The following is a 115,343-nucleotide window of genomic DNA, read 5'->3' on the forward strand; positions in this document are numbered from 1 at the left end:
CCAAAGATGCCGAAGCCAACGTGCAGCAGCTTACCGACAAATACATTTTGCTGGTAGATAAACACTGCGCAGCGAAAGATAAAGAGATCATGTCTATCTAAAAAAGACGGGTTTCGCGCAATATTATGTAACGGGGGCCTGATGGTCCCCGTTTTTTTTGTCTAAATTTAAAGATAAATACTAACGCATATGCCCGAAGCGAAACTCTCTAAAATAAGTACCAAAGCCCCCGGTAAGTTAGATAAAGACCATATAAAGGCCGATACAGCCAAGATACTGGAGGAACTTGACGAATTGCAGAACCTGTTATTTGCCGAGCATAAACACTCGTTACTGGTCGTGCTACAGGGTATGGATGCCAGCGGAAAGGACGGTGTGATCAGGAATGTGTTCGGAAAGCTGAACCCGCAGGGCGTACAGGTGTATTCTTTTAAAGCACCCACCGAGGAGGAAAAGTCGCACGATTTCCTGTGGCGCATACATAAGGTGGCACCGGGCAAAGGGCATATACACCTGCTTAACCGCTCGCACTACGAAGATGTGCTGATACAGAGAGTGCATAAATGGGTAGATAAAGCCACTTATAAAAAGCGTTACGAGGCTATAAATGCTTTCGAACGCCTGCTTACAAAACATAACGATACACAGGTTTTGAAGTTTTATCTCCACATTTCCCCGGAAGAACAGCAGGAGCGACTGGCCGAAAGGATGCAGGACCCCCGTAAAATGTGGAAATACAACGCTAACGATTTCGAAGAAGCGAAGTTATGGGATGAGTACCACAAGGCGTATGAAGATGCTTTTGAAAATTGTAATGACGTACCCTGGATAATAGTGCCTTCTGACCAAAACTGGTACAAAGAATACCTGATTGCCAGGACGGTAAGAGATACATTGGTAAAGCTCAAAATGAAATATCCCGGGCTTAAAAAGACATAAATAAATTAAGAACAAAGAGAACAAAATATTAATATCGCGTGTTTTTCGGGAGTATAAGAAACCTTAAACCTTACAATATGTCATTTTTAAAAGAGTTCAAAGAGTTTGCCACCAAGGGTAATGTAATAGACCTGGCTGTCGGTGTTGTGATCGGTGCCGCTTTCGGTAAGATCGTGAATGCATTGGTAGAGAGTATTATTATGCCACTGGTAGGGATACTGATCGGAGGCTTCGACTTCAAAGGCCTGATGATAAAAGTAGGCAGCGCGGAAGTGAAATACGGTATTGCCATACAGGCATTTGTTGAATTTGTGATCATTGCTTTTGCCATTTTCCTGCTTATTAAAGGTATTAACAGGCTGAAACGTAAAGAAGAGGCAGCACCCGCAGCTCCAGCCGGCCCAACTAAAGAAGAACAACTGCTGATGGAAATCCGCGATGCCATTAAACAGAAAAACGTATAATAGAATGATGAAGAAGATTTGTTTGTTTGCTGCCTTACTACTGGCGGTAAACGTTACTTATGCGCAGGATGAACTGAAAAAGGCGAGAGAGGAAATTGCGAAAAAGATAAAACGTAACGATAAGGATACGACCAAACTTTACTGGAAGAAAGGAGGCACCTTTAACCTCAACGTGAACCAGGGTTCCCTCACTAACTGGGCAGCAGGTGGTGATAAGTTCTCCCTTTCTGCCGGCGCAACACTATCTGTGTTTGCCAATTACGCGAAAGGTAAACATGCCTGGGATAACACGCTCGACCTGGCTTACGGTTATGTAAAAACCACCAGTCTTGGTATGCGTAAGAGCGACGACCGTATTGACCTGACCACCAAGTATGGTTATGATGTGGGCAAAAACTGGTACTTAAGTGGCTTAGTGAACGTGCGTACACAGTTTGCCAATGGTTACCTGTATAACGATACCGCCAGGGAACTGGTATCGAGGTTCTTTTCACCGGCCTATGTGTTATTCTCGCCAGGCCTTGATTACAAGCCCAACAAAGAGTTTTCCCTCTTCCTGTCGCCGGTAACAAGCCGTCTGGTAATAGTGGCCAGCGATTCGCTGTCGGCCATGGGCGCTTATGGCGTAGATACCGGTAAACACGTGAAAAGCGAGTTCGGTGCCTACCTGTCTGCCAACTGGAATAAGGAAATAGGAAAAAACGTAGTATACAAAACCAGGCTCGACCTGTTTTCCAACTACCGTCACAATCCGGGTAATATAGACGTGTTCTGGACCAACGTATTGTCGCTGAAGGTCAACAAGTACCTGTCGGCCACGGTGTCGCTGGATATGATTTACGACGACGATGTAAGGGTGTTCGAGAACAAAGAAACGGGTGTAATGGGGCCACGATTGCAGCTTAAACAGGTGATCGGGGTGGGCTTTGCAGCGATATTCTGATTACGGGAAAATTATGTTATTTTTGATAAACCTGCTGGCATGTACGGCAGGTTTATTGTTTTTAATTAACTTATAATCAAGCTATTGGCAGACCAGGAAGTATATAAAATAAAGCTCCCGCAGTTCGAAGGCCCCTTTGACCTGCTGTTGTTCTTTATCGAGAGGGATGAGCTGGATATTTACAATATTCCCATCAGCGGTATAACCCGGGATTTCCTGAATTATATCCACGAACTCGAATCGCTGAACATTGAGCTGGCCAGTGAGTTTATTCTTTTCGTAAGTACGCTGATGCGTATTAAGGCAAAAATGCTGTTGCCACGTAAGGAGATAGACGAGCAGGGTAATGAAATTGACCCCCGCCAGGAGCTGGTCGACAAAATCCTGGAATACAAGCGCTATAAGCAGGCTGCCACGGAACTGGCAGAGAGGGAAGCCGAACGTATGTTGCAGATCAAAAGAGGTAACATTGCAAAGGAATTGACTGCGATAGGGGAGATGACCAGCGAAGGCACCGAAGTACAAACACTCACCCTCTTTAAGCTGACCAAAACCTTTGAAAAGGTAATGCAGCGCGTAAAAGAGCGTAACAATAAACCCCAGCACGTGGTGTATAAATACCATTACACCATGGAAGGTTCGCGTGAATACATGATGGACCTTGCTGCCGGCGAAAGAACAATGGCCTTTGAAAAAATATTCGATCACTGTAAAGACCGTATCCATGCTATATTCCTTTTCCTGGGTATGCTGGAACTGGTGCAGGCGAAATACCTGAGCATTATGGTGGGCGAAGGCCGCAACAACTTTATTATTGAATACGTAGATCCCGCTGACCGCCCGGAAGATGCTGAGCCGGTTGTATTTGATGAGTGATAAACGCGATCATATAGAAATCGTTTCGCTGCCCGATTATGGTCAGGAGGAAAGCCCGTTCATCGTATCGTCGATATGTAACCTGGGCGATACTTTCTTTGAACATAATGAATCGCCGCATCGCCACGACTTTTACTCCATTTACTGGATTAAATGTGGTCACCTGCGCCACACGATCGATACGGTTACGCACGAGGTAACAGACAATACGCTGTTTTTCCTTGCGCCCGGCCAGGTACATAAAATGGAGTTCTCAGAAAAGGCCGATGGTTACATGATCGCTTTTCACGACGCCTTCATGTGTTTAAAAGACCAGGCACAACTTTCATCGGGCATTAACTCCGGCCTGTTCTTCAACAATCATTTCAGTTCGGTATTACACCTTCCCGAAGATCAGCAGGCCGATTTCGAATGGCTGGTTAAGGCGATGGTAAAAGAGATAAAGCACAAGGAAAATGATTACGAGAGCGCGTTCCATGGACTATTGCGCTACTTCCTCGTGTTATCGTCGCGCCTGCAGAATGCAGAAGATACATTTGCACCCGATACCCATCTTTCACATAACAGCTCCCTGTTCCTGCAGTTTAAAACACTGATCGAAGAAAAGTTCCGGGAGTTAAAGAACGTGTCGGATTATGCAGCACAACTGCATATTAAACCCGTGTTGTTAAACGAAGTAAGCAAACAGTTATCCGGCATTACCGCCGGCGAGCATATACGCAACCGTATTATACTCGAAGCGCAACGTTACCTGTACAATACAGATCTTACCGCGAAAGAAATTGCCTATAACCTGGGTTTTGAAGATCCGCATTACTTTAGCCGGTTCTTTAAAAAGTACACCAACCAAACACCATCGGAGTTTAAAGAAGTATCGAGGGTGTCGGGCGTGTTTACGCATCAACAGGTATAACTACTTTATATTGATAAGAAAGGAAGTGTGGTAAGGCCACACTTTTTTTATGTGCCCCCATCTCCCCAACTATATTTCACTATTTATACATCATATGCCCGTAATGTGGTAATTATCACTGCCCATAACTATACTACCTTCAGCAGAAGCGCCTTATTCCCCTTTTAGCGAAACATTTATTATTGATAACCAATAACATACGATGAGCAGTATAAAAAGTCCACCACTAACAGCAATTAATCCATTTAAGATAGATGTTGCAACACGTACTTTTGTTATGTCATTAAGAAAAGGAGTACAAAATGAAAACAAGCAAACAGGTTACTCAGGTTTACAAAGGGTCTAAACCCAACATGGTCGGCGACGGCTTCAGGGTACAAAACCTCTTCCCCAGCGGCAATCGCATAGGGAAAACCATCAGCCCGTTCTTTTTGCTCGACTACGCTGCTCCGGTATATTTTCCGCCAAGTGACAAGCCGCGTGGTGTAGACCAACACCCGCACCGCGGATTTGAAACCGTGACCATCGTTTACCAGGGCGCCCTGGAACACCGCGATTCTACCGGTAGTTACGGTAAACTGCGCGAAGGTGATGTACAATGGATGACAGCCGCCTCCGGCATTGTACACGAGGAGAAACATGAAAGTGAATTCTCTAAGAAAGGAGGCACCATTGAAATGGCACAATTGTGGGTAAACCTGCCCAAGGCGCATAAAATGGATAAACCTGGTTACCAGACGCTGCTCAAAGAAGACATCCCGGTAAAAGACTGGAACGATGGCAGCTACCTAAGAGTAATAGCCGGTGAGTTTGAAGGATTGTACGGCCCTGCCCGCACCTTCACCCCGATTAACGTATACGATATACAGTTAAAGATGGGAAAAAACATCACACTGCGTTTGCCCGAAGGATATAATACAGGTATAGTAGTACTGAAAGGAGAAGCAGAGTTTAATGAAACACACATCTCCAAACAGGTAGAAATAGTGAGTTTCGGTAATGAGGGAGAAGAGATAAACATTACTGCCATCTCCGATGTTTCCTTACTGGTACTTAACGGCGAGCCAATAAACGAACCGGTATTTGCTTACGGCCCGTTCCTGATGAATACGCAGGAAGAGATTACGCAGGCGATACAGGATTACAGCGAAGGCCGCATGGGACGATTGAACTAAACTTATTATAAAACACACACATCTTAAAACACTTTAAAACTTAAACACAATGGCAACCTGGAAAATTGATGCTTCACACAGCGAAATAGAATTCAAAGTAAAACACCTGATGATCACTAACGTGAATGGTTTCTTTACTGATTATGACGCTACGGTAGAAGCCTCCAATGATGATTTTTCCGATGCTAAGATCACTTTCGAAGCGAAAGTAGACAGCATCAGCACTAAGAACGAACAGCGCGATGGTCACCTGAAAAGCGACGACTTCTTTAACGCGGCTGAGTTCCCGTTGATCAAATTTGAATCAACCGGTATTGTAAAAAAAGATAACGAACATTATAAACTGAACGGTAACCTTACCATCCGCGACAATACTAAACCAGTAGAGCTGGACGTAGAGTACGCAGGTGTTACGGTAGACCCATGGGGCCAGACCAAAGCTGGTTTCGAGTTATCAGGCAAAATTAGCCGTAAAGAATTTGGATTGAAATGGACAGCGACTACAGAAGCGGGTGGTATTGTAGTGAGTGATGACGTGAAGTTGCTGGCTAACGTGCAGTTGATTAAACAAGCTTAATTTAAAAGACGATGGATATTCTTGAAAAGCTCGCGTGGCGCTATGCTACGAAGAAGTTTGATCCGGAGAGAAAGTTGAGTGCCACGCAGTTGGAAAGAATACTCAGAGCCACCAATCTCTCAGCATCCTCATATGGATTGCAGCCCTACAAGGTTTTAGTGGTAAATGATCCGGTGATAAGGGAAAAATTGAAGGCAGTATCGAACAACCAGTCACAGATAACAGATGCTTCGCACCTGGTGATTTTTGCAAGAGTGGATGAACTGGCCGGTACGCACGTGGATGATTTTGTGAAGTTGACAGCAACGACTCGTAGCCTGGAAACAGGCGCCCTTGAAGGGTTTGCAGCAATGGTGAAAGGACAGATAACAAAAATGGAACAAGAGAAAGCAGCAGTATGGAGTTCCAAACAGGCATACATTGCCCTTGGCACCCTGCTTACTGCCTGCGCGGTTGAAGGAATCGACACCTGTCCGATGGAAGGGTTTAATGCTACAGCTTACGACGAAATATTAGGACTGAGAGAGAGGAACCTGCGCACCGTGGTTTTGGCCACAGTAGGCTTCCGCGCCGCTGACGATATTTATCAGCATAAACAGAAAGTACGGAAACCGCTGGAAGATTTTGTAGAAGTAGTGTGAAAACGGTTGTCAGGAGTTAAGTGTGCCGGGTAATGTTCGCATTGCCCGGCTTTTTTTATTATCTTTAGAAACACTCAACTTTACCTGATGGCCTCAAAGAACGTAACCGTGCCGGAATACATGGAACGGCTGGAACATCCACTCAAAAAAGAAGTAGAAGCACTAAGGCAGATCATCCTGGAGGCAAACGATAAACTCGAAGAACGTGTGAAATGGAACTCCCCCAGCTTCTTTTATAAGAATATTGACATGGCCGCCTTTCATTTACGGCCCGATGAATATGTACACATCGTATTTGTATTCCCCGACGGGAAAATGTTGAAAGACAACTACGGTTTCCTGGATGGCGATTATAAAGACCGCCGCCTGGCCAAGTTCTATAATATGGACGAAATCAACGAACGCAAAACAAAGTTGCAGCAGTTGGTAAACGACTGGATAACATTGGTAGATAACGCTTAATTACGGCACTGTGTTTGCGGCCGGTAATACCCTGATTTATACAACTGGTTTAACGCTATGTTAATTTATCGTAACAGGTTTTAGACTACTTTTAATACTTCAATTATTCACCCAAAAAATAAATTTCCATGAAAAGATCTGCAACTGCCAACTGGCAGGGTACCGGTAAAGAAGGTAAAGGAAAACTTAGCACCGACAGTGGTGTATTGAAAGATACGCAGTACTCCTTTGGCAGCCGTTTCGAAGAGGGGATCGGCACCAATCCCGAGGAGCTGGTAGCCGCCGCTCATTCAGGCTGTTTTACCATGAAGCTGAGCTTTAATATATCCGGTGCAGGTTTCACCCCTGGTAACATCGACACCAAAGCCACAGTAACCTTCGTTAACGGTGAGATCCCCAACATTCACCTGTCTGTAAAAGCTTCTGTGCCTGGCCTGGAAAAAGAGAAGTTCGATGAACTGGTGCTGGATGCCAAACAGAACTGTCCTATTTCCAAGCTGTTGAATACGGATATTACTTACGATGCGGAGTTAGTATAAACAACGCATTCCAGATAACTGCAGCCGGTATCATTACCGGCTGTTTTTATTAGATGATTGGCTCATAAAAAGTACACCATTTCAGCATAATCGTCCATTGAAACAGGGCTGTAATTGTTGGACATTTGTTAAAGCAACAAAAGCTCATCAGATTTATGCAAAAGATTATCCACCGCGCCGATTCGCGTGGTAGCGCTGATCACGGCTGGTTAAAGAGTCACCATACCTTCAGCTTCGCTCAATATTATAATGAAGACCGCATTCATTTTGGTGCTTTGCGTGTTTTTAACGATGATATAGTGGCAGGTGGTATGGGCTTCGGCGCTCATCCGCATGATAATATGGAGATTATTAGTGTAGTGCTGAAAGGCGCGCTGGAACATAAGGATAACCTGGGTACACACGGTATTATTAATGCCAACGATGTGCAAATCATGTCGGCCGGTACAGGTGTGGTACACTCGGAGTTTAACGCGTCTAAAACAGAGGCCGCAGAGTTCCTGCAAATATGGTTGTTCCCCCGCGAGCGTAATTTGCCCCCGCGTTATGATCAAAAAACATTTGATCCTGTTTTACAGCACAACCAGTTGCAAACGCTGATTTCACCCAACGAAAGCGATGGCGCACTTACAATTAACCAGGATGCCTGGTTCTCTATAGGCAACTTCGACGCCGGTAAAGAGTTGGTGTATACACCACGCGTTGCATATAACGGCGCCTATATTTTTGTGCTGGAAGGTAGCATTGAAATTGAGGGCGAAACCCTTCAGCGCCGCGATGCAATTGGTATCAGTAGTTACAGTGCAGCATCTATAAAAGCAACCGAAGCGGCAAAGTTTTTGATCATAGATATACCGTTAACACAATTTACTCATTAATCACACTTACTCATATGGCAACTAATACAGCAACAATAGGACTGGAGAAAAAATCAGCCAAAGAACTGGCAGAGAAACTGAACAACCTGCTGGCGGCTTACCAGATATTTTACCAGAACGCCCGTGGTTTCCACTGGAACATCAAAGGCGATAAATTCTTTACCCTGCATATCAAGTTTGAGGAATTATACACCGATGCGCAGATGAAGATCGATGAGATTGCAGAGCGGATACTGACCCTCGGTTTTACACCGGTACACAGCTTTTCTCAGTATGTAGAACTGTCGCAGATCAAAGAAATTACAAACGACAGTAATGCGACCACCACGGTACAACACGTGCTGGACGGCTTTAAAACGCTGATCCACCTGGAAAGGGAAGTGAGTGCGGTGAGCGACGAGCTGGGCGACGACGGCACCAACGACCTCATCACTACTTATATTCGTGAGCAGGAGAAACAGGTGTGGATGTACAACGCATTTTTGCATTAAGGTTACAACAAACAATAAACAGGTTGATGGGGTTTGCCGTACGGCAGGTCCCATTGCTTTTTGTATAAGAAAAACATCGTAACTTAGAACAAGCAGTAAACCGTTATGAGTTTGAGCCTTATCTATAATGATGCAGTAGCAGGGGTTTTAAACAACTACACAATACCATGAATTAGCCAATTGAATTAAGACGGTGAATGATGAGCATGTTCCTTCGTTCCGTAATTACCAAAGCTAAATTAATAAGTCATGGAGATCCCAACACAAACTACCGATCAGCAGTCACAGTTGCTTTCCTGGAAACATGAGGTGGACGATGTTCGCCAGGAAGTAAGATCAATGCGTGACCGGCTGGAATCTATTTCCCTCCACAACTCCCACAGCGAAAGAATGGTACAGGTAGAACGTTTTCAAAACCTGTTTATCCGCCAGATGGAAGTAGCGGACGAGTTATTCCACGATCTTAAACAAACCAGCCGCCGCCTGAATAATGCGTTGATTGAACACCACGACCGGCCGGTGGAAGATCACGATGTTCTTCAGGAGCGCATGGATACTTTCCATAAGTTATATAGTGAGTTAAAAGGCGATTTTAACCAATTCGAGTCGCACAGCTAAGTTTATCGCAGATCATCTTCCTGCTGCTTCAGTTTCGCCTGCATCCGGTGGATCATTTCATCCAGTTCGGTTACCGACTTTTGCAGCATTGACATCAGCCGCACATTCGTGGCCTGATCGGAGCTGTCTTTTTCTATCAGTGAAGTAATAGCCAGTATCGACGATACCGGGCGGCGGAGTTCATGTGAGTTCATCCATGCAATTTCACGCAGCGTATTGTTTTGCTCCTGCAACAGGTTGATGAAGTTCTTTTTTTCGGTAATATCGGTTTGGATGGAGATAAATTTGGACACAATGCCTTCTTCGTCCAGCACCGGTGTTACCGACATGCTGGCCCAATATGGACGGCCGTCTTTCTTATAGTTCACAATTTCTTCCGTAAAAGGGATGCCCTCTGCCATCTTCTCATCAATCCTCTGTATTATTGCCTTATTACTTTCGGGGCCGGTGATAAAGTCGTGTGGACGTTTACCTATCGCTTCTTTCAGCGAGAAGCCGGTGTGATAAGCAAAGCTGTCATTTGCCCATTCTATTTCTCCTTTGGCATTCGTAATAAATACCGCATTCGTGGTTTGGCTGGCCACCAGCGAAAGCAGTTCTATTTCCTGTTGCTGATGCACTTCTTTGTCAATATCCTGCACTACACCCACCATACGTTGTGCTTCCTGCTGGTGGTTATAGATAATGCTGCCTCTTGCATATACATACTTGTAGGTGCCGCCGGAGCAGCGGAAACGGTACTTCTCTGCCCAATGCACATTGCCGAAACGGATGGCATTACGCAGCGATTTCAATATCCTGTCGTGGTCGTCCGGATGAATGCGCTCTTCCCACCATTTAAAAGTGGGTAACACTTCGTCTTCGAGGTAACCGAATAAGGTGGTAGGGCCATGGTTCCAGGTAACCGAGTCCGATAGCACGTCCCAATAATAAATGGCGTCCGGTGTAACTTTGGCCAGCAGTTCGTAGCGGGTGCCAAAGTCTTCGGCATTGATCGTCGATTTTATTTCCGCATCAATATCGATGGCCATTACCATGCGGGCGTCTTTTTGTTCGTAGCGGCTGGAATTGGAGTAAATTTCCACCATAAAAAATTCACCGTTCTTTTTACAGTGCTGCCATATGCCGCGGTACGATTTGCTGTTAATGCTGCGCTGTACGTCTTCCAGTACCCTTGGTACTTCGTCTTCATTCCGGATCTGTAAGATGGTCATGTGCAGGAACTCTTCGCGGCTATACCCATACTTGCGGACAGCGGCATCATTTACGGCCAGAAAACGAAGCGTGCTGGTGTCGTAAACCCACATTGGAACGGGGTGGTTATAAAACAATTCCTGGTATTGTAAAGTGATACGGTCTTTTTGTAACGGCTTAGTTCTTACTACTATGTAAACGAGTAAGGCTGATAGTAAAATGAATACAGAATTGAGCAGGTAAGAAATGAGCGCAAATGATAAACCCGGGAAAGCGATAACGCAGCGCGTCAGCAGTATGTCGTTCACATTAACCCACAAAAGTCCGAACAGGAGATAGAGACAAGCCACTTTGAATGCCGTATGGCGCATGCTGCGTACGTTTTGGCTGAAATTATACAAATTAAACCCAACTTGCAAGCGTAGCGAATGAGATAGGTGAGGGCAGGAGTGCTTACCATTCAATTTTCACGACATCTGTAACGGGGTAAGCAACACAGGTGAGTATAAGGCCATCGGCCACTTCTTTGTCGGTCAGTACTTCGTTTGCGGCCATCCATACTTTGCCTTCGGAGCAGCGCGCAGTGCAAGATCCGCATACGCCGCCCTTACAACTGTAAGGTATTGTTATTCCTTTGTTAAGGGCTGTTTGCAGTATGTTTTGGTTGCCCGCCACCTCCAGCGCTACCGTTTTTCCCTGCCGCGTCAACATTACCTGCTTAGGACTGCTATCGTTCGGCACACCTGCCTTTTGTATCAGGAACCGGGTATTAACGGTGAAGTTCTCCTTATGTAATTGCTCTTCTGCGAAACCCATAAAGGTGAGCGTGAACATGCACATCCGCATGTATTCCAGCGGCCCGCAGATAAAGAACTGGGCATCGCTTTTTGCATACGCGATATGTTTGGGCGCCAGTGTTTCCAGTAAAGTATTGCCAATGCGGCGGAAGGTGAACACACTATCTTCGGTGGGGTCACTGAAAAAGAAAAGAAGCGTGAAACGATGTGTATGTTCGCTGGCCAGCGCTTTTAACTCGTTATAGAAGATGGTTTGTTGCTCGTTCTTCGCGCTGTATATCATTGTTACCTTACTCTGTGGCTCCTCTTTTAACGCCTGCCGTAATAAACCGTATAAAGGCGTAATACCGCTACCGGCTCCCATCAGGAATATATCACGTTTAAGGGCAGGCTGTGTGTTAAGTGTAAAGCGCCCGGAGGGCAGTAAGGTGGTAACTACATCGCCCACCTGCCAGTGTCGTATAATATGCCTGGATACTTCGCCATTCTCCCGCCACTTTACAGTAACAGAAGGGTTAGGGCTGATGCCGGGTGTAGAACTGAGAGAGTAGGAACGCCTGTATTCCGTTCCGTGGAGGGGTATAATAAAAGTAAGGAACTGGCCTGCTTTATAATCGAGGCTTTCACCATCTGTCCGTTCGAAGCAGTAGGTGAAAGTGTCATCGGTTTCCTTTTTTACTGCGGCAATGCGCAGTTGGATATAAAGCTCGTCCATGTTCCTTACCCGTTGCAGGCAATGCCTGCTATCATTTATTTTGCTGTTCAGCCGGCACTCACCGTAACCTGGCTTTTCATCATTGATCTTACGGCAGAAGCGATGCCTGCGGCATCGTAACCACATTCGCGGTGCAGTTCTGCAGGTTTGCCATGTTCCACCAGGTGGTCGGGTATACCGAGCATTTTTACATCGGCTTTGTAATTGTATTCGCTCATAAACTCGAGTATGGCGCTACCGAAGCCGCCACGTATGGCACCATCTTCTACGGTAATCACTTTATCGAATTTTGTAAACACTTCGTGCAGCAGGTCTTTATCCAGCGGTTTCACGAAGCGGATATCGTAATGAGCCGGTTCAATTCCATCGTTCAGTAATTCCCTGCAGGCTTCTGTTACAAAGTTGCCCGGGTGCCCAAACGACAGTACTGCTACATCGCGGCCATCGCGTATTTTACGGCCTTTGCCGATCTGCATTTCTTTGAAAGGTCTTTTCCAGTCGGACATTACACCTTCGCCTCTCGGGTAACGGATCACCACTGGCGAAAGCTGTGTTGGTAACTGGGCAGTATACATCATGTTGCGCAGTTCCTCTTCGTTCATGGGTGAAAACACAATGAGGTTGGGAATGCAACGCATGAAAGCGATATCGTAGGCGCCGTGGTGCGTGGCACCATCTTCACCAACAAGGCCGGCGCGGTCGAGGCAAAGCACTACCGGCAGGTTTTGAATGGCTACGTCGTGTACTACCTGGTCGTAAGCGCGCTGCATGAAAGATGAGTAGATGTTGCAATACACGCGCATACCCTGCGTGGCCAGGCCGGCAGAGAGCGTTACGGCATGTTGCTCGCAGATACCCACATCAAAAGCACGGTCAGGCATTTTCTCCATCATGAACTTAAGCGATGAGCCGGAAGGCATGGCGGGTGTAATACCCATCACCTTATCGTTTTGCTCAGCCAGTTCAATCATGGTAATGCCAAACACGTCCTGGTATTTGGGTGGTTGCGGTCCTTCCTGTATCTTTTTAAATATCTCACCGGTGATTTTGTCGAACAAACCTGGCGCATGCCATTTGGTTTGGTCTTTTTCGGCCAGTGAGTAACCTTTACCTTTTGTGGTAACGATATGCAGCAGTTTAGGGCCCGGAATATCTTTCAGGTCCTGCAGCGTATCCGTAAGTTTAGAGATGTTATGACCATCGATGGGTCCGAAGTAGCGAAGGTTCAGCGCTTCGAACAGGTTACTGGATTTAGAAACCAGGCCTTTGATGCTGGCTTCGAATTTAGAAGCCATGTCGCGCGTGAACTTTTTGCCTACAGGCAGTTTGCCCAGCATATGCCAAACATCGTCGCGCAGTTTATTATAAGTGTGCGAGGTAGTAATGTCGGTCAGGTATTCCTTCAGCGCCCCCACGTTAGGGTCGATGGACATGCAGTTGTCGTTAAGAATGATCAGCACGTTCGCATTGGCAACGCCGGCATGGTTAAGGGCTTCGAAAGCCATACCTGCCGTCATAGAACCATCGCCGATTACAGCAATGTGCTGCCTGTCGTGTTCTCCTTTGTATTTAGATGCCATAGCCATGCCCAGCGCTGCAGAAATAGAAGTGCTGGAGTGGCCTACGCCAAAAGTATCGTACTCGCTCTCGCCCCGTTTAGGGAAACCACTGATGCCGTTGTATTTGCGATTGGTATGAAAAACCTCTTTACGTCCGGTCAGTATTTTATGACCATAAGCCTGGTGGCCTACGTCCCATACCAACTGGTCGTAAGGTGTATTAAATACATAATGCAGGGCCACCGTCAATTCCACCACGCCCAAACTGGCGGCAAAATGGCCACCATGCACGCTCACCTGGTCTATTATAAACTGGCGTAACTCATCACAAACCTGGTGCAACTGCTCCCGGGTCAGTTTCCTCAAGTCGGAGGGATATTCGATCTGGCTCAATAGTTGACCTGCCGTAATGTCCATATCAGCTTTAGGGTTTTAAAGCTCAAAAATAGCATAATATCCAATGCGGAACAGCTTTTTGTAGAGGGGAAGTCAAAAAAACAGGCTGGATAACAGGGGGTAAAATAACCGTTTCCATTTAAACGGCTATACCGCCATTGGTACAATTTACGTTCAGGCAGGGCGGGTCATATGGTATTTTTGATTTAATCACAGCAGTTCCCTAATTTATAACATGTTTAATCGGATTACTAAATATTGGTGGTGCCAGGTTTCGGGTTGGGGGCTCTATGCTTTTATCTTCCTGTTTTTCGCATTCTTCTTTAACCAGGTCGATGGCGACCTTATCCGATACGTGTTTACCGTACCGGTAGTGGGTATATTGCTTACCCATGGCTTTAGGGCGGTAATAGTCAGGTTTAAGTGGATGGAGATGCCGTTCGAACGGGCGGTATTCTACTTTTCCTTCGGTATTATCGTGTGCGCCTTTCTGGATGCTATCGTAATTACGATACTGGGATTGCTGTTTGAGGCCACCAGCCACAAAGAACTGGTGTCGCACCTGGCATTTTCATTCCTGCAGCAGTCGTTCCTCATTACCATGTGGACGGCCATTTACTTTGGCTGGCATTACGTGGAAAAGAACAGGAATACGCAGGTAGACAAGTTAAAACTGGAGGCTACGGTACGTACCCTGGAACTTAAAACCATCAAAGCGCAGCTTAATCCTCACTTTATATTTAATGCTTTAAACAGCATACGTGCGCTGGTCGACGAAAATCCGCAGCGTGCCCGTACGGCCATTACCTCGCTTTCGAACATCCTGCGCAGTTCTATGCAGGCAGAAAAAGTGGAGATGGTAAGCCTGGAAAATGAGCTGAACATAGTAAAAGATTACCTGGCGCTGGAACACATTCGTTTCGAGGAGCGCCTCAAAATACAGTACGATATTGATCCGGATACCCTGGAACTGCCTATTCCGCCAATGATGTTGCAAACACTGGTGGAAAATGCTATTAAACATGGTATTTCAAGGGAAATAAAGGGGGGCACGGTTATAGTAGGTTCTCATGTGAAGGACACGAAGCACGAGCTTACTATCCAGAATACCGGGCAGATCGTCGAAAACCTTGGTGGTCAGGGGTTTGGACTGCAAAGCACACGTCAGCGACTAGGCATATTATTCGGTAAACGGGCATCTTTCGAAATTTACAACCTCAATGCACAAATGGTTGAGGCTAAAGTGTTAATGCCATTGTTCTAAACAGATTTTTTTTTCGTGCCTAATCAGGTAAACCGGTTTAGCACGGATTTTTTTAATAATTTAACATCTGAATCGAAAAGGCATCTGTCGGGGCACCAATTCGGGCCATGCAGCATTTAGCTGGCAGCGGCCGGGAGTCGGCGGGTGAATTTCATCAACCAATTACAAAGACCGTATGAAAAAAGCATTGATTATTGATGATGAGCGCCTTGCCAGGAGCGAGTTAAAGAAACTGCTGGCAGACCATCCGGAAATCGTAGTGATTGGAGAGGCGGTAAATGCAAAAGATGGGATTGAGAAGATAGAAACTTTACGACCCGACCTCCTGTTCCTGGACATCCAAATGCCGGATAAAACAGGGTTCGACCTGTTGGCCGAGCTGGAACGTACGCCACAGGTGATTTTTACCACGGCCTACGATGAATATGCGCTGAAAGCGTTTGAGTATAACGCACTGGATTATTTGTTAAAACCGATAGAGCCAAAACGTTTGGCAGACGCTATTCATAAATTACATCAGCTCGAAGAAAAGGAGCGTTTGGCCGCAGCAGCCGGCCTGCGTAATATACTTTCAGAAAACGACCAGGTGTTTGTAAAAGATGGTGATCGCTGCTGGTTCGTTAAACTCCAGGAAATAAGGCTATTCGAAAGCGTTGGAAACTATGCCCGCGTTTATTTCGAAACTAACAAGCCTTTGATCCTGAAGTCGCTGAATGCACTGGAAGAACGCCTCGACGAGCGCGTATTTTTCAGGGCGAACCGCAAGCATATCGTAAACTTAAGAATGATCGAACGTATCGATACTTACTTTAACGGAGGCCTTTTGCTGGAAATGAGGGGTGGTGAGAAGATTGAGGTGAGCCGCAGGCAGGCAGTGAAGTTTAAGGAAATGATGAGCCTTTAGGCATAACGAAAAAGGGTTTGATGATCACCATCAAACCCTTTTTTTATATTCTTACCGGAGCGGTGTGTACCGCATCGGCCATTTCTTTTATGAGCGAAGTATCTTTCTCTATCGCATTACCTACCACTATAATATCGGCACCTGCCTTACAGTTCAGGTAAGCTTTTTCTGCATCCCTGATGCCACCGCCCACAATTACCGGCACTTCTACCTGGCTGCTCACCCGGTGTATCATACTTTCGGTGATGGGTTTGCGGGCACCGCTGCCTGCGTCCATATATATTACCTTAGAGCCGAGCATTTCGCCTGCCATAGCCGTAGCCATGGCGATATCGTCTTTATCTGCAGGGATCGGGTTGGTATTACTGATGTAAGAAACCGTAGTAGGGGCACCGCCGTCTATCACCATGTAACCGGTTGATATCACTTCCAGGCCGCTTTTCTTAACCGGAACAGCAGAAATAACATGCTGGCCGATAAGCAGTTCTGCATTTCGGCCGGATATCACTGAAAGGTATAATAAGGCGTCTGCATAACGGGAAACCTGGGACGGGCTGCCCGGAAACAGGATCACAGGAATATCACAGGTAGCTTTGATCTGCTGGATCACCTCATCGAGGTGATTGGTAATCACAAGGCTGCCTCCCAGAAAAATGTAATCCACCTTAGCGGCCGTACATTTAGCGGTCAGATCTGCAATACCGGCAGGCGTAACCTTGTCGGGATCAATCAGAACCGCAAATGATTTCGTTCCTTTTGCCTTTTTTTCGATGAATGAACTGTATATTTTTTTTGACATCAAAATTGCATTGTTCCGGTTGTCGCAAATGTATAAATTTTTTGCTAATAAGCTAGTGGCTGAAACAAATATGCTTATAAGTAATTTATGATGCTATAATTCCTTGCAGATGAGATATTTGCGATCACGGCGTTTAAACACTTCCTGTAATATAGTCAGCAACTGCTATGCCATCCTTAATTACTTCATTAACAAATGCTTAAGCACCATTGTTCACAATGCACATGCTGTGGATAATAAATATGGGAATAGGGCTTGCATTAGGTTATTTTAGTAATCCCTTCTACGAACGAATATTTTTCTATTTGCTAATCAACTTCCAAAAACTCCCAGAGGCATGATAAATCCAGATCAAAGAAAAACCGGGCTTGCTTTTTCCAGGCATTTCACCAAACGTGGCGTTAGTCCATTTGAACAGTTCGAATACGACCTGCGTACGTCTATCATCCGCAATCCGGGCGGTGATGTAGTGTTTGAAATGAACAATGTTGAGGTGCCGCGTGGATGGTCGCAGATAGCGACCGATATCCTGGCACAGAAGTATTTCCGTAAAGCCGGCGTGCCCCAGCCGGATGGTAGTATGGGCAGGGAGACCTCTGTAAAGCAGGTGGTGCATCGTATGGCCAATTGCTGGAGAATGTGGGGTGAAAGGGCGGGTTACTTCGCCTCGGCCGAAGATGCTGATATATTTTACGAAGAACTGTCCTATTGTATGCTTAACCAGGCATGCGTACCTAATTCACCCCAGTGGTTTAATACGGGCCTGCACGAAAGCTATGGCATCACGGGTAAACCGCAGGGCCATTACTTCGTGAACCCAGCCACCGGTCAGCTCGAGAAATCTACTTCCGCTTACGAACGCCCGCAGCCGCACGCCTGTTTTATACTCAGCGTGAGCGACGACCTGGTGAACGATGGTGGTATTATGGACCTGTGGGTACGCGAATCGCGCATCTTTAAATATGGATCTGGTGTGGGTACCAACTTTTCACAGATACGCGGGGAGAACGAGAAACTCAGCGGCGGCGGTACATCCAGCGGACTAATGAGCTTTTTGAAGATAGGCGACCGTGCAGCAGGTGCTATTAAGTCGGGCGGCACTACCCGCAGGGCCGCTAAAATGGTGTGCCTCGACCTCGATCATCCTGAAATTGAGAGTTTTGTGAACTGGAAGGTGGAAGAAGAGAAGAAAGTAGCCGCTCTCATTGCCGCCGGTTACTCTTCCGACTACGAAGGCGAAGCCTACCGTACGGTGTCGGGTCAGAACTCCAATAACTCTGTACGTATCCCCAACAGCTTTTTCCACCAGTTAAAAGAGGATGGCAACTGGGACCTGATCAACCGAACTAACGGTAAAACCTATAAATCAATAAAGGCCCGCAGCCTTTGGGACCAGATTGCGTATGCCGCCTGGCGTTGTGCAGACCCCGGTACCCAGTACGATACCACTATTAATGAATGGCATACCTGTCCGCAGGGCGGCCGTATTAACGCCTCCAACCCCTGTTCGGAATACATGTTCCTGGACAACACCGCCTGTAACCTGGCATCTGTGAACCTGCGCCGTTTCTTTAACGAAAGCGACAATAGCTTCGATGTAGAGGGTTTTGAATATACGGTAAGGTTGTGGACGGTAGTGCTGGAAGTATCGGTGTTGATGGCGCAATTCCCATCTAAAGAGGTAGCGCAGCTGAGTTATGAATATAGGACCTTAGGGCTGGGTTATGCTAACCTCGGCTCTATGCTTATGGTAAGCGGTATTGCCTACGATAGCGAAGAGGCCCGAGGTATTGCCGGGGCTATCACCGCTATCATGACCGGCGTATCATATAAAACCTCTGCTGAAATGGCAGCCCACCTGGGCGCTTTCCCTAAGTACGAGGAAAATAAAGCAGACATGTTAAGGGTGATGCGTAACCACCGCGCGGCAGCCTATGACGCCACGGAGGCTTACGAGGGACTGGAACTCAAGCCGCAGGGCATCAACGCCCGCTTTTGTCCCGACTACCTGTTGAAGGCTGCCACCAAAGCCTGGGACGACGCCGTGCAGATGGGCGAAAAGCACGGCTACCGCAATGCACAGTCCACCGTTATTGCCCCTACCGGTACCATAGGCCTGGTAATGGACTGCGATACCACGGGCGTGGAACCAGATTTTGCCCTGGTTAAGTTTAAGAAACTTTCCGGCGGCGGTTACTTCAAGATCATCAACCAGAGCATCCCCAGCGCACTTCGCAACCTCGGCTACCGCGAAAACGAGGTGAAAGCGATCGTTGATTATGCGAAAGGCAGTGGTTCCTTTGACGGTGCGCCATATATAAACAGCCAAACCCTCAGTGAAAAAGGCTTTATTGCCTCGGAGCTGAAGAAGCTGGATACGGCGGTAGTTTCCTCGTTCGACATTGCCTTTGTATTTAATGTATATACCCTGGGCGAAGAGTGCCTGCAAAGGCTGGGCTTTACCCCCGAGCAGTACTTTAATATGGAGTTTAGCCTGCTGCACGAACTTGGGTTCAACGATGAGCAGATTGATGCCGCCAATGATTATGTATGCGGCACCATGACCGTAGAAGGTGCCCCGTACCTGAAAGATGCACACCTGTCCGTATTTGACTGCGCGAATAAATGTGGTAAAAAAGGCGAGCGGTTTATACACCCTCACGGACACATTCGTATGATGGCGGCAGCACAACCCTTTATTTCGGGCGCTATTTCCAAAACCATTAACCTGCCTAATGAGGCCAATGTGGAAGAAATTGCCGACAGCTATATGTTAAGCTGGGAACTGGGTCTTAAAGCCTGTGCCCTGTACCGCGATGGATCTAAACTGAGCCAGCCGCTGAGCAACAAGACCGAAAAGAAGAAAAAGACCGAAATCGCAGAAGAAGCCGGGGAGGCAGCCGCGCTCAGCCAGATCGTAGATCTCGACGGCCTGACGGTAGACGAGCTGCTGGAGGAAGTGAACAAACGTGTGCAGGCCAGCCCGGATACGAAGTTGAAGCGTGCCCTCAGCCGCATCATCGAACGTAAGACCCTGCCTGCCAAACGCCGGGGCTTTACCCAAAAGGCAAAAGTAGGCGGTCAGGCGGTGTTCCTGCGTACCGGTGAATATAACGACGGTACCCTGGGTGAGATATTTATAGACCTCGCCAAGGAAGGCTCTACATTGCGCAGCCTGATGAACTGTTTTGCCATATCCGTGTCGGTAGGCCTGCAGTACGGCGTGCCGCTGGAGGAGTTCGTGGATAAGTTCGTATTTACCAGGTTTGAGCCGGCCGGTATGGTCGATCATCCAAACATCCGTTCGGCCACCTCGCTGATCGATTATATATTCAGGGCGCTGGGGTACGAATACCTGGGCCGTACCGACCTTGTACACATCCTGGATGCTCCCGGCAATACCGGCGAGGAAGAGTGGGACGATCCAATAGTGAAACCCGAGTTGTCGAACGTGCGTATAATCGGGGTGGGCCATAATGCGGGTAACCCGCCTGCACAAAAGGCCAAACAGGCTGTATCGGCCGCTACAGGTGAAAGCAACACACAAGATTATTTGCGCAGCATGCAAAGTGACGCTCCGGCCTGTAACACCTGCGGGCACATTACGGTACGCTCCGGCACCTGCTATAAATGCCTGAATTGCGGTAACAGCATGGGTTGTAGCTGATTTCGGATATCGTTTTAAGGTAAATGTACCGGGTACGTTTCCTAACGAATTATTAACAAAAGGATGAGTATCCGAAGGTTTTGCAAAACGCCGGAACCGCCTGTGTACGTAGCTTTCAAGTAAAGCATACTTTGTTAATGATTTGTTATTCGTTATCAAAAATTTCAAATAAAGTTAACATGAATGTACCTTTGATATTAAATAGGGTTTTCATAGGATAGTAACAAATTGAGGGCGCTTTTCTAAGTGCCCTTTTCTTTTTCCCTCAACTCCCGATCCGGCTCCTGTAAAGGGTTTACAAAGAAGAGCCCAACTCACTACCCAAACATTCCTTCTTTTTACAAAAATCACTTTCGAACTTAATGCTCAGTTAGTCTTATATATTAACATCGTTTACGATGCCTCCGTTTGTTAATTTCCCGCGTATTTTGGCATAATGGATGTAAAAAGGAACTCATCCTCAGAAAATGTTTCCCTCTTTCCACAGTCACATTATTCAATTTATTTATATTATATCTAAAAAGCGACCTCTTATTTAGATGATCGTCATTTATAAGCCTTTTATTTAATGTTTGGCTATTTCAGTCATACACGTATTACATTTATCCAAATATCAATATATTTGCCATGTATTAATTTTTATATGGTTACTGTCCTATGAAAAACCAAAAATATTCCTACACCGCGTGAATCTTCATGCACCGTAAAATGACTCTCGAAAGCAATGGTTCGCCCATTGCTTTTGTTTTTTATGCAGGTACTAACAAGGAAGATAGATACGACATGGATATAACCTCGACGGCACCTGAGCGGCAGATGAGCGGACGGTGAGCGGACGGTGAGACGGTTTTAGGGCCGGCGGGTGTGATTGCGACACTTTTTGGAATGATCGCTAAATATACATCCTTTACCGCCCCATAAAGTTGTTGCCGCTGAAGTGAGTGACCCCAACGGCGGCTGAACGGAATTAGAAAAGCTTGTCCCATGATTTATAATATATAAGCAAACACTACGTTAAATAGCGTGCGGACGAAATGGTTGAAGGGGGCAAATTATTTGGACTGGCTGCTCCTCAAAATGTGGAAAACTTGTTTTTATTTACTATTTTTAAGGCACAAAAGTATTACCCATATGAAAAAGCTGTTGTTATTGCTGTCAATCGCTACGGTTACAGCCGCATCAGCGTCAGCCGAAAGCTATCGCACTGCTGTTGTACCGGGCCCGGGCGACGGGGTCGCCAATAATGGCGATAAAGGGAACAACAATGAAAAGGGCGGTCCTACGGCTACGGCTGCAGCGACTACGACGAGCACAGCTTCGAAGACGGTGAAATCGAACCGTTTCGAGGACTTCATCTGGTCGATGCCGCACGAGGTGGTGAAGGTAGACGATACCGATATGGAAAAGGCGGTGGTAGGGCTGTACAAATGGTACCTGCAGAACGAAACAAAGATCAATAGCAGCCAGGCTAGTACAGGCGCTCAGTTCCAGAGCATGGCGGCACCTTTTAAGATAGATCCTAAGGCATTACAACAATACTTCCAGTTCATTAAAAAGAACTTTCCCGGTCTTAGCGAAGAAGCACTGGGCGACAAACAATCTTCTGTTCAGAAGAAACTCGCACCCGTTACCGTTTGCGACGACGTAGAGGCACCAATGCCTATTAATACATCAAAATAAACCATGTGACACACGCAAATGCACATACAGTTCAGGTACAACAGGCACGACGTTATTAATGCATTGCGTTTTCATTTCTTGAGAAGAGGCGAGATAAAAGTGTTCCGAAACACGTTTGCCATTCTTCTGTTAGCCACTCTTGCAGGATATGTGTTTAACCTTGTAAATATTGCCGCACTCATGGGCATAGTAGCCATGATATTGGTAATAGGCTGCGCATTCTGGTTCCTGCTGCCAATTTCTGTGTACAATAAATCGCAAACATTTAAGGAATCGATCCGCCTGGGTTATAACGAGCGGGAAATGACCATTGGTACACAGGTAGGCGACCGGCCGCTGAACTGGAGCAGTTTCTCACAGATCGTGGAAACACCTACGTTCTTTTTTCTTTACCGCGACACGAAATCGTTTTTCCTGATACCGGTTAGTGCCTTCGAAACTGAAGATGCCGCGCATAACTTCAGGGAATTGCTGAAAGCCAAGTTTTCCAGTTACGATGTGAGCCGGTAGTTATAACTGTTTACTCATTTCATAGTGAGGGATGTTCACCTCCACAAACTCATCGCCATCAATCGTGTAACCCTGCCGTTCGTAGAAGCCTACCGCTTCTTTACGTGCATGCATCATTAAACGGGTATACGATTTCGTTTTGGCCTGCTGTTCCGCAAACTCCAGCACACTATTACCAATACCCTGGCCCTGGTACGACTTCTCCACCGCCATTTGCCGCAGTTGCAGGGTGTTAGTGTTCACCGGAGTGAGTATACAGCAACCGATAATGATTTCCCCCTTCCCTTTTTCACGTGTGAAGCAGCCGATAAGCGTATCATTAATTTCCTGTTGCAGATACTCTTCGGAAAAGGTAAGCCCGAGCGGCCTGCGTAGTATGGCGTCGCGCAGGGATACCATCAACTGGTAGTCGCCACTCCCGTATTCTATGATGCGTAACGAAAACATATACTAAAATTACTGATGAATTGCCTCGAAATAGTCCACGATCAATTTATTAACAGAACGGACAGTTAACATCGGGTCTTTGATTTGCAACGCATTAGGATGCGTGTCGGTACAAACTACCCGGCTGATAAGGCCGCTGTTTTTTATCTTATCAAATCCCTTGCCTGCAAAAATACCATGTGTGGTGATCACGGCAATTTCTTTTGCACCCGCCTGCAGGTACGATTCGGCCGCATGCAGTAAAGAGCCGCCGGTACGGATCATATCGTCATAAATAATCACCAGTTTATCCTTCACATTGGCGCTGATGGCAGTAATGTGCGTTTCCTCGCCAGATATTCTTTTCTTAAACACAAAGGCCGGCATTACGTGCAGGTCGTTAGCCAGCGACTCTACCCACTTGGCGCGGCCTGCATCGGTACTGGCCAATACAAAGTCCTGGCCATTGGCTATTTCCAGGGCCGCCTCTTTTACAAAGTCTTTACCATACAGGTGTACCGGCCTTATTTTGCTCTCGAAGTAATAAGAAATACCATCGGCATGCAGGTCGATCATGATCACCTTATTACCCGTGGAAGTGGCTGGCAGTGAGGAAAAGAGGATGGCGCGGTTTTTGGCTTTTACGATTTCACCGTATTTAACAGCACGCTCCATCGTGGAGTAACCGAAGTAAGGGATGACCATGTTGAGCGACAAAGCCCCGAGCTGCACGCAGCCATTGGCCAGGTCGAACAGTTCCAGCGTTTCGCCATCATCGATAGTGCCGCCTATAATGATCACTTCCTTACCGCTAACGTTGCTGGTTATACGGTGATAGTGTTCCCCGTCCGGGAAGTCCGTAATGTCCATCTGACCGTTTTCCCAGTTGGTGACCGCCAGGATATTTTCTTTCAGATAGGCGTAGCGTTGTGTTGAAAAGATTATTTTTTGAGGCATATGTAAAAGTATAAAACTCCAGCAAAAATGTGCCTAACCAGTTGACAGATGGAAACTTTTAACTTTTCATTTGCCTATGGAAACCTAAATTTGGAAGATTGTATGAAGCATTTTCTGATCAGATATATCACAGCACCGTTATTGTTGTTAGTCCTGGCTATGCAGCAATCTACCGCCCAGGTTAGGATTTCGGGCATGGTAGAAGATGCTGACTCTCACCAGGGCCTGGCGTCGGTGAGCATTTGGGCAGTAAAGGGCAAGTACGGCGCTATCAGTAATGAAACCGGCCGCTTCTTCATACAGGCCGATCCCGGCGATACGCTGGAGTTCACCATGGTGGGGTATATTAAATACGATCTCATTGTACCGGCTATTTCCGCTACCCTCAATATTTCCCTTAAAAGGCAGATGTTCAACCTGGGCGGTGTTGCCGTTCGGGGTCGTAATTACCAACGCGACTCCGCAGCTACCAGGGCCGAATACGATAAATACTTCAACTATAAAAAGCCAACGGCGGGCGACTTTTTCCGTACGTTACCTGCTAACCCCGTTACGGCGCTCACTTACCTGATACCTAATAAAACGCGTAAACGTAAAGAGGCTTTCCGTGGTCAGCTTGAATATTGGGAGAAGGAGAATTATGTAGATCACCGCTATTCGCCCGAACTGGTAAACCGCATGACGAAGTTAGATGGGAATGAGCTGGACAGTTTTATGCTGAGATACCGGCCCAGCTACCAGTTTCTGGAAGAAAGCACGGAGTACGACCTGTTGCTGTTCATCAAAAAGTCATTTGAAAAGTACCAGCAGGATAAAAAGAGCTTTATGAAGAAAGAAGATTTGCCCGATACAACGGCATCAAAATAAGTAATTGCCATAATGAAAAAACGTCCCAGGCCATGGCCGGGACGTTTTTATTTTATAGGAGTTCCGTTTATTTATCTGAGTAAATCGCCGCGTAAGCGAAGCAGCTCTGTTTCGGCCAGCTTGGTGTTATATCGGGCCTGTATAAGCCGGTTGTAAGATTCTTCCAGGCTCTGCTGCGCTTCCTTCAGTTCCAGAGTGGTCGATACACCCTGGCGGAAACGTTCGAGCGCTACCACCACATTCTCTTTAGCCAGGCCGAGGTTTTCCTCTTCCAGTTCCAGGGCTAGTTTGAAGTATTCATAGTCTTTAAAAGCATTGTTCAGCGACAGGTTTACCTGCGAGCGGCGGTTGTCCAGCGACAGTTGCTGGTAAGCAACATCGAGTTTTGCTGCCTTTATTTCGCGTTGTTTATTAAAGCCGTTGAAGATGGGCACCGTGGCAGAGAAGCCATAGTTGAGGCCACGGTTCTGGTTAAAGATCGTGCTGAACTGGTTGGTAGCAGCGTTGGCGCGTGTACGGTTAAAGTTATAGGCAGAGTTAAAAGATATCACCGGGAACAGTTCGGCCTTACGTTCTTTAAGCGCCAGTTCCGATATCAGGATGTTCTGCTCAGCCACTTTAATATCCGCGTTGATTGTATCGATGCCCTCGCGCATAGTGCCATATGCCAGCGAAAGATTAACGGGGATGCTGTCGGTAACATCATATCCAACGCTCGCTGTTTCCACGCCCATCAACTGGTTAAGTGAGGCCTTAGCCTGTACAATGAGTGTTTGCTGGCGCAGGTGCGCGGCCTTCTGTGCATTGAAGTCCACCTTTGCCTGCAGCCAGTCTGTTTTCGGGGCCAGCCCCGTTTGGAACTTGGCATCGGATAGTTTCACCCTTTCGTCCGAAATAGACATTTGTTCAGAGAGTGCGCGCAGTTGTTGCTTCTGCTGCGATATGTTATAGTAACCGTTAATAACCGCCGCCATTGTGTTCACGATCTGCGTTTTTACCGACAGTTCGCCGAGTACTTTAATGCCTTCTACGCGTTGGCGGGTAGCGAACATTTTTAGACCATCGAACAACGTCCAGTTAAGGTTGATGGCTGCGTTCAGGTTCTGGTTTTTAATGCCGGCGGTATCGCGTTTATTACCATTGGCCAACTCCTGTTTGATGGCGCTGGTGGTCCAGGCTTTTGCGGCCGTGGCGTTCAGCGTAGGAAAGAAGGCGAAGTTCCGGTACGCATAATCGTTCGCTGCTACCTCTGCATCGTTTTTAGCCAGCCTGATGTCGTAATTGCTTTTCAGCGCCAGGTCTATGGCCTGTTCCAGCGTTAACACCTGTTGTGCTTTTACGCTGGTAAGGCAGCAAAGCAGGAGTGTAACGGTAAAGGAGATTTTAATCAGCTTCATGTTTATATATATGCCGGCGAACAAGCCGCCGGTCTTTTGTTCATTTATGCGTGAGCAATGGCGGCTTCTGCTTCCGATTCCTCTTTTTCTTCAGCTATTGCATCTTCGAACTCCGAGTTCTTTTTCCTGCGCGACATCATTGCGTACATGGCCGGAATTACATACAGCGTAAGCACCAGCGAGAACATAATACCACCTACAATTACGATACCGAGCGGAATACGGCTGGTAGCCGCCGCGCCTAACGACATGGCGATCGGTAATGCACCAAGTGCCATCGCGAGGCTGGTCATCAGGATGGGGCGTAAACGCATAGAAGCACCTTCCACGGCAGCATTATCTTTCTTCAACCCCTCATCCCTTTTATGGTTCGCGAACTCCACGATCAGGATACCATTTTTAGTTACAAGGCCTATCAGCATGATCACCCCGATTTGTGAGAAGATGTTCCATGTTTGCCCGAATATAGTGAGCGAGAGGAAGGCGCCCGCAAAGGCCAGCGGCACCGTAAGCATGATAATCAGCGGATCGATCCAGCTTTCGAACTGGGCGGCCAGTACAAGGTAAATGAGTACCAATGCCAGTCCCAGCGCGAACATGGTATTAGAACCACTTTCTGCATAGTCGCGCGAAGAGCCGGAGAGGGCGGTGTTAAATGTATCGTCTATCACCTTTTCCTTTTGCAGCTTGTTATAGATGTTATACATTTCGGCAATACCGTCGCCGATGGTTTTACCCGGAGCTACGTTCGCGGAAATAGTAGCCGATTTGTAACGGTTGTAATGGTAAATAACCGGCGGACTGGTTTCTTCCGTAATACTTACCAGGTTATCCAGCTGTATGGCTTCGCCGGCGGCGTTACGTACATAAATATTCTGCAGGTCGTTAGGATCGTCGCGGTCGTTGCGGAACACCTGGCCCATTACCTGGTACTGTTTACCATTGCGGACGAAGAAGCCGTAACGCTGGTTACTTAACGCCAGTTGCAGGGTTTGGGAGATATCAGCTACGGATACGCCCAGCTCCGTCGCCTTTTCACGATTAATATGAATACGCAGTTCCGGTTTGTTGAACTTAAGGTCTACGTCCACACCCTGGAAAACCGGGTTGTTATTCGCTTCTTCCACAAAGCGCGGAATAACCGTGGCCAGTTTTTCAAAGTTGATATTCTGTAGTACGAACGCAACCGGCAGTCCCTGGCGGCGGCCAACCTGTATCGTTTGCTGCTCGATGGCGAACACTTTACCCTGTGGTAACTGGTACATGTTACGGTTCACCATGTTCACAATTTCCTTCTGCGAACGCGTACGGTCTTTCGGATCGGTGAGGCGTACGTTGGCAAAGGCCGAGTTTACAGAACCTGCGCCAGAGAAGCCTGGTGCGGTAACGGTGAGTACAATTTCTTTTTCAGGAATGGAATCAATCATGAACTGCGAGAGCTGGTCTACATAGTTCTGCATATAATCGTACGAAGTACCTTCAGGCGCGGTAACCGACAGGCGGAATGTGCTGCGGTCTTCCATAGGCGCCAGCTCCGATTGCAGGTTGCGGAAGAGGAAGTACATCATACCCAGGCAGCCTACAATAATAACGATGCCCACCCATTTCACCTTCATGAATTTCTCCAGTGAAGATTTATAACCATCCTCCATCCAGCGGAAGAACGGTTCTGTTTTAAGATAGAACTTAGAGTGTGTATGTGTTTTGCGCGCCATCTTCACGTTCAGTACCGGTGTAAGCGTAAGTGATACGAAGGCCGATATCAATACCGCACCGGCCACCACGATCCCGAACTCCCGGAACAGTTGCCCTACGAAACCCTGTAAGAAGATGATGGGTAAGAACACGAATGCGAGTGTAATGGAGGTTGCGATTACGGCGAAGAAAATCTCTTCCGATCCTTCTTTGGCGGCACGCATACGTGGCAGTCCGGCTTCGATCTTTTTATAGATGTTTTCCGTTACCACAATACCATCATCCACCACCAGCCCAATGGCCAGTACAATTGCCAGCAGGGTAAGAATGTTGATGGTAAAGCCCAGCACGTACATAATAAAGAACGCACCGATCAGCGACACCGGGATATCCGCCAGCGGACGGATAGCCATTAGCCAGTCGCGGAAGAACAGGTATATAATAATTACCACCAGCACCAGCGATATCACCAGCGTTTCCTCCACTTCCTCGATAGAGCGTTTAATGAACACCGTATTATCGAGAGCGATATTCACCTTAAAATCCTCCGGCAGTTCCGATTTAAGATCGCCGAAACGTTTGTAGAACTCATCCGCAATAGCCACGTAGTTAGAACCGGGCTGCGGAATAAGTGCCAGTGCGATCATCGGGATGCCCGATTCTTTCAGCATTGTTTCTTCATTCTCGGGCCCCAGTACCGCCGAACCAACATCACGTAACCGGATTTCACTACCATTTACATTTTTGATGATCAGTTCATTGAATTCATCTTCCGTATCGAGGCGGCCGAAGGTACGTACCGTTAATTCCGTAGCATTGCCCGCTATCTTTCCCGAAGGCAGTTCCACGTTCTCGCGCAGCAGTGCCTGTTGCACATCGCCGGGGGTGAGGCTGAAGGAAGATAATTTGGCAGGGTCCATCCATATGCGCATGGCATATTTCTTTTCGCCCCATATCTGGATGGTAGATACGCCGGGGATCGTTTGCAGTTTTTCGAGCAGTACGTTGGTGGCGTACTCCGTAATTTCCAACTGGTTGCGGGTGCTGCTTTGCACTGTCATCGACAGGATGGCGTCTGAGTTGGCATCCGCTTTACTTACTACGGGCGGGGCATCCAGGTCGTCGGGCAGCGAGCGTTGTGCCTGCGAAACTTTATCGCGCACATCGTTGGTAGCCGCTTCCAGGTCTTCACCGAGTTCAAATTCCACCGTAATATTACTGCTGCCCTGGCTGCTGAGGGAAGATATATTCTTAATACCCGCAACACCGTTAATCGCCTTTTCCAGCGGTTCAGTGATCTGCGTTTCAATAATGTCTGAGTTGGCGCCCGGGTACGAGGTACGTACGTTCACCACCGGCGGATCGATAGCCGGGAAGTCGCGTATACCCAGGAAGGTAAAGCCCACCACGCCGAAGATGATAATAATGATATTCATTACTATCGCAAAAACCGGTCGCTGGAGGGATATGGAAGGTAAACTCATGGTAATTTTTTTTAGACGTCTTACTGCACTTTGTTATACTGGATCACGCTGCCAGGCTTCAATTGCTGTATGCCGCTGATAATTACGGTATCGCCGATCTGCAGTCCGCTGGTAATCTGTATGTTGTCTTTGTCCCTGATGCCTGTTTCTACGGTTACAAACTTCGCCTTACCGCTGTCTGCCACTATCACCTTTTTATCGCGGGTGCCAGGAATAACAGCCTGGGTCGGTATCATGATAGCGTCAGGAATATCTTTTAATGAGATAATAGTTTTAACGAAAGAGCCTGGGAACAGTTTGCCGTTTTTATTCGGCAGGATGGCGCGGAGTTTCACCGTACGCGTAGCCAGGTCGATTTTGGGATCAATGGCATAGATGCTGCCCTGGTAATCTTCCAGGTCGCCGGCCACTTTAAAAGAAACGATATCTCCTTTCTTTACGGCGTTACGGTACTTTTCAGGAACGGCGAAGTCGATCTTCAACGGATCTAACTGCTGTAGCGTGGTCATAATAGTGGTGGGAGATACGATGGCGCCTTCGCTCACGTTCCTTAAACCGATGGTGCCACTAAAGGGCGCGCGGATCTCCGTTTTTTGAAGTTGTACCTTATTATATTCCATATCGGCCCCGTAAGCGCTTACCTGGTTGGCGGTTACGTCTACATCCTGCTGACTGATGCCATTGATCTTCAACAGGTTTTCCTGGCGTTTCAGGGTAGTTTGTGAGAGTTCCTGCTGCAGTTTCAGTTTTTGCAACTGGGCTTTGATATCGCCATCGAAGAGTTTTACCAGTACAGTACCTTTAGTTACGTAGGCTCCTTCTTTAAAATATATATTGGTGATGCGTCCGCTGATTTCAGGTTGCAATTGTACTTCTTCGTTGCTCTGCAGGGTGCCGCTGGCTTCGATCGTCTGGTCGAGTTTCACTGTTTTGGTTACAATGGCGTCGGATAATACAGCGCGGGCAGTACCGCGGGCTGCTGCGGCAGCTGGTTCTTTCTTTTTACCACCGGATACGGCCCGGTAAATAAAAAATGCGGCCACCGCCACTACAGTAATCAATAATACTGTTCTTAAGGTCTTATTACGCATGTGTGGTTATATAATTAGTCTGTAAGGTTCTGTTTTAGTATCAGGTCAAATAGCGTGCGTGAAATTTGATGTTTCTCTATAGTTGTTTGGTAAACGGGAACTGTGATGTTAAGTTACTTCTTTTCCCATCTGGACAAATTTAGTAAATGAGGTTGACGGCGTCCATTATAAACAGGTTATTATGGTTAAGTGGTTCTAAAGACGGGTGAATGGGGAGCCGGGCATTACCGGGGAGAAGGACTGGCCGGACCGGTATTTGATATGAAAAGAGGGTGGAACTACCGGGTTTGCCATCGATAATATTCGGCTATACGCGTTTTCATGAATTAGCAAGTATTGCCGGAAAGTCTTTACTGTCGTGGATATACGCTGAAAAAAAAGAATGAGTAAAGCAAATTCTCGGTTAAAATTTGCACTGAGCCTTGGCAATTCAATAAAAAGTATATTTTTGCAGTCAAGTTTTAAACCAAAAACACTTAAAATTATGTCAGACATTGCATCAAGAGTTAAAAAGATCATTATTGACAAATTAGGCGTTGACGAGGCCGAGGTAACTCCTGAAGCCAGCTTCACCAATGACTTAGGCGCAGACTCTTTGGATACGGTAGAACTGATCATGGAATTCGAGAAAGAATTCAACATTTCCATTCCTGACGAACAAGCTGAAACTATCACTACTGTTGGCCAGGCTGTAGCTTACCTGGAAGAACACGTAAAATAATCCAACTAACTCAGAACTGTTTTAATGCAACCAAGACGAGTAGTCGTTACAGGTTTAGGTGCGCTGACGCCGCTCGGCAATTCCGTAGATTCTTACTGGCAGGGATTGGCGAGCGGTGTCTCGGGTGCCGATTTTATCAGGCAGTTTGATCCTTCCAAGTTCAAGACCCGTTTTGCCTGCGAGCTAAAAGACTTCGATCCTACCAATTTCATGGATAAGAAGGACGCTCGTAAGATGGACCCTTTCACACAAACCGCTGTTATTGCTGCCGACCAGGCAGTGGCAGATGCCAGGATCGACCGTAACACGGTAGATGTGGACCGTGTTGGTGTGATTTGGGGGACCGGGGTTGGAGGAATGATCAACTTCACTCATGAGTTAAGGGAATTTCACCAGGGGGATGGAACACCACGTTTCAGCCCTTTTCTGATTCCCAGGCTTATCCTCGACATTGCGGCCGGATACATTTCTATTCGTAATGGGTTCCGCGGACCTAACTTCTCCTGTGTATCAGCGTGTGCTTCAGCAACTAATGCCATTATTGAGGCTATGAACCACATCCGCTATAATAAAGCGGACGTGATCGTAACCGGTGGATCAGAAAACATCATCAACGAACCTTGTGTTGGCGGATTTAACGCCATGAAGGCTTTGTCGGAGAGAAACGATGATCCTAAAACCGCATCCAGGCCTTTTGACCTGGACCGTGATGGTTTTGTAATGGGCGAAGGGGCAGGAGCGATCGTGTTGGAATCTTACGAACATGCCATGGCGCGCGGGGCTAAAATCCATGCGGAGATCATGGGCGGCGGCGCAACCGCCGATGCTTACCACCTTACTGCACCACATCCGGAAGGACTGGGCGCCAGGAATGTAATGAAAGCCACGCTGGCCGATGCAGGAATGCAGCCAGAGGACATTGATTACATTAACGTACACGGTACCTCTACGCCCCTGGGCGATGTGGCGGAAGTAAAGGCAATACAGCAAGTGTTCGGTGAAGCAGCTTACAAGCTCAACATCAGCAGTACCAAATCCATGACAGGGCACCTATTGGGGGCAGCCGGGGCCGTAGAGTCCATTGCTGCCATCATGTCTATCATTCATGGTCTTGTTCCGCCTACCATTAACCACTTTACAGACGACCCCCAGCTGGATCCAAAACTTAACTTTACCTTTAACGTAGCGCAAAAACGCGAGGTAAGGGCCGCATTAAGTAATACCTTTGGGTTTGGTGGGCACAATGCCTCGGTTATTTTCAAAAAATTTGTTCCTTGATTGTGTGAAAATACTTCCAGGTTTCTTATATCGATTCGTCTACAGGAAAAAGCAACTCTACAAAGACCTTTATAATTTACTGGGCTTTGCCCCTGGCAATTATCCTTTGTACGAAGTAGCCCTTAGCCACCGTTCCAGCAAAGAGAAGTTTCTCGAAAGCAATGAGCGGCTGGAGTACCTCGGCGATGCCATATTGGGAGCCATCATAGGAGATTATCTTTTTAAAAAATATCCGTATAAAACCGAGGGCTACCTCACCGAGATGCGCTCGAAAATCGTTAACCGTCAGCAGTTAAACGATATTGCGATCAAAATGGGGCTGCGCAAACTTACCATCTACGATAAGTATAACAGCTTTCTTAAAATAAGCCAGATTTTCGGTAACACACTCGAAGCCCTGGTAGGAGCCGTTTACCTCGATAAAGGTTATAACGAAACCAAACGTTTCGTACACAAACGTATACTGGTGCCGTACATCGACCTGGAAGCGCTGGAAACCGTTGAAATGAACCATAAGAACAAACTGTACGGTTGGGCCAATAAAAATGGCAAAACCCTGGAGTTTGAACTGCTGGAAGAACAAATGGATAACGGCCGCCGTATTTTCACAGTAGGAGCGATGATAGACGGAGAAATGGTTTGCAGTGGCAAAGCCTTTAATAAAAAAGACGCCAGCCAGATTGCTGCACAACAGGCGATCGAACTGCTGGGTATTGTAGATGGCAATAAAGATTGATTTCCCGCTAATAAAGATATTAGAAAGGCCGTTCCTGGTGGAGCGGCCTTTTTCTTTGTATCCTCATTTAACCGGTAATCTCAGTATAGTACGTAATTTCTCCGGTGCCGTTCTGCGAGGGTCTGAAATATATACTTCATGATGCAGCCCGTTTTGTACCAGGTGATGTTGCTCCATATAGTCCCGCAGCTTCTGAAGCGTTTCTTCTTCCTCCGTATAAGGCCCGGTATGCAGCATTTGTACGGAAAGGCCATCTTCCATGGTTTCAAACTTCACATCTGCCAGTAAAGGGATCTCCTTCTTTTGAACAGCCAGTGCTATTGCCTGGCGATGATCGCCTGCAGTCACAAACGCCGGCATCTGCACCAGCAGCTTCCAGAACCACTCATCGCGGCTCACATCTTTGAACGGTTTGTTTACGTTTAACCACCACTGTCCTTCCAGTTTTGGTACCGTAAAAACTTGCCCCTGCTGTTTATGGATGGCGCGAATACTGTAAGCAATGGCAAACAGGGCGGCAATGGCTTTGCCAAACACCGGCGCTTCGGGCGTACCCTTGCCCTCTATCGTCAGGAAACGGCCGGCTGGTATGGTTACCAGCTCGGGGCGGGGACCAGCCTTATAGTAACGTTGGGAAGTTTTGGTCATATCAAGGTTCGTCATGTCAATAGATTTTACTACAAATGTTCTATTGCAGGGTGACAACCTTATGTCAGCAGGAAATAAGAAAAGCGAAATTTAGGGGTGATAATGTTGAAAAACGCCCTGTGCCAGCGATTTCATGACGCCATGCAGTGATTCCGGGCTCAGGATTTCCACTTCGTGGGAGAACATCAGCAGCCATTGACCAAAGTACTCGAGCGAGCCGGTCCTGAATGTCATTTCTACACGACTGCCCAAATCCTTTTCTTCCACAAACCCCAGGTAATACTTACGTTCCTGGATGTAACGGGCCACGCCTTTGGAAAAACGCACCTTCACTTCAAATGGCATTTCCGGGTTATGGTTCTGCTCCAGGTATTCGCGCAGGTTAAGGTGGGCCGTTTTTTTATAACTGATGTCGAGTATGGTAAGCGACTTAATACGATCGATACGGAAGTCGCGGTAGTCTTTACGCAGCCTGCAAAAAGCAATGAGGTGCCAGCTGTTGCCTGCATAAAAAACGCCTACAGGTTCCGCTTCGCGGCGGTTGACGGTATTGTTGTGGTAAGTATAGTAGTCCATTGCAATGACCTTTTGCATACCAACCGCCTGCTGTATGTCACTTAAAAAGCGGTTAGGGAAGCCATTTTCCGGCTCCTGCCCGCGGCCATGGGGAAATACTTCAATGCTCGATTCCAGCGACTCCAGGTAGTCCTTATCGCTGTTGCGTAATACCGCTCTTATCTTTTGCATAGCAGAGCTAAAGAGTTTCTCGCTGGAACGGTCGCCGAACTTTTCCATGAGCTTCTCGCCCGTAAGCAGCGCCGCCGCCTCTTCTTTATTGAACATAATAGGCGGCAGGTGATAGCCGTCTACAATGTAATAACCCGTGCCCGCTTCGGCACCGATAGGCACGCCCGACTCCTGTAAAGCCTTCACATCGCGGTAAACCGTACGCAGGCTTATCTCGAACCGCTCGGCTATTTCGGCGGCTTTTACAACCCGTTTTCCCTGGAGTTGTATGAGTATGGCGGTGAGGCGGTCTATGCGGTTCATACTGCCAAATTAGGTTGAATCTTACAGCCGGGCAATGGCTGATAAAAAAATATTTCAAATGAATTAAACCTCCGTTGACAAATTGAGTCTTAACTGCTGGCAACTTCTGCTTAGAAGTGCCCGTATTGATTAAAAACATTCGCCTTCGGGCATCAAAAATACTAGTTGCTGTTACAGCATATAGTTAGGTTAAATGGTAAAGCCCTGGTAAGTCCTTACCGGGGTTTCATTTTTACCGCAAGCTAAAATACTAACATTTTTGTGTGATAACATTAGTTTAACAGTCTGGCGCGGCCTTTCTGTATACATTCAATTCGTCTTAACTGTTTTATTGAATTATTCTCTACAAGTTGAATGTTCAAGTTAAATTGTGTACAAGCGGCTGGTATTCTACCGGCCGTTTTTGCTTATTTTAGGCATAACATGTTAGTGTGATAACAAATGTTTAACAATTACCGAATAAACTGGTTTTTAACTTAGCGGCTCAGTTGCAGAGATTGCAGTTTTATGGAAGTTTATAAAATATGAACGTTATAATGGTGGCCGATCTTCATCGGAGGCATTCAGTTCAGGAACGTAGCAGAGAACATTCAGCATCTTTAATTGTTTAGTAAAGAGGCGCAGGACCATATTTTATTGAAAGTTGAATACAACCACGTATGTAGTGATGATAGCGCTGTTGCTTTAACTAACGAATTCAGGACAAGATATTTTATTCATGTGCTGCTGTTGCCGGTAATCAGGTAAGGGCAGCCAAACCATTAAAACATATACTCTTTGTATGTTAAGCCATTGGCTAAATAGTATAAAGAAAACCGGATTAACACCCCAAACAGAAGAGGGCAACGCCCGCAAAATAATGGTCGTTAACTCCTTTAGCTTTCTTACGGCCTTATTAGCATTTTTGTATGGGATAGTGTTATCGCTCCTGTCGGGCGAATGGGTTATTTTTTACGCGATACTCGTTTTTGTTACAGGTTTTATAGGCGTACTGCTTTTAAACAGGCAGGGCTATTACACAACGGCAAAATTCAGTTTGTCGTTCGTGTTTTGTTGCCTGCTGCTGTATTACGGCGTGCTGTTGGGGAAGGGTGCAGAGGTGTCGTTACTTGGACTTTTCCTGATAGGCATGCCATTGGTGTTGTTCAACCGGAAAGAGCGCGCTGTGAGCCTTGTATGCGTGTTTTTGCCTGTGGTGTGCCTGGTGTTGCTGGAAGCAAATTACTACTACGACACCTATCCTGCCCTACCACTGTCTAACCAGGTAATACTTGTATTTCGCTGGCTGATCATGGCCGTTATATTGTTGCTCAATTTTCTCATCATCAACTTTCACCAGCGTAACATCGACAGTTTACTGGCAGAATTGGGGGTGCGCAACAAGGCATTACAAAAAAGTCGGGAAACACTGGTAGTGAAAGAAGTGCAGTTAAAAGATGCGTATCACCGCCTCGAAAATTACAATCAGCAACTGGAGCAGGAGGTATTGTCGCGTACGCGCGAACTGGAACTGGCGCTTACAGGCCTGCAGGTGTCACACAGCCAGTTGCAGTTAAAAGATATAGAGCTGGAAAAGAACCTCTCCGCACTTGAAGATGCGCATCAACGCCTGGCCCATGCAAAGGAGCAGGCTGAAAGTGCCAATCATGCGAAGTCGCGCTTTTTACGTGAAATAAGCCATGAGATAAGGAATCCGCTAAATGCCATTATAGGCATGAGCCATCTGTTGCTGCACGATGACCATATGGAGGACAGCCTGCAGCCTGCAGCGGGGCTGGTGCGTAACATATACGCCAGCAGTCATAGTTTGCTCGGCATTATCAGTAATGTGCTGGAGCTGGCCAAAATAGAAGCCGGTAAAACTGATGTGGTGATACCGGAACCTTTCGTACTGCGCGAATGGCTGCACAATACCGTAAGTGTATACGAAACCGCTGCCCGTATGAAAGGCGTGGAGTTACAGCTGGCCATTGATACTCACCTGCCCAGCGTAATTAAGGCCGACCGCGCCCACCTCACACAAATCGTAAACAACCTGGTGACCAACGCCATTAAGTTTACCCCCGAACAAAAGAAGGTGCTGGTACAATGCCGCCTGGAAACCGGTGGCACCTGGAGCCTGCTGGTAACGGATGAGGGTATGGGCATTGCTGCCGATAAACTGGAACTGATATTTCAGCCTTTTGAGCAGGCGGAAGATTACGTTTATCACACCTACGGCGGGAGCGGCCTCGGACTTTCCATAGCCCGCAGTAAAGCGCGTTTGCTGGGTGGTAACATTTACGTAAGCAGTGTGCCCGGCCAGGGTACCAGTTTCAGGGTGGCACTACCGCTCATGCAGGAGCAGGGAGGCGCAGGTTTCCGTAAAAGCAGGATGAATATAGACCGCCTGCCGGAAGGAATGAAGATCCTCGTGATGGAAGACGACAAAATTAACCAGGTAATGATGCGCGGTTACTTCGCCAGTATGGGCCTCGCCGCAGTAATGACCGACAACGGCGCCGAAGGCATGGCCGCCGCTGCCACACAGGCACCGCACCTCATTATACTCGATATGCACATGCCCCTCATGAGCGGCCGCGAAGTACTGGCCGCACTGCGTAGCGACCCGGTGTTAAGCCGGGTGCCCGTCATAGCCGTATCTGCCGATGCCTTTAGCGACGATAAAGCAGCCGTGCTGGCAGCAGGCGCTTCAGAGTACCTGGTAAAGCCAGTGGAGTTCAGCCGTTTTTACGAGGCCGTTAAGAAGTGTTTGCAGATATATAGTAGTGGACCAGCACCGGTTCCCTGATCAACTGTCGTTGTGTCACTCCCTTCAGCAGTTGTAACAACGAGGGGCGACCAGGTTCCACTGTCTTGTCCTGAAAAAAGTTTACACCCGCAAACTGTAAACTGATGAAAAAACGAAAAATTGAAGGCCGTAAGGGAGTTATGGGTAAACGTTCAGCCTATGAAGAATCATTTAGGCGGATGGTAGTTCGGGAATACGAGACTGGAAACCTCAGCATATCGCAGGTGGCTGTCAAATTCGGTTTAAAAAGTTATCACGTACGTGATTGGAAAAAGCAATTTGGGGGCGATATTGCGGTTATAACCACAATTGGAGAGATTGACATGACACCTGAAGAGCAGCAAGAGCAAGCGGAGCTTAAAAAGCAATTGGCCGCACTAAAAAAGGAAGTGGAGTATTTGAAAATGAAGGAGTTAGCTTTAGAAACACTGGTTGATATTGCTAAAGAAAAATACGACATTGACCTGCGAAAAAAGACTGGTACCAAACCGTCCGGCGAGTGAAGGAGTATAGCCCTTCGGCCGGACTGAGAGGGCTGTGCAGACTGTTTGGTAAAAGCCGTCAGGCTTATTATAAGCAACAAAAAAGCGATAAGCAGGATGATATGGCGCAGGAGCTGATCATCAAGCGGGTTAAAGAAATCCGGGATCAAATGCCACGTATCGGCACCCGTAAACTCTACCATTTGCTGGCAGCGCCATTATCTGGCCATGGTATTATAATTGGCCGTGATGGCCTCTTTGACCTGCTGGCTAATCACGGATTGTTGGTGCGCCGGCGTAAACGACGCAAGATTTACACAACGAACTCCAATCACCGGTTTAAAAAGTACCCGAATCTAATACGGGAACTGGAAGTAGTGCGTCCCGAACAGCTATGGGTCAGTGATATCACCTACATCAGGCAACACAATGGGTTTAGTTATCTAAGTCTGGTAACAGATGCCTATTCCCGTAAAATAGTAGGCTACTGTCTGTATCCTACGCTTCAGAAAGAAGGTCCTGGTCAAGCCTTGGATATGGCTTTAGCGGGGCGCATACAGCGCTCTACGCTACTGATCCATCACTCTGACCGCGGTATTCAATATTGTAGTGACGCCTACACCGCCCTGTTGCAAAATGAGAAAATCAGCATCAGTATGACAGAAAAGGGGGATCCTTATGAAAACGCGATTGCCGAAAGGGTCAATGGCATACTTAAAGCAGAATTTGGACTGGACAAGTGTTTTGACAGCTACCTGGCAGCCGTAGCGCATGTAGACAAGGTTATCACCATCTACAATCAACAGCGACCGCACAGTAGCTGTAATTATCTTACTCCAGGACAAGCACATCAACAACGGGGTAAAATGGCCATGAGGTGGCGACAAAAGGAATCGGCAAGCGCTTCCACCCCAGGCCCCACATAGCTTATCCACATATCCACGTGGATTGCAAAAAGAAAAAAAGAAGCAAAAAAAGAAAAACTATAATAATAGTAGTAATAGATTCTCTTTTTTCTAATCTTTGGAACTGTAAACCATTATACGGATTAACTACTATAGGTGTAAACCTTAATCCGGATTATCTCACTAGGGTGTAAACCTATTTTAGGACGTGACAACTCCAATACGATATTCTCCTTCTTCTCCTTCTCTTCTCCTATACTTCAGGTACTCTTCACGTACTCTTCAGCTATACTCAAGCCGCTTTGTTTAAATACTATCAGGCCTGAAAATATTCTGCTTCCAGGACAATTTTTTCTGCTTTCAGGACAATTATCCGGCCTCTGGAAGAACGATATTTGTGTTGTAATCGGGTAAGTATTTATGGTTGCAGGAAACGATGAATGTCTGACACTTTCAATCGTTGAAGCGATTTACTTTCGGGTTGCAGCACCGTGTATAGACCGCGGCAATGGGAATAACTGAATGTTGCCAATGTTGTTCCTGCCGCTGAAGGGAGTGACACAACGGCGGCTGAATAGTAGTACTGTGGCCTGTTCGCCCTTAACTAATTTCTTCTTTTTTACGTTGCGCCAAGTATAAACCGGCGATCACCAGCGCAGTGCCTAAAAACGTGAAAACGGTGAGCGGTTCGTCGAGCAAAAAGTGGGAATACACAAAGCCGAAAATGGGACAGAGGAACAGCCAGATGGAGGCTTTTACGGCATCGATGCGGATGAGATAGAACCAGAGCTGCATGGAAATGATGGAAACGGGCACTATCAGCCAGAATACCGGGCCCCAGAAGGTGAGCGTCCACCGGGTGGCGTGGAGGTCGGCGGTGAGCAGCGTAAGGGGCAACAGGCACAGGCCACCGATGAGTACCTGCCAGCCATTGATGACTACACTGCTAAGTTCCCATTTGATGCGCGCATAAAACACGGTGGCGATGGATACGGATACCATGCCGCCCAGCAAAATAAGCAGGCCTTTGATGGTGGTATGTGCATCCTGTAACAGCGGCCAGGTAGCCATAGCTACGCCGCAAAAGCCCAAAGCAATACCCGTAAGTTCCTGCCAGCGCAGTTTGCGCCGCATCCATACGGCCGACATTATTAGTATGAAAAGCGGGCTGGTGGCGGTGGATAAGCTGCCGATGCCTGCAGATACTTCTTTCATGGCGGTAACATAAGCACCAAGGTAGATGGTGGTGTTAAGCAGCGAGAAGATGAGCAGGTTACGCCATTCAATCCCTTTAGGCAGCCGGTTTTTGGAGCCCTGTATAACGTAAGCAAACAGTAATACGAGTATCCCGGCAATAAAGAACCGAACGTTGGCCAGTACCAGCGGGTGCGCGGCAGTAATGCCTATCTTGGTGGCCACCGCAGCGGAGGCCCATAACATCGCGAATATGATCCCGGGTAAAATCTGGCGCATGGTGTTGAGAAATTCCGGGCAAAGCTACTAATCGGATCAGTCATTTCGCAGGCTATTTGCCGGGTTGGCACCAGTGGCCCTGTAGGTTTGTGAAAGAATGGCGGTTAGTGCGATAACGAGCAGTACACTTAAGCAGAGCAAAAAGCTGCCTGCGCCCACGGGTACACGATCGGCAAAGTTTTGCAGGAACAGTGCGCTCAATACATACCCGATCGGGAAAGCGATGCAGCCCGCAATGAACAGCAATTTGATAAAGCCCCGTGAAAGCAGCCATAACAGGCTGTTTACACCGGCGCCCATTACTTTACGGATGCTTATTTCCTTACGCCTGCTTTCAGTGCTGTAAATCACGAGGGCGAGCAATCCCAGTCCGGCGATAACGATGGTCATAAATGCGAGGTAACCCAATAACGAAACGGCGGAGCGCTGGCTATTGGCTTCCTGTATTTCTTCCTTTAGCCAGGTGTACTGAAACGTTTTGCCCGGGTACAATGCCGCCCATGCAGCAGCTATCTGTTTCTCGGTGTTATCGTGATTGTTGTCGTCCGTTTGCACCAGCAACCGGTTAATGTTTCCAGGATCATAACTAATGATCATCGGGGCAATGTTGCGGCCCACGTTCTCGTAAGTGAAGTCTTTCGTTATACCGGTGATGGCCAGGCGTGTGCTATCGTTCACCTGCAGGAATTGTCCAATAGCAGCGGCATTGGATTTATAACCCAGTGCCAGCACTGCTTTTTCATTGATCAGCGCTTCGCCCTGCCGCGCGATATTGCGGCCGGTAGCTACCTGGAGCTGTAATACGTTGGAGAAGGCCGTGTCGGCGGAGAGGTAATTAAACCGGATAGCGTTGATGTCTATGCTGCGGCCGGCCCTTTTACCAATGTTGGCAGCCGTAGCGGTGATGTTGTTGATATTACCCAGTGTCCTGAGTTCGGATGCCAGCAGCGCAGGATCGGTGCCATTCAACGGGATGTTCAGGATATTAGCCGCACGCTGATCGTAAGCGGCCACCGCACCCATATGATCGAACTGACGGTAAAACGATAGCAGGAAAATACTCACTACCAGCGATAACGATAACTGGAAAACGATGAGTGATTTACGCAGGTTCAGGTTGCCGAAGAGTCGTGTGAGCGATACGTTTTTCAACACCTCCAATGGTTTAAAGGAGGATAAGATCCAGGCGGGCAGGGCACCGGCGAGTAACCCGGTGAACACGCTGAAGGCGGCAAACAACATCAGCACTACCGGATCAAGTGATACGCGCGGCACCAGTTGCTCGCCCTGCGAAAACACACTGGTGTTCGAAAGGCTTATCAGTAGTACGTAGGCCAACCCCAGTGCGAAAAAGGCCATCAGTAAGGCTTCCATAATGTACTGGGCAAATATCTGCGATCGTTTGGCACCACTCACTTTTCGTATGCCTACTTCTTTTGCACGGCCAAGCGAGCGTACGATAGAGAGATTGGTATAGTTGAAGCAGGCAGCGATCAGGATGATCAGCGCAATGCCTATGGGTCCGAGGATTTTACCCCAGGTGGCACCACGGCTGATGTCGTTGTACATATCGTCGGAACCGGGTGTAATTTTATGGAAAGGCTGCAACTGGAAACGGAAGTTGCCGTTACTATTGTTTTGAGAGGCATCGGCAGTAAGGCGGTCGAGCGTAGTTTGCAGCGCTGCGGCGCTTGTACCGGGCTTAAGCACCACGTAGGTATAAGCATCCTGGAACGACTGCCAGTTGCTGGAAGATGCGGGAAGCAGCTTGCTTTTCTCCAACTGTACCACCGTGGAGAACGACGCAAAAGCATCGAACTGGATATGCGATTTATGCTCCGTTGTTTCCATCACGCCGGTTACCTGGAACGCGCCAAGTCGTTCGATGTTGATGGTTTTGCCAAGCGCCGGTTCATTGCCGAAAAACTTTTGCGCTACCACATCGGCCAGCACAATGCTGTTGGGAAGTTGCAAAGCATTACTGGCATTGCCTGCCAGTAAGCGAAACCCGAATACGGGCAACACGTCAGAGGTGGTGAAGGCGGCGTGTAGCTGTAGTGCTTTGCCAGGTGTAGAGGCCTGGCCGTTGATAGCCGGGTACAGCGTAACACTCCGCTCTACGATGGTCTTATTATTCAGTAGTTCAGCAAACAAAGGAATAGGTGTACTGGCCAGTTGCCAGGTTTGCCCATGCTTATTGGTTACTTTACTGGTAACGCGATAGGTACGCTCCGGGGCGGGATTAAAACGATCGATCGCCAGTTCCTGTTTGGTAGTGATGATCACCATCAGGCAAACACTCATGCTAAGCGCCAGACCGCTGATGTTGATAAAAGTAAACAGTTTGTGTTTAGCGAGATTCCTGAAGGCGATCTTTAAATAGCTGCGGAGCATGAGCGGGATTTTAGATAGAAAGGCACAAATGAAATACCATTTATCACCACTATTCCATATCAATTAACTATGATTTAATTATTTTTATATATGTCCGGTTCCGGTCAAATGCTGTGCGGTTGGGAGTCCTGATAAATATACGGCCCGGCATTTGGAATTACGTAGAAAATATGTCTATATTGACTACTGCTAACCAATCATTTAGTATGCAGAATCCTTATATCCTCGTTGTGGAAGATGAGCGGCTGGTGGCAGAGAACGTTGCGTCTATACTTATGCAGGCGGGATATCCCAAAGTTTGGCTGGCAGATACGCCTCAGGCGGCGTTGGATTATGTGCAGAAATACCCGGTAAACCTGGTCATCTGCGATATTCAGTTGCACGGTCAGCATGTTGGAACATCGATTGTCCAGAAGATAAAAGCGATGCGCCCGGTGGCGATTATTTATCTTACTGCCTACTCCGACCAGCAAACGCTGGATATGGCGCTGGCTACCGAGCCGGTTGCTTACCTGTTGAAGCCGTTTACGGACAGGCAGTTGCTGGTAGCCGTGAAGATGGGCTTACGTTTGCAGATGGGCGCGCCGGGGGTGGACACTTTTCCGAGACCATCGGCCCGTGAAATTGAGATCATACAATGCCTGGCAGAGGGCATGAGCAGCAACGCGATAGCGGTTAAATTAAACATCAGCGAAAACACAGTGAACACACATCGCCGCAATCTTTTAAAGAAATACGATCTTGAGCGTACTTCAGAGATGGTAGCTATTGCTATCAAACAAAAATGGATCAAACTATAGCGTTATGATGCAGCGCATCAGGAATTTCACGGACCTTATTGCCGGCGATGATCAGTACTTCTCCTTCGAGCACCGCATCTTCAACCTCATCAGCTTTTTTATTTTCCTGTTCACGATGGTTGGCGGTATCAGTAATTACCTGATAGGCCTGCATCCGATGACGGTGTACCTGAGTATTGCGGGTTGGTGTATATCTGGCGCGTTATACTACCGTTCGCGCCTGCAGGGCATCTTCAACCTTTACTCTATTGCCTTTTACACGCTGGGTACCATGCTTTGCCTGGGCGGCATGTACTTCTATAACGCAGGCATGAGCGGCACCACCGTATACCTCATTGTGATGCTGTTAAACGTATTGCTGATTATAGTGCCGCCACGCGCGAGCAACTATTACTGGCTTTGTGCGGTATTATACCTCACTATGTTAACCGACATCCTGCTGGAATACGCATTCCCGGAAATGATTATCGGGTATGCCACCCCCATGGAAAAGCTGCTGGACCATACCATTACCCTGATCTACTCGATCATCATCACCATGATTGTGATCATTGCTTTTCGTAGTAGTTACGACAAAGAGCGGGAGCGGGCGAGGAAGCAGAACAACGAACTGAAGCTGCTGAACGAACAGATAGCGCAGCAAAAGGAAGCCCTGATGAAACAGGCGGCGGAACTGGAGCAATCGTACCAGTCGCTGATGGCGCGCAACGAGTTTATACAAACTTTATTAAGAGAATTAAATCACCGGGTAAAGAACAACCTGCAACTGGTGTCGAGCCTGTTAAGTCTGCAGGGTGGCAGGCTGGAAGATGAAGCGGCCAAACAGATCGTGCTGGAAAGTAAGAACAGGCTGGTGTCTGTACTGCTGATTCATCAGCGGCTGTATGGCGACGACCACTCCACAGATGTAGCTATGCACGAGTATTTGCCGGAATTGGTTGAAACCATCATGTATTCCTACTTCGGTAATTTTAACGAGGATACGGCTGAATACAAGATAGCCCCGGTATCGTTGCATGTGGAGAAAGCCATACCCCTGGCGCTAATTGCCAACGAGTTAATTACTAACAGCTTCAAACACGCGTTTAAAGAAACATCTTTGCCAAAGTTGCTGATCGCTTTTGAACAGCGGCAGGGGCAATATGTGTTTGAGATATCCGATAATGGCTGCGGGTTACCCGCCAATGTGCATGCTTCCGGACATACGTTCGGCCTGCGGCTGGTCGATTCGCTGGTGCAACAGTTGGGTGGTCAGTTGGAAATGAATACAGGAAATGGCACCAGGATCCGAGTATTATTTGGAAATACCCCTTATCTGTAGAGAAATATCCCCATTAAGCACCTTTGCCGGATAAACAATATTCGTGCTACTGTGGCGGGTTGGCGCTTATTTTGTAACTATATTTTTTGGTTGATGTACAACTTCGTTTCTGCTATTATATTTGCGGGCATTAGATCTTTTTTAGCGGTCTAAGCTGCTGAAAGAGCAGACGTTAAGAAGCAGATTTCGAGTTAATGCCTTTTGCCGACCAGCTTCTTTTCGTGGCAGCCTGTACCAGAAAATATAAAAAGAATACGTTCCATGAATTCTTCTTTTAAACGCAACCTGTTGATTGGCTTCGGGTTATCCCTTTTATTGCTGATCATTAGTTCCGTAGCGTCTTACAACAGTATTCAGAACCTGCTGAAAAGCGCACAGCTGGTAGATCATACCACTGCTGTGATCCAGAACCTGGAAGGTGTATTGTCTATGATGAAGGATGCAGAAACCGGTCAGCGCGGGTATTTGCTCACCGAAGACGAAACGTTTCTGGATCCTTACTACGGAGCCGCCGACAGTGCCCTTACGCAACTGGCAATTGTTGAACAAATGACGAGCGATAACGAACTTCAGCAGGCGAGTGTCAAATCGCTTCGTGCGGTAGTGAGTGTGCGGTTAGGCATGCTTAAAAGCCTTACTGATTTAAAACGCAACCGCAAGTTGATCAATACGGATTCGCTGCGCATAGGAAAATACCACATGGATGAAATCCGCGGTATTGTGAAGCAAATGTCGGACCGCGAGCGTTTACTGCTGATCGCGCGTACCCAGCGGCTGAACAAGATATCCGGTTTTACGCCTATCCTCATTATTATTACTGCTTTCCTCTCCCTGCTTATCACCTCCGTGTTTTACACGCGTGTAAAAACCGACTTCGATGAACGCAGTAAGTTGCACAATGCATTACAGGAAAAGGATGCCGACATTGCCCGCCGTATAGAACTGATCCGTAAAATAGCCGAGCAAATTTCTAATGGCGATTATACAACAAGAGCGAAGGATGAGGGGGGCGATGGTCTTGGTAATCTCTCTTTTGCGATCAACCGCATGGCCTATTCGCTCGAAACGTCTTTCACGCAGTTGTCTGAAAACGAATGGCAGCAAACGGGCATCGCCGGTTTGAATGATAAGATGGTGGGGGAGAAAGATACGGAAGAGTTGACGAACAATATTCTCGACTTCCTGGCCAGTTATACCAACAGCCAGGTAGGCGTTTTATATCTCGCCGAAAACGATAAAATGCTGCGTCTCTACGGCAGTTACGCCCTTTCTCTGAAAGATAAAAAGGAATACGTGACCATTGGCGAAGGCCTGGTGGGGCAATGTATGCAGGGTGGCAAAGTACTGTTGCTGAAAGATATTCCGGCCCATGCTATTACACTGAGTTACGCGGCGGGAGAAATAAAACCGGTAAACATCATAGCCGTTCCTATCTTCCACGAGAATAAAGTGGTTGCCGTGATAGAACTGGCTTCCATTCACGAATACAGTGCGGCGGAACAGGCTTACCTGAACAGCATTACCCACAATGTTGGTATCGCTATTGTGTCGGCCGAAAACCGCCGTAAAATGCAGGACCTGCTGGAGGAAACGCAGGCGCAAAGCGAGGAACTGCAAACGCAGCATGGCGAACTCGAGAACCTGAACATGGAGCTGGAAGTACAAACGCAGAAGCTGCAGGTATCGGAGGAAGAGCTGAAAGTGCAGCAGGAAGAGCTGATGCAATCCAATACTGAACTGGAAGAACGCAGCAGGCTGCTGGAAGAAAGGAATCAAATTATCATTAACCGTAACCTTGAAATACAACAGAAGGCCGAAGAGTTAGAGCTAAGCACTAAATACAAGTCGGAATTCCTCGCGAACATGTCGCACGAACTCCGTACACCACTAAACTCCATTCTTCTGCTTAGCCGCCTGATGTCGGAGAACAATGATAAAAACCTGCTGCCCGACCAGATAGAGTACGCGCAGGTGATATTCACGTCGGGTAAAGGTTTACTTACGCTGGTAGACGAAATTCTCGACCTCTCGAAAATAGAAGCGGGTAAAATGGAACTGGAATTCCGGCAGGTGTATTTATCCTCTGTCATTTCCAATCTCCAGTCGCTGTTCGAGCCTATTGCCAAAGAGAAAGGACTGGAACTGAGGATAAAAACCGCGTCCGGTTTGCCGGCCACTATTGAAACCGATCATCTCCGCCTGGAACAGGTAATGAACAACCTGTTATCCAACGCCCTGAAGTTTACGGCTAAAGGTTCCGTAAGTCTGATGGTGGATATGGATAAAAGCGGTGATGCGGTGACCTTTACCGTAAAAGATACTGGCATCGGTATTTCGGAAGATAAACAACAGGTAATATTCGAGGCCTTCCAGCAGGCCGACGGTTCTACCCGCCGCAAGTATGGTGGTACAGGTCTGGGTCTTTCTATTAGCCGCGAATTGGTGAAACTGCTGGGCGGTACGCTTAGTCTGCGCAGTGTGCCAGGTGAGGGCAGCGAGTTTACCGTGATCGTTCCCTTAGTGCCGCCAACTGAACAACCACAGGAAGTAAAGCCGGAGCCACGCATTAAACCCGCTTATAACAAAGAGCATATCAAACCGCAATACACCACTGATATCATCCCCGAGTCTATCGACGACGACCGCGCCGACGTTTCGGCTGGCGACCGTGTGATACTGATCGTAGAGGATGACACCCACTTCGCGAAGGCGCTACTCAGCTTTACCCGTTCACGCGGTTATAAGGGAGTAGTGTCCGTACGCGGGGACGAAGCCCTGGGCCTGGCTATACAGTTCCAGCCGATAGGTGTTTTGCTGGACATAATGCTACCCGTGAAAGATGGCTGGCAGGTAATGGAAGAACTGAAGAACGAACCCAGGACCAAAGCCATACCCGTACACATTATGTCGTCGATGGAGGTAAAACGCGAAAGCCTGATGAAAGGCGCTATCGACTTCATCAGTAAACCACTGGCGGCAGAAGGTATGCAGGTGATATTTGAGAAGATGGAATTTGTGCTGAACCGCTCCTCCAAAAAAGTGCTGATCGTGGAGGAGAACAGTAAACACGCCAAGGCGCTGGCTTACTTCCTCGGTACATATAATGTAAACTCTGAAATCGGTAACAGCGTACAAAATGGTATAGAATTGCTGAAGCAGCAGGATGTGGATTGCGTGATACTGGATATGGGCATTCCCGACCAGCAGGCCTACGCCACACTGGAAGCCGTGAAAGAAATTGATGGTATGGAGAAGCTGCCTATCATCATCTTCACTGGAAAAAGTCTGAGCAAAACGGAAGAACAACGCATCCGCCAGTACGCCGATTCTATCGTAGTTAAAACCGCCCATTCCTACCAGCGGATTCTCGATGAAGTATCGCTGTTTCTGCACCTGGTGGAAGAGAACGATAAGACAACGGATAATGGTGGACAGAAGATGTCGGTACTAAACGAAGTATTAAAAGATAAAGTGGTGCTGGTAGCCGACGATGATGTGCGTAACATCTTCTCCCTTACCAAAGCCCTGGAGAAACACCAGATGCACGTAGTAAGCGCCACTGATGGCAGAGAGGCGTTAGAACAGCTGGAGAAAGGCCCTGTGCCCGATGTGGTGTTAATGGATATGATGATGCCCGAGATGGACGGTTATGAAAGTATCTCCAAAATACGGAAGGACCCACGTTTTGCCTCTTTGCCGATTATTGCGGTAACGGCGAAAGCCATGATGGGCGACAGGGAAAAATGTATACAGGCAGGCGCCTCCGATTACATTTCCAAACCGGTAGATATAGATCAACTTTTGTCGTTACTGCGGGTTTGGCTGTACGACAGGGCTTTCAGATAGTTTAACATTCTTTACAGGAACAATGGAAAAAGAAATCCTGATCGTTGACGATGATGTGCGCAACATTTTTGCGTTAAAGGCTGTATTGAAAAGTAGGGGTATAACCTGCCTTACCGCCGGAAGTGCGGCAGAAGCACTCACTATGCTGAGAAACCGCAACAATATTGGCATGGTGTTAATGGACATTATGATGCCCGATATGGATGGTTATGAAGCAATAGCAATATTGCGTGGTATTGAGGCCATAAAATTGCTTCCCATTATCGCAGTAACCGCCAAAGCAATGAAGGGCGACCGTGAAAAGTGCCTCCAGGCTGGCTTTGATGGATATGTATCGAAACCGATCGATGTAGACGAATTATTGATAAAGATAAAAGAATACTTTACCGGCTAATGTTGCGCACCCATTACATAAGTGAAGAAGAGGTAAGCATACTTTTAAATGATGTGCTGGAGTTGTACGGATATGATTTTACAGATTATGCCCATGCATCTATCAACCGTCGTGTAAATTATCTTTTTAAGAAAGATCGCTTTGCCAGTTTTGCCGAGTTCCGTTACAGGGTGAGGAACGATAAAGCTTATGTAACACGCTTCGTAGAGGAAATCACCGTGAACGTTACAGAAATGTTCCGTGATCCGTTTTTCTACAGCGCATTAAAGGCGGAAGTGCTGCCCGTGCTGGCCACCTACCCCTTCATTCGGATATGGCATGCCGGTTGTTCCACCGGCGAGGAAGTATACTCCCTCGCGATATTACTGGAAGAGGCAAACATGTTACACAAAGCAAAGATCTACGCCACCGATATTAATAACACTGTATTGGAAAAAGCTCGTAAAGGAATCTTTCCGCTGGCGCATATGCAACAGTACTCCCGCAATTACATTCAGATGGGGGGTACGAAGGACTTTTCCAAATACTATACGGCCAATTACGAGTACGCCAAGTTTAACGAAAACTTCTCCAAACAGATCGTATTTGCAGCGCACAACCTGGTTACGGATCATTCCTTTAACGAGTTCCAGTTGATCGTATGCCGCAATGTGCTCATCTACTTTAATAAAACCCTGCAGGATAAAATACTTCACCTTTTCGACGACAGCCTCGAAACATTTGGCTTTTTGGCTTTAGGGTCGAAAGAAACGCTCAACTTTACCAGTATATCGTCTAAATTCAGGCAATTGGAAAACAGGCAGAAGATATGGAGGAAAATAACCTTATAACCGCCACCAGGCTAATTGTTATCGGCGGCTCCGCCGGTAGCCTCAGGACTATTCTCGATATATTACCCGACCTCGATACCGGGTTGCAGGCTGCTATTGTTGTGGTACTGCACCGCCATCATGTTTATGATTCCACCCTCACCGAACTGCTAAGTGTTAGAACCAGCCTCGCCGTAAAAGAGGCCGAGGAGAAGGAAGCGTTAATGAACGGATGCATTTACATTGCCCCGGCCGATTACCACCTGCTGGTAGAATCGGATCATACCTTATCGCTGGATTATTCTGAAAAGGTGAACTACAGCCGGCCAAGTATAGATGTTACATTATCGTCTGCCGCACCTGTATATGGTGCCAACATGGCGGCACTGCTGTTAAGTGGCGGTAATACAGACGGAACGGAAGGGTTGGAAGAAGTCCGTGAGTTCGGGGGGCTTATTGCCGTACAAAACCCCGTTGTTGCCGAGGTAGAATATATGCCCAAACATGCGTTGCAGGCACTGGATGTTCAGTTGGTGCTTAGCAATGAAGTGATGGCGGGTTTCATAAACCGTTTTGCCTCAGGAGAACTTGCCGGCTAACTCTTTCGCCTGCTGCTTCTTATTCTCCGGCTGTGTAAGCGGCAATACAAATATAAATGCTGATCCCTCGTTTAACTTGCTTTTCGCGGTAAGTACGCCATCATGCCTTTCAATTACCTTTTTGGCGATGGCCAGCCCTATACCCGTACCCTCATAACGGTCCATGGTGTGCAGGCGTTGGAAGATGGTGAAAATCTTTGGAAGATATTGCTCGTCGAACCCAATGCCGTTATCGCTAATGCTGATGCGACAGAACTTGCCGTCAGGGTCTGCTGCAGCATTAACATCGAATGTTGCAATCGTTTCTGCGTGAATGGTGATTTCCGGTGCTACATCTGCCTTGCTGAATTTCAGCGCATTACTGATTATATTCTGAAACACCTGTCTTATTTGACCGGGCACTACCTCAATGTGTGGAATTTTTGACACATGAAAACGTGCATTCTTTTCTTGTATGGCGAGTTCGAGGTCGCTGAGTATTTCATCCAGCAGCAGATTAACATCCGTTTTCTCAAAATCGCTGGAGGCCGATAACCTCGAGAAATTAAGTAGGTCGTTAATGAGCCGGGTCATTCGGTTAGAGGAGTACACGATGCGGTTCAGGAAAGGTTTGATGGCTTCATCATCATCCGGGAACTTATCGCGGAGCATAGCGCCGAACAGGTGTATTTTACGCAGTGGCTCTTTTAAGTCGTGCGAGGCTACCGATGCAAACTGTTGAAGGTCGTGGTTACTTTCTTCCAGTGATTTGTTGATCTGCCAGAGTTCTTCCGTACGCTCCCGCACCTTCGATTCCAGTATTTCATTCGCCTGTTTCTGGTGCGAAATGTCGGTAAAGGTGCCGATCCATTTCAGGGTTTCATCGTCTTCCTGCATAGGCGTAACCTTTAACAGGTGGCATCGGTACTGGCCTTCGTGCAGGTCTTTGATGTACGTTTCTTTTTCCAGCGGCCTGCCCGAACGGAAAGCCAGTTGAAGATCTTCGTCGAGCGAACTTTCGCCGGCAGCTGTTTGTGGCATTACCGACATGTTGGGCGAATAGCGGAACCAGTGTTGGTTAGCATATTCTATGCGACCGTCGGCCGTAGCCGTAAAGGCGATCTGCGGCAGCGATTCCAGTATGGTATGTAGTTCTTTTACTTTTTTATCTAACGCCTGTTGTGCCTTTTTACGCACCTCCACTTCTTCCCGCAATTCCTGTTGTACCAGGCTTAACTCCTGCGTTTGCTGGTACATGCGGTAAAACGATTTTACCTTCATGATCAGGATATCAGGATCTACCGGTTTGGTAATGTAATCGACCCCACCGGAATCGTACCCTTTGGTAATAAACTTCTTGTCTTTATTTACTGCGGAAAGAAAAATGATGGGAATATCACGGGCTTTACTGTAGCCCGACAGCGCTTCTGCTACTTCAAAACCGTCCATGCTGGGCATCTGAACGTCGAGTATGATGAGCGTATAACTGGTTTTGAGAATCTTTTTAAGCGCCTCCTCTCCTGAGTTCGCACTGTCTACCTGGAACTGGTAGAGTTCCAGCGTTTTCTTAAGCGATAGTATATTCTCAGGCTTATCATCTACAATAAGAATCATACAATGTACGTATTACAACTGCTGGCAAAGGAGGTGAAAAATAGAAACGCGGTATTTTGACTAAGTATAGGTGGTCCTTTTTTGACAGCAGTAAAGGGCAGCAAAATTCTTGCCGTAATCTTTTCCAGACTGGGTTTTAGGCCTATTCTGTGTCGGAATATTCCTGCATCAGCAGGCGGTACTCGGCGAGTATGTCCGACTTTGACAGGAAGCCTGCCAGTTTGCCCTCTTTCACTACTGGTAAATACCACGTTTGTGTTTCATCGAACTTACGCAGCACATCGCTGATATTGTCATTCATATTTATTTCGGTGATGGGTGCTTTCATCAGGTCGCGGGCCCACAGGCGGTCGTACACTTCCGTATCGAACATCACTGGGCGCAACTCGTCCATGGTAATAATACCTTTAAGTTCCTGTTCGGCTGAAATGACCGCAATGGTACTAAGTGGTCCATTTTTTACCAGTTCTACCAATTCGCGAAGTGGAGTTTGGGGAGAAGTGGATGGCGTAGTTACATCTACCAGTTTGCCGAAACTTACGGCAGAAAGTATATTCTTATCCATTTCCCGGGTGAATATCTTACCAGCATCCGCCAGTTGTTTAATTTCCGGCCAGGTGGCCGAAAACCATTTAACCATCAGGAACGATGAGGTAGAAACGATCATCAGCGGAATGAAAAGGTCGTACCCCGAGCTGGACTCCGCGATCAGGAATATGGCCGTGAGCGGGGCGTACATCACGCCGCTCATTACGCCCGCCATACCTACTATTACGAAATTCGTAACCGGAACATTAAATCCTATCGCATCACAAATAGCTGCAAAGAAATACCCCAGGAAGGCCCCCGCGAACAACGAAGGAGCAAAGTTGCCGCCATTACCACCGCTCTGAATGGTGACGGCTGTAGCAATGGTTTTCAGCAATAATACGCATCCCAGAAAAATTAATACCATCCATTCTTCGAGCCTGAAATAGGCGAGGAAGCTGTCCTGCACCATACGCTCCACATGGCCGCCGGCCAGTTGTTTGATGCTGGTGTAACCTTCGCCGAACAAAGGCGGCATCAACACACATAATAGCGAAACGATGATCCCTCCGAAAATAGCTTTCCTGAGTGGCTGCCATTTCAGATGTTTGAAGAAATGTTCGATACGCCCGGAAAGTATTGCGAAATAACGCGCATACAAACCGCTGAGAATGCCGAGTATGATGTAAAACGGAACGTTGTAGTAGTTGAACGGTGTTTGTGATTCGAAATGAAATAATACTTCTTCCTGTAGAATGATTTTAGAGATAAGACTGCCGCAAACAGCAGCGATAATGAGCGGCAGAAAATCGGAAAATATCACACCGGTGAGTAACACTTCGAATGCGAACATCATGCCCGCAATAGGCGCATTAAAGGCCGATGCAATGCCTGCAGTAGCGCCCGCAGCCAGTAATAATGTTCTTTCTTTATAATGAAGATTGTACACCCTGGCGTAGTTAGATCCAATTGCAGCGCCGGTAACCGCAATAGGGCTTTCCAGTCCGGCCGAACCTCCAAGCCCCACGGTTACCGCACTTTGGATAATCTGTGAGTACATTTTGATCCTCGGTATAAGGCTGCTATTTTGTGCTATTTCGTACAATATGGCCGGTATACCCTTGCGCGACTGCCCCTTAAAAAAAGCAATGACGATGATGGTGGTTAATACGATGCCAAGGAAGGGGAACAGGGCCAGGAAAATAAGTTGGGTGCTGATGTGTACTTTGTTGGTAATGAAGTAGTGGATGTAGTGTACGAGCATTTTTAGTAGAACGCCCGCCAGTCCTGCCGCACAGCCCACCAATACGCCCGATAACATCAGGAATTGCATGCGGGTTAGTTTTGCATGCAGCCAGTGAATAACCAGCTCGTAACTCCTTACTTTCCTGAGACTGAATTGCCGGAACCCTCGCTGGAACTTGTAAAAAGCCATATGTTTCCTGATTTTTCCGAATTCGCCCATGCGGTAAAAATAAGTCTTGATAACCACCCGGCAAACTTTAACAAATAAAGATTGCCTGATAATTAGCTATTTATGCCGCTACTGGCCCTTCTTACTAGATTGAGGAAGAAAAAAGGCCACCTGCTTCAGTATATTTGACCGTTGTCCCCCTAGGCCTAACCTTCTGTATGCATAACATGAAAAGAAAAAGACTGGCTGCCATATTTTTGTTGCTCTGCTGCACGACTGTGTCTGCACAATACGCCGACCTGGGCACCGGCAAACTGCGCGAGCAAATCTGGTGGTTCGACTGGAGCGGATTGACGATCAGTAGCGGCACTACCCGCAGTTTTACTACCGCCGATGGTTTACAGGTAACCTTTACCGTGTCGAAAGCAACAGGCACTACATTGCAGCCCAGTATCATGAAAACCTGGGGTGCGGCCATGTTGTATTCACTATATGATTTTAGCAATGCTGCCATGCGTCCTGCGCTTTACAATTATGGCAACAATTCAAACTTTGGTTTTACGCTTACAGTCACGGCTACCCGTGCAGGTTTGCCAGTACCGTTTACATTAGTGGCCGCAGATCCGGAAGCCAGCGCACCGAATGAAGTAACTACGGTCACCACCAGTGGCAGCGCCTGGAGTACCTTCGACTTTTTCAGGAACAGCACACAGACTAGTAATCCGGCGATAGGTTGCGGCACGCAGCAGGTAGTGATTTCCAATACTTATGGTAATATAGCGGGTAGTTTATATGGACAAAACCCTATGCTCACCACCAGTGCCCCGGCTGCCGGTTCACTTACGCTCGACCTGGAATTTGACCGGGGCGGGGCTTATGGCGGGATGGGTATTGCTATCGGTGTATATTCACCGATCGATCGTGGAGATTTGCCTGCCAGCTTTGGCAGTGCGCAACACCGGTTGGTGTATGCGATGCAGAACAGTTGTAATTTCAATCCGCCGTATCCCTTGTTATCACAATCTGCAAATCTGAAAATAGGTACATTGCCTGGCGACGCCGATGGTCAGCAAACAGCCGACGATAATGCGGCAGGGGCAGATGAAGATGGTATAGCAACATTTGCTGCCTATGGCGGCAACGGCACTTACAGCGTAACCGTAAATGTGACCAATACCACCGGCGCTGATGCTTACCTCGCGGGCTGGTTTGATTTTAATAATGACAAGGTGTTTGGTACGGGCGAGCGGGCTACCGCTACCATTGCAAATGGCGCCACCACTGCTACCTTAACCTGGACGGGCCTTCCGGCAGTCTTACCCGCTTTAACACCCGCTACCATACAGTATTTCGGGATGCGTTTCAGATTGGCCGCACGACAAGGTGAAGCGCAACAGGCTACAGGTTTTGCGCAGGACGGTGAAGTGGAAGATTACCTGGCGCCGTTTAATATTCCCTGCACATTTAAGATGAGTGCTGCTGCCACAGCCGCTGTGTGTGCTGGTAAAACAGTGCAGCTCAATGCGGCAGTCACTTCCGGTACCAACTACAACTGGACGCCTGCCACGGGTTTGTCCAACGCAGGCATCAGTAACCCGGTTGCTTCGCCCACCGCTACTACCACGTACCAGGTAACTGGTACCGACAGCCGCGGTTGTGCCGATCAAACATCTGTTACGGTAACCGTAAATCCTACGCCCGTCATCACCAAAAGTGCGGATACAAGAATATGTATTGGTCAGTCGGCCAACCTCTCCGTATCCGCTAATATTCCCGCCGGTTTCACCTGGACGCCCGCAGCCGGATTATCTGCAGCTAACATCAGTAACCCGGTGGCTACGCCGCAGACTAACACACAGTACACCGTTACGGCCACCAGTGGCAATAATTGTACAGCTACCGAAACGATCAACGTAACGGTTATAAATAAGCCCGACTTTAAAGTAACACCTGTGGATGCTGATGTTTGTGCCGGCGAAGCAGTGGCATTCACTGCTTCCGGCGGAGATACCTATATATGGCGCGCACCCGATCATTCTACCATAGGTAATAGTGCAGCATTCAGCACCTTTCCTACTGCCAGCGGTGTATACACCGTAGAAATCAATGATCTCGTCTGCGCCCGCAACCAGGTATTTAGTTTACCCGTAAGCGTGAGTCAGGCTCCTAACACCAGCATCACAAAATCGAACGATATCAACTGCCAGCATGGCTCGGCAACACTTACTGCCAGCGGAGGCTCGCAGTATGCCTGGGATACCGCACCCGGAATGAGCAGTACGAATGCGGCACAAACCACCGTATCTCCCACACAGCCCACGATGTACTATGTAACTGTCACTAATCCCGGCGGATGTATTAAACGCGATTCGGTGTTAGTGAACACCAACTTCAATACCACGCTGAGTCAATATCCCATGCCCAACGCATTTACACCTAACAACGATGGCAGCAATGATTGTTTCGGGTTAAAGTATTGGGGGCCGGTTACTGAGCTGGACTTCTCAGTGTTTAATCGCTGGGGCGAAGTAGTATTTCACACCAATAATGCGAACGATTGCTGGGACGGCACTTTTAAAGGCCAGCCGCAGCAATCGGGTACATATGTTTTTGTAGTAAAGGCTAAAACGGTTTGTGGTACTGGGGAAAGGAAAGGTACGGTGGTGTTGGTGAGGTAAAGTGTATATAGTTTTACAACTTGTTCACCATGAAATCGGCTATCCAAAACATGCCTAACCGCCCGGGAGGAGTACCGCCGTTAATCATGTACACGATCCAGGTGAAGAACATGCAAATGCCGAAAGCAAGAATGATTTTTCCATGTAAGCGGGTAACGCCGGTAAAAGTCTGCGCACGTTTACCGTCTGGCAGTGTTCTTTTGGCCAGCAGGAAGAAGGCGCCGATAAACATACCCATCCCTGCACCCAGGAACGATGCAAGGTAGCCGATAAAAATCCACACAGCCGGTGCCCGTTCCGGGTTGGCCAGCCGGGTAACACGTTTCTGTTGTAATTGCGCAATATCTTCAGCACTCAAATGAATGCCTCGCTGCTCCAGCAGTTGCAAGGCCAGCGCATAATCATAATCACCCCATTCATCTTTTTTCTCAATAACCTCTTTTAGTTCTGCATCTGTGAAGGAGAGCAGGTAGTAGTCTTCGTCGGGCGCTTCTATCCGGGTCTTTGCCCGGATAATTTCGTCGGCGGTGATAAAGCTACTGGAGGGTATTTTTAATGCAATAGCGTTACTGTGATCCTGGCCAATCAAGTTGGAGTCGAGCAAACGCGGAGCGTTCTCTATTTCACAGGGGATGCCGTGTTCCTCCAGCAGGCTGCCAATAATCTGAGCCTCCTGTAAAGAATTAAATCTCCGAAAAGTTAAAAATTCAGACATAGCGAAAAGGGATTAGGTTAATTACAATCCGGCTGCTTCTTTTCGCGACAGCCAGATCCATTTGCGGTTAAGCCTGCGCACATAACGCGGGTGCAGGCCAATATCTTTCAGCAGCGCCTGGAACTGTGTACGCGCTTCCTGCGGGCGCTGCCTTTTTTTCAGGAAAACACCATAGCGGTACATGCCTTCAATCGACTGATGGATGCGTACCACCTTTTTATATTCGTCTTCCGCTTTTTCCAAATACCCGCCACTTTCCAGCGCCTGCGCATACACCAGCTCATCTTCCGCTTTTTTCATAAACACTTTTTTGGAAGAAAATGCTTTCTCGAAATTAGTGATGCTTTCGGTAAACTCCCCGGCATGAAATTGAAGTTTGGCCAGCAGCAACAGTATGCCCGGGTCGTTGGCGTATAAATCGCTAAGGCAGCTCTTTACCAGCGGAATGGCTTTGTCATATTTCTTTTGCTCACCGTAAGCCGAAGCCAGTGCAAGCCGGTTGGTAACGGTATCAGAAATGGCCACTTTACGTTGCAGATCGTGCAGCAGCGCGTTGGGAAAGATGTAACGCAGTACGTTATGGAAAAACTCACCCCGGTTGATTTCCGGCAATATTTCAACTACGATGTACACCGCAGTGCCGATGCCAGGTAAAAAGATCAGCAAAAGTATCATATCGCGCCGCCCTGTTTTGTAGGCGTGTATGATGCAGAGTATCTGTAGTACCAGGATAAAAATGTAGGCGTTATTCCAGTATTGAAACAGGTTCATTGTAGGCCGGGATTGGTGATTGATAGTCGCGTAGACAAGTTAACGGGGCAATATTATATATTTTTGGACTATTAATTAAAAAAAGATAGGTGGTCAGCATCAAGTTGCTATGGACCCGCCGTTGCGTCGCACACTGAGGGGGCGGGACCACTATTAGGCATTTTTCAGGTTGCCTTGAAGGTTTCGCCGCTGCGAATATATTGCTTGTGATGAGTCCCGAACGGCAGTATTCACAAAAATCTCAAGAAATCCTATTACAGATTTGCTATTTTCATCCATTATGATCATCGTTATTCAATGTACAGACCAGGTAGGCCGCGTGGCCGCCATATCCGGGGTGTTATCGCAGGAAAAGCTGAACATCGTATCCCTGCGCGAACATGTGGATATTGAGCAAAACCATTTTTATATGCGTGTGCATGTAGAACAGGATGCGCCTGCGGCCGCCCTCACTGAAAAACTGCGCGCGGTATTGCCAGCCGATGCCATCGTTCAGGTAAACCCCAGGCCCGAGAAGAAAATAGTAGTAATGGTGACAAAAGAGTATCATTGCCTTACCGATATTCTCGTTCGCCATCATTTCAAAACGCTGGGCGCACAGGTACAGTGCGTAATCGGGAACCATACTACCCTGCAAAATATCTGTGAACGTTTCGATGTGCCCTTTTGTCCGGTGTTGCATGATCCGGCCGATAAGATAAATTTTGAGGCCGCTATTCATGATATCATCGGGCAGTATAAACCCGATTACATTGTACTCGCTAAGTTTATGCGCATATTGTCGCCGGGTTTTGTGGCGCAGTTTCCTGGCCGCATTATCAATATTCACCACTCCTTTTTACCCGCTTTTGCAGGCGCCAATCCGTATAAACGAGCGTTTGAACGCGGCGTAAAAATGATAGGTGCCACCGCTCACTTTGTTACCGACGAACTGGACGAAGGGCCGATCATTACGCAACAGATCATCCCCGTAAACCATACTTACACTTCTACCAGCATGGTAAAAGCAGGCAGGGAAATAGAAACCTCCGTACTGGCCCGCGCCCTTCAACTGGTGTTCGACGACCGTGTATTCGTTTATAAAAACAAAACGGTGGTGTTTGAATAAACCTCAGAGGGTAAGGGTTACCAATCAGCAGAAAGAGTATATAGTAGAAACGTTCCGGTTATGAAACGAGTGCTTCGCAGAACGGCAAAGGTCTTGCTTTATACTATTCTTTCCCTTATCGGTTCTGTGGGGTTGTACCTGCTGGCAGCATGGGGCCTTTCGCGGATAGCCGTAGAGAAAGAAGCAGCCGCTGAAGAGGTGGAAATCTACCTGTTATCCAACGGGGTGCATAGCGACATTGTAGTGCCGGCCTATAATGATATAAGGGATTGGCGGACGAAGGTGCCGGTAACCAATACTACAGGTAAGGACAGTTCGGCTAACTACCTGGCCTTCGGTTGGGGCGATAAGGGCTTTTACCTTGAAACCCCCACCTGGAACGATCTTAAATTCAGTACTGCCTTTAAAGCCGCATTCGCGCTCAGCTCCTCCGCCATGCATGCTACCTATTATCACCACATGAACACCGGCGATGACTGCAAACGAATGATGATAAGCCGCGAACAGTATGTACGCCTCGTTGCGTTCATCGATAAAAGTTTTAAGCAGGATGCGGATGGCCGGTTTATATACATTCCGACCAACGCCAATTACGGAAGCAGCGATGCGTTTTACGATGCAAACAAACGTTACCACCTGTTTCATACCTGCAACACCTGGACAAACAACGCATTAAAGAGCTGCGGCCAGTTAGCGTGTTTGTGGACGCCGTTTGACAAAGGCATATTTTACCAATACAACAAACATCCATAATTAAGAAGTCCCGTTACACATCGTGCAACGGGACTTCTTAATTTATTGATAAGCCTAAGCCTTATTCGTGTTCGTACAAATATACCTGGTAGTCGTAGCCCGACTGTGACGGTATGCGGATGAAGAATTTCAACTGTTTGTCGGTTACCTCGCCCAGCATATATTCCGTTCCATTAATGGTAATTTTTCGCTTGTTAAAATCCATGGAATACGTAACCTGGTAACCCGTTTCCGCGTTCTCACAAATTATTGCGCCTTTGGTAACCAGCAGGGAGTCTTTGCTAAACTTCAGGCGGTCGTCTTTTTCACACTCAGCAACAGGCGTGTACAGTATTTTACCGGCAGGACTGGTAGCCGGATTTCTATCAATCACCGTTGGTTTCCATTCCCTTGATTTCAGGAAGGCAGCAGCGGTAGTAGCGTTATCGATTGTTTCCTCTTTCGTACAGGCATAACCCAGGATAGTTAGCACAGCAACCAAACAAAGTATTTTTTTCATGCAGAACAAGCTGTTGTTGTTAATGACTCGTATAAAGGAATAACGGGGCGCAAGATACAAAAAAATCCTGGCGGCTATATGGGTACAATAGTTAATGTATTGCTAACTGGCAACCTCATCTATATTGGCTTTGCCCACTTTTTCGCGACTCCTTTTACATTCAGTATGGTCAAACGCGTTTTTGTATTAAAAAGTTACATTGTATCTAGTTTTAGGATGTAATTATGATGGTAAATTACCTTCCTCTCCTGACTTCCAACTAAGCCTCTCCTAACTCTCTCCACACTCTGAGGTGACTCCAGGGTGTTTTGGTAAGATAGTATTAGTGGCTGCCCTGTCTCTGCAGGGTACGCTACCGGCTGGCAAACGATTTGCCGCCTGATAAGAAATATTAATCATGATCGAAACCGTGTTGTCTTTCTTAGATGCGCTTAATAGTGAGGACTTCGCTAAAGCGCGCAGTTACTTGGCCGATGATATGAAGTTTATCGGCGTACTGGGCACCCGTGAAGGTGCCGATGTGTACATAAGCGATATGGAAAAAATGAAATTCAAATACCGCATTGTGAAGTCGTTTGTAGAAGGAAGCGATGTTGCATTATTTTATGACATCGATATGGATGGAACATCAGTATTCGCCGCTGGTTGGTACGAGCTGGAGAATGCGAAGATCAAACAGTTCAGAGTGCTGTTTGATCCGCGGCCGGTGATGAAGTAAGAGAATTTATTCTGTAGGATGCCTTTCTATCAGGTCCTTTACATAGGCCACCATGCGCTGGTCTTTATAAACAAACCACTTCTGTCTGATGTCCGGATAGTTCAGCAGACAATTCCTGAACTGCTGAAAAGGAGATTTTTTCCGGATGGACAATGCAAAATAGTTTTGCGTTCTGCCATCTGATATTGTTTCAATGAAGTCTTCCATGAATCCAAACGACTGGTAACTCTCAGGTGGTTCTATTTCAATGTAGTTATCTGGTGAGGCTTCCACTAGTTTCATGATAGCAGGTGCATCACTTTTTTCACCGGTAATCGCTTCAAATTCGTCTGGGTCCATATTGGGGGCAGAAAGAACTTCTCCGGTACTTATCTCGTAATAGCAGATGTTTCCGGATGCAAGTTCAGCCGCTATATCTTTCAGTTTCTCGTCGTTTGGTGTTATCATAGTTAATGTTGAGCGGATGTAAAAATACTGACGATCCGTCATTTTCCCTACTGACGCATTTAACCCCTTAATTGTCGCTTTTACGGGTTACCCGGCATTGAATACCGGCGTAGTTTTATATCATCAAAAAACACACTACGACTTATGAAAAAGACAAAAGTTATTTACTGGATATTCACCGCGCTGTTTGCCGCTTTTATGTTGCTCACTGCCGTGCCGGACGTATTGATGTCGGACGATGCAGTTAAATATATGGATCACCTCGGCTACCCGCATTATTTCACGCCCTTTATCGGGTGGGCTAAAATATTAGGTGCTATCGCCATCCTGGTTCCTGGTTTTCCGCGCATCAAGGAGTGGGCATACGCCGGGCTTTTCTTTGATCTGATCGGTGCTACGTATTCACAAATTGCCACCGACGGCATTATGCCACAAATGCTGTTTATGCTGCTGCCATTTGTATTGGGCACCGTGTCTTATGTGTATCATCACAAAAGGCTCAGGGGAGAATAACATTATTGAAATACAATGAAGGGTTGATGTGATACCATTGCATCAACCCTTCGTGTTTTTTTCCTACATTTATCCCATGAGAATGACTCCCATGTTATAATTCATCCTTCTACTGCCATTCCGGCAATTGCCTCAGGTTTTGCTGAGGCTGTTCACTTTATTGCTTTTACCTGGCGTTTAATGGGTTTCGGACTGCCACGGCAGCCCGTTATTTGCCATCAATTAAGAACAAGTATGAAAGATGTTTTAAACAGGGAGCAGATCAATCAATTTATCCGCGACGGATTCGTGCGCATTGATAACGCTTTTCCCACTGAAATAGCGAAAGCTGCAAGAACAATACTCTGGAAAGATACCGGCTGCGACCCTCATGATCCGGCAACATGGACGAAGCCGGTGATATGGCTCGGTATGTATACCGCCGCACCATTTGTGGAGGCGGCTAACACAGCAATATTACATAGCGCTTTTGATCAGCTGGCAGGTGCCAACCGTTGGCTGCCTTGCAAAAGTGTGGGCGCATTCCCCGTACGTTTTCCTTCGGATGCAGATCCCGGTGATGGTGGCTGGCATGTAGATGCCGGTTTTCCCGGTAGCGATCCGGCCGACTACTTTAGCTGGCGGATAAATGTGAAGTCAAAAGGCCGTGCGCTGCTAATGTTGTTTTTGTTTTCTGATGTAGAACAGGATGATGCGCCTACGAGAATTCGTGTGGGTTCGCATATGGACGTGGCCCGCTTATTACAACCTGCCGGCGATGCAGGCCTTTCTTTCATGGAACTGGCAAACGCACTTGATAGTTTACCCGAACACAAACAAGTATTGGCCACCGGTAAAGCAGGAACGGTGTATTTATGCCACCCTTTCCTGGTGCATGGCGCACAGCCGCATCATGGTAAAAATCCAAGGTTTATGGCGCAGCCGCCACTCCAGTTAAAACAGGAATTAGAGATCGGGGTAAGTCAAACAACCACGCCGCTGGAGGATGCTGTTAGCATAGCCCTGGGGAAGTCATAGATAAAATAGTATCCGCCACCTGGCAGCGGCGGGTACTATTTTAGTTTCTTGTTGGCAAGTGGTTTGTGTTGATAAGCAAAAACGCAACATGTCTAATCCGATCATCCGCCATATATACACAGCCGACCCAACCGTATTGGTGTATAATAACACAGTTTATCTATACACCGGTCATGATGAGCCGCCAGATGGTGTTGATGATTATGTAATGAATGATTGGCGCTGTTTCTCATCCACCGATCTGCAGCAATGGGCGGAACATCCTGTTCCATTGAAGGCATTGGATTTTGCATGGTCGTCGGGCAATGCTTACGCATCGAAGGTGATTGAGTTTAATGGTAAGTTTTATTGGTTTGTGGCCGTTACCAATGCTATGGATGGCAACAGCGCTATTGGTCTTGCTGTTGCAGACAGGCCACAGGGCCCGTACACGGATGCGCTTGGTGCGCCACTTATAACGCTCAGTATGCTGCCGCCTACGGATAATCCAAAAGCCAATCTCGATCCCACCGTGTTGTATGCGGACGGCGCACATTACGTCTGTTGGGGGCATCAAACGCCCTACTTTGCCCGGCTTAATGCGCCACTTACCGCCCTGGACGGCCCCATCACCACATTAACCCTACCGAACTTCAGCGAAGGCGCGCACCTGCACAAACATAAGGACTGGTTTTATCTTTCCTATGGTTATGGCTCGCCTGAAAAGGTGGCGTACGCGATGAGCAGGGACATTAATGGCCCATGGGAATTCAAAGGAATACTGAACGACGTGCCGTACAACTGTGAAACCAATCGTCCGTGTACGCTGGAGATGGGCGGTGAGTCATATTTCTTTTATCATAACGGAGCGTTGCCGGGTGGTGGCAGTCACAGGCGTTCAGTGTGTATAGACAGGCTATATTATAACGATGACGGTACCATACAGGAGGTAGTGATGACCAGGTGATCGTATCAGGAAGAAAATAAAGAAGCCGCTACCAGAGCGGCTTTTGTTATTTAGCGTATATGCGTTTTAATAGTAATTGTTTACAAGGTAAACGCCTTGTTCACAGTGATTATTGTCTTAAAAAAATATACTGTAAAATGATTTTTTGCCGCCCCTCAATTGAATACATTTGAACACTCACCACTGGTTTTATAACTCAAATAATATGGCAAATCCTCTTGTATTCAATTTGCGTGACCTGGATAAAAGTCAATTATCGATCGCTGGTGGCAAAGGCGCTAACCTCGGCGAGCTTTCCCGGATTGATGGTATACATGTACCTGATGGTTGCTGTGTTACCACCGAAGCTTTTAAAAAAGTGATAGGGCAAACTGATAATATTAAGGCGTTAATCGCGCAGTTATCAGCACTGAGTATAGGAGATAGTAAAAACATCGCTGCGTTGAGTGGTGATATCCGCAGCCATATTGAGAAAGCCATGATTCCGCAGGAGGTAGTAGAAGAAATTATACTTCACCTTTCGGACGCGTCGCCTTATGCCGTACGTTCAAGCGCCACTGCCGAAGACTTGCCATCCGCTTCCTTTGCCGGCCAGCAGGACACTTACCTGAACATCATTGGTAAAGAGGCAATACTACAACATATCAGTAAATGTTGGGCATCGCTGTATACAGAGAGGGCAGTTATTTACCGTTTACAAAATGGTTTCGATCATCGTAAAGTGCAGCTGGCGGTGGTGGTGCAAAAGATGGTTTTTCCGCAGGTGTCGGGCATTATGTTCACTGCCGATCCTGTTACGTTTAACAGGAAAGTGTTGTCGATCGATGCAAGTTTTGGACTCGGAGAGGCCGTGGTTGCGGGTATGGTGAGCGCGGACAACTATAGGGTGTGTGAGGGCGAGGTGAAGGAGAAAAGAATATCGACCAAAAAGCTGGAGGTGCTTGCCATCGAAATTGGGGGTACTAAAACACGGGAGATAGCATTGGATAGGCAGCAAATGCAGTCATTGACCGATGAACAGATCTTACAGCTGGAACACATTGGCAGGAAAATAGAAGCACATTTGAAACATCCCCAGGATATAGAATGGTGTTTGGCGGACAATAAGTTTTATGTGGTGCAGAGCCGTCCCATCACCACTTTATATCCCATTCCTAAAGCCGCAGACCAAGAGAATCGCGTGTATATATCCGTGGGTCATCAGCAAATGATGACCGATGCGATGAAGCCATTGGGTCTGTCATTTTGGTTGTTGACGGCACTCCGCCCGATGAGTATTGCCGGTGCACGGCTCTTTGTAGATATAACGGACAGTCTTGCGTCGGATACTATGAGGAATATGATGTTAAGCTTGCTTGTTAAATCCGATCCACTTATAAAAGATGCGCTTACCACCATCATAGATCGCGGCAATTTTATAAAACTCAAGCCCGACCCAGCGCCCGGCGATAAAGTGATGCCTGTTTATATCAATCCATCTCCGATCAAAAGTGATCCTGCAATTGTTGCGCGATTGGTCAATGAACATCAGGCAGCGTTGACAAAGCTTAAAGAGGATATTCAATTAAAATCAGGAGCAGATGCATTTGATTTTATTGCAGAAGATATCGTTCAATTAAAGAAGCTTTTATTTGATCCGGAAGGTTCCGCTGCTATTATGGCGGCGATAAATGCCTCTTCATGGATCAATGAAAAAATGAACGAGTGGCTGGGGGAGAAGAATGCTGCAGATGCGCTATCACAGTCCGTTGCCAACAATGTTACTTCCGAAATGGGCCTGGCCTTGCTGGATGTGGCTGATATAATTCGTCCCTACCCGGATGTAGTTAACTATCTACAACAGGCAAAGGATGAGCATTTTATGGATGGATTGATGATCGTTGATGGTGGTCAGCAGGCTTATAATGTTATCACTGCTTATCTTGATAAATACGGAATGCGATGTGCAGGCGAAATTGATATCACCAAGCCCCGTTGGAGCGAAAAGCCTGCAACACTTATCCCCATAATCCTCAGTCACATTAAGAACTTTCAACCCAACGAAAGCACCCGCAAATATGAACGCGGATTGCAGGAGGCTGTGAATAAGGAAAGGCAACTATTACAACGTCTGAAGCAATTGCCCGATGGCGAACAGAAAGCAGCAGAAACCAAACAGCAGATCGACCTGCTACGTAACTTCGCCGGCTATCGAGAGTATCCGAAATATGGTTGGGTGAGCCATTATTTCATCTATAAAAAAGCTTTACTGAAAGAGGCTCAGAAGCTAATGGAGGCGGGCATTCTTCATGAGAAAGAAGATGTTTACTACCTCACTTTTGAAGAGTTTCGGCAAGTAGTACATGATCAACAAGCTGACTACGAAATCATCCACAAACGAAAGGAAGAATTCAGATTGTATGAAAAGCTACAGCCCCCGCGTGTGATCACCTCTGATGGTGAAATTATTAGTGGCGCTTACAACCGGGAGTATCTTCCGGCAGGTGCCATTGCAGGCCTGGCTGTATCTTCAGGCATCATCGAAGGCCGTGCCCGGGTTATTTTAAAGATAGAAGACGCCGTAATAGAAGAAGGCGATATATTAATCACGACCTTCACAGATCCCAGCTGGACACCGTTGTTTGTATCGATAAGCGGCCTGATAACCGAAGTTGGCGGATTAATGACACACGGCGCTGTGATAGCACGTGAGTATGGATTGCCGGCAGTAGTGGGGGTGGAGAATGCGACTAAGCTGATTAAGGACGGGCAGCGGATACGGCTGAACGGAACGGATGGGTATGTGGAGGTGTTGTAAAACAAAAAAGCCCGCCATCTTGCGATAACGAGCTTAAAGCTTGCGGAGAAGAAGGGATTCGAACCCTTGAAACCCTTTCGAGTTTACACACTTTCCAGGCGTGCCAGTTCAACCACTCCTGCACTTCTCCGTTAGGTTGAATCCTTATTCAGGGCTGCAAAGATAATGATCTTTGCCATATTTCCAACTTTTTATGCAATTTCGGAAGGCGTCAGTTCCCCGCGCAGCGACGTTTCTATCTGGTTCTTCAGGTCGGCCTGACTTAATTCCTGCCCTAGCAGGAACATCAGTTTGGTGGTGGCGGCTTCGAAGGTCATATCATGACCGCTGATGATGCCTATGTCCTGCAGGTAGCGGCTGGTTTCGTATTTGCCAAGCTCTACCGATCCACCATCACACTGTGTAATGTCTACCATCACGATACCCTTGTCGATGCCGCGCTTCAGGCAATCGATAAACCATTGCTGGGTGGTGGCGTTGCCGCTGCCGAACGTTTCCAGTATCAGGCCTTTTAACCCGGGTGTGTTAATGATGGCATCTACCGCGCGGCGATTAATACCAGGGAATATTTTCAGTACAGCGATGTTCGACTCCAGGTTCTTATGCACCTTTAGTGGTTTATCGGGGCACGGCAATACGTACTGGTGTTTGTATTTGATGTCGATGCCTGCCTCGGCCAGCGCCGGGTAGTTCATCGAATAAAATGCTTCGAACTTTTCGGCATTATACTTTTTGGCGCGGTTACCGCGGAACAGCATAAAGTCGAAGTAGATGCATACTTCCGGCACCATCACCTCTCCATTTATACGGGTGGCGGCTATCTCCATCGCTGTAATAATGTTCTCCTTAGCATCGGTCCTTATTTTGCCTATAGGCAACTGGGAGCCGGTAAGGATTACAGGTTTGGTAAGATTCTCCAGCATGAAGCTGAGGGCGGAAGCGGTAAAGGCCATCGTGTCCGAGCCGTGAAGTATCACGAACCCGTCGTAGCGGTCGTAGCGGTCTTCTATAATCCCGGCCAGTTCCACCCACACATCGGGCGACATGTCGGAACTGTCCATGGGCGGATTAAAAGCGTATACGTAAAAGTCGATCCCCATCCTGTATAATTCAGGAAGGTTGTTGCGGATTTCATTAAAGCCGATCGGTCGTAAAGCGTTGGTCTTATCGTCGTAGATCATCCCCACGGTTCCTCCCGTATAGATGATAAGTATTTTACTCATGTATCTGGTTGCAATTGCAGTGCAAATGTATCTACTTATCAGTTAGAGCATTTTGAATAATTTGCGGGCATTCATGCTTGTAATCGCAGCTACATCTTCAATTTTTAGATTTTTTATATCTGCGATCTTTTCTCCCACGAGCGGAACATAGCTGCTCTCGTTCCTTTTCCCGCGGTAGGGCACCGGGGCCAGGTAGGGCGCATCTGTTTCAATAACAATGTGTTCGAGCCCAATTTCTTCCAGCACCTGCTCCAATCCCGACTTCTTAAAAGTAACGACGCCACCTATGCCCAGGTGAAACCCCATCTCTGTAATTTCTTTCGCCTCGGCCACCGATCCGGAAAAACAATGGAACACGCCGGTAAGTTTTCCATTATGTAGTTCTTTCACCACGTCTATGCACTCGCGGGTCGACTCGCGACTATGGATGGCGATGGGTATATCATATTGAAGCGCCAGCTTTATTTGCTCGCGGAAAGCCTCATATTGCTGGGAAACATAGGTTTTATCCCAATAAAAGTCCAGCCCTATTTCTCCAACGGCCCAAAATTTTCGCTTCTCCAGCCACTGGCGCACAATAGTTAACTCCGATTCTACGTTCTCTTTCACGTCGCAGGGGTGCAAACCCATCATCGGAAGGCATTGTCCGGGGAATTCGGTTTCCAGTTTTAACATTCCCTCAATAGAAGAACTATCAATATTTGGCATAAACAGGTGCGTCACCCCGGCCTCAAAAGCCCTCTTAATCATTTCATTACGATCATTTTCGAACTTGGGACTATATAAGTGAGTATGAGTGTCGATCCAGGTCATTATATATATTTTAGAGATAATTTGATTTTATTTACTTTTATATTAATTTTAATACTAATTAAACCGGAAAGCAAAGTTACGGTCGAATTAGCCATACCTATCCAAAAACCTTTATGATGAGAAATTATTTTAACACCAACAAAGTATTAGCTACGGGTATCCTCACCGTTGCCACAGTCACAATTTTCTTTGCCTGTAAAAAGGATGATAAGGTTTCCAGCGAAAAAAATGATGCGCAAACACTGGCCGCTGCACAGGTGAATGCGGAAGCTGCTGCTTTGTATGATGATGCTTTTCAGCTTACTGTCAATACCAGTTATTCGGAAAGTGATTTGAACAGGAATAGTCGTTTGGCAGGCGCAGGTGCTGCTAAAGAAACTGATATGTGTGCCTCGCTGAGTATTACGCCGGTTGAATTGGGTGTGTGGCCTAAAACGGTGACGCTCGATTTCGGCACTTCCGGTTGTACCTTCGAAGGCCGCACGCGTAAAGGCAAATTGGTGTTTACGCTAAACAAATTCCTGTTCGCCAGCGGCGGTACAGCTTCTCTAACATTTGAGAATTACTCCGTAAACGATATTAAAATAGAAGGCACACAAACCATTACCAACACTACTACCAGCGAGGGTTTTGGTTATACTTACAGCGTTGCCGGTGGTAAGGTTACTTACCCAAGCGGAAAGGCTTACACTTACACTACCAACCGCAAAATCTCCCAAACCGATGGTAGTGCTACACTGCTCGACCTGGGTGATGATGTATACAGCCTCGAAGGCACCGCCAATCTTTCTACAGATTCTATCCAGGCTACCTTCAACGTGCAGGAGCCGCTGGTCAAAAAGGCAGATTGCCTTTACCTGTCTAAAGGTATCCTGGCGGTTACAGTGAATGGTTACAAAGGCAACATTAACTACGGTGATAATGTGTGCGACGATAAAGCCACTCTTACTGTAGGTGATAAGTCCAAAGAAATTACTCTTACACGCTAATTAGCAAATTGTCATAATCAGTGTTAAAAATTAAGATGGCCAGGCTGTTGTTGCCTGGCCATCGCTATTAAATCAATAAGTTATTTTTAGGTAGATGAGATAGCGGTGTGTACACGGCCATGACGCAGATTGGTGGGTGAACGGTGTATACATGGCCATTATTCCGGTTGACGGGCTAAGGTGTATACATGGCCCACCGATATTAGATGGATTGCGGTGTATACATGCTCACCAATACGCAGTTCATCTCGTCAATCCAATACCCGGTATATACACCAACATAACCTCCTACTGCGGCAACACCTCCATCCTCAACCCTTCCTTCTGGCAATGCGCCAACGCCCGTGGCAACGCATACTCCAGCCGGTCCCAGGCCTTGGCGCTATCATGAAATACGATGATCGACCCACGCTTCATCTTAAACACTACGTTCTGCAGGCAGTCTTCGCCGCTAATCTCTGTATCGAAATCGGCACTTAAAACATCCCACATAATGATTTTATAAGGCGGCTTTTGCTGGTGCAACTGGCGTATCTGGAAAGGAGAAATACGGCCATATGGCGGACGAAACAGATTGCTCCTGATGTATTCCCCGGCAGTGGAGATGTTCTCCAGGTAAGCCTTATTACCGGTCTTCCAGCCGTTCAGGTGGTTGTGGGTGTGGTTGCCTACGGCATGGCCTTCGGACAGGATGCGCTGGTAGATCTCCGGCTGCTCAATTACATTTTTGCCTATGCAGAAAAACGTGCCTTTAGCGTCGTACTTTTTCAACTGGTCCAGCACAAATGGCGTTGCCTGGGGATGCGGGCCATCATCAAAGGTAAAATATACAACAGGGGCTGTTGGTGATAAGCTCCAGATGCAGCTGCTGTACACCTTTTTGAGCAGTGCTGGTGTTTTTGTGAAATAGAACATACGGTTGCCAGGTATAATACGCTTTAAATGTAGCGCATCTTTTTATAATAAACCATGAAGGCTTGTTATGGTTTGGAACCATTTTCCAACTAAATATTACCTTTGCGGGCTATGGAACAGAAAAAAGTAAGAGTACGTTTTGCACCGAGCCCTACGGGTGGCCTTCACCTGGGAGGTGTTCGTACGGTGCTGTTCAACTATTTATTCGCTAAGCAGCAGGGCGGCGAATTCGTGCTGCGCATTGAAGATACTGATCAAACCCGCTTTGTAGAAGGAGCGGAGGAATATATACAGGAATGCCTTCGCTGGTGTGGCCTGGAGCCGGATGAAGACCCGGTTAAAGGCGGTCCTTACGGTCCTTACCGCCAAAGTGAGCGCAAACCCATGTACCGCCAGTATGCAGAGCAACTGGTCAACGCTGGTTACGCCTACTACGCCTTCGACTCCCCCGAGGAGCTGGAAGCCATGCGTGAAGTGGAGAAAGCGAAAGGCAACCACGCCCCGCAATACAACCAAACCATCCGCGCTACCATGCGGAACTCCCTTACCCTCAGTGCTGCCGAAACGGCTGAACTGCTGGAAAAAGGTGCGCCACACGTGGTTCGTATTAACATGCCCGTAAACGAAGAGGTAAGCTTTACAGATATGATCCGCGGTACGGTTACCTTTAATACGTCTACCGTGGATGATAAAGTGCTGCTCAAAGCAGATGGTATGCCCACTTACCACCTGGCCGTTGTAGTGGACGATTACCTGATGAAGATCACGCACGCCTTCCGGGGCGAGGAATGGCTGCCTTCTGCACCTATCCACGTACTGCTCTGGAAATACCTGGGCTGGGAAAAGGATATGCCGCAATGGGCGCATCTTCCGCTGATCCTGAAACCGGATGGTAATGGTAAACTCAGTAAACGCGATGGCGATCGCTTAGGTTTCCCGGTGTATGCCATGAACTGGAAAGATCCTAAAACCGGTGACCTCACAAAAGGTTTCAGGGAGATGGGCTTTTTGCCGGAAGCGTTTATCAATATGCTGGTTATGCTGGGCTGGAACGATGGTTCCGGTGAAGAAATATTCTCGCTGGACGAACTGATCAAACGTTTCTCCATCGACCGTGTTCATAAGGGCGGCGCCAAGTTCGATTTCGATAAAGCAAAATGGTTTAACCAGCAGTATATCCAGAAAACGGATAATGCCAGGCTCGCTGCGCTGTTGCAGCCAGTGTTACAGGAAAAAGGCATCACCGCCACCGAAGATTTTGTGATGAAGGTAACAGGCCTCGTAAAGGAACGCTGCCAGTTCGTCAACGAAATCTGGGACCACGGCTTCTTCTTTTTCCAGAAACCAACGACTATCGATGTCGATTCGGTGAAGCCGAAATGGACACCGGAGAAACAACAGTTCTTCGAAGAATGGGCTGCCGGCTTCGCCCAGCTACCCGACTTCAACGCGGTCGCACTCGAAGAGAGCTTCAAACAACTGGCAACTGCTAAGGGTATCAAACCCGGCGAACTGCAAATGCCTTTCCGCATTATGTTATGCGGTGGCAAGTTCGGTCCGCAGGTATTTGTGATTGCAGAAGCATTGGGTAAGGAGGAAACGATTGCCCGTATTCAGCATGCACTACCATTATTCGCTTAGCACCTCTGAACTCTAAATAGCTATAGCCCCGCAGTAATGCGGGGCTTTTTTTGTCCAACTGCTATGTATACACCGCGAGCTTAACAACGTGTGACAAGGCTTGTTCCACCCAAAAAACAAAAAGCCCCGCAGCAATGAGGAAACAATTGCTGAAGGCCGCTATGTACACACCACCATAAAGCTCACCCCGCCATCCCTAAAAACAAAAAGCCCCGCATCTCTGCGAGGCTTCTGTCTATCTGAAATAACTATCGTTTCGATTCCTTTGCCCAGGTATCTTTCAACGTAACGGTCCTGTTGAATACCGGGCGGCCGGGCTTGCTGTCTTTATCCACGCAGAAGTAACCTTTACGCATAAACTGTAAACGTGTACCTTCTTTGGCTTCCAGCAGCGATGGTTCTACGTAGGCATGCTGGATAACAGTGAGCGATTCGGGATTGATATGATCTTTGAAATCACCTTCTGCATTACCTACATCTTCTACTTTAAACAGGCGGTCGTACAGGCGCACTTCGGCTGTGGCGGCGTGTTGCGCGCTCACCCAGTGAATCGTGCCTTTAACGGTAAGGCCACTGTTATCGGTGCCGCTTTTGCTTTCGGGAAGATAAGTGGCGTATACGGTGGTTACATTGCCATCTGCATCTTTCTCGAAACTATCGCACTTCACAATGTAAGCGCTCTTTAAACGTACGGCCAGTCCAACGCCCAGGCGGAAGAACTTCTTCGGAGGGTTCTCCATAAAGTCTTCCCGCTCGATGTACAGCGTGTTGCTGAACGGTACGGTGCGGCTACCTGCAGTAGTATCTTCAGGGTTGTTCTCTACCTGCATTTCCTCTACCTGTCCGTCGGGATAGTTGGCCAGTACCAGTTTGATAGGGTCCAGTACGGCCATTACCCTGTTGGCGGTTTTGTTCAGCTCCTCACGGATGCAGAACTCCAGCAGGCTGATGTCGATCAGGTTATCGCGTTTAGCTACGCCGATCTTTTCGCAGAACTGGCGGATGCTGTCGGGTGTATAACCACGCCTGCGCAAACCACTGATGGTGGGCATACGGGGATCGTCCCAACCGGTAACATGATTTTCGTTGACCAACTGCAGCAGTTTGCGTTTGCTCATGATCGCGTAGGTCATGTTCAAACGCGCAAACTCGTACTGGTGGCTGGGGAATATGTTTAATTTCTCTATAAACCAGTCGTACAGCGGGCGGTGAGGTATGAACTCTAAAGTACATACAGAGTGGGTAATCTGCTCGATGCTGTCGCTTTGTCCGTGGGCAAAGTCGTACATCGGGTAGATGCACCATGTATCACCGGTGCGGTGGTGGTGTGCGTGGCGGATGCGGTAGATGATGGGGTCGCGCATGTGCATGTTGGGGGCCGACATATCTACTTTCGCCCGTAAAACTTTCTCTCCGTCCTTGAACTTACCTTCGCGCATTTGCGTAAACAGGTCCAGGTTTTCGGCAGCGCTGCGGTTGCGGTAAGGACTTTCCTTGCCGGGTTCTGTAGGCGTGCCTTTCATGGCGGCAATTTCTTCGGAGGTGGAGTCGTCTACGTACGCATATCCCTGTTCGATCAGTTTACACGCGAAGGTGTATAGTTGTTCGAAGTAATCGCTCGCATAAAACTCGTTGGCCCAGTTGAAGCCCAGCCATTGGATATCCTGTTTAATGGAATCCACGTACTCGGTATCTTCCGTAATGGGATTGGTATCGTCAAAACGGAGATTGGTTTGGCCATTGTATTTCAATGCCAGTCCGAAATTGAGGCAAATGGACTTGGCGTGGCCTATATGTAAATAACCGTTCGGCTCTGGCGGGAAACGGGTAAGCACCCTGCCGCCATGAGTTCCATTGGCTATATCCTCTTCAATGATCTGTTCTATAAAGTTTAACGATTTTTCCTCGCTCATATAACTTTTGGCTTTTTACCGGACTGCAAATGTAAGATAAACTGGGGTTTTCCTTAACGTCGCGCCTATAACCGATAAAATACTACATTTACAGTTTAACATCAAAAAAGGTTATGGTCAACCCTGTAAATCGCCCGGTAAGGGTATTGGTAGCCAAAGTGGGACTTGATGGCCACGACCGCGGTGCCAAAGTTATTGCCTCGGCCCTGCGGGATGCCGGCATGGAAGTAATTTATACCGGTTTACGTCAGACTCCCGAAATGGTCGTAAATGCTGCGTTACAGGAAGATGTGGACGCAATCGGCATCAGCATACTCAGTGGTGCCCATATGACGGTTTTCCCCCGCGTATTGGCCATTATGCAGGAAAAAGGCATGAATGATGTACTGCTAACAGGCGGCGGCATCATTCCCGAAGAAGATATTAAAGCACTGAACCAACTGGGCGTGGGCAAAATATTTCCCCCGGGCACACATACCCAGGAAATTGCAGGCTACATCACTGAATGGACGGCCGCCCACCGTAACTTTTAATCAGGACCAGTTTAAAAACCAACGTTATGTACGAAACCATCAAAACGGAACTATCCGGCAACACCCTCGTTATCTCTATTAACAGGCCCGATAAAATGAACGCGCTCAACCAGCAGGTAATGCAGGAGTTGGCGCTGGCTATCGACGAAGTATACACGAACAAAAACATAAAGAGCGCCATCATTACCGGTACAGGGCCTAAAGCTTTTGTAGCCGGGGCTGATATCGCAGAGTTCCTCTCTTTATCTACCGAACAGGGTGTAGAACTGGCCAAACGTGGGCATGTTATATTCCAGCGTATTGAGGATTCTCCTAAACCAATAGTGGCCGCCGTTAACGGTTTTGCCCTGGGTGGTGGCTGTGAGCTGGCCATGGCGTGCCATTTTCGCATTGCTGCCGAAAATGCTAAGTTCGGCCAGCCTGAAGTGAACCTGGGCATTATTCCCGGGTATGGTGGTACACAACGCCTTACACAACTGGTGGGTAAAGGCAAGGCACTTGAATTAATTATGACGGGAGATATGGTGACGGCACAGGAAGCCCTCTCGCTCGGCCTGGTTAACCACGTAGTACCAGCCGAAGAACTGATCGCCAAAACCACCGCCATCCTCCAAAAGATCGAAGCTAAAGCCCCACTGGCCATTGCCCGCGTAGTAAAATGCGTGAATGGCGCTATGGACAAAGATGTGGATGGCTTCGACCTCGAGATTGTGGAATTTGGTAGCTGTTTTAGCACCAAAGACCTGCAGGAAGGTGCGGCTGCTTTTATCGAAAAGAGGGCGCCAAACTTCAAAGGAGAATAAAAAGTCTAAAAATGACCCGTCAATTCCTCATTTTCCTGTAGGTTTGTATCCCTAAAATTCAGCATATGGAGTTCAGAATAGAGAAAGATACGATGGGAGAGGTGAAAGTGCCCGTGAATGCATATTACGGCGCGCAAACCCAACGTTCTATCGACAATTTCCGCATCGCACAGGATATTAACAGGATGCCCAAAGAAATCATCCGCGCATTTGCTTACCTGAAAAAAGCTGCGGCCTTTACTAACCAGGAAGCGGGTGTACTGCCTGCCGAAAAAGCAACCCTTATCGCTAAGGCCTGCGACGAAATACTGGAAGGTAAACTGGATAATGAGTTTCCATTGGTAGTATGGCAAACCGGATCGGGCACCCAAAGTAACATGAACGTTAACGAAGTGGTGGCCTACCGTGCGCATGTAATCAACGGTGGACAGCTTTCTGATAAAGACAAAGTGATACATCCTAACGATGATGTAAACAAATCACAGTCCTCTAACGATACTTTCCCGACTGCCATGCACATTGCGGCATATAAAATACTGGTGGAAACAACCATCCCCGGTATTAAAAAACTTCGCGATACCCTGGCTGCCAAAGCAAAGGAGTATAAAGACATCGTGAAAATCGGCCGCACCCACTTTATGGATGCTACGCCGCTTACACTGGGTCAGGAAATCAGTGGTTATGTGTCGCAACTGGACCACGGTCTGCGTGCGATCAACAATACCCTGGCGCACCTGAGCGAACTGGCGCTGGGTGGTACTGCGGTAGGTACGGGCATTAATACGCCTAAAGGTTACTCTGAGAACGTAGCGAAAAAGATCGCTGACCTTACTGGTTTACCTTTCATCACTGCGGAAAACAAATTCGAATCACTGGCTGCACACGACGCTATCGTTGAAGCACACGGCGCACTGAAAACAGTGGCGGTGAGCCTGATGAAAATTGCTAACGATATCCGTATGCTCAGCTCTGGTCCACGCTCTGGTATCGGCGAACTTTATATTCCCGATAACGAGCCTGGTTCTTCTATCATGCCGGGTAAAGTAAACCCAACGCAGTGTGAGGCGCTCACAATGATCGCCGCACAGGTAATGGGTAACGATGTTGCCATCAGCATCGGCGGCGCCAGCGGTCACTTCGAACTGAACGTGTTTAAACCGGTAATGATCTACAACTTCCTGCACTCTGCCCGCCTGATCGGCGACGGCTGTGTAAGCTTTAACGATAAATGCGCCGAAGGCCTTGCTCCCATCGAAGCTAACATCAAAAAACACGTAGATAATTCACTGATGCTGGTAACTGCGCTGAACACTAAGATCGGTTACTACAAAGCAGCAGAAATTGCGCAGACTGCCCATAAAGAGGGTACTACGCTGAAAGAAATGGCTATCAAACTGGGTTATGTAACGGCCGAGGAGTTCGACCAGGTGGTAGTGCCTTCTAAAATGGTGGGCGACATTAACCTCTAGTTTATTAAGGATAAAGAAAAAGGCTGTAACCATCAAGGTTGCAGCCTTTTTAGTTTATTGTTGTGCCGTTTCTTCTTCCGGCGCTTCGTCATCTTTTTCTTCCAGTAATTCTCCGTTCTTTCCTCTCTTCAGTTTCACTACTGGTTTTTCCTGTGTGCCGGTAACGTTGAACGGTATACCGAACAAGCCGAACGGCGGCAGGCCCACCCGCCCTTTCAAATTCAATCTTCCATCAAAACTAACCTGCCCCTCGAACCTCGGTTGCAAGCCGGAAATGCGCATCCTGGTACGGTTGATGGTAATGATGTTATTATTGATAGTGGTTTTGATCGTTACTTTAGATAAATCAGGATCGCTCAGTCCTTCTTTGCCGGTGCTTTTACTAACGGAGTTAAACAAGCGGAAACCTTTCAGTTTGATCTTCTTTAACGTAAGCTCACCTCCACCTTTCAAAGAAGGATATACCGGGTCCATGTTTTCATCGAGCCGCCCGCTTAACTGGTAGGTAAGGCCCACAATGCCGCTGGCACTGGCTGCGGAACTAGCAAGGTCATGGAATAACTTAATCTCATTATACGCGCGTTTGATATCGAATTCGGCCGCGCTGATACGGTAGTCGAACGTGGCTTTACGCGGACTCACACTTGTATACGTAGCGTCCATTTCTACCGGCGCACCGATGATGGTAAAACCCGTTTTGCCTAATTTGATCTTATTGCTATCTAACCCCACCTGTCCGTGGAAGTTGTTAATATCGATACCATTAAAATGTACTTTACGCGCCGCCGCATTCAGCACCAGCGATAGATTTGCGGGCACCATTACTACACCGGGAGCGGAGGTCGCGGCTGTGCCGGCATCGCCGCCGTTCACCATCAGCTCGTCCACTAAAATGTAATTACATTTTACATCGAAGCTGCCTTTTAATGTTTGATTAGTTTGTGTAGCATAACCAATTACATTACTCAATGCCCCGTTCAATACCAGGTCTGACTTGCCATACGTCGCCTTAAACTGATCGAACCAAACTTTGTCCTGTTCGAAGCGGAACAGGCCACTGCGGATATAGAACGGTAATGGGAAAAGTTCTGCGTTCACCATTACATCTTTCACCTGCATGGTGCCTTTGTTATGCAGCAGATGATAACGACCAGCCACCGCATCGCTTTGTGAACCGGCGAATGCAAGATTGGTCTTAATAAAACCCTCTACATTATATCCTTTGATCGCAAACACTTTGTAAATCTCGCCCAGTGGCAGTATGCCGCGCGAAGTAATGTTGTACCGCAGGTTGTCGAAGTTGTTGAGATCGGCTTTTAGCATGAACGGTTGTCCTTCGAACTCGAACGATACTGGTTTCAGATCCACTTTCAAAGAACGAAGCGTACCGGTGGTATTGGTGATGCGGGCATCGATGTTTATTTTCTGTAGTGGCTTTGGATAGTAAGGTGTGCGCACCTCGCCGTTGTTCATGGTAAGGGTGGCTGTTGTTACCGGGAACAGGCGTTTGGCCGGTACATAACTTCCTTTACTGCTGATGGCGATGTTCAGGTCTCCCTGCACATCGAGGCTGTCTGTTTTGTAGAACTGCTGCAGATCGGCGAGGTGTAGTACCGATTCCAGCTGCGCATCTACATGTGGCGCACTGAAATTCTTCAGGCGAAGAAAGCCTTTGATATAGTTACTTAACAGGTTGGCGTTAATGTCATTGATGTTAAACTGTGTATGCGCGTAATTACTGTCGGGGCACGACGCCTGTACATCAAACCGTATATCTTTCAAACCCTGCGGCATGCCTGCAAACTTAAAGTAACCGTTGCGCAGCGTAGCCGCTAAGTTGAAAGCCGGAATGCTGGTCACTACGGTATCAGGGTGATTACGAATACCTTTGTATACAACGCCTGTAGCGTAACGCCCATTTGCATGCAGTCTTGCCTGCAACCTGCCTTTCAGTTCGGCCGATTGTAATCCGACTGCGCTGCTCCACTTTTCAAGATCCAGATCGGTGTTGAGTTGCGCGTATATCTGTGGCGTGGTAAAGCCCGTGGTGCGCAGTACTGCGGAAAAGTAATCCTTATCCAGGTTAAAGAATATAGAATCGATATTGATGCGCAGACTGTCGGTATTGAGCTGTGACATCGACGAGCGGAAATTCAGGTAAAGGTTTTTGACCGGCACCGGTGCTTTGGCATGTGATATGAGGCCGTTGCGCACGTTGAGGTTAAAAGTGATGCCAGGCATTGTGTTGGTTTCGGCAATGTATTCGCCAGCCAGTGTGGCATCCAGGTCGGCTATACCCTGTACCGTTGTTTCCTTCGCCCAGCTTACATATTCGGAAGGGAGTGCGCTGAAAAAGTCTTGCAGGGCCGACTGTTTGGCCTGCAAACTGAAGTCCATTCTATACCCGTTTTTCAGGAAACCGAAAGCGCCTTTGAAGGCTACGGGCAGCTCATTTATTTTGATATCGTTTCTCTCGAAAATAAAATCCAGTGAATTGGTATTGATCTTTGTAACGAGGTTGCCATTCAGTTTTTTGGAAGAGATGTAAGAAGTTCCGCCATAGGAGAGGTCGAAAGCACCAATGTTTATATCGGAGAACAGGTCGAATTGTGCTTTACTTAAATCGCCCTTGCCCGTGTAGTTAAGGTCCATGGCGCGGATATACATGGGGAGCGAGCGGTCGTCGTAAATAACATTACAGTGTTCCAGTTGTATACGCGCGATTTTCAGCGATGCGCTGCCACTGTCGGCCGGCTCGCCTGATGTGGATGGCGAAGACTCGTACACGTTATAGTTCGGATGTCCCGCACTATCTACCAGTACATGCACATCGCCTTCTGTAAGATATATTTCATCAATACCTACTGAATTGGAAAAGAGGGTGGCAAGGTTTACGCCCAGCGCTACTTCTTTAGCCGCTATCAGCGTATCGCTACTGAAAGGTGCCGCACCTTTCAAACTCACCTCATATAAAGTAAGCGTGAGGGAAGGGAAGTGATTGAAGAAGGATAGTCTTGCCTTCGAAAAATTAAGATCACCTTTAATACTATTGTTGGCCCAGGCTTTCACCTTGGTGGTAACCGCGCCGGGAAACAGGAACGGCAACAGGAACAACGCCAGCAACAGCAGGGAGGTAGATATAGAAGTAACTTTCAGGCCTTTTAAAATGGCTCGTTTCATCTTGAAATAAGGAGAGTTTATCGGAATAAAGTATTAACAGGACTCTACAGGTAGTAACAAATTGTACGCAGGAATGTTGGCAAAGTTAGCCATTTTAAGCAATCGCGGCTTCATATAGGCAGACGGGTATATTTTATCTGCAGCCAGGCTGTAAATCCCGCCTATTGCTGTAAATAAAAAGGGCGCTCTTATTACAAGAACGCCCTCTGAATTATGGCAAAAGAAAACTTATAACCAGGAAAGGATGATGGTGCGCAGGCTCATTAATATCACGAGTGTACCCACGATCAGCATCAATGGTTTACGCTTGATGCGGCGTACCAGGATGGCTGCAAACGGAGAAGCAATAACACCGCCGATGATAAGGCCAACAATTACGTGCCAGCTATTAATGCCGTTAAAGAACAGGAACGTGCTGGCACTGGCCAGTGAAATAAAGAACTCTGCCGCATTTACAGAACCGATGGTGTAGTGTACCGTGCGGCCCTGGCTCAGCAGGGTAGAGGTCACTATTGGGCCCCAGCCGCCGCCGCCGATGGAGTCCATAAAGCCGCCGAACAGCGCCAGCGGACCCAGGTTGCGGGTTTTGCTTTTCTTCTTTCTATTCTTCAAAGCTTTGGTAATAATGATGATACCAAGTACAAGCAGGTAAGCGCTCATAAATGGTTTGATCACATCGCCGTTAATCCAGTCGCTCAGTAACCAGGCGCCGGCAATAGCGCCCACTACACCCGGTATCAGCAGGTTCAGGAACAGCTTTTTATTAACGTTACCCAGTTTGAAATGCGCAATGCCAGATACCCCGGTGGTAAACACCTCGGCCACATGTACACTGGTACTGGTAATGGCAGGGGATACACCCAGGCCCAGCAACATCGACGAAGAAGATGCCCCGTAAGCCATACCCAATGCCCCGTCTATCATTTGCGCGGCTAAACCTACACCAATGAAGAAAAACAGGTCTTTCGTAAATATCTTGCCCGCTAATACCCCCACCCTGGTTTGCGCATCGTGCGACAAACCATAGAAGTAGGCATATACACCGGCTAACAGCACTACACCGATAACACCTATTATTGCCCAGAGCACACGGTTCGACTTATTTTCCTCGTTTACCAGGTCAATAAGCACTTCCTGGCTCTCTACGGTAGCCTTGCGTTGCTCAATTTTATCGATCACCTCATTATGCGACATATATTATAGTGCTTGTATAGTCTATAGATATTGTGGACTAAAATAGGCTGAATATCCGGCATCTCCAAATATTTCAGAAAATAAAAACCGGGGGAAGTGCAGAGGGGTTTGCCTTTGGGGGATATACATGAGTATAAATTTTCAATTGGAAAAGTGCTGAAGATGGGGCGCGGTGTAGAGAGGAGAGGCCTGTCACTGTACACACCGATAGTAGCAATGATAAGCACGTTGCGCCGCCATGGTTGGGCTCACGCGCCAACAATGCTTTTTACTGACGGGGTGGTGGGGCTGCAAACCCAATAACAGTGGCTCCGGAAGCTCGTGACTGACACGAAGATTTGCTCTGATGGCAGCATCGTGAATACGCAAATCCAACACCGTTGCATCCCGGGCTTTTACTGATGGGAAAAACTGGCGCTGTCGCAATCACACCCGCAGGACTAAAAACAGGTTTTACCGTCCGCTTACCCTCCGCTTCTCCTTGTCTTGTCCTTATGCTCAGGCTATATTTTCTGCTTTCAGGACAATTTTTTCTGCTTTCAGGACAACCTTTCGGCTTGCTGGTATGCGAACTTTATAATAAAAAACGAACAAACATGGCAGTATATATACATAACGTTATTACGTACGGCCTTAGCGGCAAATACGGCAAGGCCGGCTACTTCCGGCAGCGCAACGGACGTACTTACTTTTGCAGGCAGGAAAACCCTTACACGGGGCCGCTATCGCTGAAGCAGGTGACAAATAACAACCGGTTCCGCGAGGCGCAGTTGTTTGCCCAAATGATCATCGGCGATCAGGAAAGGAAGGCGGTGTATGCCAGTCGTGCACGGAAAGGCCGCAGTGCCTACAACGAGGCCATCTCAGATGCCATGCATGCCCCGGAAATAAAGGAAGTGCAGGTGTGTGAACGCAGCATTTACATACGGGCAACGGATAATTTCGAAGTAACGCAGGTAAGGGTGCAGTTGTATGACGATACAGGAGCGCTGTTGGAGGAAGGGCTGGCAGTGGGTGGCAGCGGGGAATGGTACTACCAGGTCAGCCTAACGATTACCGCCCGTGTAGTGATCACGGCTTTTGATGCAGCAGGGAATACTGATTTGCAGGAAGTGTTCGCTGAAGGCATAAAACAGTTGCCGCAGCCTGGGCAGCCCTGCTCATCGCCCCACCTGCTTCCTGCGGTTGAAGAGTGCGACGCAACGGGGGCTGGGGAGAATTCCCCAGCCCGGGCCCATAAAAAAAGGCCGTCCCTTACGGAACAGCCTTTTACTTCAAAGAAAATATTTTTACATCACCTGGTGCTGGTCGTCGGCGAGCGTATTGGTTTCTACGGTCGGGTGCGTGGCAGGCACTTTGCGGGTGAGGAAACGTTTCTGGAAAAGGAGGATGGAAATAACACCTACAGAAATGGCGGCATCGGCGATGTTAAATACGGGCCGGAAAAAGATGAAGTACTCACCGCCCCATACCGGTACCCAGGTTGGCAGGGTGCCTTTGTACAGCGGGAAGTACAACATATCTACCACTTTGCCATGCAGGAAACTTGCGTATCCGCCGCCCTCAGGCAGGAATTTGGCCACATCGGCCGGGGTGCTTTCTGTAAATATAAGACCGTAGAACATGCTGTCGATCAGGTTGCCCGCAGCGCCGGCTAATATCAGCGAACCGCAGATCAGCAGGCCCCTGTGGTACCCATCGCGGATCAGGCGTTTCATGTATACGAAACCTACCACCACGGCTATAAGGCGGAACAGGGTCAGGAAGATCTTGCCAAAGTCGCCACCGAACTGCAGTCCGTAGGCCATGCCTTCGTTCTCGATAAAATGAATATGGAACCAGTCGGCAAATATGGTGTGCTCCTGGGTAAGGAACATGTTCGTTTTGATCCAGAATTTCAGTGCCTGGTCTACCAGCAATACCAGTATTACAATTATAACTACGTGACGATATTTCAAAATCTCTGAGTTTTTGCCAAAAATAGTATTTTCTTTTAATCCTTTACAGGTTTGATGATCAATAACTATTCCTGGAAATAGATACGTTTTACACGCTGGGATATGCCGGTGAGGATTTCGTAAGGGATGGTGTCGGCCCACGTAGCGAGTTGTTGTACAGACAGTTGTTCGCCAAATACGATCACCACGTCGCCCTCTTTAACGTCGGGAACATGGGTTACGTCGAGCATGAGCATGTCCATGGCGATGGTACCGGCCACAGGTACCAGTTTGCCGCGTATCAGCATCTGGCCTTTGCCGTTGCTGAGCCTGCGGCTGTAACCATCAGCATAACCGATACGTACGGTCGCAATTACGGAGGGAACTTCGGCCTTCCATTTGCCGCCGTAACCTACGGTTTCGCCTGGGGCGAGGTGTTTTACCTGGGCCACGGTGGTTTTGAGGGTGCTTACGTTCTTAAGTCTGGCCTGCATGTCCTCACTACAGTCTATTCCATACATGCCAATACCCAGGCGTACCATATCGAACTGTAAGTCGGCGTGGCGGTGAATACCGGCGCTGTTGGCAATGTGGCGGATGATAGGGTAGCCCAGCGATTTTTGCAGTTCGGCGCTCATTTCGCGGAACAGGTGCCCCTGTTTCTTGGTGAATTCGTCCATATTCGGGTCGTCGCTGCCGGCAAGATGACTGAAAATGGATTTCACGATAAAGTGACCATGTTCTTTCAACTGGCGGGCGAGTTCGGGAATGTCTTTTTTCTCAAAACCCAGGCGGTGCATGCCGGTATCCAGCTTAATGTGCACGGGGTAATTGAGTTTATTGGCAGCACGTACTTCTTCCTCGAAGAGGCTGAGCAGGTGCATGGAGTAAATTTCTGGTTCCAGCCCCCATTGCAGGATGGCATCGAAGGTGCTGGGTTCGGGGTTCATCACCATGATAGGCATGGTAATGCCGGCCCGGCGAAGTTCCACTCCTTCGTCGGCGTAGGCCACGGCGAGATAGTCTACACCATGGAACTGCAGCAGGTTGGCTATTTCGAAACTGCCGCTTCCGTAAGAAAATGCTTTCACCATGCCCATTAATTTGGTGCCTGGTTTCAGCAGCGACTGGTACTGGGTAATATTATGGGCCACCGCCGAAAGGTCTATTTCGAGGATGGTTTGATGTGCTTTATGTTCCAGCAGTTTGCCAATGCGCTCGAACTCGAACACACGGGCACCTTTTACCAGGATGGTTTCCTGCACAAAGTTCTGCGGGTTAAATTCCTGGATAAATTCATCTGTACTCTGGTAAAAACTGCTTTTTAAGCCGAGTACCTGCTGGAAGATCTTTTTCTCACGGCTGATGTTACGGCCAATGCCTACCAGTTGCTGGATGCCCTTTTGCTCAAGCAGCGCCGCCACTTCTTCATAGAGGCTAAAGTCGCTTTTGCCGCTTTGTAAGATGTCGCTGAGAATAACTGTTTTGTTCGGGTGCTGGCGTTGCTGTTGTAAAAAATCCAGTGCAATACTCAGCGATCCCATATCGGAATTATAGCTGTCGTTAATGATGGAGCTGTTGTTGATGCCCTGCCTCAATTCCAGTCGCATGGCGATGTTGCCGAGGCGTTCCATACGTTCCTGGATGGTAGTCTGCGGGATGTTCATGTACAACATCAGGGCCCAGCAGTTAATGGCATTTTCGATTGAACCTTCGTCGCTAAAGGGGATGCTGATGCTGATCGTTTCCTCTTTATACAACGCGTCTATACGAGTATGATTATTCAGTTTTTCGCAGTGGGTAATACGCAGGTCTGCATCTGTTTTGCGCGACCAGGCGAAGAGTTGAATGGCTTTGTCCGTTTCGCGTTTACCTACCTGTGTGTGAAAGTTCAGCACGCATTCGTTTAGCGCGAGGTAATCTTTCGGGTAGATGAGTACGTCACTTTTCATGAACAACACCAGTTTCTCATTGATCTTCTGGCGGATGTTCAGAAAGCCTTCGCTGTGCGCTTCACCGATGTTGGTGAATATACCGATGGTAGGTTTGATGAGTTTCTCGAGGTTCACCATTTCGCCTGGTTGGGAAATGCCTGCCTCGAATATCGCCAGGTCGTTATCGGCTTTCATCTGCCAAACAGACAGTGCAACACCGGTTTGAGAGTTATAGCTTTTAGGACTGCGTACGATGTTATGGTCTTTTTCCAGCAGCTGGTATAACCATTCTTTTACGATGGTTTTACCGTTACTACCGGTAACGCCTATCACCGGCAAATGGAAATGCTGACGGTGCCAGGCTACTAATGCGTGTAGTGCCTGTAAGGTGTCTTTTACCAATATCACATTGGCCTTGGGGTACTTCTGAAGGTCTGTTGTTTCGCTTATTATGAAATTGCTTACGCCTTTTTCATAAAGCTCTTCAATAAACTGGTGCGCATTGCGGCGCGCGCTAACAAGGGGAATGAACAATGACGTTTCTGCGAAATTCAGCTTTCGGCTGTCCAGTACAATGTGTTCGATCTCCGGAGCACCTGTTTGTTGCAACAGCTCTCCCTTCAGTACCTTGCTGATGGTTTCTGCGTTATACACTTTTATTATGGTTTGTCGAGTTGGCTACTACCGCCTATTAACGGTTAAACCTTCTGGTCTGTTACGTCTTCTGGTAAATTTTTCTTTTGATGGTATAAGGAATACAGGATGGAACCACCCAAACATGCCACTATAACGATAAGTGACACATATATGGGAATGTTAAAGTGAAAATATTCTACAAGCATCTTGGCACCAATAAATATCAATACGATAGCAATGCCTTGCTGAAGATAATCGAATTTATCCACAGCGCCACGTAATAAAAAGAACAGCGAGCGCAGGCCCAGTACGGCAAAGATGTTGGACGTATACACGACCAAAGGTTCTTTACTAATAGCGAACACGGCCGGTATAGAGTCGAGCGCAAACACAACATCTGTTACGGCCAGCATCATTACTACAATGGCGAGGTTGGTGAAAAACAGTTTGTTGTTGTGCCGTACCCAGAATTTCTCTTCCGGGTTATCGTGCGTAATACGCAGGCGTTTGCTGATGAACTTGTACACCGGGCTTTCGGCCGGATTGTACTCATCGTCCTGCTTTACAAAGAACATTTTGAAACCGGTGTATACCAGGAACGCGCCGAAGATGTAAAGTATCCAGTGGAAGCGTTCGATGAGGGCCACGCCCAGGGTAATAAATATCGCACGCAGCACAATCGCCATCAGGATGCCGATGAGCAACACACGGGCGTAATTGGATTCTTTGACTTTAAAGAACCCGAAAATAAGTATGAACACAAAGATGTTGTCGATGGATAGCGACCATTCCATGAGGTAGGCGCTGAGGAAGCTGATAGCGAGGGTAGAACCATCTTCGTACCAAACATAACCAAAAAACAGAAGGGCGAGCCCAACCCAGAAGGAGGTCTGGACCAGAGCCTTTTTAATTGAAATGGTAGAAGACTTTTTACTCAGTAGGCCGAGGTCAAAAATAAGCGCAACTAAAATAACAATGCCGAAAACGATAAACGTCCATTGCTCCGCGTTCATATACAGGATGAAATTTTATGAAAGGCAAAGATAATGCTTTCAAATCATCCTTTTTTGGCTAATACTATGTCATAGTGTCAGGCACTGAATCGGCGCTGGCGGACAAAGTTGAACACCATCGCGAACAAAAGCACCAGTCCGATCGGGATCGCAAAGGCCAGCAGTTGCCATTTGCCCCGCTGTTGTTTCACCTTTTCCGCATCGAGCAGTCGCAGTACCAGCTCGCGGTTGCGGGTTTCCATGATGCCACTGGTATTGGTGAGGTACTCCAGGCTATTGGTGAAAAACTCCTTGTTGGCAAATACATACTCCTGGTTAAACTCGTTAACGCCCATTTGCAGGGGCCCATTTTTCTGTGAGTAAGCATTGGTGATAAAGTCGGCGCCGCCCACTACGATCATTTTATTGGGCTCGGTGGTTACAGAGCGGTAGGGTACGCCGGAGAGCTGCTGCACCATTTGAAGTTGCTTCGCACTCAGGCGGTGGTTGAACAGGGAGGTGAAGTTGCCCTCAAGCAACACCGCGGCCGGAATGCCGCTTTTCATGAACTGGCGGGGATTGGCCTGCACTTTCATGTCTTCGAGGTTGATGCGTACGGGGGCATTTATAGTACGGCTACGTGCAGAAGAGGCCAGCAGTATGGTTTTGCGGATGCCTCCGCCAGTTATCGTGTCGATAGAGTTGGTGAACCTGCCCAGCACTACGTCCATATTTTTCACGATCGGGTGACCGCCGGTGGGCGTAAACACGGGGAAAAAGGGGAAAGGCACTGGCTGGATCTGCGGTTTGTTATCGATGTTGCCTACGATCAGCGGCATTACATCGCTCTGCAAATCCTGTATGAGATCGAGGTTTACACGCGCGCCGTAGCGGAAAAGGAGGTCTTCGAGTTCGAGGCCGCGGTTAAGGGCGACGAAGCTGTTGGCGGTGTGCAGACTGTCGGTATCGGAAGTAAGGTTGCTGATGAACCAGATCACTTTCCCGCCATTCATCACGTACTGGTCGATCTTCAGTTTATCTTCTTCGGTAAAGGTTTCGAGTGGTTTTACAAATATGATGGTACCAAACTCGCGTGGAATAAAAGGATTCAGGCGAAGGTTAATCGTATCTAAGCGGTAGCTGAGTTGCAGCGTGCGAAGGGCGTCGTACACATTAGGGCCAACTGGTTCGCCATGGCCGAGCATATACCCAACCAGTGGTTTTTCATCGAGCGATAACTGGTAAATGGCGTTGGTAAAGCGGTACTCCAGCATGGCGGCCGAACTGTTCAATGCCTGTAGTGGATCACTGCCAGGCTGCCCCTGTAGCAGGTTTACGCCCATTTCCCGGCCTTTGTAACGTAGTAAGGCACCGGGGAAGATGAGTTTTTCGGTGAGTCCTTCGCTGGCCTCCGCCTGCACCTGCAGGTTAAAAGGCATAATGCCCTTAGATACGAGAGAGTCCTGGTAAGCGAAACGCATACTGTCGGGCAGGTGAGCGCCGGGGGTAATAAAACGGAAACGTATGTTATTGCGGCCGTACTCCGAAAACTCTTCCAGCAACTCCCTGGTGCTTTGTGCCAGTTGGCGGAAGCCTGCGGGGTAGTCGCCTTTCAGGAACACGTCTATTTCCACCGGGGCGTCCAGGTTGCGTAGCAGTTGTTTGGTGGAGTTGGTGAGCGTGTAGCGTTTTTCGGCGGTGAGGTCCCAGCGGCGATGCAGGTAAGCGGCGCCGGAATTAACCGCCACCAGTACCAGCAGCACGAAGAACACGCGCTGTATATATTTCTTTCGTTTATTCCTGGTCGTAACTTCCATGTAAGTATTGATATAACCTTATGCCTGCCATATCCTGCGCTGCAGCGATACTTTGGTGAGGTACAGCATAAAGCCGATAACACTGAAAAAGTAAATAATATCGCGGCTGTCTATCACCCCGCGGCTGATTGATTGGTAGTGGAAACTGATACCGGCCATTTGCAGGTAGTAGTCTATGGTGCCGGTGAATACAGGCAGTTTGCTAAGGGCGTCGAAGCCGGTATACAAAATATAACAGGTAAACACAGCCACGAGAAAGGCCACCACCGCGTTAGAAGTGATGGACGATGCCCAGATGCCCACCGCCGTAAACGTGCAACCGAGTAACAAAAGGCCAATGTAAGAACCGATAATGCCGCCTGTGTCGATAGTACCCGGAATAGCCGCCAGTTGCGATATAGCGATGTAATAAATAAAAGTGGGAATAAGCGAGATGAGTACGATCAGCACGCAGGCCCAGTATTTACCCAGCACGATCTGCCAGCCAGAAAGCGGTTTTGTACTCAGTAATTCCATGGTGCCGCTCTTAAATTCGTCGGAAAGACTGCGCATGGTTATGGCCGGAATGAGCAGTAAAAAGATCATTGGCGCCAGTTCGAACAGCGGATCGAGATTGGCGTAACCCGCGTCCAGCAGGTTAGAATCTTTAAACACGAACAGAAACAGGCCGTTTGCCAGCAGGAACAGGATAATGGCAACATACCCGGTAATACTGCTGAAAAACTGGTGAATCTCTTTTTTGAATATAGCTAGCATGTAAGAATCAAAGTTGCGTAAAACTAAACAGTTTATGTGCAAGCTACAAATTAACTTTAAAAATCATATAGAAGAAGGATAGAAGGGGCTCAACTGCCTCAGTTTCTGCACCGCCGCGGTGATGGTGGTGATGGTGTAGTCGATTTCTTCTGCCGTAGTAAACCTGCCCAGTGAAAAGCGGATGGAGCCGCGGGCCAGTTCGTCGCTAAGGCCCATGGCTTTCAGTACATAACTGGGGGCACGGCTGGCGGAGGTGCAGGCAGAGCCGGAGGACAACGCAATACTTTTATCGGCGGCCATCATCAGGGCTTCACCCTCTACCTGCTCGAAAGATATGTTGGTGACATTGGGCAGGCGTTGTGTAATTGAGCCATTTACAGAGGTGCCGGGAATACGGAGCAGGGCGGTTTGTAGCTGATCGCGCAGGGTAGCCAGGCGCTGACTTTCGGCAGGCATGAATTCGCCCGCCAGTTCGCAGGCCTTCCCGAAACCGGCAATGGCCGGAACATTCAGGGTGCCGGAGCGTACGCCTCGTTCGTGACCGCCGCCATCAATCTGCGCTGTAAGTTTTACCCTGGGCGATTTACGGCGAAGGTAAATAGCACCGATGCCTTTAGGACCGTATAACTTATGCGCGCTACAGGCGAGGATGTCGATACCATCGGTGTTTACGTTCACCGGTAGTTTGCCAACGGCCTGTGTCGCATCGCTCATGAATATAACGCCGTGTTTACGGGCAATGGCGCTGATGGCGGGTATTGGTTGCAGTACGCCGGTTTCGTTGTTGGCGTACATGATCGATATAAGAATAGTATTGGGGGTGATGGCGGCTTCCAGGGCGGCAAGGTCTATCAGCCCTTCGTGGTTAACCGGGAGGTACGTGATCACGGCACCACGTTTTTCCAGGTGAAGGCAGGTATCCAGTACGGCTTTGTGTTCGGTAACGGCGGTAATGATATGATTGCCTTTTGCGGCGTACGATTCGAAGGCGCCTTTAAGGGCGAGGTTGTTGGCTTCTGTTGCGCCGGAAGTGAAATAAACTTCCTGTGTTTCGGCGCCGATCAGTTTGGCCAGCTGCTCACGGCCCAGGTCTACAGCCGCTTCGGCATATAAACCCAGGGAGTGGCTGCGGCTGGCTGCATTACCAAAGTGTTGCGTAAAGTAAGGCAACATCGTTTCCACCACCTGCGGGTCGCAGGGAGTAGTGGCATTATAATCCAGGTACACCGGCAGTTTCAGCATGTCCAATCGCTTTTAGAGTAATTAAAATTACTACATTTACCGCTAACACAACCGCTACGCACTTATGCTTAAAGTAGAACACATCGGTATCGCAGTACGTTCGCTCAGCGATGCTATTCCACTGTATGAGAAATTGCTGAACACCGATTGTTACAAACAGGAGCCGGTAGACAGTGAAGCGGTAATCACCGCGTTCTTCAAAAAAGGGGAAACTAAAATAGAACTGCTGGAAGCCACCGCCCCCGAAAGTGCCATCGCAAAGTTCATCGATAAAAAAGGAGAAGGCATGCACCATATCGCATTTGAGGTGGCTGATATTTATGCAGAAATGGAGCGACTGAAAGGCGAAGGTTTTGTATTGTTAAATGAACAGCCGAAAAAAGGGGCGGATAATAAACTGATTTGTTTTTTGCATCCGAAAGGTACTGCGGGTGTGTTGATAGAGATTTGCCAGGAGATAAGATGAGTAGATGTATACACCGCCGCTGCGTCATGACTCCTCGATTTTTCACATACTTAGATTACTGAACGGTGTATACACCGCCGCGATGGAAGAACTGAACGTTACCCAATGTTGTTATGGCCGCCGGGTGAGCGACTGGTGGCTTTTAAAAGCATGGTCACGAAAAGCGCTTCTCCACGATACACGTTTTTACTACAGCGAAGACTGACGGCGATGGTTGCTGCGTGCCTCGCTATGATTGGTTGGGAGTGCCCGACTTTGCTTTTTTTTGATGAGTATGGAGATGCCGTTGAAGGGAGTGACACAACGGCGGCTTAATAGTACCGCTATCGCCTGTCCCCGAATTATAATCCTGTTGTACTAAAAATTACTGTTGCTGTGTAGTCGCCTGCTGGCTTTAGCAGATGTGTGCCGCCTTTCATGGTGTAACGGAAGTTGAAGTTGGCCAGGAGTGCCAGCACGCCAGAGGCTATTGTCTGGTTATTGGTGGTTAAAGTGATAACGCCGGTGCCAAATGAGGCACCCACCACCTGCACCGTTACGTTGCTGATGGCGATCGTATTGGTGCCGCTGGTAAGGTTGGCTGTGGCGGCGCGTACGGAAACCGTCCAGGCAAGGCCGAGTGTAAGTACAATGCTGCTGGGCGCATCAGAGAATTTACCGTTCTGATAATCGGCAGGGGTACTGAATGTCATTATTGGCGGACTGCTGGTGGTGAAACCCAGGAAGTCGGACTCGTCGTGAATGCTGGTCGATGACTGCGGGCCACCTTCAGATTGGGCAAAGGAATGTAGTGGCAGCCAAATCATCAAACCGGTGATGCATAATTTATATCTGCTTCGCAGCCATTTCATTTACTGTGATTGAACTCTAGTTCTCCTATGCGTAAAGGCACGTCCGGACCATTATCCACGATGGCGACTGCCAGGTAGTTGCCTTTTTTTAACGAGGTGGGTAAATTAAAACGGATAATACGCCGTACGCCGGGTAATGTTGGTACTGGTAGTGCTTCCAGCTTTATCTCTTCTGCGGTTTCCTGATTTGTTAATTCCAGTTTTACGGTACTCTCCGACATGATTTCTCCTTTGTTCTTCAACACCAGTTCCAGTAAATGTTTGGCAGAGTCGTTTACCTGTTGCCAGCCCGCATCTTTAAAATCTATAAGTTCTACCTCTTTTTTACTGAGCGTTGGTGGCGTGTAATATACATGGATACCTACTTCCAGCCGTACGATCATGCTCGCCCCGGTTTTTTTCTGCTGCCGGATGCTTTCATCATCTTCCGCCTGTGTAAAAAAGATCATAGCATTGCGTACTGTATTACCCGAACCAGGCGGCGATACAAGTTTAACCGGTATTACTTTTTCCTCACCAGGCTGTAAAAGGATACTACTGTAAGGCAACTCTATCCAGCTGGCGCAGGATTGATGTAAAGTATTGGGTTTAAAATATTGTTTCTCCCCAAGGCTGTCGCGATACCAGTCGGCCAGCGTAATACTGAACACCATAGCGCTTTTTCCAGGATTGATAATCCTGATTTCCTGCGTACTGGCCTGCCCTTGTGTGAAAGAATAAAACAATCGTGAAGGGGCAACCGACACAGCAGGTTGTGCCTGTGTGAAGTGCGCGCTCAGGCAGTATAATAATATAAATAACGCAGACTTATTCATGGATACCAGGTTACGGTTTTTGAGGTTTGAGCAATAATATATCTGTACTGCAGGTTAGGTGTATACTTGCAGAGGTATAGGAAACAGTATTGTCTTAAAAGCTAACTATCCAGCCGTAGCAGAAAACGTAATTGTTGTAACATAATCGCCGGCCGGTTTGCCGATAAAAGCTGCATTGTTAGCATCCGTACTGTACTGAAGATTAATGTTCTTCAATATTGCGGCCGGTGCGCTGGTAACAATATTTTGATCGGTAGTGGAAAGCGATACCTGCGTAGCAGTGCCAATACCTGTAGTGCCTGTAGGCTGCACTTTCACATTCGATACGGGAATGGTGTTAGTACCATTTACAAGGTCGGCACTGGCCGATCTTACTTTAACAGTATAGGCAGATGTACTGGTTACTGTTAACGCGTTCGCATAAGTAACGGTTACGCCGTTCGCATAATCGGCAGCAGTGGCAAATACCAATGTAGGATTGGTTTCGTTCACTGTCATCACTAATACTGATGTTAATCGTACAGTCAAAGTAGCGTTTTGTGCTGACGCTTTCTGGCTTACTGCAAGGCCCGCAAATGCAATGAATAACACGGAGAGAACTTTAATCGGGTTCCTCATAAGACGAAAATTTAAGTGTATTGATATGTGGTTCAAATTAGGTTTTTTATTGAAAAATATAAATTACATTTACCGCAATCAACCTGCCGAATATGCCCCGTAGCTTTCGTTTCAAGCTATTGATGTTATGTTACCCATTACTTTTTTCCGGGATGAAAATGCTGGGGCAGGTCTCACTTCGCTTTGAAAAAGAGGTGTTAAATGTTAAGTCCGGACAAACCGTTACAACAAAACTTCATCTTAGCAATTCCTTTACAGATACGCTTTCTGGCCGATTGGTTTTAACGGCAGAAGGTGTGCTGTTGCTCAGCAGTGCTGTGAAAGAAATTAAGCTCGCGCCCGGTGAAGAGCGAACATTTGCAGTAAAGTTTTTCGCAAAGGAAGCGTTAAGTAATAACGATAACAGCAGTTGCACCGCAGCGTTTACTTCGGTCGTCATTAACACTGGCTTAACAAAAAAGTTACGCTTCGTGGTGGAGCGGAAAAGACGTATCGTTTTAATACCGCAAGAGCTCCCCGTTGTGATACATTCACCGCAGGATACGGTGCGCTGGAGGGTGCAGATCATGAACAGAGGTAATAGCAATGAACAGTTGCATTTGCAGTACAGTGCTATGCCTGGCGGCTTTCGCTTTATAGAAACACCCTTTCCTTTTTTATTAAGAAGTGGAGAAGATACCACCGTTATCGTAAGGGCTTTGCCTGACCAACAACTCAACATTGTACAGAAGCCGCAGATCAGCATTACGGTAAATAGTCCCAATAACGTTTTATTAGCATCTGCCTACTGCATGCCTTTATTAGTAACAAGTCGTTACTCCGATCGTGGGCAGGACCTTATGCTACAGGGTAATTATTTAGATTTGAGCGCACGTAATCTTTATACAGGCACACCTTACCAGGAAGCAACACTTTTCTCCTCTCACACTAATGGAAGTAATGCGCTGGATATAAAACTGCAGGGCTTATATTTTTTTAATCAGCAGCAATCGTTGTTAAGCGATAGTTACATTTATCTTAAACAAGGCCGTTTCTTCGCTAAGGCGGGCAACATCAGTGCCTTGCAGGAGGTAATGATAAATGGGCAGGGCGGGTATGCAGGTGCAGAAATAAGTAAAGGTTTTACTGCGGCCTATACTTATTTGCACGACAATAGCAACCAGTTAAGATTTAATACGGAGAAGAATACCGTTAATGTGCCGCGTGTAACCACGCATGCAGTGGATATCGATTTCCGGAAAGAAGAAGGTTTCAGTTTTCATTCGCAATTCGTGCATCGCAATGATCCGCGTGATGGCGTTGTATCGCGACTGGGCTCCTTTAGTTTTAATTACCGGGATAAGGAGTTGATAAATTTACAGGGCGTGGTAGGTCTGAGTGATGAAACGATGGACACTACAGGCAGGCGATATGCAGCCGGTGCCGGCGGACTGGATATCACTGGCGCCGCGGGCCGCTTCTCCTGGATATCGTCGGCTTATGTATCAGGTAAGCGTTATGCGGGTTATAGAAGAGGTTTTCGCTTTTTCGACGAACGTTTCGGTATGCAGCTCACGGACAGGGTGGAGTTAGCAGTAAGATATTATCAACAGGCCAATGCGCCAGAGCTACTCAACCCGGTGCTTTATAGTTTTCTTCCGGAAAGTGATGAACAACAGTCGGCCGAATTTTCAGCGCGGATGGTGCTGACGAAAAACTTCACGGTTACAGTAAGGCCTTACCGCAACTGGCAGGATGTGGACTACAGGGCGCAGGTGTTGCCGCATTATAAATCTACCAGTAACCGCGCAGCGGTCGACTTTCAACTGCAGTCTTCCTCGGGCTTCTTCGCCACTGCCACTTACGATATTGGCAGCACGCGTTATGATATAGACGGCGTAAAAGCAAACGTATTCCAGTCGCATAAAATGAACCTTAACATTGGTTTTAACTGGTTGTCATTTTCAGGGTGGGGGCAAATAGGTCCTTATTATTTGCGGGAATATGCTAACATGGACATTGTGTACCAGTCGTACCGTAATTTCCAGTTTGGTCCTATGATGCAGCGAAGCCTGTTCGCCGGTAAATTACAGTTGATGGCCAGCGCCCAGTGGTTGTACCAGGACCTGTTACCAGGCTGGCTCACCAGTTATGTGGCCCGCGCCGCCTGGCAGCCTGCAAAACATTTGTTGCTGCACGCCGACTATTCCCTGTTCGCTCCCGGCCGTTACGACTTTTCCAATCTGGGAGCAGGAGTAAGTTACCTTTTCAGCAAACCGGTAGGTACACCAAGAGCCGCCAGGTTCCATTTATCATTTTATGAGGACAGGAATAACAATAACATCAGGGATGGGGGAGAGCCAGGCCTTAAAGGTGTTGTCGTTCGGATTAATGGCAACGGTATGGTGTCTGACGGGGATGGGAGGATCGTGTTTGAGAGCGGGGAGAAGGAGCAGCGTATTGCGGATGTAGCGGCTCCGGCCGGCTGGATGACCGAGCCCCGGTTGTTGCTGCCGGAACAGCGTGGCCTTAAAGTATTGGCCGTTTCCATGAAAAAGAGCGCCGGTATTGCCGGACAGGTACAATGGGAAAAGGGCCGGTACAGTCAATACAATAAAGCGCCCAACGGCTGGATTGTAGAAGCTGTTGGTGGTAATGGTAAACCATGTCAGGCCTATGTTTCGAATGATGGTAATTTCCGGCTCTGGCTGCCTCCCGGAGTGTATGATGTTACGCTTAAGCAGGTGCAGCCCACCGGTTACTTTGAAGGCGTGCCTGCCCAAACCATTATCCTGCGGGGAAATGAGGAAGCGCAGGTGAAATTCCTCGTTAAGGAAAACAACGGTGGGGCGATAATTAAACACTTTGGGAAAGCAAACCAATAAGCAAACCTGCTGTTAATTAATTTATTATACGTGCAAAATAGCCACAGTATTATATTTTAATGGTTGGGGCGGCTTTTATTGAACAATGGTGGCTAAGTTTTTGTTTCTTATTTGTCGTACGTTACACAGGTAAGCATCTAAAGTTATAATAACAGGGAAATATTTTTTAAAATTGAAATCCGTGTAAGAACTTTTCCCGTAAATAGTTGTTGTTAATCAGGTTAACTGATATTATATCCGGTTTTAGATTAGGAAAAGTAAGGAAACCTTACTATCTTGATTCTCAATAGATAATCTAGCTAAAAAATTCTGGCCGTAGGCTATTAAAATACTCTAAAGTTGGCATAGGTTATGAAAACCTGTGAGTTTTTTAGCTCGCAGGTTTATTTTTTTATACACTTTATCAGATAAAAAAGCGCCGTGTACTCCCGCACCGGCGCCCTTAAAAGAGGTCTTTACCGCTTATAATACTTTCTCCATCCCCACACTCCTCGATCCTTTAATCAGCAAATGTGTGTGTTCAAATGCCTGCTGCTCCAGCCAATGTTTTGCCTCTTCGGCATTCTTCATGAAGATGTACGGATGTTTAACCTTCGCGAAATCGCCACCTACCAGCACTACCGCTTTCCAGTGGCTGCGTTCCAGCAGATCGATCAACGCCTGGTGTTCCTGCTCACTCTCTGCACCGAGTTCCATCATACCGCCTAACAGCAGTACTTTATCCCCGGCGTCCAGTCCGGCAAAATTTTCTATTGCAGCTTTCATGCTTGATGGGTTGGCGTTGTACGCATCCATGATAACGGTGTTGCTGCCTTGTTTGATGATCTGTGAGCGGTTGTTGGAAGGTACATATGCTTCCAGCGCCAGTTTGATCGTAGTGGACGGAATATCGAAATGGCGGCCGATCGCGTAGGCGGCCAATGCATTTGGTAAATTATAAGCACCTACCAGGTGGGTGCGGATGTGTTCTTCCTCTGTTTTTACTTCCAGCAAAGCGGTGCCAGGCACGGCTTCTCCGTTATAGTCGGCCTTTTCGGTACCATAGGTAACGATATTAGAAATGCCTTTGCTCATATCGGCCAGGTAATCGTATCCATTGAAATAAAACACGGTACCATTGTTGGCGCGCAGGAAATCATACAGTTCTCCTTTTGCCTTTTTTACGCCTTCCACACCGCCAAAACCTTCGAGGTGGGCCTTGCCTATATTGGTGATGAGGCCGTGTGTGGGCAGGGCTACCTTACAATACCCTTCTATTTCCAGCTGGTGATTGGCGCCCATTTCTATGACGGCCATTTCCGTATCCATGGGTATACTGAGGATGGTAAGCGGTACACCTATGTGATTGTTAAGGTTGCCAACAGTAGCCACTGTTTTGTATTTGGCTGACAATACGGTTTTCACCAGTTCTTTGGTGGTGGTTTTGCCGTTGGTGCCGGTAATGCCTATAAAGGGAATGGTAAATTGTTTACGGTGATGCAGGGCCAGTTGTTGCAGGGTTTCCAGCGCATCGCTTACCAGCATCATTTTATCGGGTTGGGTAAAGTACGCTTCTTCGTCTACCACAGCCAGTACGGCACCGGCTTCCAGGGCTGCCGTTGCATAAGTATTACCATTAAAGTTCGGGCCTTTAAGGGCAAAAAAGATATCGCCCGCCTTCAGTTTGCGGGTATCGGTTTGCACAGAAGGGTACTGGCGGTATATATGATACAGTTGCTCGATATTCACTTTACATTAATTTATTTACAAATGTATTATCTTTCACAGGAAAGACAACTCTTTGCAATATAAGCACGTATACAGAAAATTATAAGGATTCAAAAAAGATAAATAAGCTAGTATGATGAAGTACCTATCCGGCATGTTGCTCTTATGGCTGGTGTATAGTGCCTGTACATCGGAACAGGCGCCGAAACCAGAGGACAAGAATTTCGCGTGCGATACCGCAGTAATTACCTCTGCAAGAATTTATACGATCATCCAGCAGAAGTGTACCAACTTTGGTTGTCACCCTGGCGGCGGTTCGCCCGTAGGTGCCAACTTCGGTACCCTGGCCAGTCTTAAGGCTTACATTACGCTAAACGGCGGCACGTTCGCCGAAAGAGTTACCTCCGTTAATGCAGATATGCCGCAGTCACAGGGCTTCCCTGAACTGCCAAGAGCGGTGCGCGACTCCATTGCCTGCTGGATTTCGAAGGGAATGCCTGATCAATGATCCTTTAAACTGTAGCGTGTTATGAAACGATTAATCCTGCTTATGGCGCTGTTGCCCTGCGCGGCAACTGCTTTCGCCCAAGATGTGTATTCTTCCCGAAATATAAACCTGTCGTTCTTTTCCAAAGCGCCGATGGAAGATATAGATGCCAAAACTTCCCAGGGGGTATCGGCTATTAATATCAAAACGGCGGCTGTATATTTTAAAGTGCCTGTTAACACTTTCCAGTTCAGGAAGTCGCTGATGCAGGAACACTTTAACGAGAACTACCTGGAAACGGATAAGTTCCCCTATGCGGAGTTTAAAGGGAGGATCCTGGAACTGCCGGACCTCACCAAGCCCGGTACTTACAATGTTACGGTAGAAGGGACCCTGAACATGCACGGCGTTGTTAAAACCTACCGTGAAAAGGGCACCATTACTGTAAGTCCTGGTAAACTGGCGGTCAACTGTACTTTTAAAGTGCGCATAGCCGATCATAAAATCAAAATCCCCACCCTGGTAATCAGGAACATTGCCGAGGTGGTGGATGTAACGGTGGATGGTACTTACGGCCCCACTAAATAAATTATTCAATACTAAAAATGCCTTATGACCTTCGTACGTTTACTCACCGGTTTGCTGTTGTGTACTACCTGCTGTTTCGCACAGGATGATCTTAGTTCTATGTTTAAAGACTCTGCCCGCCGCAGCGAAAGGGTTACGGGTACCTTTAAATCTACCCGCATTATTAACGGTCAAAGCAACGAAACGCTTGGGAAAAATGAGCTGGACTTCCGTGTGGGCCACCGTTTTGGTGATATGGGCGGCTCTAATGGCGGTTCTAAAACTTTCTTCGGTATGGATAACTCTACCGATATCCGCATTGCCTTTGAATACGGTATTTCAGATAACCTGATGGTGGGCATTAGTCGCTGTAAAGGTTCGGGCAATCTCTCGCAGATGTACGAGGGACTGATCAAATATAAACTGCTGCAGCAAACTACCGACAATCATGTGCCCCTGGCTGTTACGCTGTTCGGTAACGCCGTGGTAAGCGCCATGGAGTCGTCGGACGATGAATCGTCGCCCGGCTACTTCGGGAAGTTCAGCGACCGTATGTCTTATACCGCGCAGGTAGTGTTGGCCCGGCAGTTTGGACGTACCTTTTCGCTGGCGCTTTTGCCTACTTACGTACACCGCAACCGCGTGGGGTACCAGGACATGAACGATATGTTTGCCATGGGTGTGGGCGGCAGGTTAAGGTTTACGAGGCGACTGGCCCTGGTGGTGGACTATTTCGTGCCTTTCCGCGACCAGGAGAGTAAGGACTATGCGGAAACCTTGGATACCAAATACTACAATACCCTGGGTGTTGGTTTGGAGATAGAAACCGGCGGTCACGTGTTTAATGTCAATTTTACCAACTCGACCGCCATCCTTGAAAATCAATTCATTCCGGAAACTACTGCTACCTGGACCAATGGTCAGTTCCGCTGGGGATTCAATATTTCCCGTAGATTTGACCTTGACAGGAAGAAAAGCAAACATTGAAAGTAATTATCTGCACCATAAAAGAAAACGCCTGGGTAGCCAAATTGGCCGCCCGCAACATGCGCTCCCGGAATATGGCCATCGTTTTTGGGTCCACCATTAACCTGTATGGCGTAAGCCGGGAAGAGTTCCTGGCCAATACAGGCTGGGTGCGCCACGAGGTGTGTCATGTGCGTCAATACCGCTACCATGGCTTCGCATGGTTCCTGCTCCAGTATGTTTGGCAGTGGCTGAAGGTGGGGTATTACGAGATCAGCTTTGAAAAGGAGGCCCGCCTGGCCGAAAACGATCCCTCTGTAATGGACGGGGTACGGATCTTGTAAAGAATCGTTAAAAGAGCCCCGGCTGTGTAAATTTTAACATATGCGGGTGATTTTTCCTTATTTTTACGTACAAAGGTTGTTCCTATGGTCAAGAAGGTAACAGAGGGTATTACAATCAGCGTGGAAACGTTTTACCAGCCGGATTACTCCAATCCGATCGGAAGTGAGTTTATGTTTGCTTATCGTATAACGATCGAAAACAACAACACCTTCCCGATCAAATTGCTTCGTCGTCACTGGTACATCATCGATTCTAACGGTACCCACCGCGAGGTGGAAGGAGAAGGCGTAGTAGGCGTACAACCGCTGCTGGCACCTGGGGAAAGTTATCAGTACGTTTCCGGCTCTAACCTCCGTACGGAGATTGGTAAGATGTACGGAAACTATCAGATGGAGAACCAGCTTAACAAAAAGATGTTCGAGGTGAAAATCCCCGAATTTCAGATGGTAGTGCCTTTTAAACTGAATTAAACTTACTGTGCCCACCGCGGCGTATCCCTGCTCACTTATTCATTTATCTGGGCTTGTACTTCGATTTTTCCTTTTCAACATACTGGATAAACAAAAAAGGCATCTCTTACGGGATGCCTTTTCGTTTATTATTTCGGTCTGTACTTCGATTCGTTAAAGATCTGCACCGCGTCTTTGTTTTCCATTAACTGCGCCAGTGTTACTTCGGGGTGTTTCTCCATGTAACGTTGTACAATGCGGCTGCCTACATAAGCGCCTATTTTGCCTGGCGAGCCTGGCGGCATGCCCTGCGTACTCGGCCCTTCGCCCATAAAGTGCATCAACTGTTGCCAGTCGGAGGAGTACAACAGGTTTTGCTGTACAAAGAACTGCCATACCAATTCCTCGTTGGCGTTACACCAGTCGAGCTGGGCCTGTGTATAACCAATGCGCAGCGTATCGCCGGTATCAGGCAGTACTTTGGAAAGGAAGTATTGCTGCCTGCCCGCATCTACCATCTGTTCTATCAGTTTACGGCCTTCTGCCGGACGGGGGAATAAATCCTGTTCTATTACTTTCATCACATTCACTGGTATATACTCCGGCTCAAACGTCCTTACAAGGTAAGATGGTAACTCCTGCGACAACATGGCGTATACCGGGAAGTCTTTGCCCAGGTACATGTCCAGGCCAATGGCCACCGTTGAATCTACCGTAAGCGCACCATAGTTGCCGATGGCAGACATAAAGGTTTTTACTTTGGGGGGATGAAAGGAAGGGATGTAATACTTTGTGTAACGAAAGGCCTGTGCCAACGCTTCTTCTGTTTTATCGAGCGATTTAAAATGCACATTGATACTGTCCTGCAGGCCTTTAAAATCGGGGTTGGTGAGGAAGGCGCGTAGGGCGTGTTGCACCAGCTCCATATCCACCGTAGTATCACCTATTGGCCCGAAGTTGAGGATGTGCTGAAAGTAAAATGGCATAAAGCGCGGATGCTTGTCGGCCAGCAATTTTAAGCCACCTGCTACGTTATTGGTATCGATATTAAAAAAATCCTGGTCGAACCGCTCGGCCTTTACCGTCATTGGGATGTGGCTTACATCGGGTGCTTTAGTGCCACTACCGCAACTGTTAAGCATCACCAAAAGAGTAAAGGACGATATTAACAGGCGCAGGATATTTTTATTGAAGTAACTTTGCATCGCTTTTTAAAACTTTAATGATGGTAAAAATATTGCATAACATGTTATCAGGAAAGCAGAATTATTGGAAATCTTTAATATTTGCCGGTTTGATCATGGGCGCAGGTGTAACAGCAAAGGCGCAGGAAGGATTTTCAAAGAGAATGTCTAAAGAGATTGGCAGAAAGGTACGTTTCGGTTTTAAACTCGATCCGGGGGTGGGCATTCTGAAATCACAGGAAGAGGGCATAGAGCGTAACGGCGCCAAGTTGAACCTTGCTTACGGTATCATGGCCGACTTCTTCCTCGACCGGTCGGAAAACTATGCCATTGGTACAGGTTTTCAGATTACACATACCGGTAGCGTAATGATGTACGATAAAGGCATTGGTCTTAACGAATACAACGATTTTCCTACCGAGTACGATCTGCGTGTACAATACCTGGAAGTACCGGTAACCCTCAAACTCAAATCTGAAACCCAAAGCGACATCGGCATCTGGGGCCAGTTCGGCACTTACTTTGCTGCACCTATAAAAGCACGGGCAAACGTAATAAGCAATAACATCGAACACAAAAAACAGAATGTGCTGCCCGAAATGCACCGTATTAATATGGGCCTGTTGCTGGCCGCAGGTATTGAATACCCGCTTACAGAAACATTGTCAGGTATTGTTGGTTTTGGCTACCAGGGCGGATTTACCGATCTTACCCGCGATAAAAAGTGGAACGATGGTAAATTAAACCTCAACAGCTTCTCCCTCAGATTAGGCCTGTTTTTTTAGTAGCAGTAACTTTATAGTATGAAAATAGTATTAGCGCAGCAGAACTATCACATTGGTAACTTCGAGGACAATACAGCGAAGATCATAACCGCCATCAAAGAAGCGGAAGCTGCCGGGGCCGACCTGGTAGTGTTCTCCGAACTTTGTGTGTGCGGTTATCCGCCCCGCGACTTCCTCGAGTTCCAGGACTTCATCAATAAGAGTTACGCTGCGATAGATACGATTAAACTGCATACCCAAAACATTGCCGTGCTGGTAGGCGCCCCTGCCCGTAACCCACAGCAGGAAGGCAAAGACCTGTTTAACGCCGCCTGGTTCCTGCACGAACAGGAAGTAAAACAGGTGGTACACAAAACACTGCTGCCTACCTACGATATATTTGATGAGTACCGCTACTTCGAACCTTCGTACGAATGGAACGTGGTGCCTTTTAAGGGCAAAAAGCTGGCGGTCACTATTTGTGAAGACATATGGAACCTGGGCGATAACCCGCTGTACCGCGTGTGCCCCATGGATAAACTTATAGAACAACAGCCGGATGTAATGATCAATCTTTCCGCTTCTCCTTTTGATTACGATCACGACGAGAACCGGAAAGAGATCATCCTGGCCAATGTACGCAAGTACAAAATCCCCATGATTTACTGTAACACCGTAGGCTCGCAAACCGAGATCGTATTCGACGGCGGTTCGCTGGTGTACGATGCCGAAGGTAACATCGTGAAAGAACTGCCGTATTTCAAAGAGGCAATGGAAACGGTGGAACTCGAAACCCTGAAAGGTACGGTACAACAGCAGCCGAAGAAAGGCATCACCGGCCTGGAGTTCGGGCACAACATCGACCGTATTTACCAGGCTTTATTGCTGGGCATTAAGGATTACTTTAAGAAGATGGGATTTACCAAAGCGATATTGGGCTCATCTGGCGGTATAGACAGCGCGGTGGTGCTGGCCCTGGCCTGTGAGGCGTTGGGTAAAGACAATGTGCGCGCTATCCTGATGCCATCGCCCTACTCCACCGAACACTCTGTGAGTGATGCCGTGGCCCTGAGTAAAAATCTGGGTAACCCGCACGATGTGATCCGCATCAACAACATCTACGAAAGCTTCCTCGATACACTGGACCCCTATTTCCAGGGGCTTCCGTTTAACGTGGCAGAAGAAAATACACAGTCGCGCATTCGGGGTAACCTGTTGATGGCGCTGAGCAATAAGTTCGGTTACATCCTGCTTAACACCTCCAACAAAAGTGAGCTGAGTACCGGTTATGGTACATTGTATGGTGATATGGCAGGCGGCCTCTCCGTGCTGGGCGACCTCTATAAAATGCAGGTATATGCCCTGGCCCGCTATATTAACCGCGACCGCGAAATAATCCCCCTCAACATCATAGATAAAGCGCCGTCCGCAGAGCTGCGTCCGAACCAGAAGGACAGCGACAGTCTGCCTGATTACGCCATCCTCGACCGCATTTTGTACCAGTACATCGAGCGCCGGCAGGGCCCCCGCGAAATTATCGCGCAGGGTTTTGAGCCAGAGCTGGTGTCGCGTACGCTGAAGCTGGTGAACAATAACGAGTACAAACGTAACCAGTTCTGCCCCATCATCCGCGTGTCGTCCAAGGCATTTGGCGTGGGGCGCAGGGTGCCTATCGTGGGTAAATACCTCGCTTAATCTAAATTCCTTGCGGCTTTAAGGCCTGTAAATTCTATATTTGTCAAAATTTTTTCGACATAATGTTACAGGTACAGTTTATCCGTCAGAACAAAGCATTGGTGCTGGAACGCCTTGCCCTGAAGAATTTCAGGGAGTTGGGCGTTGTAGACGAAGTGTTAGATCTGGACGACAGAAGGAAGAAACTCACACAGGAGTACGATGATACCCAGGCCCGTGTGAAATCCAGTTCCAAGGAAATAGGTAAACTGATGTCGCAGGGCTCGCAGGAAGAAGCGGAAAAGCTGAAAGCCGAAGTAGCCACCCTGAAAGAGCGCCTGGCCCCGATCAACGAAGAGTTGAACGCTACCGAAAAGTTACTGCTGGAAACAATCGTAAAACTCCCCAACCTGCCCGCTGCCATCGTACCTGCCGGTAAAACACCGGAAGATAACGTAGAAGTGCGCCAGGGCGGTGCTAAGCCGGAACTATATGCAGGCGCCGTGCCGCATTGGGACCTGGTGAAGAAATACAACCTCATCGACTTTGAACTCGGTAACAAGATCACCGGCAGCGGTTTTCCTGTTTATACAAATAAAGGCGCCCGCTTACAGCGTGCATTGCAGAACTATTTCCTCGACTTTAACACCGCCGCAGGTTATATTGAGCATCAGCCACCATTGCTGGTAAACGAAGACAGTGCTTTCGGTACCGGCCAGTTGCCTGATAAAGAAGGGCAGATGTACTTTGCCACGGAAGATAAGTATTACCTGATCCCCACCTCCGAAGTGCCGCTGACCAACATCTACCGCGACGATATCGTAAAAGAGTCCGACCTGCCAATCAAACTTACTGGTTATACACCTTGTTTCCGCAGGGAAGCAGGTTCTTACGGTAAAGATGTGCGTGGTCTCAACCGCCTGCACCAGTTCGATAAAGTGGAGATCGTACAACTGGTACATCCCGATAAATCGTTCGAGATACTGGATGAAATGGTAGCACACGTGGAAAAGCTGGTCGCATCGCTCGGCCTGCACTACCGTATTTTACGCCTTTGTGGCGGCGATATGGGTTTTGCATCTGCTATTACCTACGACTTCGAAGTTTACAGCGCTGCCCAGCAAAAATGGCTGGAAGTAAGCTCTGTATCTAACTTTGAAAGCTACCAGACAAACAGGATGAAGATCCGTTACAAGGATGGCAATGGTAAAACGCAACTGGTACACTCGCTCAACGGCAGTTCCCTGGCCTTCCCGCGTATACTGGCCTGTATCCTGGAAAACAACCAGACCGCCGAGGGTATTAACCTGCCGGAGGTATTGCACAGTTATGCCGGTTTCGACAAAATAGCATAAACATATTTTAATACGAATTAAGCCCGCCGTTAAGCAACCGGCGGGCTTTTTGTACGTATATGTCTAAACATGTTGTTTTTTGGTCTGGTGTAAATCAATTACTTTGTCAATGGCTTTAACTAAATACTCTATTTATGAAAAGATTAGGTCAAATCGCCTTCGCCATGCTGCTGTTAAGTGCCTGCGCCCGTAATAAAACCAATACAGGCGAAAGTCCCGAAGTAGCATTCGCAAGGTACCCGGCATCTGAAGGAAAAACTTTATTCCAGGAAAAGTGCAATCGCTGTCATGTGTACAGGCTGCCCGAAACCCATAGCACAAGCTCCTGGGTGCCTATCATGAACAGGATGGCGCGTAAAGCAAGGCTGAACGACGATCAGAAAGCCGCCGTACTGGCTTTTGTACAGTCGAACGCTAAAAAGTAGTTTGCTGCCCGTAAAATGTTAAACGCAGAGCAGTTGTGCGAACAACTGCTCTTTTTTAATGCCCCACAGCCCGGTGCCGTTGAAGGGTGTGACACAACGGTGGTTGAGCAGGGAGGGGTAGTTGGTTAAATAATAATGGGACAAACTTTAGTAACATCCTTCAGCCGCCGTTGTGTCACTCCCTTCAGCGGTTGAAACTACACTGAGCCTGTCTCAATCTGGCAGGGTATACACTGCTCCTTTTTCAGGCTGTCGCAATCACACCCGCAGGCCTGAAACACGTTTAACCGTCCGCTCACCCTCCGCTTCACCATACTCTCTCCCTGCTTTCTATACACCTCCCGGCAATGTATATACCGCATTTGTTGCTCACTTTCTCAACCTGCTCCTTATATTTGGGATGTATGGACCACTTTTTACCAAATGGAAGTACCCTCGTTATCCGCCGTCCCAGGGTGGAGGATGCCGCTGCTTTGCTGGAATGTTTCCGGCAGCTTACCATGGAAACGGACTTCCTGCTGTACTCGCAGGCAGAGGCTATGAGGTTCAGCATCCGCGATGAGGAGGACTTTATACGGCAATACCTGCTGCAACCCCGGCACCTGCTGTTACTGGCCGAAGTGGAGGGGCAAATAACGGGCTCTATCGCTATTAACCAGAGCAGGTTCGAGAAACAGTCGCACCTGGGGGAACTGGGCATCGCCATACTGCGATCGCACTGGAACCTGGGGATCGGGCGCAGGCTAATGACGGCGGCCATCCGCTGGGCAATAGAACACCCCAGCATGGAGATCATTCATTTTGGGGTATTAGCCAATAACGAAAAGGCGATACAGTTGTACCGCAACTTCGGCTTCCTCGAATGTGGCCGCCTGCCACAGGCAGCAAAAACTATAGACGGTAGTTATGTAGACCTCATTACCATGGCTAAACGAATTAAAAACCCATAACCTGTTATGTATACCTACCAGGGAAAATACCATTATGAGAGCTCGGCCGAAGTACAAACGGCCACGGTATCGTTCGCCAATAACAAACTGCAGATAGGCCTCAAAGACGAACACGGTAACCCACGGAACGTATTGTGGTTCTGGGAAAAAATCGTGATCGAAAAAATAAATGGGAGCGAATGTTTCCTGGGGTACGATGGGTATCCGCGGCAAACACTTATTGTGCTATCGTCAGAGTTTGCGGAAGAACTGGAGAAGCGCCGAAAGGTGTTTGGAAAACCAACCAGCAATAACCGCGCGGTGAATGCTATTTTGGTAATATCTGGTGTGATGCTGGTGCTGGGACTGGCCCTTTATTTGTGGCTCATTCCTTACCTGGCGGGTAAAGCGGCCGAAGCCATACCTGTATCATATGAGCAGGAGCTGGGCGACAAACTATACCGCTCGCTGATCGCCGAATATAAGGTAGAGCCGGAAAAAACGAAGCTGGCCAACGAGTTCTTTAAACAAATGAAAGTGCCCACCGCTTACGATATCCGCATTACGGTTGTAAAGGACGATCAGTTGAACGCCTTTGCCATGCCGGGCGGTAATATTGTGGTGTACGATAAGCTGATACGCGAAATGAAAGGCCCGGAAGAATTGGCCGCGCTGCTGGCGCACGAGTTTTCGCATGTACAGTTGCGGCATACCACCAAAACCATGTTCCGCAGCATGGGGACTTACGTAATGTTATCGCTCGTATTTGGCGACCTGACCGGTGTTGGTGGCGTGATGCTGGAAAATGCCCACAGCCTTAAAAACCTGCAGTACTCCCGCAGTCTTGAGAAAGAGGCTGACCTCAATGGGCTGGAACTGCTGCAGGCCAGGCATATTAACGGCAATGGCTACGTGAATTTATTTAACACGCTCAAAAAAGAAAATGGTCTTGCCCCGTCCGAATGGATGAGCAGCCATCCCGATCTCGACAACAGGATTAATTATATAAAGTCAAACGAACACTACCAGCCCGGCGCCACTACAGACACGACGTTAACCCGCCTGTTTGCAGCTTTGCAGTCCGATGAAAAGACATGGTAGTTTAAACGCAGAAAGATGCAACGATACGACAGGCAAACCAGGTTGAAGGACTTTGGTCCGCAGAAGCAGGCGCTTTTACAAAACGCGGCTGTATTGGTAATTGGGGCGGGTGGATTGGGAATGCCCGTTTTACAATACCTCACTGCCATGGGCGTGGGCAGAATAGGGATCGTGGAACACGACAATGTTTCTATCACCAACCTGCAACGCCAGGTAATGTATGATACCGCAGATGAGGGCAAGTCCAAACTGGGCGTAGTGACTAAAAAACTGCAGGCCCTTAATCCGGAGGTGAAGTTTGACGCCTGGGATACCTTTATACTCCCGCATAATGCGCTGGAAATCATTGGGCAGTACGATGTGGTGGCCGACTGTTCCGACAACTTCGGTACCCGTTACCTGGTAAACGATGCCTGTGTGATTACAGGCAAACCGCTGATTTACGGCGCTATTTACCAGTACGAGGGCCAGGTGAGCGTATTTAATTACAATGGCAGTGCCACTTACCGCTGCCTGTTTCCCGAGCCGCCTGCGGAGGGCGAGCGGATGGATTGTAATGAACTCGGCGTGTTGGGCATATTGCCCGGTATAGTGGGTAGTTATATGACCAATGAAGTGGTGAAAGTGGTGTGCGGTATCGGTTTGCCGCTTACGAACCTGTTGCTTACCATCCATATATTACAGAACGACCACCAGGTATTCCATTTCGGCCCGGTATCCGGCAATCACCAGATAAAGGCGTTGCAGGAAAGTTATGACCAGGGAGCATGTGAAGTCCCTGCAGGCTTACAATTACTGGAAGTGAAAGAGCTGGCGCAGTGGCGCGGTGGTGGTCGCACCTTCCAGTTGCTGGATGTGCGGGAGCAGGATGAGTGGGAGGTATGCCACATCGAGGGCGCCCTGCACATCCCGATGAACAGCGTAATGCGGTATGCAGACAGGTTGCCGAAAGACCAGCCCATCGCTGTGCTTTGCCATCATGGCATGCGCAGCCGGGCAGTAGCGCAACAGCTGTTACAGGCAGGTTTCCGTACAGTGTATAACGTTACTGGCGGTATACATGCCTGGGCCATGGAGGTAGATCCGGAAATGGCTGTTTACTAGCGCGTTTTGTTGGAATGGAATTTGGGCAATGATTTGTTAACATAGGCACTTTAAACTTAGTGGATATATTACAGTCATACTCTAAATCCTTTGCAATATGGCCCTGGTTCCCGAGAAAATACAGATGCAGCACCTGGCATGGCGTGCCGGTTTCGGCGAAAACCTGCCCGTTATAGAAGGTTGGGGTAAGCGTAAACGGAAGGAAACCGTTAAGCGCGTGCTGGCCGGGCAGGATAAAGAGATGGAGGAGCTGCGCGTGATCAACGAAACCGATCTGCCCGACTACAAGCGCCTCAAAGATATGAACGAGGAGCAGCGCCGCGCCATCCAGAAACTCAATACTGATGGTATTAAAGACCTGAACGTATCGTGGATGAACGCGATGATCAAAACCAGTCACCCACTTAGGGAAAAGATGGCGCTGTTCTGGCATGGCCACTTCGCCTGCCGCACCCAAAACGTATTATACAACCAGCAACTGCTCGAAGTAATTCGTACCAATGCCCTCGGCAATTTCGGGGAGTTACTCACCGGGGTATCTAAAAGTCCCGCCATGCTGGGCTTCCTCAATAATCAGCAGAACCGCAAACAACGCCCTAACGAGAACTTTGCCCGCGAGGTAATGGAACTGTTTACAATGGGACGCGGTAACTACACCGAAAAAGATGTGAAAGAAGCTGCCCGCGCCTTTACGGGCTGGAGCTTCGACGAAGTGGGCCAGTTCCAGTTCCGCCAGCGTGTACACGACGATGGAGAGAAAACGATACTGGGTAAAACAGGCAACTTCACCGGCGAAGATGTAATCCAGCTTCTGCTGGAACAAAAGCAAACAGCGAAATACATCACCACAAAAATATACCGCTACTTCGTAAACGAAACGCCGGACGAGGCACGTATTAACGAACTGGCCGAAAAGTTTCACCAGAGCAACTACGATATTAAATCGCTGATGCAGGAGATATATGTGAACGACTGGTTTTACGAGGAGAAGAACGTGGGCGCTATTATCAAATCGCCGGTAGAATTACTGGTGGGCCTTCGCCGCGCTATTCCCATGCAGTTTGAACAGGAAGAAACCATGTTGCTGTTCCAGCGGGTATTGGGACAAACACTGTTTTATCCACCCAACGTGGCCGGCTGGCCCGGTGGCCGCAACTGGATCGACAGCTCGAGCCTGATGTTTCGCATGCGTGTACCACAGGTGGTATTATACTCACAGGAGTTCAACATCCGCCCAAAAGAAATAACACCCGAAATGGGAGAGGGGAAGAATTACAAGATGACCCTTGAGATCAATGAATTCCTGAAACGGCAGTACGCCAAAAAAGTAAACGCGCAAATAGACTGGAAGCCTTATGTAGACGGTTACAGCAAAGTGCCGCGTGAAGAACTGGCAGATGCCATTGCAGGCACGCTGCTGCTGAAGAACAAAAGCCTGGACAAAGGTTTCCTGGATAAGTATGCAGACAGCAGCACCCGCGAAAACTATATTAAAACCGTGACCATTGATGTAATGAGCACGCCCGAATACCAGCTGTGTTAATCAATTAAATTTCCGTCTTATGTTAATCGTAAACAGGCGTCGTTTTTTACAGGTAGGATCGCTGGCTTCGGCATCGCTGATGTTGCCCAAATTCCTGAAAGCTTTTGAACAGGGCCATTTAGTGCCTCCCGGTAATAAAGTGCTGGTCGTCATCCAGTTGTCTGGTGGCAACGATGGTCTTAACACTATAATACCTTACCGTAACGATATTTATTACCGCAACAGGCCTGCGTTAGGGATTAAAAGAGAAACAGCGCTGGGTCTCAACGACGATCTCGGTATCCATCCTTCGCTCAAAACGTTTAAAGCTTTATACGATGAGGGTAACCTCTCGGTGCTGAACAACGTGGGTTATCCCAATCCCGACCGTTCGCACTTCCGATCTATGGACATCTGGCACAGTGCCAGCGATAGCCGCGATTACTGGAACTCCGGCTGGATAGGCCGTTACCTCGACGCACAGTGTAAAGGTTGCGATAAACCCACACAGGCGCTGGAGATTGATGATACTTTAAGCCTGGCATTAAAAGGAAATAATGTAAAAGGCCTGGCCCTTACAGATCCTGCCCGGTTGTTCGGCACCAGCAACGAGAAGTACTTTAAGTCGCTGCTCCAAAACCAGCAACAGCATGGGCATAACGAACACGATAATGCCGATTACCTGTATAAAACAATGGCCGAAACTATTTCATCGGCCTCGTACATCCAGCAACAGTATAAAACGTACAAGTCCAAACAGCAATACCCCAATTCGGCCCTCGGCAAAAACCTGAAGACCATTTCCGAACTGATCATGACCGATATCAATACCAGCGTGTATTATGTATCACACGGGAGTTTCGATACCCATGTAGGCCAGGATGGGCAGCAGAAAAGGCTGTTCGGGCAACTGGACGAAGCCGTGAAAGTGTTTACGGAAGACCTGAAGAAGAACAACCGTTTCCAGGATGTGGTAGTAATGACCTTTTCAGAGTTTGGCAGAAGGGTGGCACAGAATGCAAGTGGCGGAACAGACCATGGTACGGCTAACAATATGTTCCTGATAGGCGGTGGGTTAAAAGAAAAGGGCATTCTTAACGAAGGCCCCGATCTGAATAATCTGCAGGATGGCGACCTCAAATATAAGGTAGACTTTAAGAGCGTATATGCCACCCTGTTGGGTAACTGGCTTAAAGCCGATGATGCCGCTATCCTGCAGCACAAATATGATAAACTGAGTTTTGTATAAGATCTAGTAAGAAGTATAAACGATACGGAAGGCGCCCTTAGTCAATGTTCTGGGGGTGCCCAATCCATCTATCATAGTACCGGAGAAACTACCCTCTATTACAGAATCCCGCTTGGCCCTCACTTCAAACACCATATCGCCGGTTTGATCGTCCGCTACCATGTCCAGGCCTTCGAAAGGCAGGGTAAGGTTAAAGCTGTTGCCGGCTTTTGCGCTGCTGTATATACCTGTTTTGAGTTCTGCTTCCTCGCTTTTTAACGACAATACTGCCATGGTGCCAACCGTGTGGTTGAGGCTTGTAGCGTGCAGGGCCGAAAAGTTATATTGCGGATCGGGGCTGGTAGGTAAAAACAGCGTACCCGACGATAACTCGGTGGTATATGGAATGCCATCCAGCTGAAAAGAAATGAACTTACGCGTAGGCGGTTCAGTACTTTCTTTTGAACAGGCAAATAAGAAGAGGGTTACCAGCAATACTCCCAGTGGCATAATTCTGCGTCGCATAGGTATATGAAAATTTTATCAAATGTACTATTTATCTCTGACAATATACGTCAGCGGGCAGGCTTTTATTGCCCTGCCCGCTGGTAAAATTTATATGTCCAGCTTTTTAGGTTGTTTTTTGGCGATGCGGTAAAGCACCCATCCCATGAAGCCGAATGCCAGGGCTGCAAGCAGTTGATAACCACCATTGCCGAGGTAAGCTTCCAGTGATTTTTCCATGTTTACATTGGTCAGGAAGTCGGCTGCACCGCTGTTTACAGACAATACCGCCACGATCACACCGGCAATGGCGCCGCCGGCCACCAGTCCGGTCGCAAAAAGGCTGCCGCCGCCCAGTTCTTCCTCTTCCGGCGTTAACACGATGCCCGACTTCTTGCGTCTCCAGTCTATCAGTCCGCGGATAGCGCCGCCAACAAATATGGGCAGTGTAGTAGCCAGGGGCAGGTACGCTCCCACGGCAAACGACAGGGAACTGATACCACAAAGCTCCATGGTAATGGCGATGAAGGCGCCCACGATCACGAATTGCCAGTCGAGGTTAAAGGATAGGATACCTTTAATCAGCGTGGCCATCAAAGTAGCTTGCGGTGCAGAATAGGTAGTAGAACCAATAGCGTGTTTAATGCCTTTGGATGCCATTTCCGCCGTAGGTGTATCGAGAATGTGTACCGTCCAGCCAATTACGATAGCCGAAACGATAGCACCTATAAACAGCGTAATTTGCTGATAGCGGGGCGTAGCACCAACCAGGTACCCGGTTTTAAGGTCCTGTGAGGTAGTGCCGGCATTGGCAGCGGCGATACAGATGATGCCTCCCACCACAAGGGCCATCGGTTCATATACTTTACCGGTCCAGCCCACAGCAATGAATATCAGGCAGGTGCCCATAATAGTGGCGATGGTCATGCCTGATATCGGGTTGTTCGTGGTGCCGATAATCCCTACGATACGGCTGCTTACCGTTACGAAGAAGGCACCGAAGATCACTACCAGTATGCCGATCAGTAACCGTTGCCATATAGTGTCGCCAGGCAATTGTGTAAGCAGCGACATTACCAGCACCAGGCCGATCGTACCAAAGATCACCACTTTCATAGACAGGTCTTTCTCGGTACGCAGTACTGCTTTTTCTTCTTCCCCTTTTATAGAACCGAGGCTGCCTTTAAATGATTTGATAATGGTAGGGATAGTTTTGATCAGCGTGATCAATCCACCGGCAGCTACAGCACCTGCGCCAATCTGTTTCACATAGGCCTGGTATACTGCGTTGGAAAGATTGGAGAAAGTATGGGTGGCAGGGTCCCATCCGAAGTTATCGTTTACCGTAGTAAGATCGGCCAGTTGCCCGAGCTTAACCAGTTGTAAGGCGATTTGATCATGCGGCACCAGGGAGGCCAGCAGGGGAATAAGTCCCAGCCAGGAAAGTACGCCGCCGGCAACCAACACGCCGCAAATACGCGGGCCAATAATGTAACCAACCCCCAGGTACTCAGGAGTAATTTCGCCACTGATTCGGGCAGCCGGGAAATACTTGTTCGCTTTGTCGGTGACGAAAGTAGGTACCTCGGCAATTACATGTAATACCTTTTGCAACAGCGCGTACACTACAGCGAAGCCAAGACCGAGGAAGGCCGTCTTGGCGAAATTGCCGCCTCGTTCACCAGCCTTGAGTACGGCCGCGCAGGCCGTGCCTTCGGGATAAGGAAGCGTATGATGTTCTTTTACGATCAGCGATTTACGAAGGGGGA

The 115,343-nt window shown here is 47.8% G+C and carries 98 protein-coding genes and 1 tRNA gene (1 of these 99 running past the window's edge); 60 read left to right on the forward strand and 39 right to left on the reverse strand.

Annotation, left to right across the window (positions count from 1 at the left end):
* The first annotated feature begins 189 nt into the window (after positions 1-189).
* From QZT80_RS10620 to QZT80_RS10680, 13 genes are all read left to right on the forward strand, one after another.
* Positions 190-939 carry a PPK2 family polyphosphate kinase gene (locus QZT80_RS10620; RefSeq protein ID WP_295121528.1) on the forward strand — a complete coding sequence of 250 codons (750 nt, stop codon included), beginning with the start codon at positions 190-192 and terminating at the stop codon, positions 937-939.
* Between the two features lie 77 nt (positions 940-1,016).
* Positions 1,017-1,403 carry a large-conductance mechanosensitive channel protein MscL gene (gene mscL, locus QZT80_RS10625; RefSeq protein ID WP_295121529.1) on the forward strand — a complete coding sequence of 129 codons (387 nt, stop codon included), beginning with the start codon at positions 1,017-1,019 and terminating at the stop codon, positions 1,401-1,403.
* Between the two features lie 4 nt (positions 1,404-1,407).
* Positions 1,408-2,346, forward strand: coding sequence for a DUF3078 domain-containing protein (locus tag QZT80_RS10630; protein ID WP_295121532.1), 939 nt, complete (start codon positions 1,408-1,410; stop codon positions 2,344-2,346).
* A gap of 84 nt (positions 2,347-2,430) precedes the next feature.
* Positions 2,431-3,222, forward strand: a complete 792-nt coding sequence (locus QZT80_RS10635; RefSeq protein ID WP_295121534.1) for a segregation/condensation protein A — start codon at positions 2,431-2,433, stop codon at positions 3,220-3,222.
* Complete coding sequence (locus tag QZT80_RS10640; protein WP_295121536.1) at positions 3,215-4,135, forward strand: helix-turn-helix domain-containing protein; 921 nt, start codon at positions 3,215-3,217, stop codon at positions 4,133-4,135. The genes QZT80_RS10635 and QZT80_RS10640 overlap by 8 nt, the downstream gene beginning before the upstream one ends.
* 302 nt (positions 4,136-4,437) lie before the next feature.
* Entirely contained in the window at positions 4,438-5,310 is an 873-nt protein-coding gene (locus QZT80_RS10645; protein ID WP_295121538.1) for a pirin family protein, read from the forward strand.
* Positions 5,311-5,359: 49 nt separating this feature from the next.
* A complete protein-coding gene (locus tag QZT80_RS10650) occupies positions 5,360-5,887 on the forward strand; it encodes a YceI family protein (RefSeq protein ID WP_295121540.1) in 528 nt (175 codons plus the stop codon).
* An 11-nt stretch (positions 5,888-5,898) separates the two neighbouring features.
* Complete coding sequence (locus QZT80_RS10655) at positions 5,899-6,528, forward strand: NAD(P)H-dependent oxidoreductase (RefSeq protein ID WP_295121542.1); 630 nt, start codon at positions 5,899-5,901, stop codon at positions 6,526-6,528.
* Between the two features lie 87 nt (positions 6,529-6,615).
* On the forward strand, positions 6,616-6,990 hold the full coding sequence (locus tag QZT80_RS10660; protein WP_295121544.1) for a DUF1801 domain-containing protein: 375 nt from the start codon (positions 6,616-6,618) through the stop codon (positions 6,988-6,990).
* Positions 6,991-7,118: 128 nt separating this feature from the next.
* A complete protein-coding gene (locus QZT80_RS10665) occupies positions 7,119-7,529 on the forward strand; it encodes an OsmC family protein (protein ID WP_295121546.1) in 411 nt (136 codons plus the stop codon).
* A gap of 155 nt (positions 7,530-7,684) precedes the next feature.
* Entirely contained in the window at positions 7,685-8,407 is a 723-nt protein-coding gene (locus QZT80_RS10670) for a pirin family protein (RefSeq protein WP_295121548.1), read from the forward strand.
* 14 nt (positions 8,408-8,421) lie between these two features.
* Entirely contained in the window at positions 8,422-8,898 is a 477-nt protein-coding gene (locus tag QZT80_RS10675; RefSeq protein ID WP_295121550.1) for a Dps family protein, read from the forward strand.
* Positions 8,899-9,147: 249 nt separating this feature from the next.
* The gene (locus QZT80_RS10680) at positions 9,148-9,516 is read left to right on the forward strand and encodes a hypothetical protein (RefSeq protein ID WP_295121552.1); all 369 of its coding nucleotides are present in this window, start codon (positions 9,148-9,150) and stop codon (positions 9,514-9,516) included.
* Positions 9,517-9,518: 2 nt separating this feature from the next.
* Here QZT80_RS10680 and QZT80_RS10685 read toward each other — a convergent pair whose 3' ends face one another.
* The 3 genes from QZT80_RS10685 to dxs form a co-directional block, all read right to left on the reverse strand.
* The gene (locus tag QZT80_RS10685; RefSeq protein ID WP_295121554.1) at positions 9,519-11,081 is read right to left on the reverse strand and encodes a PAS domain S-box protein; all 1,563 of its coding nucleotides are present in this window, start codon (positions 11,079-11,081) and stop codon (positions 9,519-9,521) included.
* 82 nt (positions 11,082-11,163) lie between these two features.
* Positions 11,164-12,348: a ferredoxin--NADP reductase gene (locus QZT80_RS10690; RefSeq protein WP_295121556.1), complete on the reverse strand. Its 1,185-nt coding sequence runs from the start codon at positions 12,346-12,348 to the stop codon at positions 11,164-11,166.
* Entirely contained in the window at positions 12,270-14,198 is a 1,929-nt protein-coding gene (dxs, locus tag QZT80_RS10695; protein ID WP_295121558.1) for a 1-deoxy-D-xylulose-5-phosphate synthase, read from the reverse strand. The genes QZT80_RS10690 and dxs overlap by 79 nt, the downstream gene beginning before the upstream one ends.
* A 214-nt stretch (positions 14,199-14,412) precedes the next feature.
* Between dxs and QZT80_RS10700 the strand changes: the two genes are divergently transcribed.
* Complete coding sequence (locus tag QZT80_RS10700) at positions 14,413-15,441, forward strand: sensor histidine kinase (RefSeq protein WP_295121559.1); 1,029 nt, start codon at positions 14,413-14,415, stop codon at positions 15,439-15,441.
* A 175-nt stretch (positions 15,442-15,616) separates the two neighbouring features.
* Positions 15,617-16,345, forward strand: coding sequence for a response regulator (locus tag QZT80_RS10705; protein ID WP_295121561.1), 729 nt, complete (start codon positions 15,617-15,619; stop codon positions 16,343-16,345).
* Between the two features lie 43 nt (positions 16,346-16,388).
* Here the strand turns inward: QZT80_RS10705 and QZT80_RS10710 are convergent, their stop codons facing one another.
* Complete coding sequence (locus QZT80_RS10710) at positions 16,389-17,144, reverse strand: geranylgeranylglyceryl/heptaprenylglyceryl phosphate synthase (RefSeq protein ID WP_295121563.1); 756 nt, start codon at positions 17,142-17,144, stop codon at positions 16,389-16,391.
* A gap of 337 nt (positions 17,145-17,481) precedes the next feature.
* On the opposite strand from QZT80_RS10710, the gene QZT80_RS10715 reads away from it, so the two are divergent.
* From QZT80_RS10715 to QZT80_RS10725, 3 genes are all read left to right on the forward strand, one after another.
* A complete protein-coding gene (locus QZT80_RS10715) occupies positions 17,482-20,811 on the forward strand; it encodes a vitamin B12-dependent ribonucleotide reductase (RefSeq protein WP_295121565.1) in 3,330 nt (1,109 codons plus the stop codon).
* Positions 20,812-21,942: 1,131 nt separating this feature from the next.
* Positions 21,943-22,491, forward strand: coding sequence for a hypothetical protein (locus tag QZT80_RS10720; RefSeq protein WP_295121567.1), 549 nt, complete (start codon positions 21,943-21,945; stop codon positions 22,489-22,491).
* 18 nt (positions 22,492-22,509) lie between these two features.
* A complete protein-coding gene (locus QZT80_RS10725; protein ID WP_295121568.1) occupies positions 22,510-23,001 on the forward strand; it encodes a YcxB family protein in 492 nt (163 codons plus the stop codon).
* Here QZT80_RS10725 and QZT80_RS10730 read toward each other — a convergent pair whose 3' ends face one another.
* Both QZT80_RS10730 and prs read right to left on the reverse strand, forming a co-directional pair.
* On the reverse strand, positions 23,002-23,448 hold the full coding sequence (locus QZT80_RS10730) for a GNAT family N-acetyltransferase (protein WP_295121569.1): 447 nt from the start codon (positions 23,446-23,448) through the stop codon (positions 23,002-23,004).
* A gap of 9 nt (positions 23,449-23,457) precedes the next feature.
* Positions 23,458-24,384 (reverse strand): ribose-phosphate diphosphokinase, encoded by a 927-nt coding sequence (gene prs / locus QZT80_RS10735; protein ID WP_295121570.1) that lies wholly within the window; start codon positions 24,382-24,384, stop codon positions 23,458-23,460.
* Between the two features lie 102 nt (positions 24,385-24,486).
* Between prs and QZT80_RS10740 the strand changes: the two genes are divergently transcribed.
* Positions 24,487-25,251, forward strand: a complete 765-nt coding sequence (locus QZT80_RS10740; RefSeq protein ID WP_295121572.1) for a carboxypeptidase-like regulatory domain-containing protein — start codon at positions 24,487-24,489, stop codon at positions 25,249-25,251.
* Between the two features lie 71 nt (positions 25,252-25,322).
* Here the strand turns inward: QZT80_RS10740 and QZT80_RS10745 are convergent, their stop codons facing one another.
* The 3 genes from QZT80_RS10745 to QZT80_RS10755 are packed head-to-tail and all read right to left on the reverse strand — an operon-like array spanning position 25,323 to position 30,918.
* The gene (locus QZT80_RS10745) at positions 25,323-26,648 is read right to left on the reverse strand and encodes a TolC family protein (protein ID WP_295121575.1); all 1,326 of its coding nucleotides are present in this window, start codon (positions 26,646-26,648) and stop codon (positions 25,323-25,325) included.
* A 44-nt stretch (positions 26,649-26,692) separates the two neighbouring features.
* Positions 26,693-29,827 (reverse strand): efflux RND transporter permease subunit, encoded by a 3,135-nt coding sequence (locus QZT80_RS10750; protein WP_295121577.1) that lies wholly within the window; start codon positions 29,825-29,827, stop codon positions 26,693-26,695.
* A gap of 20 nt (positions 29,828-29,847) precedes the next feature.
* Positions 29,848-30,918, reverse strand: a complete 1,071-nt coding sequence (locus tag QZT80_RS10755; RefSeq protein WP_295121578.1) for an efflux RND transporter periplasmic adaptor subunit — start codon at positions 30,916-30,918, stop codon at positions 29,848-29,850.
* Between the two features lie 484 nt (positions 30,919-31,402).
* Between QZT80_RS10755 and QZT80_RS10760 the strand changes: the two genes are divergently transcribed.
* The 3 genes from QZT80_RS10760 to rnc are packed head-to-tail and all read left to right on the forward strand — an operon-like array spanning position 31,403 to position 33,653.
* Positions 31,403-31,639: an acyl carrier protein gene (locus QZT80_RS10760; RefSeq protein WP_012788038.1), complete on the forward strand. Its 237-nt coding sequence runs from the start codon at positions 31,403-31,405 to the stop codon at positions 31,637-31,639.
* Positions 31,640-31,663: 24 nt separating this feature from the next.
* A complete protein-coding gene (fabF, locus tag QZT80_RS10765; RefSeq protein ID WP_295121586.1) occupies positions 31,664-32,917 on the forward strand; it encodes a beta-ketoacyl-ACP synthase II in 1,254 nt (417 codons plus the stop codon).
* Between the two features lie 4 nt (positions 32,918-32,921).
* Positions 32,922-33,653, forward strand: coding sequence for a ribonuclease III (gene rnc, locus QZT80_RS10770; protein ID WP_295121587.1), 732 nt, complete (start codon positions 32,922-32,924; stop codon positions 33,651-33,653).
* Between the two features lie 63 nt (positions 33,654-33,716).
* On the opposite strand, the gene QZT80_RS10775 is transcribed toward rnc, so the two are convergent.
* Positions 33,717-34,316, reverse strand: a complete 600-nt coding sequence (locus QZT80_RS10775; protein WP_295121589.1) for a GyrI-like domain-containing protein — start codon at positions 34,314-34,316, stop codon at positions 33,717-33,719.
* Positions 34,317-34,391: 75 nt separating this feature from the next.
* Entirely contained in the window at positions 34,392-35,351 is a 960-nt protein-coding gene (locus tag QZT80_RS10780; protein WP_295121591.1) for a YafY family protein, read from the reverse strand.
* A 781-nt stretch (positions 35,352-36,132) separates the two neighbouring features.
* Between QZT80_RS10780 and QZT80_RS10785 the strand changes: the two genes are divergently transcribed.
* The 3 genes from QZT80_RS10785 (at position 36,133) to QZT80_RS10795 (ending at position 39,550) form a co-directional block, all read left to right on the forward strand.
* Entirely contained in the window at positions 36,133-38,142 is a 2,010-nt protein-coding gene (locus QZT80_RS10785; protein WP_295121593.1) for an ATP-binding protein, read from the forward strand.
* 104 nt (positions 38,143-38,246) lie between these two features.
* A complete protein-coding gene (locus QZT80_RS10790; RefSeq protein ID WP_295121595.1) occupies positions 38,247-38,645 on the forward strand; it encodes a transposase in 399 nt (132 codons plus the stop codon).
* Entirely contained in the window at positions 38,642-39,550 is a 909-nt protein-coding gene (locus QZT80_RS10795; protein ID WP_295121597.1) for an IS3 family transposase, read from the forward strand. The genes QZT80_RS10790 and QZT80_RS10795 overlap by 4 nt, the downstream gene beginning before the upstream one ends.
* A 579-nt stretch (positions 39,551-40,129) precedes the next feature.
* Here the strand turns inward: QZT80_RS10795 and QZT80_RS10800 are convergent.
* Both QZT80_RS10800 and QZT80_RS10805 read right to left on the reverse strand, forming a co-directional pair.
* On the reverse strand, positions 40,130-41,002 hold the full coding sequence (locus QZT80_RS10800) for a DMT family transporter (RefSeq protein WP_295121599.1): 873 nt from the start codon (positions 41,000-41,002) through the stop codon (positions 40,130-40,132).
* Positions 41,003-41,038: 36 nt separating this feature from the next.
* The gene (locus tag QZT80_RS10805; protein WP_295121601.1) at positions 41,039-43,396 is read right to left on the reverse strand and encodes an FtsX-like permease family protein; all 2,358 of its coding nucleotides are present in this window, start codon (positions 43,394-43,396) and stop codon (positions 41,039-41,041) included.
* Positions 43,397-43,602: 206 nt separating this feature from the next.
* Between QZT80_RS10805 and QZT80_RS10810 the strand changes: the two genes are divergently transcribed.
* From QZT80_RS10810 to QZT80_RS10835, 6 genes are all read left to right on the forward strand, one after another.
* On the forward strand, positions 43,603-44,196 hold the full coding sequence (locus QZT80_RS10810) for a DNA-binding response regulator (protein WP_295121604.1): 594 nt from the start codon (positions 43,603-43,605) through the stop codon (positions 44,194-44,196).
* A gap of 4 nt (positions 44,197-44,200) precedes the next feature.
* Complete coding sequence (locus QZT80_RS10815; protein ID WP_295121606.1) at positions 44,201-45,517, forward strand: histidine kinase dimerization/phosphoacceptor domain -containing protein; 1,317 nt, start codon at positions 44,201-44,203, stop codon at positions 45,515-45,517.
* Positions 45,518-45,778: 261 nt separating this feature from the next.
* The gene (locus QZT80_RS10820; RefSeq protein ID WP_295121608.1) at positions 45,779-49,363 is read left to right on the forward strand and encodes a response regulator; all 3,585 of its coding nucleotides are present in this window, start codon (positions 45,779-45,781) and stop codon (positions 49,361-49,363) included.
* A 22-nt stretch (positions 49,364-49,385) separates the two neighbouring features.
* Positions 49,386-49,757, forward strand: coding sequence for a response regulator (locus tag QZT80_RS10825; protein WP_295121610.1), 372 nt, complete (start codon positions 49,386-49,388; stop codon positions 49,755-49,757).
* Positions 49,757-50,587: a protein-glutamate O-methyltransferase CheR gene (locus tag QZT80_RS10830; protein WP_295121612.1), complete on the forward strand. Its 831-nt coding sequence runs from the start codon at positions 49,757-49,759 to the stop codon at positions 50,585-50,587. The genes QZT80_RS10825 and QZT80_RS10830 overlap by 1 nt, the downstream gene beginning before the upstream one ends.
* Complete coding sequence (locus QZT80_RS10835; protein WP_295121614.1) at positions 50,566-51,165, forward strand: chemotaxis protein CheB; 600 nt, start codon at positions 50,566-50,568, stop codon at positions 51,163-51,165. The genes QZT80_RS10830 and QZT80_RS10835 overlap by 22 nt, the downstream gene beginning before the upstream one ends.
* On the opposite strand, the gene QZT80_RS10840 is transcribed toward QZT80_RS10835, so the two are convergent.
* Both QZT80_RS10840 and QZT80_RS10845 read right to left on the reverse strand, forming a co-directional pair.
* Complete coding sequence (locus QZT80_RS10840) at positions 51,145-52,758, reverse strand: response regulator (protein ID WP_295121616.1); 1,614 nt, start codon at positions 52,756-52,758, stop codon at positions 51,145-51,147. The genes QZT80_RS10835 and QZT80_RS10840 overlap by 21 nt on opposite strands.
* Before the next feature lie 142 nt (positions 52,759-52,900).
* The gene (locus tag QZT80_RS10845; RefSeq protein ID WP_295121618.1) at positions 52,901-54,721 is read right to left on the reverse strand and encodes a chloride channel protein; all 1,821 of its coding nucleotides are present in this window, start codon (positions 54,719-54,721) and stop codon (positions 52,901-52,903) included.
* A 206-nt stretch (positions 54,722-54,927) separates the two neighbouring features.
* Here QZT80_RS10845 and QZT80_RS10850 point away from each other — a divergent pair, with 206 nt between their 5' ends.
* On the forward strand, positions 54,928-57,378 hold the full coding sequence (locus QZT80_RS10850; protein WP_295121619.1) for a gliding motility-associated C-terminal domain-containing protein: 2,451 nt from the start codon (positions 54,928-54,930) through the stop codon (positions 57,376-57,378).
* Positions 57,379-57,391: 13 nt separating this feature from the next.
* On the opposite strand, the gene QZT80_RS10855 is transcribed toward QZT80_RS10850, so the two are convergent.
* Both QZT80_RS10855 and QZT80_RS10860 read right to left on the reverse strand, forming a co-directional pair.
* On the reverse strand, positions 57,392-58,093 hold the full coding sequence (locus QZT80_RS10855) for a hypothetical protein (protein ID WP_295121621.1): 702 nt from the start codon (positions 58,091-58,093) through the stop codon (positions 57,392-57,394).
* 21 nt (positions 58,094-58,114) lie between these two features.
* Complete coding sequence (locus QZT80_RS10860) at positions 58,115-58,864, reverse strand: hypothetical protein (protein WP_295121623.1); 750 nt, start codon at positions 58,862-58,864, stop codon at positions 58,115-58,117.
* Positions 58,865-59,144: 280 nt separating this feature from the next.
* On the opposite strand from QZT80_RS10860, the gene purU reads away from it, so the two are divergent.
* Positions 59,145-59,972, forward strand: a complete 828-nt coding sequence (purU, locus tag QZT80_RS10865) for a formyltetrahydrofolate deformylase (RefSeq protein ID WP_295121625.1) — start codon at positions 59,145-59,147, stop codon at positions 59,970-59,972.
* Positions 59,973-60,032: 60 nt separating this feature from the next.
* Positions 60,033-60,725 carry a TIGR02117 family protein gene (locus tag QZT80_RS10870; RefSeq protein ID WP_295121626.1) on the forward strand — a complete coding sequence of 231 codons (693 nt, stop codon included), beginning with the start codon at positions 60,033-60,035 and terminating at the stop codon, positions 60,723-60,725.
* Positions 60,726-60,786: 61 nt separating this feature from the next.
* Here the strand turns inward: QZT80_RS10870 and QZT80_RS10875 are convergent, their stop codons facing one another.
* Positions 60,787-61,224, reverse strand: coding sequence for a hypothetical protein (locus tag QZT80_RS10875; RefSeq protein WP_295121628.1), 438 nt, complete (start codon positions 61,222-61,224; stop codon positions 60,787-60,789).
* Positions 61,225-61,621: 397 nt separating this feature from the next.
* Here QZT80_RS10875 and QZT80_RS10880 point away from each other — a divergent pair, with 397 nt between their 5' ends.
* Complete coding sequence (locus QZT80_RS10880) at positions 61,622-61,942, forward strand: nuclear transport factor 2 family protein (protein ID WP_295121630.1); 321 nt, start codon at positions 61,622-61,624, stop codon at positions 61,940-61,942.
* Positions 61,943-61,948: 6 nt separating this feature from the next.
* Here QZT80_RS10880 and QZT80_RS10885 read toward each other — a convergent pair whose 3' ends face one another.
* Complete coding sequence (locus QZT80_RS10885) at positions 61,949-62,389, reverse strand: UPF0158 family protein (protein WP_295121632.1); 441 nt, start codon at positions 62,387-62,389, stop codon at positions 61,949-61,951.
* A 144-nt stretch (positions 62,390-62,533) separates the two neighbouring features.
* Between QZT80_RS10885 and QZT80_RS10890 the strand changes: the two genes are divergently transcribed.
* From QZT80_RS10890 to ppsA, 4 genes are all read left to right on the forward strand, one after another.
* Positions 62,534-62,902, forward strand: a complete 369-nt coding sequence (locus QZT80_RS10890; protein ID WP_295121634.1) for a DoxX family protein — start codon at positions 62,534-62,536, stop codon at positions 62,900-62,902.
* A 234-nt stretch (positions 62,903-63,136) separates the two neighbouring features.
* Positions 63,137-63,919: a phytanoyl-CoA dioxygenase family protein gene (locus QZT80_RS10895; RefSeq protein WP_295121636.1), complete on the forward strand. Its 783-nt coding sequence runs from the start codon at positions 63,137-63,139 to the stop codon at positions 63,917-63,919.
* A gap of 88 nt (positions 63,920-64,007) precedes the next feature.
* Positions 64,008-64,865: a family 43 glycosylhydrolase gene (locus tag QZT80_RS10900; RefSeq protein ID WP_295121638.1), complete on the forward strand. Its 858-nt coding sequence runs from the start codon at positions 64,008-64,010 to the stop codon at positions 64,863-64,865.
* 205 nt (positions 64,866-65,070) lie between these two features.
* Positions 65,071-67,662, forward strand: coding sequence for a phosphoenolpyruvate synthase (gene ppsA, locus QZT80_RS10905; protein ID WP_295121640.1), 2,592 nt, complete (start codon positions 65,071-65,073; stop codon positions 67,660-67,662).
* A gap of 43 nt (positions 67,663-67,705) precedes the next feature.
* Here ppsA and QZT80_RS10910 read toward each other — a convergent pair.
* From QZT80_RS10910 to QZT80_RS10920, 3 genes are all read right to left on the reverse strand, one after another.
* Positions 67,706-67,792: transfer RNA gene (locus tag QZT80_RS10910), tRNA-Ser, on the reverse strand.
* Positions 67,793-67,853: 61 nt separating this feature from the next.
* On the reverse strand, positions 67,854-68,885 hold the full coding sequence (locus QZT80_RS10915) for an asparaginase (RefSeq protein WP_295121641.1): 1,032 nt from the start codon (positions 68,883-68,885) through the stop codon (positions 67,854-67,856).
* A 42-nt stretch (positions 68,886-68,927) separates the two neighbouring features.
* Positions 68,928-69,698, reverse strand: coding sequence for a TatD family hydrolase (locus QZT80_RS10920; RefSeq protein WP_295121643.1), 771 nt, complete (start codon positions 69,696-69,698; stop codon positions 68,928-68,930).
* 113 nt (positions 69,699-69,811) lie between these two features.
* On the opposite strand from QZT80_RS10920, the gene QZT80_RS10925 reads away from it, so the two are divergent.
* Complete coding sequence (locus QZT80_RS10925; RefSeq protein ID WP_295121645.1) at positions 69,812-70,687, forward strand: hypothetical protein; 876 nt, start codon at positions 69,812-69,814, stop codon at positions 70,685-70,687.
* Positions 70,688-70,975: 288 nt separating this feature from the next.
* On the opposite strand, the gene QZT80_RS10930 is transcribed toward QZT80_RS10925, so the two are convergent.
* On the reverse strand, positions 70,976-71,602 hold the full coding sequence (locus QZT80_RS10930) for a polysaccharide deacetylase family protein (RefSeq protein WP_295121647.1): 627 nt from the start codon (positions 71,600-71,602) through the stop codon (positions 70,976-70,978).
* Positions 71,603-71,713: 111 nt separating this feature from the next.
* Here QZT80_RS10930 and gltX point away from each other — a divergent pair, with 111 nt between their 5' ends.
* The gene (gene gltX, locus QZT80_RS10935) at positions 71,714-73,243 is read left to right on the forward strand and encodes a glutamate--tRNA ligase (protein ID WP_295121649.1); all 1,530 of its coding nucleotides are present in this window, start codon (positions 71,714-71,716) and stop codon (positions 73,241-73,243) included.
* A gap of 248 nt (positions 73,244-73,491) precedes the next feature.
* Here the strand turns inward: gltX and QZT80_RS10940 are convergent, their stop codons facing one another.
* The gene (locus tag QZT80_RS10940) at positions 73,492-75,156 is read right to left on the reverse strand and encodes a glutamine--tRNA ligase/YqeY domain fusion protein (protein WP_295121651.1); all 1,665 of its coding nucleotides are present in this window, start codon (positions 75,154-75,156) and stop codon (positions 73,492-73,494) included.
* A gap of 113 nt (positions 75,157-75,269) precedes the next feature.
* Here QZT80_RS10940 and QZT80_RS10945 point away from each other — a divergent pair, with 113 nt between their 5' ends.
* The 3 genes from QZT80_RS10945 (at position 75,270) to fumC (ending at position 77,961) form a co-directional block, all read left to right on the forward strand.
* A complete protein-coding gene (locus tag QZT80_RS10945) occupies positions 75,270-75,689 on the forward strand; it encodes a cobalamin B12-binding domain-containing protein (RefSeq protein ID WP_295121653.1) in 420 nt (139 codons plus the stop codon).
* 26 nt (positions 75,690-75,715) lie between these two features.
* On the forward strand, positions 75,716-76,492 hold the full coding sequence (locus QZT80_RS10950) for an enoyl-CoA hydratase-related protein (RefSeq protein WP_295121654.1): 777 nt from the start codon (positions 75,716-75,718) through the stop codon (positions 76,490-76,492).
* A gap of 65 nt (positions 76,493-76,557) precedes the next feature.
* On the forward strand, positions 76,558-77,961 hold the full coding sequence (fumC, locus tag QZT80_RS10955; RefSeq protein ID WP_295121655.1) for a class II fumarate hydratase: 1,404 nt from the start codon (positions 76,558-76,560) through the stop codon (positions 77,959-77,961).
* A gap of 54 nt (positions 77,962-78,015) precedes the next feature.
* On the opposite strand, the gene QZT80_RS10960 is transcribed toward fumC, so the two are convergent.
* From QZT80_RS10960 to QZT80_RS10995, 8 genes are all read right to left on the reverse strand, one after another.
* Positions 78,016-81,141, reverse strand: coding sequence for an AsmA-like C-terminal region-containing protein (locus QZT80_RS10960; protein ID WP_295121657.1), 3,126 nt, complete (start codon positions 81,139-81,141; stop codon positions 78,016-78,018).
* Positions 81,142-81,369: 228 nt separating this feature from the next.
* Positions 81,370-82,335: a sulfite exporter TauE/SafE family protein gene (locus QZT80_RS10965; protein WP_295121658.1), complete on the reverse strand. Its 966-nt coding sequence runs from the start codon at positions 82,333-82,335 to the stop codon at positions 81,370-81,372.
* Positions 82,336-83,624: 1,289 nt separating this feature from the next.
* Positions 83,625-84,293, reverse strand: coding sequence for a lipoprotein signal peptidase (locus QZT80_RS10970; protein WP_295121660.1), 669 nt, complete (start codon positions 84,291-84,293; stop codon positions 83,625-83,627).
* Positions 84,294-84,358: 65 nt separating this feature from the next.
* Complete coding sequence (locus QZT80_RS10975) at positions 84,359-86,860, reverse strand: bifunctional UDP-N-acetylmuramoyl-tripeptide:D-alanyl-D-alanine ligase/alanine racemase (RefSeq protein WP_295121662.1); 2,502 nt, start codon at positions 86,858-86,860, stop codon at positions 84,359-84,361.
* Positions 86,861-86,904: 44 nt separating this feature from the next.
* Positions 86,905-87,855, reverse strand: a complete 951-nt coding sequence (locus QZT80_RS10980; protein WP_295121663.1) for a TerC/Alx family metal homeostasis membrane protein — start codon at positions 87,853-87,855, stop codon at positions 86,905-86,907.
* A gap of 77 nt (positions 87,856-87,932) precedes the next feature.
* Complete coding sequence (gene gldG / locus QZT80_RS10985; protein ID WP_295121665.1) at positions 87,933-89,651, reverse strand: gliding motility-associated ABC transporter substrate-binding protein GldG; 1,719 nt, start codon at positions 89,649-89,651, stop codon at positions 87,933-87,935.
* A gap of 18 nt (positions 89,652-89,669) precedes the next feature.
* Positions 89,670-90,407 carry a gliding motility-associated ABC transporter permease subunit GldF gene (gene gldF / locus QZT80_RS10990; RefSeq protein WP_295121667.1) on the reverse strand — a complete coding sequence of 246 codons (738 nt, stop codon included), beginning with the start codon at positions 90,405-90,407 and terminating at the stop codon, positions 89,670-89,672.
* Between the two features lie 63 nt (positions 90,408-90,470).
* Entirely contained in the window at positions 90,471-91,646 is a 1,176-nt protein-coding gene (locus QZT80_RS10995; protein WP_367112865.1) for an IscS subfamily cysteine desulfurase, read from the reverse strand.
* 67 nt (positions 91,647-91,713) lie between these two features.
* Here QZT80_RS10995 and mce point away from each other — a divergent pair, with 67 nt between their 5' ends.
* Positions 91,714-92,115 carry a methylmalonyl-CoA epimerase gene (mce, locus tag QZT80_RS11000; protein ID WP_295121671.1) on the forward strand — a complete coding sequence of 134 codons (402 nt, stop codon included), beginning with the start codon at positions 91,714-91,716 and terminating at the stop codon, positions 92,113-92,115.
* A 341-nt stretch (positions 92,116-92,456) separates the two neighbouring features.
* Here mce and QZT80_RS11005 read toward each other — a convergent pair whose 3' ends face one another.
* The 3 genes from QZT80_RS11005 to QZT80_RS11015 form a co-directional block, all read right to left on the reverse strand.
* The gene (locus tag QZT80_RS11005) at positions 92,457-92,924 is read right to left on the reverse strand and encodes a hypothetical protein (protein ID WP_295121673.1); all 468 of its coding nucleotides are present in this window, start codon (positions 92,922-92,924) and stop codon (positions 92,457-92,459) included.
* Between the two features lie 38 nt (positions 92,925-92,962).
* Positions 92,963-93,781: a hypothetical protein gene (locus QZT80_RS11010; protein WP_295121675.1), complete on the reverse strand. Its 819-nt coding sequence runs from the start codon at positions 93,779-93,781 to the stop codon at positions 92,963-92,965.
* A 105-nt stretch (positions 93,782-93,886) separates the two neighbouring features.
* Positions 93,887-94,399: a hypothetical protein gene (locus QZT80_RS11015; protein WP_295121676.1), complete on the reverse strand. Its 513-nt coding sequence runs from the start codon at positions 94,397-94,399 to the stop codon at positions 93,887-93,889.
* A 152-nt stretch (positions 94,400-94,551) separates the two neighbouring features.
* Between QZT80_RS11015 and QZT80_RS11020 the strand changes: the two genes are divergently transcribed.
* Complete coding sequence (locus QZT80_RS11020) at positions 94,552-97,263, forward strand: hypothetical protein (protein WP_295121678.1); 2,712 nt, start codon at positions 94,552-94,554, stop codon at positions 97,261-97,263.
* Between the two features lie 462 nt (positions 97,264-97,725).
* Here the strand turns inward: QZT80_RS11020 and murF are convergent, their stop codons facing one another.
* Positions 97,726-98,991 carry a UDP-N-acetylmuramoyl-tripeptide--D-alanyl-D-alanine ligase gene (murF, locus tag QZT80_RS11025; protein ID WP_295121680.1) on the reverse strand — a complete coding sequence of 422 codons (1,266 nt, stop codon included), beginning with the start codon at positions 98,989-98,991 and terminating at the stop codon, positions 97,726-97,728.
* Positions 98,992-99,103: 112 nt separating this feature from the next.
* Here murF and QZT80_RS11030 point away from each other — a divergent pair, with 112 nt between their 5' ends.
* The 5 genes from QZT80_RS11030 to apaG all read left to right on the forward strand — a co-directional run bounded on the left by QZT80_RS11030 (position 99,104) and on the right by apaG (position 101,805).
* Entirely contained in the window at positions 99,104-99,478 is a 375-nt protein-coding gene (locus tag QZT80_RS11030) for a hypothetical protein (RefSeq protein ID WP_295121682.1), read from the forward strand.
* A gap of 21 nt (positions 99,479-99,499) precedes the next feature.
* Entirely contained in the window at positions 99,500-100,045 is a 546-nt protein-coding gene (locus QZT80_RS11035) for a YceI family protein (protein WP_295121684.1), read from the forward strand.
* A 24-nt stretch (positions 100,046-100,069) separates the two neighbouring features.
* On the forward strand, positions 100,070-101,011 hold the full coding sequence (locus QZT80_RS11040; protein WP_295121686.1) for a DUF5777 family beta-barrel protein: 942 nt from the start codon (positions 100,070-100,072) through the stop codon (positions 101,009-101,011).
* The gene (locus QZT80_RS11045; protein WP_295121688.1) at positions 101,008-101,334 is read left to right on the forward strand and encodes a DUF4157 domain-containing protein; all 327 of its coding nucleotides are present in this window, start codon (positions 101,008-101,010) and stop codon (positions 101,332-101,334) included. Before QZT80_RS11040 ends, QZT80_RS11045 begins: the two co-directional genes overlap by 4 nt.
* An 84-nt stretch (positions 101,335-101,418) precedes the next feature.
* Positions 101,419-101,805, forward strand: a complete 387-nt coding sequence (apaG, locus tag QZT80_RS11050; protein WP_244845599.1) for a Co2+/Mg2+ efflux protein ApaG — start codon at positions 101,419-101,421, stop codon at positions 101,803-101,805.
* 128 nt (positions 101,806-101,933) lie between these two features.
* On the opposite strand, the gene QZT80_RS11055 is transcribed toward apaG, so the two are convergent.
* Positions 101,934-102,989: a hypothetical protein gene (locus QZT80_RS11055; RefSeq protein ID WP_295121690.1), complete on the reverse strand. Its 1,056-nt coding sequence runs from the start codon at positions 102,987-102,989 to the stop codon at positions 101,934-101,936.
* Positions 102,990-103,030: 41 nt separating this feature from the next.
* Between QZT80_RS11055 and QZT80_RS11060 the strand changes: the two genes are divergently transcribed.
* From QZT80_RS11060 to QZT80_RS11100, 9 genes are all read left to right on the forward strand, one after another.
* Complete coding sequence (locus QZT80_RS11060; protein ID WP_295121692.1) at positions 103,031-103,753, forward strand: porin family protein; 723 nt, start codon at positions 103,031-103,033, stop codon at positions 103,751-103,753.
* Between the two features lie 18 nt (positions 103,754-103,771).
* Positions 103,772-105,427: an NAD+ synthase gene (locus QZT80_RS11065; protein ID WP_295121693.1), complete on the forward strand. Its 1,656-nt coding sequence runs from the start codon at positions 103,772-103,774 to the stop codon at positions 105,425-105,427.
* Positions 105,428-105,489: 62 nt separating this feature from the next.
* A complete protein-coding gene (gene serS / locus QZT80_RS11070; RefSeq protein ID WP_295121695.1) occupies positions 105,490-106,761 on the forward strand; it encodes a serine--tRNA ligase in 1,272 nt (423 codons plus the stop codon).
* 134 nt (positions 106,762-106,895) lie between these two features.
* The gene (locus tag QZT80_RS11075) at positions 106,896-107,186 is read left to right on the forward strand and encodes a hypothetical protein (RefSeq protein WP_295121697.1); all 291 of its coding nucleotides are present in this window, start codon (positions 106,896-106,898) and stop codon (positions 107,184-107,186) included.
* A gap of 404 nt (positions 107,187-107,590) precedes the next feature.
* Positions 107,591-108,136 (forward strand): GNAT family protein, encoded by a 546-nt coding sequence (locus tag QZT80_RS11080; RefSeq protein ID WP_295121699.1) that lies wholly within the window; start codon positions 107,591-107,593, stop codon positions 108,134-108,136.
* Positions 108,137-108,142: 6 nt separating this feature from the next.
* Positions 108,143-109,216 (forward strand): M48 family metallopeptidase, encoded by a 1,074-nt coding sequence (locus tag QZT80_RS11085; protein ID WP_295121701.1) that lies wholly within the window; start codon positions 108,143-108,145, stop codon positions 109,214-109,216.
* Positions 109,217-109,231: 15 nt separating this feature from the next.
* Positions 109,232-110,320: a HesA/MoeB/ThiF family protein gene (locus tag QZT80_RS11090; RefSeq protein WP_295121703.1), complete on the forward strand. Its 1,089-nt coding sequence runs from the start codon at positions 109,232-109,234 to the stop codon at positions 110,318-110,320.
* Between the two features lie 97 nt (positions 110,321-110,417).
* Positions 110,418-111,863 (forward strand): DUF1800 domain-containing protein, encoded by a 1,446-nt coding sequence (locus QZT80_RS11095; protein WP_295121705.1) that lies wholly within the window; start codon positions 110,418-110,420, stop codon positions 111,861-111,863.
* 19 nt (positions 111,864-111,882) lie between these two features.
* The gene (locus tag QZT80_RS11100; protein WP_295121707.1) at positions 111,883-113,091 is read left to right on the forward strand and encodes a DUF1501 domain-containing protein; all 1,209 of its coding nucleotides are present in this window, start codon (positions 111,883-111,885) and stop codon (positions 113,089-113,091) included.
* 3 nt (positions 113,092-113,094) lie between these two features.
* On the opposite strand, the gene QZT80_RS11105 is transcribed toward QZT80_RS11100, so the two are convergent.
* Together QZT80_RS11105 and QZT80_RS11110 are read right to left on the reverse strand one after the other, a co-directional pair.
* Positions 113,095-113,595: a hypothetical protein gene (locus tag QZT80_RS11105; protein WP_295121709.1), complete on the reverse strand. Its 501-nt coding sequence runs from the start codon at positions 113,593-113,595 to the stop codon at positions 113,095-113,097.
* Between the two features lie 90 nt (positions 113,596-113,685).
* A protein-coding gene (locus QZT80_RS11110) for an OPT/YSL family transporter (RefSeq protein WP_295121711.1) crosses the window boundary here: on the reverse strand, positions 113,686-115,343 show its 3' portion. The gene runs 403 nt beyond the window's last position; the window shows 1,658 of its 2,061 coding nt (coding positions 404-2,061); its start codon lies beyond the right edge, outside the window — the gene reads right to left on this strand; it ends in the stop codon at positions 113,686-113,688.

It is taken from the genome of uncultured Chitinophaga sp., assembly GCF_902168175.1.
Lineage (GTDB): Bacteria > Bacteroidota > Bacteroidia > Chitinophagales > Chitinophagaceae > Chitinophaga.

Coding starts and splice junctions, on each gene's coding strand:
- QZT80_RS10620 (WP_295121528.1), top strand. CDS start 190: ATGCCCGAAGCGAAACTCTCTAAAATAAGTACCAAAGCCCCCGGTAAG.
- mscL (WP_295121529.1), top strand. CDS start 1,017: ATGTCATTTTTAAAAGAGTTCAAAGAGTTTGCCACCAAGGGTAATGTA.
- QZT80_RS10630 (WP_295121532.1), top strand. CDS start 1,408: ATGATGAAGAAGATTTGTTTGTTTGCTGCCTTACTACTGGCGGTAAAC.
- QZT80_RS10640 (WP_295121536.1), top strand. CDS start 3,215: ATGAGTGATAAACGCGATCATATAGAAATCGTTTCGCTGCCCGATTAT.
- QZT80_RS10645 (WP_295121538.1), top strand. CDS start 4,438: ATGAAAACAAGCAAACAGGTTACTCAGGTTTACAAAGGGTCTAAACCC.
- QZT80_RS10650 (WP_295121540.1), top strand. CDS start 5,360: ATGGCAACCTGGAAAATTGATGCTTCACACAGCGAAATAGAATTCAAA.
- QZT80_RS10655 (WP_295121542.1), top strand. CDS start 5,899: ATGGATATTCTTGAAAAGCTCGCGTGGCGCTATGCTACGAAGAAGTTT.
- QZT80_RS10660 (WP_295121544.1), top strand. CDS start 6,616: ATGGCCTCAAAGAACGTAACCGTGCCGGAATACATGGAACGGCTGGAA.
- QZT80_RS10665 (WP_295121546.1), top strand. CDS start 7,119: ATGAAAAGATCTGCAACTGCCAACTGGCAGGGTACCGGTAAAGAAGGT.
- QZT80_RS10670 (WP_295121548.1), top strand. CDS start 7,685: ATGCAAAAGATTATCCACCGCGCCGATTCGCGTGGTAGCGCTGATCAC.
- QZT80_RS10675 (WP_295121550.1), top strand. CDS start 8,422: ATGGCAACTAATACAGCAACAATAGGACTGGAGAAAAAATCAGCCAAA.
- QZT80_RS10680 (WP_295121552.1), top strand. CDS start 9,148: ATGGAGATCCCAACACAAACTACCGATCAGCAGTCACAGTTGCTTTCC.
- QZT80_RS10685 (WP_295121554.1), bottom strand. CDS start 11,081: ATGCGCCATACGGCATTCAAAGTGGCTTGTCTCTATCTCCTGTTCGGA.
- QZT80_RS10690 (WP_295121556.1), bottom strand. CDS start 12,348: ATGTGGTTACGATGCCGCAGGCATCGCTTCTGCCGTAAGATCAATGAT.
- dxs (WP_295121558.1), bottom strand. CDS start 14,198: ATGGACATTACGGCAGGTCAACTATTGAGCCAGATCGAATATCCCTCC.
- QZT80_RS10700 (WP_295121559.1), top strand. CDS start 14,413: ATGTTTAATCGGATTACTAAATATTGGTGGTGCCAGGTTTCGGGTTGG.
- QZT80_RS10705 (WP_295121561.1), top strand. CDS start 15,617: ATGAAAAAAGCATTGATTATTGATGATGAGCGCCTTGCCAGGAGCGAG.
- QZT80_RS10710 (WP_295121563.1), bottom strand. CDS start 17,144: ATGTCAAAAAAAATATACAGTTCATTCATCGAAAAAAAGGCAAAAGGA.
- QZT80_RS10715 (WP_295121565.1), top strand. CDS start 17,482: ATGATAAATCCAGATCAAAGAAAAACCGGGCTTGCTTTTTCCAGGCAT.
- QZT80_RS10720 (WP_295121567.1), top strand. CDS start 21,943: ATGAAAAAGCTGTTGTTATTGCTGTCAATCGCTACGGTTACAGCCGCA.
- QZT80_RS10725 (WP_295121568.1), top strand. CDS start 22,510: ATGCACATACAGTTCAGGTACAACAGGCACGACGTTATTAATGCATTG.
- QZT80_RS10730 (WP_295121569.1), bottom strand. CDS start 23,448: ATGTTTTCGTTACGCATCATAGAATACGGGAGTGGCGACTACCAGTTG.
- prs (WP_295121570.1), bottom strand. CDS start 24,384: ATGCCTCAAAAAATAATCTTTTCAACACAACGCTACGCCTATCTGAAA.
- QZT80_RS10740 (WP_295121572.1), top strand. CDS start 24,487: ATGAAGCATTTTCTGATCAGATATATCACAGCACCGTTATTGTTGTTA.
- QZT80_RS10745 (WP_295121575.1), bottom strand. CDS start 26,648: ATGAAGCTGATTAAAATCTCCTTTACCGTTACACTCCTGCTTTGCTGC.
- QZT80_RS10750 (WP_295121577.1), bottom strand. CDS start 29,827: ATGAGTTTACCTTCCATATCCCTCCAGCGACCGGTTTTTGCGATAGTA.
- QZT80_RS10755 (WP_295121578.1), bottom strand. CDS start 30,918: ATGCGTAATAAGACCTTAAGAACAGTATTATTGATTACTGTAGTGGCG.
- QZT80_RS10760 (WP_012788038.1), top strand. CDS start 31,403: ATGTCAGACATTGCATCAAGAGTTAAAAAGATCATTATTGACAAATTA.
- fabF (WP_295121586.1), top strand. CDS start 31,664: ATGCAACCAAGACGAGTAGTCGTTACAGGTTTAGGTGCGCTGACGCCG.
- QZT80_RS10775 (WP_295121589.1), bottom strand. CDS start 34,316: ATGACGAACCTTGATATGACCAAAACTTCCCAACGTTACTATAAGGCT.
- QZT80_RS10780 (WP_295121591.1), bottom strand. CDS start 35,351: ATGAACCGCATAGACCGCCTCACCGCCATACTCATACAACTCCAGGGA.
- QZT80_RS10785 (WP_295121593.1), top strand. CDS start 36,133: ATGTTAAGCCATTGGCTAAATAGTATAAAGAAAACCGGATTAACACCC.
- QZT80_RS10790 (WP_295121595.1), top strand. CDS start 38,247: ATGAAAAAACGAAAAATTGAAGGCCGTAAGGGAGTTATGGGTAAACGT.
- QZT80_RS10800 (WP_295121599.1), bottom strand. CDS start 41,002: ATGCGCCAGATTTTACCCGGGATCATATTCGCGATGTTATGGGCCTCC.
- QZT80_RS10805 (WP_295121601.1), bottom strand. CDS start 43,396: ATGCTCCGCAGCTATTTAAAGATCGCCTTCAGGAATCTCGCTAAACAC.
- QZT80_RS10810 (WP_295121604.1), top strand. CDS start 43,603: ATGCAGAATCCTTATATCCTCGTTGTGGAAGATGAGCGGCTGGTGGCA.
- QZT80_RS10815 (WP_295121606.1), top strand. CDS start 44,201: ATGATGCAGCGCATCAGGAATTTCACGGACCTTATTGCCGGCGATGAT.
- QZT80_RS10820 (WP_295121608.1), top strand. CDS start 45,779: ATGAATTCTTCTTTTAAACGCAACCTGTTGATTGGCTTCGGGTTATCC.
- QZT80_RS10825 (WP_295121610.1), top strand. CDS start 49,386: ATGGAAAAAGAAATCCTGATCGTTGACGATGATGTGCGCAACATTTTT.
- QZT80_RS10830 (WP_295121612.1), top strand. CDS start 49,757: ATGTTGCGCACCCATTACATAAGTGAAGAAGAGGTAAGCATACTTTTA.
- QZT80_RS10835 (WP_295121614.1), top strand. CDS start 50,566: ATGGAGGAAAATAACCTTATAACCGCCACCAGGCTAATTGTTATCGGC.
- QZT80_RS10840 (WP_295121616.1), bottom strand. CDS start 52,758: ATGATTCTTATTGTAGATGATAAGCCTGAGAATATACTATCGCTTAAG.
- QZT80_RS10845 (WP_295121618.1), bottom strand. CDS start 54,721: ATGGCTTTTTACAAGTTCCAGCGAGGGTTCCGGCAATTCAGTCTCAGG.
- QZT80_RS10850 (WP_295121619.1), top strand. CDS start 54,928: ATGAAAAGAAAAAGACTGGCTGCCATATTTTTGTTGCTCTGCTGCACG.
- QZT80_RS10855 (WP_295121621.1), bottom strand. CDS start 58,093: ATGTCTGAATTTTTAACTTTTCGGAGATTTAATTCTTTACAGGAGGCT.
- QZT80_RS10860 (WP_295121623.1), bottom strand. CDS start 58,864: ATGAACCTGTTTCAATACTGGAATAACGCCTACATTTTTATCCTGGTA.
- purU (WP_295121625.1), top strand. CDS start 59,145: ATGATCATCGTTATTCAATGTACAGACCAGGTAGGCCGCGTGGCCGCC.
- QZT80_RS10870 (WP_295121626.1), top strand. CDS start 60,033: ATGAAACGAGTGCTTCGCAGAACGGCAAAGGTCTTGCTTTATACTATT.
- QZT80_RS10875 (WP_295121628.1), bottom strand. CDS start 61,224: ATGAAAAAAATACTTTGTTTGGTTGCTGTGCTAACTATCCTGGGTTAT.
- QZT80_RS10880 (WP_295121630.1), top strand. CDS start 61,622: ATGATCGAAACCGTGTTGTCTTTCTTAGATGCGCTTAATAGTGAGGAC.
- QZT80_RS10885 (WP_295121632.1), bottom strand. CDS start 62,389: ATGATAACACCAAACGACGAGAAACTGAAAGATATAGCGGCTGAACTT.
- QZT80_RS10890 (WP_295121634.1), top strand. CDS start 62,534: ATGAAAAAGACAAAAGTTATTTACTGGATATTCACCGCGCTGTTTGCC.
- QZT80_RS10895 (WP_295121636.1), top strand. CDS start 63,137: ATGAAAGATGTTTTAAACAGGGAGCAGATCAATCAATTTATCCGCGAC.
- QZT80_RS10900 (WP_295121638.1), top strand. CDS start 64,008: ATGTCTAATCCGATCATCCGCCATATATACACAGCCGACCCAACCGTA.
- ppsA (WP_295121640.1), top strand. CDS start 65,071: ATGGCAAATCCTCTTGTATTCAATTTGCGTGACCTGGATAAAAGTCAA.
- QZT80_RS10915 (WP_295121641.1), bottom strand. CDS start 68,885: ATGAGTAAAATACTTATCATCTATACGGGAGGAACCGTGGGGATGATC.
- QZT80_RS10920 (WP_295121643.1), bottom strand. CDS start 69,698: ATGACCTGGATCGACACTCATACTCACTTATATAGTCCCAAGTTCGAA.
- QZT80_RS10925 (WP_295121645.1), top strand. CDS start 69,812: ATGATGAGAAATTATTTTAACACCAACAAAGTATTAGCTACGGGTATC.
- QZT80_RS10930 (WP_295121647.1), bottom strand. CDS start 71,602: ATGTTCTATTTCACAAAAACACCAGCACTGCTCAAAAAGGTGTACAGC.
- gltX (WP_295121649.1), top strand. CDS start 71,714: ATGGAACAGAAAAAAGTAAGAGTACGTTTTGCACCGAGCCCTACGGGT.
- QZT80_RS10940 (WP_295121651.1), bottom strand. CDS start 75,156: ATGAGCGAGGAAAAATCGTTAAACTTTATAGAACAGATCATTGAAGAG.
- QZT80_RS10945 (WP_295121653.1), top strand. CDS start 75,270: ATGGTCAACCCTGTAAATCGCCCGGTAAGGGTATTGGTAGCCAAAGTG.
- QZT80_RS10950 (WP_295121654.1), top strand. CDS start 75,716: ATGTACGAAACCATCAAAACGGAACTATCCGGCAACACCCTCGTTATC.
- fumC (WP_295121655.1), top strand. CDS start 76,558: ATGGAGTTCAGAATAGAGAAAGATACGATGGGAGAGGTGAAAGTGCCC.
- QZT80_RS10960 (WP_295121657.1), bottom strand. CDS start 81,141: ATGAAACGAGCCATTTTAAAAGGCCTGAAAGTTACTTCTATATCTACC.
- QZT80_RS10965 (WP_295121658.1), bottom strand. CDS start 82,335: ATGTCGCATAATGAGGTGATCGATAAAATTGAGCAACGCAAGGCTACC.
- QZT80_RS10980 (WP_295121663.1), bottom strand. CDS start 87,855: ATGAACGCGGAGCAATGGACGTTTATCGTTTTCGGCATTGTTATTTTA.
- gldG (WP_295121665.1), bottom strand. CDS start 89,651: ATGGAAGTTACGACCAGGAATAAACGAAAGAAATATATACAGCGCGTG.
- gldF (WP_295121667.1), bottom strand. CDS start 90,407: ATGCTAGCTATATTCAAAAAAGAGATTCACCAGTTTTTCAGCAGTATT.
- mce (WP_295121671.1), top strand. CDS start 91,714: ATGCTTAAAGTAGAACACATCGGTATCGCAGTACGTTCGCTCAGCGAT.
- QZT80_RS11010 (WP_295121675.1), bottom strand. CDS start 93,781: ATGAATAAGTCTGCGTTATTTATATTATTATACTGCCTGAGCGCGCAC.
- QZT80_RS11015 (WP_295121676.1), bottom strand. CDS start 94,399: ATGAGGAACCCGATTAAAGTTCTCTCCGTGTTATTCATTGCATTTGCG.
- QZT80_RS11020 (WP_295121678.1), top strand. CDS start 94,552: ATGAAAATGCTGGGGCAGGTCTCACTTCGCTTTGAAAAAGAGGTGTTA.
- QZT80_RS11030 (WP_295121682.1), top strand. CDS start 99,104: ATGATGAAGTACCTATCCGGCATGTTGCTCTTATGGCTGGTGTATAGT.
- QZT80_RS11035 (WP_295121684.1), top strand. CDS start 99,500: ATGAAACGATTAATCCTGCTTATGGCGCTGTTGCCCTGCGCGGCAACT.
- QZT80_RS11040 (WP_295121686.1), top strand. CDS start 100,070: ATGACCTTCGTACGTTTACTCACCGGTTTGCTGTTGTGTACTACCTGC.
- apaG (WP_244845599.1), top strand. CDS start 101,419: ATGGTCAAGAAGGTAACAGAGGGTATTACAATCAGCGTGGAAACGTTT.
- QZT80_RS11055 (WP_295121690.1), bottom strand. CDS start 102,989: ATGCAAAGTTACTTCAATAAAAATATCCTGCGCCTGTTAATATCGTCC.
- QZT80_RS11060 (WP_295121692.1), top strand. CDS start 103,031: ATGTTATCAGGAAAGCAGAATTATTGGAAATCTTTAATATTTGCCGGT.
- QZT80_RS11065 (WP_295121693.1), top strand. CDS start 103,772: ATGAAAATAGTATTAGCGCAGCAGAACTATCACATTGGTAACTTCGAG.
- serS (WP_295121695.1), top strand. CDS start 105,490: ATGTTACAGGTACAGTTTATCCGTCAGAACAAAGCATTGGTGCTGGAA.
- QZT80_RS11075 (WP_295121697.1), top strand. CDS start 106,896: ATGAAAAGATTAGGTCAAATCGCCTTCGCCATGCTGCTGTTAAGTGCC.
- QZT80_RS11080 (WP_295121699.1), top strand. CDS start 107,591: ATGGACCACTTTTTACCAAATGGAAGTACCCTCGTTATCCGCCGTCCC.
- QZT80_RS11085 (WP_295121701.1), top strand. CDS start 108,143: ATGTATACCTACCAGGGAAAATACCATTATGAGAGCTCGGCCGAAGTA.
- QZT80_RS11090 (WP_295121703.1), top strand. CDS start 109,232: ATGCAACGATACGACAGGCAAACCAGGTTGAAGGACTTTGGTCCGCAG.
- QZT80_RS11095 (WP_295121705.1), top strand. CDS start 110,418: ATGGCCCTGGTTCCCGAGAAAATACAGATGCAGCACCTGGCATGGCGT.
- QZT80_RS11100 (WP_295121707.1), top strand. CDS start 111,883: ATGTTAATCGTAAACAGGCGTCGTTTTTTACAGGTAGGATCGCTGGCT.
- QZT80_RS11105 (WP_295121709.1), bottom strand. CDS start 113,595: ATGCGACGCAGAATTATGCCACTGGGAGTATTGCTGGTAACCCTCTTC.